Raw genomic sequence first — 115,343 nt, forward strand, 5'->3', positions numbered from 1 at the left:
TAGCGCATTATTCGGCATATTCGCAGCGCCTTCTCTCTCGACAGACAAAGAGGCAAAAGCGGTCGCGTAATAGGCTGCCTGTGTCAGGCTTTTCCCCTTCGCCAGCGCGGCAGCCAACGCACCATTAAATGCATCACCGGCTCCGGTCGTATCGACGACGACAGCACTGTACGACGGGATATGAGAGCACTGTTGGCCATCAAAAAGCACCACACCTTGCTTACCCATGGTAATAATGATGTTCTGCACCCCGCGTTCATGAATAATCCGGGCCGCCTGTTTCGCGGATTCCACATCGGTAATTTCCACGCCGGATATTTGCGAAGCTTCCGTCTCATTGGGCGTAATAATGTCTGTATTCGCAAAAAACCGATCAACTTGGGGTAAATAAGGGGCAGGATTCAGAATCACTGTGACATTCAATCCTTTCGCCAGCTTCATCACCCCGTCAATGGCATCAAAATTATTTTCTAACTGAACTAACAGCACCTTTGATTCGGTTAAATACGGAATCAATTCCGCAACTTCTTCATCCGTAACCAGCAAATTTGCTCCCGGACAAATCGCAATGAAGTTTTCCCCGGCATCATTGACATAAATCACCGCACTCCCCGTTGCCGCCTGATCCGTTTCATAGATTGAAAAAGACTCCATCCCACAGGCATCGAAATGATTCTTGGCAAACTGGCTGAACTGATCTTTGCCAACCTTGGTCGCAAAATGAACCCGGGCCCCTGCCGCATGTGCTGCGATGGCTTGATTCGCCCCTTTACCACCCGGTCCGAATGTCGTATTTTCAGCCACCAGCGTTTCTCCGTTTTTAGGGAAGCGGTCAACCCGGGCAACGATATCGACATTAAACGCCCCAAAAACACAGACCTTACCGATCATTTCTGCTGATAAAGCTCGCTGCGAATTCACAGTACGATTACGGTGATGAGTGCGCATCAAATGGCTAATATCCAAACTTTTATCTTGTTGCAATTCGTTCTGGAGCAGATGTTTTTTCAACGATGCACCACCATGGTGTCGTATCAGTACCCCATCTTGCTGAAGTTTAGACAAATCCGTCCGAATCGTTTCTTTCGTTACCCCAAGATGTAAAGACAAAAATTCAACGGTTGCCTGCCCTTGTTGGCGCAACAGTTGAATGATCCTTTCTTGGCGTAGTTCTTTGTACATATGACTCACCCTCGTATTTAAAATTATTCTAGAAACATCGGAAATAAATGGTGAGATAGGATTCAAACAAAAAACAAGTAAACAAAAACAAACAAAAATATCGTAACTTCGGTTTCCTAAATGTGATCTTTATCAATATGAGTATTTCAAGCATAGGAGAAAAAGGAGAGAAAATTAACTGATTTGGTCACCAAACCAAAAATGAGCAAGATGAAGAAACATGAGCGGTGAACCTAGACTGTCGAGTTGTCCGATGCATCGTTCATCCGTCATTTAATCATGCTGAATTTGATCACGCCCGAGCGCTTTGGCTTGATAGAGGAGCTGATCGGCACGTTGCACAATACTTTCCAGATAATCATCCGGTGACATTTCCGTGACCCCGATGCTTAATGTGAGTGTTAAACCACTATATTTCTCTGACAGATCCGAGCGCCTCAGGCTATCCATCAAACGATTTAAAGCAATACAAACCCCTGCCATATTGGTATCAGGGAAAAGCACGATAAACTCTTCTCCTCCCCAACGACCGTAAAAATCGCCTTTACGTCCCATCACAGAGACCAACTCACCGAAACATGCTAAAACTTCATCTCCCACCTGATGACCAAACCGATCATTAATCGATTTGAAGTGATCAAAATCCATCATCGCAACCGTCAGATTCTTGCCATATTTCAATGCGAATGTGACTTGATCCTGTAACGCCTGCTCAATACAGCTCCGACTGGCGAGCCCGGTTAAAGAATCGGTGTTGGCTAAAATTTCCATCTGGTCATGTGCGGTTTCTAACGCTTTAAAGTCTTGCTCTCGGGCAACTTCGTGACCGACCCATTCGGCCAGTAATCGTAAGATTTCGATATCCTGACGAATAAATTTCCGCGTTGGACAAATACTGGAGAAATTGAGCGTGCCATACCGCTCACCATCCACAAACACCGGTACGCCTAGGTAAGCTTCAAGACCGAAATTTTCAAAACAGGGATGGGTGACAATCTCGCTCTCTGATACATGTGAAAACCCTTGTACATCATTGGCCTGATAAACGAGACTGCAATACGTGGTGCCCAGTTCGAATGTCATCCCCGGTTCTAATGCATTCTCCGGGTGAATCGCTTGTTGAATCACATACTGCTCACCCGATATTTTACTGAAAATGCCGATGGGTAAACCAAAGTGGCTCGTCCCCAACTCTAAGATAGCCTCAATACGCTCATGAAAGGTTAATTGTCTTGATGATGTGATCATATGTAGTCGATTCAGCATTTCTTCTGCTGCAAGTCGTGCTGAATCATCCTGAATGATTGCCACAAAAAATGTCGGTATCCCTTGTGCATTCTTGATCAGGCCACCAGATGTTTGTCCCTGAAAAGATTCTCCGGCGGCATCAATATAACGGACAACATAAGATTCATTCGTCTCATTGGCATTGGTGTTGAAACGTTCCTGCCCCAACCTGATAAAATCTTCCTGATCGGCGTAGAGCAGCGCTGTACTCTGATAATAAATCTCCTCACTCGAGTAGCGAAACAATGCTCTGGCAGCAGCATTCATACACACAACTTCACGTTCCAAAGTTGCCACAACCACGGCCATATCGATGTGCTCAAACACATGAGCCAGCGTCTGGGTGTCTAATCCTGATAATGCTTCGTTCGCCATCGCTATGTACCACCTCTCCGGAGACAGAAAATTAACATCCTTTCAACAAGTATTGTTGATATGAGAGAAATGTCCATAACCTGCAATGCTCAAACGCAACCTCATTCTCCGGAAAGCCCAGAGAATGAGGTTTTATTCCCGTCAATCATCAGGATGAAGCTGAACGTGTTTTCATCACTTGCCCGGCACGCCACCAGCGCAATGCATCAATCACCACAAAACACAGCAAGCTCACACCCATCACCGGCAGCGCCAGCCCCAGCGACACCGCAATGATGACCGCAAGCGCTCGGTATAACATCGGCATCACCAGCCAAGTTTGCAATAATGTCTGCGCCGGAGAACCGGCAGCAGGACGTCGTTTCCACCACATGCGATAACCCCAAATCACCATCATGCATAGCGTCAGACCAAACGCAGCAAGTAGTAACTGATTCGGTAAACCAAACAGAACCCCCATGTGGGCATCAATCCCCCAGCGAATCAATTTTGCAATCAGCGGGAAATGTTCGAAATCAGCCCGACTGGTGACGACCATGTTTCGAGCATCAACAGCAACACTATCGACCTGTGTCGGCCAGGCGCGATCGATTTCACGCACAAGCCATGCTTTATCGGGTGTCTTTGCAGGGACAATCTCCAGTTTCGCAGCATCAATACCGGCTAGCCTTGCCGCCATGAGGACCCCATCGAATTGTCCATCCTGTGCATGGCTGATGCCATGGGTGTCTTGTGGTTTGGCGTGATGTTCGGCATGGGCGTCATGACTAGCGGACATACCAGACATCGATGTCTCGTGTCCGGGTAAATCTCTGGATACGGAAGGCGTCACCCAGCCAATCGCCTGACGCCACTCAGCAATATGACTACCGGCCCACTTCGACCAGGTTAAGCCCGTCGCTGAGATAAAAAACAGCCCCAAAACAATGATTAAACCGGCCTGAACATGACGACGACGGTGTTTAACATAAGTATTGCGATTGTTACCCCGCTGCCGGACCCGCTTTTGCCGACGTCGAGTCGTCCACCATAAAATCAAACCACCAACAGCGGCAATCCACAACCAAGACGCGGCTAACTCACTGTAGACTCGTCCCCATTGCCCTAACATCAAATTTTGATGCAGATAATCCAGTTTGATACGCAGTGGCAAAATCCCACTGGTGCCATAACTTGCCAGTTTGCCCCGAACTTCTAATGTGACAGGATCGACAAACACCGTCTGAGATTCATAACCGTATAAGTCCGGATCAATAAACATCACCCGTGTGGTATATCCTTCTCCTATCGAAGGGCGGACCGCTTTGAGTTTTAAATCATGCGGTAAACTTTCCCGCGCTGCGCGGATCTGCGCCGCCAGTGTATGAAACGCCCCCTGATTCGGGGTCGTGAGCTCATGATGATATAACCGCTGCTCAATTTGAGGTGTCAGTACATAAAGCGTCCCTGTCAGGGCAGCAATAAAAATAAAAGGACCGACAAAAATCCCCACATAAAAGTGAAGCCGCGCAATAAAAGCCAGCAACAGAGTTGCCGGTGATTGTGAAGACTGAACATTCATTTCTAATTCTCTTTGCCGGGATGCCGCACAGCCAAAATCCCGGTGATTTTTATTATCACGAAAATCTCCCTGAACGATTCAGATTCAGGGCTGTATCAATATTTTGATAAATCAGGGAAACAAAGTCGTCGGTGGGGCTCGGGGAAGCTGTTTTTTACGCCATTCGGCGCGTAATAAGAACGGTTGAATCGTCATACGAGACCACACCAATACAGCGCGGTGAGACGCTAACTGTAGTGGCGAGTACGTAATCGCACTCATATGCAGCAACAAAGAACAGTAGCCACACCATGCATGATGCAAGGTGTGAGCGTCTTGGTGGGTCACTGCCGTTGGGTGCGTCGCGAGATGTTCAGTTGTCTGACGACTCGGGTGATGATGCGCTGACTCGTGCATCATCATGGTTTGAGAAGCAACCACTGTTTGAGAATGTACACCGGCTTGAGACATCACCATCGTCTGGGAGACTAACGGTGCCATGTAAATCATCACCATGGCGAATAGCCCACACCACGCCATAAACTGTTGCCACTTGAGCTTCAGCCATGAACGATATGTGAAACGATCATGAGTACGAATGCAATTGAACATGATAATGATGATGATTCATAAATGAGAATGAATGACGGTTCGGTATCTTAACATTACTGTCAGAAAAAATAACATCCGAAACTATCGGTCAGATGATGAATGTCACACCCGAATCACCGTCATCTTCGAGGGTGCTCATCCGACACTCAGATGACGACTTTGCTTGTCGTGCCTATTTTTCCAAGGCCTCGTCAGATCAGTCTCATAACTGCACGCTTGCAACTGTTGTCGGAGTATTGGTGGAAGTGCCTGTGATGCTGTCACTGGTCAGTTTTGCTAACCGAACCCGGCATTGGTTTGATTAAACCGAGTTTGATCCAGATACATTTGAATGAAGAGGTGATTGGAATAAATATGAAACGGAAACCATAATGTTAAAGTCCGTATTCTAAACTCAAGGTTTGTCCGCAACACGCTGCCGTCATTGGGGGGAACGTTCAAAGAACGACAATCGACTGGCAGTGGTTGCGGACAATATTTTAACTCATATGCATTAAAATACCATGCTTATTGCTGTGCTGAAGCCCGGAGACAAGTCTTAAATGGCTCTTACCGAGTCAAAAATCAATTCAGCCCATATAAAAATCACTCAACCCATAGATTGGGACTACCAAAGTGTTCATCAAGTTCCCGACTGAACCAACGACCGTTCAGTACATGCTGTAGCAAATAGGTTTTGCTCTCTTGACTAATTGTGTGGTCATCTTCAATCATAGCGATGACATCTTTGACCGTGAAGGTTGGTTCACTACGATAAGCAATGGCTACATCGTGGTTAGCATCCATCATGTAAACGGTTTGTCCTTGATCTTCACGCTTCAGATTCCACGGGTTCCATCGCGTCGCGTCGGAAAAACTCGTATGGCCGGTGCGGATAAATGCCTTCAAGTGACGCTTAAATAACGCGCCTAAAGCTTTCGCGCCCGGAGAATCAAATGCCTTTCCTAAATAAGGTTTACGAAAGTGATCATCCAGCAGTGGCAAGAAAACGCCGTGAAATGCACCCAGATGTTTCATCTGAGGACCGACCACCGTCGGATCCGAACCGTAGTCAAACTCTCCCGCATAAATCGGAGCCCGGAAATGTGCCGCCATTTTTTGTGCCGATTCAGCAACATTAAATGACCGATACAACATACCGCCATATCGATAGACAAAGCCATATTCATTGACCACTTTCGGATCCGTGGTCCAATCTTCTTTCTGACGGAAATAGGGATCACCTAACGCAAAGAAAGAGAACTCATCATGCCCCGTCAGCATCATAGTCGGAACTTCGTTATAGCGATGCGTTGCAAACCCCTCTTGCGGTAACACCGTGCCATCCCGATAGAGATGTGGGAAGACACTCATCCGAATCGCTGCGTTTTGCATCAAACGGGCAATCCGATCCGCCGGAAGTCCCAACAAATATTTTTTAACTGTCGGTGTCGATTGCGCTAACCACGCTTCGGCTGATTGCTGATCCGGCTGAATCCCGTCTTCGACCACCAACGACGCAAACGCACGACGAAAAACGTTCTGGCTTGCTTCAACCGGAGATGTCGTCATCCCACCGCTAAACACAACCGCATGTTCGAACTTGCCGGCAAACAGCGGAGAAATCAGCATCGCCATCACATCGCGCCCACCGGCTGAAAATCCGGAGACCGTGATATTATCTGCCTGCCCGCCAAAGTGACTGATATGATTGCGTATCCAGTCCAGAGCCCGCGCCTGATCAAGTAAGGTAAAATTACCGGAAGCCTGAACAGCATCATCTGATTTCAGCACCGTAAGTGGATTGAAACCAAGTGCTCCCAGACGATAATTCAAAGTGACAATCACAGCATTGATATCGACGGCCAGTTGACTCGGGTCAAATTCATCGGCCCGACCACCTTGATTGTTGCCACCATGAATATAAAGCAGAACCGGCAGCGTTTGCTGAGTATTCGGGCGATAAATATTCAGATTCAGACAATCTTCATTACCAATCACTTCCCCAGATGAGACCTGAGGACAAAGATTGCCTTGCTGATTGGCCTGAAAATGTTCATGGCTGGCCTTGGGAGGCTGAGGCAGTTGCCAACGTAATGCACCAACCGGTGCCTGAGCATAAGGAATACCCAGCCAGTGATTGGTACCGGAATTTGAGTCAGTGACGCCGGTCATCACGCCCTGCTTTAATGTCACTTGTTCGGTATAAGCGAAGGCAGAAGACGTTCCGCCGAATGCCAGTGATAGAGAGAGTAAAAACGTTGATAATTTACCAATAGATTGATTCATAGTATGCATTCCCATCCAATGGTGATCACGGTCAATTGATTTCAGCGATGATAATGTTCAAACCACATATTCAAAACAGATGTTCAAAACAAAAAAACCGGCCGGCTTCAATCAGGAAGCTACGCCGGTTTTGCCTTCAGGAAGAAACACTGAAGCGACAATCCAAATAAGACTCAACGACAATAATATAAATAGCAGATGCCGTCTATTTGCTAGCGCATAATTTTACATAAAGTGTGTCAGAGTCAATAAAAAACATTTTGAAATCAATGGATAGTGACATAAATATCAACCAGTTAAATATCCGGATAGTGATAAAAACTTTGACTTGAATCCTTATCCAATTCAGGAACCTTTATCTTTTACTTCGATACCCGTGCAGATGTGATGAGCCACTGTTGACGTTGCGATGCAGTCATAAATGTCCAGGCGATAAAACGGCTACGCTTCTGACCTTGGCTCATTTCAACGATTTGTATCTCCTGCACACCGACCTTTTGCAGTTGTTTCTGCATCCAACGCACATTCTCTTTCTTGGAGATCAGTGTGGTAAACCAGAGGACCTGCTCGGCAAACTCACGACTTTCCAGTGCCATATTTTTAATAAAAGTCGCTTCACCACCGGGACACCAAAGCTCAGCGTTTTGTCCGCCGAAGTTCAGTGTCGGCTGTGGTTGATTCTGGTTATGACCGGCATGACCACGCTTCATCCGGTTGGCATTGAGATTACTGAGCTTTCGCTGGGTACCTTGTAAAGCGGCTTGCTGTGACTGATGAAACGGTGGATTGCAGGTGGTGATGTGATAACGCTCACCCGGTTGGATAATGCCTTTGAATAAACAGCGACTGTCTTGCTGCAACCGACATTCAACCTTCCCCTGAAGCACAGCATTACTTGCCGCGATTCGGTTGGCACTCTTGATTGAGACCGGATCAATATCACTGGCAGTATAATGCCAACCGTAGTCACAGACACCGATAATCGGGTAGATACAATTCGCACCGACACCAATATCCAGAGCCTTGACCTGAGCCAACACCAAATCCGGCTCATGACTCAGCAGATCGGCGGCACGATGAATATAATCCGCTCGCCCGGGTATTGGCGGGCAGAGATAACCCTGCGGAATATCCCATGTCGTTATCTGATAATATCGGTTTAACAGCGCTTTATTCAGCAGTTTCACGGCCAGCGGATCAGAAAAATTGATCGTCGGTTCACCATTCGGATTCTTCGCAACATGCTTTTTCAGATCGGGTAACACGTTGATCAATTCAACAAAATTGTAGCGTCCCTGATGTTTATTCCGTGGGTGTAGCCCTTTCGGAGCCCCCACTTTCTTCACACTAACATCAGATGATGGTTTTGCAGACAGCGAAGATTTAGACTTTGTCGGCTTTCTTTTTTGGCTCATGTGACTCATATTCGTTGGAAAAACGCGCCATTGTCCCCTTTTTTAGCCGCTGTTTCCAGAGTCATACGACGCGCCGTACAGGATAGCCCCCTTGCGGTACGACATCGGACTGAATCGCTGCCGGTCCGCACCGACAGCGCCTGTTTTTACTCCAATCATCAGCGAATTACCCAGAATGACGGAATTATACGTACCCCCTGCAGCATTTCTGCGACCAATAAAATTAGGGGTTATGAATAACGAACTATATCGGTAATATTAATCGGGCAACACAGCCCTGCATATCCTCACGATTATCGATCGAAAAATATCCGCTATGGTTTTCTGCAATCTGCCGACACAAAGTTAATCCAATGCCGCTGCCGTGAGATTTAGTACTATAAAACGGGACAAACAGATTACTTTTATTGGAAATACCGGTTCCCTGATCCAGTATTTCCAGACTCAAATTATGCTTTTGTACTTCACATGACACTGTAATCGTACCTTTCGGATCGGTCATTGCTTCATCGGCATTTTTAAATACATTGATCAATAACTGCTGTATCTGTACCGGATCAATGTTGATTTTCAGCGTTTCCTGACAACAGACAATATTGATCTTGCGATGTTCAAACAGCGGCAGCAATTCCCTGAGCAGCATCTTGATATTTTGTTGTCGTTTAATCGGTGCCGGTAACTGAGTCAGCTTGCGATAGCTCTCAATAAAAGATTTGAGATTTTTCGCTCGTTCTTCAATAATTTTCAACCCGCTATCGACTTCTGTAATCGACTCGTTTTTTTCTTGCGGCAGAAACTCTCTCAGAATCTGGCTCAGTGACGCTATCGGCGTCAGAGTATTGTTGATTTCATGGCTTAATACCCGCAGCAAGTTTTTCCATGCCCGGTGTTCTTGTCCGCGCAGTAGTTCACTGACATCCGTGACAAACAGCAAGGTTTGTCTGCGACTATTTTCGTAATAACAATCCTGATTGATCTGAAACTGTCCGATCTTCTGTGGAAAATGCCACTCCATCACATCTCCGGGAGCACATTGAAGTAAGTCATGAATCGCCAGTGAGTCGATCAATTGTCCCGGCATCGACTTTGGCTCCTGGTCGAATAGCTGACCGGCACCTTTATTGACGAACGCAATTTCACCTTGGTCATTAAAGGCAAATATAGCGACATCAATATTGTTGATGATCTTCTTCACTAGGTACTGCTGCTGACGGATTTCCAAACGCTGTCGATTCATCGACTCAGACAGGCGATTAATCATCCCGATCAGACCATCCATTGAATCGTTTCGTCCGGTTCGCTTCCCTCGCATACTAAACTCATTGTTGGTCAACGATTCAACTAAGTTCATTACAGTTGCCAAATGAAAATTTAAGCTGTGATCAACGGTCACCAGACAATACGTAATGAGTAATGCACTCAAGAATCCCGTCAGCGCAATCAGATAACCCGAATAACCATGTACCACCATGATCAGCAGCAGCAGACCCGTCGGTGTTACAGAAGCAACAAGCATCAATCGCCGCTGCACAGTTTGGATTGACGTATCTAACATGATACCGCCCTCATTTGGTCTTACCTAAGCGTCGGTAGAAAGTACTCCGGCTCAATCCCAGAGACTCGGCAGCCAGACAGGCATTACCGTCAAAATAGTCCAGACGCTGTTTTAGAACTTCCTGCTCAATTTCTTCCAGTGTGGTTGAGTGCGCCACATTGCCGGAGTCTACGTCGCTGTTTCCTGCAACAAAATTGCTCTGTGGTGGTAAGGCAGAACTCTGAGAGATGTCGCCTTCCTGATAATCGGGTAACACGCATTTGAGTAGTGACTTATCTAAGGCTTTTCCCTGACTCAGCAGGACCAAACGTTCAACCACATGACTCAGTTCACGAACATTACCCGGCCAATCATAAGATTGCAGGATGGCAATTGCTTCATCAGTAAACTCACCGAGCGGCTTACGGTATTTCTCGGTGTAAATCTGCCCAAACCGCTCGATCAGCGGGATAATATCTTCAACCCGTTCCCGCAGTGATGGCACCCGAAATTCAAAAGTATTCAGGCGGTAAAAGAGGTCCTGACGGAACGACCTGTCACCGATCATCTCATTCAAATCAGCATTTGTGGCAGACACGACCCGAACATCAACCTGCTGGGTTTTCGCCCCGCCGACTTTCTCAAACTGCTTTTCTTCCAGAACCCGCAACAGTTTCGACTGCTGGCTGACCGGCATATTACCGATTTCATCCAGAAACAATGTACCACCATCCGCCAGTTCAAACCGCCCAATACGTTGCTGTTTGGCATCGGTAAATGCGCCTTTCACATGGCCAAACATTTCACTTTCAAACAACGTATCCGGAATACAGCTCATATCCACAGAGATAAATTCTTGTTCTGATCTGGAAGAATACCGGTGAATATAACTTGCCAACAGACTCTTCCCAGTTCCATTTTCTCCGGTCAGTAAAATATTGGCGTCACTCTCAGCGATCAACATCAATGACGCCATCAGATTTTTCATCACCGGAGAAAACGCCACAATATTGTCGAAAGCACATAAGTTAAGCTGTTCCTGCAACAATTGGTTCTGCTGCTGCAAGCGGAACTGTTTCTTTAAGCCTTCACTCAACCGAATCTGAGTATTGAGAATATGCACCAGCCGTTCGTTATCCCAAGGCTTCTCTATAAAATCCACCGCTCCGTATTGCATCGCTTCAACGGCAATATCGACCGAGCCCCATCCGGTCATCACCACAACAGGCAACTCACTGTCGATAGTTTTGATCCGTTGAATCAAGTCCAGACCTTCCTGTCCAGAAGTCGTATCCAACTGATAATTCAGATCGATTAACGCAATATCTGCATCGGCTTGTTTCACCTGTTCCAAAGCAAGTTCCGGCGAATTGACCGTCACCACATCAAAATGGCGGACTTTGAGGATTAATCTCAGTGTGTTCAGGATATTCTCATCATCGTCTGCGACTAAAACCCGATATTGTTGATTACGCATAAAATTCTTATTTCTTGTTTTTCATCGTTTTTATTGATAGCAGCCTGCTGCTGCATCTCAGTTATACTAACGTTGTTATCATATTCAGAAATATAAAGGAAGACAGGGATTTGAGTGTGTCTACCGACACACGCCATCCATCGTTGACAAATGCAATCCCCGTCCCGCTTACTGCTCCCGCAAGGCATCCATGGGTCTTAACCTGACTGCCTTCAGTGCCGGAAGCAAGGTTGCAAGAGAAACCACGCCACTAATACCGGCAGCCGTCAGCGCAAACAAAGCCCATACACTCCATGGACTATGTCCCAGAATCCGGGTAATCAGCGGACCGGCAAACATCACGATTGGCCCGCTAATCAGCAAACCAACCAGCAGTTGTAGCCATCCCTGCTTCATCAGCATATGGATGATACGACTTTCCGTTGCACCCAATGCACGACGGATACCCAGTTCCTGATATCGCTGACTAATCGCTTTTGCCATGACACCATAAATTCCACTACCAGCCAGTAATACAGCAACCATACCAAACACATTGAATAATATCGCAATATATGTCAGAGCGGCAGTATTCCGGGCAATCACCTGAGCCAGTGGTTTCACCTGATAAACCGATAATCCAGTATCGATATCTGCCACGGCCCGCTCGATTGGAATAGTCAGGTTTTCTCTCTGGGCGGAATTTGCAACGACGGAAAAATTACGCACCGGTGCCTGCATCAGTGAGCGATATATTGTCGGCATTCGTTTGCTGTAACCGAACGGACGTCCTTGAATCACATGAGACACGATACCAACCACAGTATACCAGCCATCTTTCCCTGCCCAACGGATCTGTTTTCCGATGATATGACGTTCTTCCGGCCAATATCGCTGGGCAAATGATCGGGTAATCACGACCACCTTCTGAGAGTTCTGATCATCAGACAAACTCAGCATCCTGCCTTCTTCCAGTCTGACTCCCAATAGTTTCAGTGTTCCCGGCATTACCGTGACATTATTCGCCCGAGGCAACAAGTTTTGTTGTGAACGGAGTTGTTGATGGCCTTCGAGTTCAACTTTACTAGCAACCATAAACGCACCGGGTACTGAACTCATCATCCCTGCTTTGGAAATGGTCGGTGAAGACTCCAGATCACTTTGTAGACGGTTATAGAATGTCAACAAACTCTCCGGCGTATTGTAGTACTGATCCGGTAAACTGATTTTCCCGGTATAAATACCCTGAGGCTGAACACCATAATCAATCTTTGTTGCTTCATAAACCACCAGGGACAATAGCGCGCCAAGTGACAGCACAGCACAAGACAAAGCAACCTCAAAGATAACCAATATGCGGCTGATCCGACCGCTACTGCGGCTCTGAGCACCACGAGTTCCATCTCTCAGGACTTCGTTAATATTGCATTGGGTCATTTTCCATGCTGGCAATAATCCGGTTACCAAGCTGACAATAACAACCAATAAAATAGTCTTCAGCAGCACATCGGCATCCAACCCCAGCTCCCACCAGAATGCTGGTTTCCCAGGAACAATTGAGCGAATCAACCCATTGGTCAGTGACAGTCCCCACCCGGCAAACAGTACTCCCAGAATACCTCCCAGCGTGCATATCAGGGTGCTTTCCCACATCATCTGTATGACTAACCTAAAGGTCGGTGCACCGTGCGCAATTCGAATAGCACTCTCTTTAGAACGTTCTGTTGCTCGCGCCAACAACAGGTTACCGACATTACAACAGGCAAGCAGCAGTACAAATCCGACACCCAGTAGCATCACCAGAAAAATCGGTTTTGAATCTTCTCCAATGAAGCTGTCCATAAATGTAATTGTAAAGGCAGAACGTCCGGTATTGATTTCAGGATACTGTGATGCCCGTGACGCCATAATATCTTGCAATTCGACATCAGCATCCGCCAGCTCAATCCCAGGTTTAAGCTTGGCAAAAACAGAGACTTTTGGAGCATTCTCTACTGTAAATTTCGCTTCGTTAAGCTGGCTCGGTAACCAAATCTGGTTATTCATAGGAAATTCATATCCGAGCGGCATTATCCCAATGATCTCCGTACCGATACCGTTAATTTGAACCCGCTGACCAATAATATCCTGACGTCCGCCAAAATAGTTTTGCCATAATTCATAACCGATTACAGCCACCGGATTCGCCCCTTCAATTGTATCCGCATCGGTAAATAACCGTCCCATAACCGGCTGAGTATGAGTGAATGCGAATAGATCAGAACGACTGCGAATTGCAATATAATGAGAAGCTTTACCGTCAATACTGACATTCGCAACATCACCGTAGTAATAACCGATGTCTTCCAACCGATGGCTCTTATCCCGGATATCTTTAAAGTCCGCATAACTCATGGGTGAATCGCCGAATCGAATCCCATTCATGCTGGGGCTAACCATCACCATTCGCTCTCCGTCAGGAAATGAGAGAGGTTTAAATGCCAATGTATTAATGAGGGAATACATATAAATACATAAGCCAAGACCACAGGCCATAATCAGCATGGTGAAGACCGTAAATCCCGGACGCTTAAGCATCAGTCTGACAGCATATTTCAGATCAAATAACCAACTCATATATGGATTCCTCAGGCAACCAACCCCTGACTATCAAGATGACGGTCATCAATGACCATTCCGTCAAAAATATCAATCTGCCTTAAAGCATGTGCAGCAGAGCGGGGATCATGCGTAACGATACAAATGGTTACGCCATCGGAATGCAGCTGATCAAACAAATTCATGACAGCTTCGGCATTTTTAGAATCCAGATTACCGGTCGGTTCATCCGCCAACAGTAGTGAAGGCTGGCCGACAATTGCTCGGGCAATAGCAACCCGTTGTTGCTGTCCACCGGAAAGATGGGAGGGAAAATGCTTACTACGATGTTGCATATCTACTTTTTCCAAAGCAGCCAATGCAGCAGACTGCATCTCTTTTGTCGTCATGCCTTTACGGTAAGTCAGTGGCAGCATGACATTCTCTTCAACCGTCAAATCGCTGATGAGATTGAAGGACTGGAAGACAAAACCAATTTCCTGATTACGAATTTCAGCCATCCTACGCGGATTCAATGATCCGACCTCAAAACCATTGATGACATATTTTCCGCCGCTGGGACTATCCAGCAGACCTAATATCGAGAGTAAAGTCGACTTCCCACAACCGGAAGGGCCGGAGATAGAGACATACTCACCTTTCTCGATCACAAAACTAATCTCGTTTAGCGCATGAGTTTCAATCTCTTCCGTATGAAAGACTTTATTAACCTCACTCAACTCGACAATGAATGACATATTTATTCCTTTTTATAATGAATCGATAATATTACTGAATACTGATCCGGTCCTGATGTTCCCAAGCACTGGGATTCGATGTCACAATCTGGTCGCCATCACGCAAACCACTTTTTATTTCAATTCTGTCCGCAGATCCCTGTCCGAACATGACTCTAATTTTATCGGCTTCTCGTCCATTGGCCGCTAATCGATAGACTGTACCGGGGGAGTTACTCTGGGCAAATGCAGGACGATTAACAGACAATACATGCTGTAATTTGGAGACCAGAATAGTGCCTTCAATGCTCAAATCCGGTCTGGCTTCTGGTGGTAATGGATGATTAAGCGATACATCAACCTGAACTGTGCCATTATTAACCGCTGGATCAATCCGAATCACCGAGCCATGAATTTGATTGTTATGCGTGTCAATAATCACATCCTGCCCTATTTCAACGGTACGAACCTGACGCTCTGGTATTTTTAATTCAGCCAATAACTGATCCTGTCTGGCCAGTTTCGCAATATTAAGCCCCAACGGAACCCGTTGACCGGCTTCAATATTGACAGCCTGAATCACACCAGACTGATTGGATACGACTTTCAGTGACTGAATCATCATTTCCGCACGGGAAAGGCTTTTTTTCAGTTTATTCACCATTGCAGTATTCGCTTGAAACTCCGCTTCTTGCGTCTCTTTCAGTTTTTCCAGACGCTCTTTCTCAATTTGTAACTGCTCTCTATACTGTTCCAAATCTAATTTTGAGCGGTTGTAATCAATGAGAGACACCGAGCCATTATTTCGTTTTAATAACGTACTCTCAGCGTCATACTGAAGTTTCGCCTTCTCATAAGAATGCTTTACTTTCAGAATTCGAGCCTGAGCATCCAATACATTATTCTCATGGCGCATCGCTAACGATTTATTGTCAGCCAATGCAGCCTCTAATTCCCAGCGGATTTCATCCGTTTTCTGTACCAACCCTGGATTGATCAGCTCAGCAATTAAATCACCTTTTTTGACTATCGCTCCCGGTTTGACCAAAACAGATTCAACTCTGCCATCCACATTGGTTGATATCCAGCGGATATGTTTCGGGGCTAATACCCCATTACCACGCACCTCAATACTCATATCCCCCTGATTTACCTGAGAAATAATAATACTGTCCCGCCGAACTTCATAACTTCTGGATGTCATAGTTGTCGCATATGCCCCCAGCGTAACAAGGACAACGACAATCAATGCAAACCATAACTTGCGTTTCGGAATCGATCGAGATTGTTTTTTTTGAATATCCATACGTGAACAACCAATTTCATTCATAAGTTGACACTCAATAGGCACAAATAATGCCAACAATATATCTTATTGTTTTTAATTGAATTTATAATTATTAATAAATAAGAATCCCAATATTGAACACCCGCTCATCCCCAAACATAGATCGCTTATCCCATATCTGGGACGACCAATATGTTTGAGCGAAATCATAGTTACAGGAAAAGAAAGTTACAGGAAAAAGAAATAAATCATCACGACAACAACATTGATCCGATGAATCTCTTAAGCCGTTCTTAAGTTTACAGACACATAATCAGCCCAGTGAAAGACACCACCAAATCGTGATGCAATAGGAGCATAAATGATGTCAAAAACAACGTTGAACCGTCTGGCTATTTTTCTTGCAACCGCGACAGCTTCTTCTCTGGTTTTTGCTGACCCGCACTGTACTCAACAGCCAGAATCAGCTTGGATACCGTTTGAAACAGCCAAAGCACAGGTTGTTGAAATGGGATATCAGATTAAGAAATTTAAGAAAACCCATACTGGCTGTTATGAACTGTACGGCTATGACACCCACAAAAACCGAGTTGAGATTTACTACAATCCGGTTGATATGCAGGTCGTAAAAGAGGAAAAAGATGACTAAACAAGATTTTATCTGGGATGTGGTCGTCCGGATCACTCACTGGACAACGGCAGCACTGTTTTTATCGAATTATTTCCTGACCGAAGAAGGTAGCCAGTTACACCAGTGGGTTGGCTATATCGTCATTGCCGTAATCAGTATCCGTCTGCTATGGGGGCTGATAGCCCGTTCTCCAGCCCGCTTATCGGCATTCAAGCCTTCTGTGCCAAAGGCGCTGGAACATCTGAAAGAGGTGTTGGTCACCAAAAAGGACGAGCATGTCGGCCATAACCCAGCCGGTGCAATCATGATCTGGCTGATGTGGTTTCTCATTCTGAGTACAGCCATAACGGGATGGTTATCTGAAACCGACTGGTTCTGGGGAGAAGACTGGATGGTTGAAATCCATGAATTTTTTGCCAATGCCACAATGGGTGCGGTCACCATTCACGTTTGTGCCATTATCCTGATGAGTAAGCTGACGCAATTTGCTTATGTCAGAACCATGTTATGGCGCCATAAAGACTAACAAACTCTCATTTAAAGCCCCTTCATTTTACAGGGGCTTCATTTATCTTGATGCGTGTATCTTCACCATCATTCTCGATTTCGCAATATCACCCCATCATCGACTCATCTCACTAAAACCTGACTTCAAGTCATCCCCACTTACCGTTATGATACGCACAGAAATACTATGATTGACCTGTCTCAACCAATCCCACCTTAACCAAGGAGTCTTCGTGTCCACTGAATTTCATTTTCGCGCTTGCCTGTTCGATTTAGACGGTACTCTGATTGATTCAATTGCTGCCGTCAATCGTGCCTGGACTGTGTTTGCCACACGCCAGTCACTCGACCCTGCATACATTCTGCATCATATTCACGGACGTCCTGCCAGCGAGTCGGTGGCTGAATTTATGGCGGGTCAATCTCAGACTGAGATTGAACGGGAAATTGCCTGGTTAAAAGACGCTGAATCGCAAGATACCGCAGGGATCGTCCCGATTACAGGCGCCATTGATTTTCTGCATCAGTTGAATCACCTCAACGTACCATGGGCAATCGTGACGTCCGGTAATGAATCGGTCGCTTATGCCAGAATCAAAGCGGCCAAGATTCCCAAACCAGATGTCGTCATTACCGCTGATCAAATTACCCGCGGAAAACCCGATCCTGAACCTTACCAGCTCGGTGCGCAGGCACTCGGTTTTACAGCAGATCAGTGTCTGGTATTTGAAGACGCTATCGCGGGGGTACAGTCTGGGCTGGCTGCCGGGTGTCCGGTCATCGGTCTGTTAACACAGGTACAAGATGCGCAGGCATTACTGGGCGTGAGCACCATATCAGACTACACCTCACTGACATTGGAACAAGATACCGAGGGCTTTAAGCTGCATATGCCGTTGTAATCACAGCGGAAAGCCGAATCAATCAACGGTTCATGGCAAGTCAATTGGGCTTGCCATGATTTTTGTTTCACCCTTTTTCTTTGTGTCACTGGGGCTGAGCAGAAAGACGGCTGACCATCGCATTAATCCAAGGATTTCTTAAATCGCATCGAAGCAACCACTAAACCCAGCAGGGTAAATCCAATCATCCATAACGTATCACGCCACAAATCGAGTAGATCGGCACCTCTGAGGACAATGCCCCGAATCATCCGCATAAAATGCGTCGCAGGTAACACTTCAGCAATCCACTGTGCAATCACGGGCATGCCTTCATAGGGAAAGATAAAGCCAGACAATAAGATTGAAGGCAGTAAAATAAACACGGTCATCTGCATCGCCTGAAGCTGAGTCGTTGCAATCGTTGAAATCATCAGTCCCAGCGTCAGACTGGCAGAAATAAATAATAACGTTCCCCATAAAATCTGACTGAATGCGCCGTGAATCGGGACATCAAAAATGACATGCCCCAATCCCAGAATAATGCCGACCTGAATCAGGCCAATAAATATATAAGGAATAATTTTCGCGACCATCAATTCCATCGGATGGATCGGCGTAGTGATTAACAGCTCCAGATTGCCTCGCTCCCGCTCGCGGACAATCGCGGCACTGGTAAACAGAATCATCGTCATGGTAAGAATCACACCGAGTAGTCCGGGGACGATATTGACGGCCGAGCGTCGGCTTGGATTGTAATAAAGTGCAATATGAAATGTCTGTGCTGGTTCTTGTCTCTGCACACGATTGTTCTGAAAACCAATTCCGTTTAGTGACATATGTTGCAAGCCCATCACTGCCGAGCTGATCATCGTATCGCTGCCATCGACAATCCACTGCCCCAACACGCGCCCCTCAATCCAACGTTGATCCAAATCTTTCGGCAGAATCATTGCCGCCCGGACAACTCCCCGGTGAATCGCCTGTTCCGCTTCTTTGGCTGTCGCATAGTGCCGGGTAATGTCCACGACCTGAGTCACTCTGATGGCTTCGGTCAACATACGCCCCGTGGTACTATCACTCTGATCAACAACGGCAACCGGTACATGACGAACATTGGTATTGATCGCAAAACCAAATAAAATCAATTGAATCAATGGGATCATTACCACCATGCCGAATGTAATCCTATCCCGGGAGAGTTGACGCAACTCCTTGACCATGACGGCTTTCATCCGGTAGAAAGAATTCATTGCCGTTTCTCCCCGGTGACACTGACAAATACATCTTCCAGACTGGGGCGCACCAGCGCTATTTCTGCATCGCTCAATGTCTGCACCTGAGCTTTCAACCACTCAATCGGCGCTGCGATATCTTGTTGAATGAGCACACGGAGTCGGATGCCTAACTGGGCCGCCGAGCGAACCTCAGCAAACGTCAGTAAATGTTCTTTCAATCCGCGGAGGTTCTCCGCCCGAATTTCCACCACATGCACCCCCATATCACGCATGAGTTGCTCCGGTTCTCCGTCGGCACGAATCCGCCCTGAATCCATAATCGCCAACCGGTGACACCGTTCAGCTTCATCCATATAGTGGGATGTGACCAGAATAGTCGTCCCCTGAGCGGAGAGGTCAAACAGTTGTTCCCAGAACTCTCGCCGGTTTTCCGGGTCAACGGCGGACGTCGGTTCATCCAGAAAAAGCAACTCAGGTTGATGCATGGTGGCTGCGGCCAGAGACAAACGCTGTTTTTGTCCGCCACTCATCCCACCGACACGTTGCTTACGTCGTTGGTCCAAACCATACGTCTGAAGTTGCTGAGTGAGGCGCTGCCTGAGTTGTCGGCGGCCCATACCGAAGATCTGCCCGATAAACTGCAGATTTTCTTCAACAGAGAGGTCGTCGTAAAGTGAGAATTTTTGCGTCATGTAGCCGATTTTCAGCCGGAGCCGTTCTGATTCGCGGGGAATATCCAGTCCTAAGACTTTCACTTGCCCTGAAGTGGGATGCAATAAGCCAGTGAGAACCCGAATTGTCGTGGATTTACCGCAACCATTCGGCCCGAGAAAACCATAAATCGACCCTTTCGGAATTTGCAGCCGAACATCCTCAATCGCAGTAAAATCGCCAAATCGCTTCACAACATTTTCCGCCTCAATGGCATATGTTGTCACGGTCTGAGCCCTCCGAGTTCTACCTGAGCCGGAATACCGGAAGGAAGCGATTGCGCTGAATCATCCAAATCAATTTCAGCCAAATACATCAACCGAGAGCGTTCTTCCTCCGTCAACGCGTAGTAAGGGGTGAAGGACGGTTGATCTGAAACGCGGCGGACTTTACCCTGAAAGACTTGTTCAACCCCATCAACATGAACATTGACCATCAATCCGGTCACAAACTGAGTCCGGTATCGCGCGGGGACATAAACTCGAGCATAAGGCACTCGATCAGCCTCAATCACAGCAACGGCCTGATTGACCATCACCCGTTCGCCAAGTTGATAAGGTAGGCTGTCCAACACACCATCGCGTGTTGCAACAATCGTCAACTCATTCAGTTGGTGCTGTTGTAACATCACACCAGCAGTTGCAGCATCTAATGCCGCTTTCGCCTGTTCGATATCTTCAACCCGAGAACCTGCCGTCAGTTTAGCAAACGCTTCTCTGACGGCGTTTAATTCAGCCTGAGCCGTATCACGACTGGCCAGTGCCCGATCTTTTTCCGACTGGCTACTCAGTTTCTTCGCGACCAGTTCACGGGTGCGCTGATAATTTTTTTCAGCTTCAATAAAACGGGCTTTAGCACGAACAACATCCGCTTTGGCAGCCGCAATGTCTTCCGGACGTTCGCCATTGGTGAGCTTCTGCAAGTAAGCTTTCGCTTGTGCCTGTTCAGCGACGGCTTGTGCCAGCCGCATCGCCTGACGTTGCCGATCAAGCTGCACCAGAACCTGCCCTTGAGTCACCGGCGAACCTTCTTGCACCGGTAAATCACGGATAATTTCATTAGCCGTTGCAGTCAAAATCACCCGATCGCGTTCTAATGTGCCTAATGCGACGTTATCTTTATCCGTTTGACAGGCAGTGAGCAGGATCATCAGGATGACATGGTAAATCAATCGCTGCATTGATGCTTCTCCACGATTAAAATGAGAATTCTGTCAGCCAAGTGGAACTTCACAAGCCAGATGAGGACTTCATCCGATCAACTAATGTTGCTAAAGATTCGGGCTTACCGATGTAGTAGCCCTGAGCCATATTGCATCCGATCTGATAGAGCATCGCTAGCTGTTCTTTGGATTCTACACCTTCAGCCAAGATCGACAAATTCAGATGCTTTGCCATATTAATCAACGTTGAAATCACATATCGATCCCGCTCGGAATCCACCAGCGCATGGGTAAAAATTTGATCAATTTTCAAACAACTAATGGGGAGATCTTTCAATCGCCCCAGGCAAGAATACCCGATTCCAAAATCATCAATGGCGACATTGACACCAAGTGCTCTCAACGCCATGAGCTTCTGCCGGATATCATCAAAGATGTCGCTGACCAATGCAGATTCCGTCAATTCTAAAACAAGCCGATGCGGGGGGAATTCATGAACCGATAATGCTCGCTGAATTTGACAGACAAAATCACTCATCCAGAAATGCCGCGAGGTGATATTCACCCCCAGGGTCTGATCCGCTTGCAAAAAAGATTGCGCATCTTCAAGCGCCTGAGACAATACCCATAAACCAATTTCTTCAATATGTCCTGTGTCTTCAGCAATCTGAATCAATTGCGCTGTCGGAATCTGTTTTCCTTTTAACTCCCAACGAATGAGTGCTTCGTAGCCAATGATCTGATCACTCTCCAGTGATAACTGTGGCTGGTATTCCATATGGAAAGCTTTATTTTGCAGCGCAGTTTTCAGATCAGATTCAAGCTGATAGCGCGCATAGAGCATCTCAGCCATACTCGACGTATAAAATTCAATTTGTCCTTTTTTGGTTACTTTAGAATGATACATGGCAATATCAGACGCTTTGAGTAAATCAGTTGCCGTATAACCATCATAAGGATAGATCGCCACTCCGGCACTAAAGCGTAACACCAGATTATTTTCATCTAAACGATAAGATTCTTCCTGTAAGGATTTAATTCGTTCCAGTATGGGAGCCAGCTCATCTTCATCTGCCAACTCGAGTAAAATCAGATATTCATCCCCGCTTAAACGCCCGACAATGTCACTTTTACGGATCGAATAACGCAACCGCTCACCGAACACCTGCAATAACAGATCGCCTTTGGCATGACCATAGGTATCATTGACCATTTTGAAATTATCCAGATCAATGAATATCACGGCCACCTGACGCCCCAACCGTTCTGCCCGGTGTAGCATTTGTGTTAAGCACTCCAGAGAATAGACACGGTTTGGCAATTGACTCACTTGATCGAAAAAAGCTTTATCCGATACTTCATAGATAAGGTCTCGTAAATCCTGCATCCGACGATAAGCATAAAAAACCCCACCGAGGCCGAACCAGAAAACAACTACCGTAATCTCATCCATTTCCCAATGTTCATGTTGACGACTAAAAAAATAGAGTTGTTCGAACAGATCAACTTTGGCTATCAAGGAGAGACAAGACAATATCAGAACAATCACACAGATATAGAAAAGATCTCGTTTCGCCCGTGCCCGAATTTTTTTTTCTAAACTGGTCTGCATATATTTCTGTTTCATTGTGATTTATCATTTTTTGGAGGGGCACAATCACCCTAAGTCATCCCTATGCCCCTGAGAAACAAATTAGTTCAGCAGTGGTCATACCAACGCTACCCTATGTAAAGCGTAGACCAGATTGTCATATTATTGACAAACTTATTGAGTAAAGAAAATACGATGCTATTCAAATATTCAGCAATAGCAGATGAAAATATCGTCGTCTCCCCGCCAATAGAATAAATCCCCAATAGGACTAGCAATATAAAATATTGATGAAATGGATTTCATTAAATTCTTCCATCTACCTTTATCATCTAAAACCAAACTAAAAACTATATTTTAAGTTTTAAAAAGAACAAATCATTAATTTATCGTTAACTAAATGGCAAATTCATCTAAAAGTTGCTAGGGTAGCGAGATATTTGTAAAGTAGGCAGAATGAGTAAAGTCAACTTGTCCACAATATAGAATCCAGTATCTATCTCATTTATTCGGATATCTATATTGACACACACTTTATGAATACGATCACGGATGTCACCACACAAAATCTGGAGTTTTACATGAATAAAAATAAGATTTCCCGAGCAATAATGCTGGGATTGGGCCTGACTCTGGCCGGCACAACATTACCATCTTACGCAGCACACGTTCCCGAAGGAACAAAGCTTGCCCCGGTACAAGAATTAGTTCGGGGAAATGGATCAGAAATCGAAACGCTTGATCCACAGAAAGTCAATGGTGTTCCCGGTGCTAACGTAGACAGAGACTTATTTGAAGGTCTGGTCAATGAAGATGGTTACGGAAAGCTGCTCCCCGGTGTCGCAGACAAATGGGAAACCAAAGATAACAAAACATTTATCTTTCATCTCCGTAAAAACGCACAATGGTCCAATGGTGACCCCGTCACAGCCGATGATTTCGTCTACGGATGGCAACGGCTTGTCGATCCTGCAACCGCTTCACCTTATGCTGAATATTTGCAGTTAGGTAATGTGACCAACGCAGAAGATATCGTTGCAGGCAAGAAAGACAAATCAACGCTGGGTATTAAAGCGCTCGACGCACATACACTTGAAGTCCACCTTGATAAACCCACACCTTACTTCGTCAAAATGTTGGTTCACCAATCAACGTTCCCGGCACCACGTAAAGTCATCGAAAAATGGGGCAATAAATGGACTCGGCCAGGACACTTTGTCGGAAATGGTGCGTACGTTCTGGACAAATGGGTGGTCAATGAGCGTTTAGTTCTCAAGCGTAATCCGCTTTACTGGAATAACGCTGAAACGATCATCAATAAAGTCACTTATCTACCGATTGAAAGTCAAAATGCTGAAATGAACCGTTTCCTCGCGGGTGAGATGGACTCCACCTACGAAATGCCGGTAGAACACTTCAAACGACTGAAGAAAGACCACCCTGAATCGGTTTCCGTCACCGGATATCTGTGTAACTACTACTACGATTTCAATATGCGGAAAAAGCCATTTGACGATGTTCGAGTCAGAAAAGCACTCTCTTATGCGATTGACCGCGATATCATCACAAAGGCCATCATGGGACAAGGACAGAAACCAGCTTACGCCTTTACACCAGATATCACTGCCGGCTTCACACCACCGATGCCGGAATATGGCAAGTGGACACAGAAAGAGCGGGACCAAAAAGCTCGTGAACTTTTGGCTGAAGCAGGTTACGACAAAGGTAATCCGTTAACATTGACGCTGATTTACAACACCTCTGACAACCATAAGAAAGTTGCCACGGCGATTCAGTCCATGTGGAAACAAACCTTAGGCGTCAAAGTCAATCTGGAAAACCAGGAATGGAAAACATTCTTAGACAACCGTCGTCAAGGTAACTTCGAAGTCGCTCGCGATGCTTGGTGTGGTGACTATAACGAAGCATCAACCTTCCTCTCTCAAATGCTCTCCAACAACAGCGGTAACTATGCCCACTATCAAAGCAAAGCCTATGATAATGTCATGGAAAAAGCGATGGTGAGCACGTCTGACACTGAGCGTGCCAACTACTATGCCCAAGCAGAAAAGTTGATTGCGCAAGATATGCCCGTGGCTCCGACTTACCAGTATGTCAAAGCGCATTTACTCGCGCCTTACGTGGGTGGTTATCCGATCCATAATGCGGGAGACATGACTTACACTCGGGATATGTACATTAAAGCAAAATAAGCCATTCCGAGTTATCAAGACAGGGCTGTATGACAGACGTCATACAGCCTTTCCATTTCACAGTTGCAATTAAAATACACAAGAGTGAGTTTATGCTTAAATTCATTGCGAAACGGATGCTGGAAGCCATACCGACGCTGTTGGTGCTGGTCACAATATCCTTTTTTCTAATGCGCTTTGCGCCCGGAAGCCCGTTCTCTTCAGAGCGCGCTGTTCCACCGCAGGTTCTTGCGAATATCAATGCCGAATATGGTCTGGATAAACCAATTAGTGCCCAGTACTTCACTTATCTGAAAAACATTTTGCATGGAGATTTCGGTCCCTCCTTTAAGTATAAAGATTTCAGTGTGAATGAGTTGGTCGGAAAAGCGTTACCGGTCTCAGCCAAAATCGGGGCAACGGCCTTCGTCTTTACGATCATTCTCGGTGTGGCGATCGGCACAATCGCAGCCCTGAAACAGAATACTTGGCTAGACTATTCATTAATGGCAACGACCATGTTGGGTATTGTGATCCCCTCCTTCGTCTTTGCTCCGGTGCTGATCTTTATCTTTTCGATTAATTTAGAGTGGTTACCCGCCGGAGGCTGGAATGACGGCTCTTTCAAATATATGGCTCTCCCCGTGCTCGGCATGTCATTGCTCTATATTGCAACGTTTGCCCGGATTACTCGAGGCTCGATGATTGAAACCCTCAACAGTAACTTCATTCGGACCGCCAAAGCCAAAGGGCTTAATTATAGTTATATTGTCATTCGTCATGCTTTAAAGCCTGCGCTGTTACCGGTCGTATCTTATATGGGGCCTGCTTTTGTCGGCATTATTACCGGTTCGGTGGTCATTGAGACAATCTTTGGTTTACCGGGGATCGGGAAACTATTCGTCAACGCAGCCTTTAACCGAGATTATTCTCTGGTACTCGGGATTACCATCCTGATTGGATTTTTGTTTATTTTGTTCAACATGATCGTCGATATTCTTCTCGCTTATATCGATCCAAAAATCCGCTATTAGAGAGAGGCAGACACATGATAGGAAAAAAAGATAATGTCCAAGCGCTGGAGCGATTTAGCGAGCAATTGGAAATTGAAGGAAGAAGCTTATGGCAAGATGCCAGAATGCGCTTTCTACGCAACAAAGCAGCAATGGTCAGTCTGGTCATTCTGGTTTTGATTACCTTGGCAGTCCTCATCCTGCCTTATGCAGCGACTTACAGTTTTGATGATACCGATTGGTATGCGATGAATGCAGCACCTTCCGCTGAACATATCTTCGGCACGGATGCGCTGGGCCGGGATTTGTATGTCCGTACCTTAATTGGTGGTCAAATCTCACTGGCTGTCGGTGTTCTGGGTGCGCTGGTTGCTGTCATTATCGGCACACTGTATGGCGCAGCTTCCGGATTTATCGGTGGTCGCGTGGACCGTGTCATGATGCGTATGCTAGAAATTTTGTACGCGATCCCCTTTATGTTTTTCGTCATCGTGCTGGTGACTTTCTTTGGTCGTAACATCATGCTCATCTTTGTTGCCATCGGTGCGATCTCCTGGCTGGATATGGCCCGGATTGTTCGGGGGCAGACTCTGAGCTTACGCAGTAAAGAATTTATCGAAGCGGCACATGTTTGTGGCGTTAGCCAGTGGAAAATCATTACCCGCCATATCGTCCCGAATGTACTGGGCATTGTGGTCGTCTATTCGACACTGCTCATCCCGACGATGATTCTGACTGAGTCATTCCTCTCTTTCCTTGGTCTGGGTGTTCAGGAACCACGGACAAGCTGGGGGGCTTTGCTGCAAGAAGGTGCAAATACGATGGATCTGGCAATCTGGCAGCTCGCATTTCCTGCGGCATTTATGATTATAACTCTATTTTGTTTTAACTATGTTGGCGATGGATTGCGTGATGCACTCGATCCAAAAGACAGATAATCCGGGAGCACTGTATGAACTTACTTGATGTAAAAGATCTGCGGGTTGAATTCTCGACACCGGATGGCACCGTGACTGCCGTCAACGATCTGAACTTTTCATTAAAACAGGGTGAGACTCTGGGAATCGTCGGTGAGTCCGGCTCTGGAAAATCTCAGACTGTGTTTGCAATGATGGGGCTACTGGCAAAGAACGGCAAAGTTTCCGGTAGTGCCCTGTTTGAAGGCCAAGAGATCCTGAATCTGCCAGAGAAATCGCTCAATAAAATTCGCGCAGAGCAGATTGCCATGATATTTCAGGATCCGATGACCTCTTTGAATCCTTATATGAAAGTTAGTACCCAGCTCATGGAAGTACTGATGAAGCATAAAGGCATGGGAAAATCGGAGGCATTCGAAGAATCAATTCGGATGCTGGAAGCGGTTAAGATTCCGGAAGCACGTAAGCGTATCAGCATGTATCCTCATGAATTCTCAGGAGGAATGCGCCAACGGGTGATGATCGCCATGGCATTGCTGTGCCGTCCCAAATTATTAATCGCTGATGAGCCGACAACAGCACTCGATGTCACCGTTCAGGCCCAGATTATGGATCTGCTTAACGAATTGAAATCAGAGTTCAACACTGCGATTATCATGATTACTCACGATCTTGGTGTGGTCGCCGGCTCTTGTGAGAAAGTCTTGGTGATGTACGCAGGCCGAACCATGGAATACGGCAGCGTCAACGATATTTTCTATCAGCCGAGTCATCCTTATGCTGAAGGGTTACTTCGAGCGATTCCTCGTCTGGATACCGAAGGTGACGTCCTCCCGACTATTCCGGGCAACCCACCCAATCTACTACGGCTTCCACCCGGCTGTCCTTATCAGGAACGATGCCATCGGGTTACAGAACGCTGTAAACGTGAAACGCCAGCCCTTACAACGTTTGGCAATCAACGTCAACGGGCCTGTTTTTCTGACTGGGAGACTTGGGAAAAATGAATCAGAAACCCTTACTACTTGATATCAAAGATTTGAAAGTTCATTTTCAGATAGCTTCAAAGTCGGCTTGGCCTTGGTCACCGCCTACTGCACTCAAAGCCGTTGATGGGGTGAATGCCCGCCTTTATGAAGGTGAGACTCTGGGTGTGGTCGGTGAGTCCGGTTGTGGTAAATCCACTTTTGCACGTGCAATTATCGGACTGGTTAACGCAACGGAAGGTGAAGTGCTTTGGCTCGGCCAAGACCTGACCCGTATGAAAGCCGTACAGCGTCGGGAAACCCGTAAAGATATTCAGATGATCTTTCAGGATCCGTTGGCATCGCTTAATCCGCGGATGACGATTGGTAACATCATTGCTGAACCTCTCCAGACATTTTATCCGGAACTCTCCTCTCTGGAAGTGAAAGATCGCGTCAAAGAAATGATGATGCGTGTCGGATTATTGCCGAACCTCATTAACCGTTACCCACATGAATTTTCTGGTGGACAGTGTCAGCGGATTGGGATTGCCCGAGCCTTAATTCTACGACCCAAAATGATCATCTGTGACGAACCTGTTTCAGCACTGGACGTGTCGATTCAGGCACAAGTTGTCAATTTGCTCAAAGAGATACAAAAAGAGCTTGGATTGAGCCTGGTATTTATTGCCCATGACCTATCGGTCGTGAAGCACATTTCTGACCGGGTCATGGTGATGTATCTGGGGAATGTCGTCGAGATTGGTGAAGCCGATAAGCTGTTTGCAACCCCGAAACATCCCTATACAACCGCTCTGATGACGGCTGTACCAATTCCCGATCCTAATCTGGAACGGCAGAAAAACATTCAGATGCTGGAAGGTGATCTCCCGTCACCAATCAATCCACCATCCGGCTGTGTGTTCCGCACCCGCTGCCCGAAAGCACAACCACAATGTGCCCAAAATAAACCGGTACTGAGTGGCGATGAGCATCATGCGGTCGCCTGCCCTATCGTGCTCTGATTTGTGACCGAAAACCTGAAGGCGAAGATATCTCACATCATCGTCTTCAGGTTCCTATCCTCATTTGAGTTCCCTCTCTCCATACTCCGCGTATACAAACATATAACACGCTGACCATATGCTTCATCAAACAAGCTCACGACCCGAGTCAAATCCAGCAATTTTGTTCAAGTTTTTCTAAATTGACTTTTCTATCATAAAATAAAAGTGATACGCAGCAGGTTAGGTATTCATATGCGAACAGGTAATCATTTCAAATTTGAAAACAGCACTGCGCTTGAGGGCGTCAAGATACTGACGGCAAATATGCACGATTTCAGTTATGACAAACATGCACATGAAGAATACTCTTTGGGTGTGACATTGCGCGGCAGGCAAGATTTTTTCTGTTGTCACCGCTTTCATCAAAGCCCTCCCGGTGGCGTCATACTCTTCAATCCTGATGATGTTCATGATGGGCATTCAGGCGGTACAACGGATTTGTCATATGTGATCACGTATATCCACCCTCAAACATTTCATGCCCTTTTTCTCGCACTGGGTGTGAAACCAAATCACACTGTCCGAGTTGAAGGCACGTTGTTTGACGATCTGATTCTCAAGCAACAGATTCTGACTTTCATCCGCATCGTCAACAGCGGCGATCACTCGAAAATCGAACAGGAACTGGCCCTATTTCGTTTAGCACATACGTTGGTAAAAAAATCAGGGGCTTTATATGAAGCAAAGCCGCAACGACGTCAGGATGTCTTACTGAACCGAGCCAAATCCTTCATTCTCAGTCAGTATCGGGACGATTTAATCGTCGATGATATTGCGGCTGTCGCGAATATGTCGAAATATCATTTTATTCGACTATTTCGGGCACAATTCGGGATTACGCCTCACCAGTACGTACTCAACTGCCGTATCAACGGAGCACAAAAAGCGCTTGAGTCCGGCCTCCCCGCCTCAGCGGTTGCACAAATGTTCCGTTTTGCAGACGTCAGTCATATGAACCGCCGCTTCAAAAAACTCTATGGTATGACCCCGAAACAGTATCAAACACAACTGAATCTGGTACCACAACGCTAACCAGCAATATCATTCCTCCTGATAACCATCAAAACAGGTCTGTCATCTTATGCTAGCAATATGGATTTATGCTCTGGGAATCATGTATTCCCCCGGCCCGGTCAATCTACTCAGTCTAAACGGCGGGATGCAGGGACACACGCGTCGCCACATTGGATTTTTCTTTGGGGTGGCCTGTGCAATGTTCATCCTATTTATCAGTTTAAGTTACCTTGGTCACTCACTCGTCAATGATGAGATTCTCCCTTATATCGCACTCTGCGGATGCAGTTACATTCTATATCTCGCCTGGCAGTTGATACGCTCATCAGTGACACTCAAGCCATATACCGCCTTCACGCTTTCATTCAAAAGCGGGCTCATGATGCAACTACTCAACCCCAAAGGGCTGATTGCAACACTCCCCATTGCAACGATTCAGTTTCCGGCACAAAACATGACTGAAGGACAGGTCATCTGGTGGTCTGTTGCACTGTCGCTGTTTGCCGGATGTGCGCCCGGGAGTTATTCGGTTATCGGTGGGATTGTCGGAAAACACCTGCTGAATGCGAACTGGTTGCAACGTATACAACAACTATTGGCCTTACTCTTAGTTTATACAGCGTTCAGTATCGGCTATGAGCATATCTATAAAGCTTGGTAATCGTTTTCAAAACAACATCTAAAACGTCATACTGTGTATCAATCGTTTGTCGATAGCACCACAAAAAACGGGCTCAGAAGAGCCCGTCAGCGATAGAAGTATGAGCAGAATCTTATAACTCGACGATTAACTTACCTTGATTATCACCACTAAATAGCAATTTAATCGCATCAGGTGCATTCTCGATACCATGAATAACATGGGTGCGATACTTCAGCTCTCCTTTCATCAGCATGCCGCCTAAAGCCAAGCCATAGTCAGCAAACCGATCAAAGTGATCTGGCATGGTAAAGCCCTGAATCGATAGGCGACGCTTAATAATATTCATCCAACTCGGCCCCGGATCGGGCTGGTCTTTATTGTATTCAGCAATCAGACCACAGACCGCGATACGTCCATGCGCATTCATCCGGGAAAAAATAGGCGCCTGAGCAACCCCACCGGTATTTTCAAAAAACAGATCAATCCCATCCGGTGTGGCAGTTGCCAGTTGTTCAGCAAAGTCTGGATCGTGATAATTCACAGCGGCATTAAACCCTAACTCTTCAGTAATCCAGCGCCCTTTTTCTTCATTACCGACAACCCCGACGACTCGCAGTCCGAGATTCTTCGCCATTTGTCCAACGAGTGAACCGACCGACCCAGCGGCTGCCGTGATAACTAATGTTTGTCCTGGCTTTGGCTGTAAAACCTGATACAAGCCATGATACGCCGTAACGCCCGGTAGTGAGATCACCGCCAGTACAGCCTCAGCCGGAATCTCCGCCGGTATTTTGTTCAGCCCGGTTCCGTTTGAAACCAGATATTCCTGCATACCCGTCATTCCTAGCACTCGGGTTCCTTCAGGGAAATCCGGATGTTTGGAAGACACAACCTCACCCATGCCGCTTGCACGCATGACATCACCGAGTTGCACCGGGGGAATATAGCTACTCTCATCTGAGCTCATCCAGCCTCGCATTGCAGGATCCAGAGAAAGATGCGTGACTTTGACCAAAAACTCGCCCTCTTGTGGCGTTGGTATTGTTGCTGTTTCTGTTGAAAATACATCCGCAGTAATTTCCTGCTGGGGTCTCTCAACCAAATGAACCGCCCGATATGTCTGCATGTTTTCCTCTCTCATCGAATGCTTCGTTGTCATCACTACAACAACATGTTGAACGTCATATCCCATTGTTCTCAAATAGGTCACCTTTCATGTGGTAGAAATGATGCGTTCAATCTCTTAACCTATCATTATAATTTCAGTGGGAGTTATTAAATATTATGAATATTTCCTATTCAAGAAACGTAGTCAATAATATATATGGTGACGATTCAGATCATTTTAAAGTACGGGTGTATATAAAATTAGGGAATGCTAAATATCAAATAAACAACGATAAACTGCCAACTGAAATTATTGATGGCTCTTATCAGATAACAGTATTTCATTTTTATTGCTTGGTTAAGTTTTAAACGAATGAAGATTCCATACAGGGTTCCAGCTGAATCGATATAGCTTTACCATCCAGCGAGGCATATTCAGTCCCCATTGGCGCATCGCCAATCGACAATGATAATTCCATAGAATCATCGTGTTCTGATGTCACTGCGGGTATACCTTCTCCAAATTGTTCAGCGAAATCTTCATCCAGAAATGCGAAGGTGATGAAATAGCTTTTCCCGAGACGAATATCACTGGGGACATGACCTAAGAAACATTGAACAATTGAACCATGAATATCAAATGTGATCTCTTCTCGAACTTCTGGATTAATATGAACGACTTTTGCTTTATATTTTCTCATGAAGTCTCCGTTATTATATTTTAATGAATAGTATTTCACATCCGTAAACACTATTAAAAATGATACAGCGAGGCGTTATACTCCGAGTCAGAATAACCGATAATTACCGACATGATATGGAATCAACCCTCATTTATTTGTTTTTATTCATATAGATATACATACAAATCAATCAATAAAATCAATCGACCAGTCAACAACCCTGATAATGCGACGATTTGCCTTCATAAGCATAGTCGATTTATAGAAAGAGACAATCCATTCTTCAAATAAACGACCTCCTCACATCACTGACGTCTTCTTCTTCAGGTTGATGAAGCGCTAGACGACTTTCTTGAACCTCGTTTGGCAAACGACTTTCTTGTCCGCGAACGCTTCACCGGCTGAGGGAGTGAACGTAAAGAATCCGGTGGCGGTGCCGTTTTCACTTGTTGCATTAAATGATCAATCTGTTGCGTCAAAGTAGTCATAAAAGGCTGATAAGCCTGATTTTTCTCCGCCATATCCTGAAGCTGATGCTCCCATTGAGCCGTCATATCCGGATATGTCGATGCTACGGGCAATGCATGTATCAACCCTCGCCCTGCTGGCGTGCTGCGGATCTGTTTTCCTTCCCGCTGTAAGAGTTGACGTTTGATCAGCATATCAATAATACCGGCACGAGTCGCTTCCGTGCCGAGCCCGTCGGTTTCCCGTAAAATTTTTTTCAGAGATTTATCTTCAACAAATCGAGCGATCCCCGTCATCGCCAGCAATAGGGTAGCTTCAGTAAAAGGCCGTGGAGGTTCGGTCTGATGGTTGCCGATTTCGCCTTCACGACAGGTCAATACAGTTCCTTTGGTCAGCGGGGGAACGGCGTCAAGACCATCTTGGTCATCATCACGAAACCCTGTAACAGTCTTCCAGCCCGGCGAGACCATTTGCTTCCCTTTGGCAATAAAAGTACCACCGGCAATATCAAATACCAATTGAGACTCGGCATAACACGCAGGCGGATAAAACTGAATCAAATATTGTTTAGCAATTAATTGATAAACTTTTTGCTCATCACCTGACAATATTGCGGTCTTTGTCTTCGGTGTGGGGATGATGGCATGGTGTGCGTCAACCTTACTGTCGTTCCATGCTTTGGATTTCAAAGATAAATCAGCTCCCTCGACCGCTTGCTTCAGCGCTGGCGCAATATTTGAGATTGCTGCGGTCACCGAGGCTGACGCCTGCCAATGCTCCGTTGGCAGATAGCGGCAATCTGAACGGGGATAGGTGATCAATTTATGTTTCTCATACAACCCCTGACATACGTTCAGCACTTGCTGGGCGCTCATCCCATATTTTTTCGCCGCATCAATTTGTAAAGCAGAGAGCGAATAAGGTAACGGGGCATTTTGGCGCGTTTGTTTTTGTTCTGAATCCGTGACAGTCGCTGGCTGACCTTGTATTCGTCTGGCGACGTTTTCGACCAATGGACGATGAAGAACATGTCCTTCGTCATCCTGCCACGGACGGCAAGCTTCACTCGGTTTCCAGCGAGCCCGGATATCAAAGGTTTGATCCGCAGTGTGATAGGGTATCAAGGCATGCAGGGAAAAATAATCCCGAGGCACAAAGTTTTCAATGGTCTCATCTCGACGAACCACCAACCCTAACACCGGTGTCTGAACCCTGCCGACTGACAACACGCCCTGATAACCAGATTGCTGCCCCAACAGTGTATAAGCTCTCGACATATTCATGCCATACAGCCAATCTGCCCGGGACCGTGCCAATGCAGAGACAGAGAGCGGTATAAATTCTCGGTTTTGCCGGATCTGCTGCAATGCCCGTTTGACCGCAGACGGATTGAGATCGTTAATCAACAGACGTTCCGTGTCGGCGCGGCGCTGTTGACTGACTCGACAATACTCTAACACTTCATCCACCAGCAGTTGCCCTTCACGATCCGGGTCTCCGGCGTGAACAATCTGTAGTGGCGATTTAAGCAGTTTCTTAATCACGGTCAGTTGCCGTGAGGACGATTTTCGAGGACGAAGTTGCCATTGCTGCGGCACAATCGGTAAATCTTCCAGCCGCCATTTCTTATAGCGATCATCGTAGACTTCCGGTTCGACCTGTTCTAAAAGATGACCGATACACCATGTGACAATATCACCATTACCACAACGAATACATCCATCCTCCTTCTGGTGAGGACGGGGTAAAACATCGGCAATCGCACGGCCGAGACTCGGTTTTTCAGCAATAAATAGACGAGGCATACAAATATAAAGGCCACAAAAATTTGTGGCCTTAACATAACAGGATCAACTGTAAATTTATACAGTTTACTCTTCTTTTTCTACGCGTGCTGCGGCTTCTTTAATCAGCGGTTGTAGCTCTCCTTTCTGGAACATTTCCAGAATGATGTCACAACCACCAACCAACTCGCCTTCTATCCATAGCTGAGGAAACGTTGGCCACTGGGCATAAATGGGTAACTCTGCACGGATATCCGGATTTTGAAGAATATCAACATAAGCAAATTTTTCTCCACAAGCCATCAATGCCTGTGCAGCCTGAGATGAAAAACCACAACTAGGTAGCTTAGGCGAGCCTTTCATATAAAGCAGAATTGAATTGTCAGAAATCTGCTTTTTAATTTTATCGATTGTTTCCATGATGTCCTCGTCAGAGCGTTTGAAAATATCGGCTATTCTAAATCATTAACGGAGAATAAAAAGCCTATTATTATTATGGTCTCTTTCGTTCCGGATACAACGCTGTCTGGTTGTGTTGATAAATTAGTGCTTTAAATAAAGTAAAAACTTGCTAAAATAGAACCAAGTCAGTCGTTTTGACGAACATCAAAAGAAAATAACTCTGGAAGCTAACTGAAAGAGAGACTCTTTCAAACACAATGGAGAACTGAGCAATGTCATTTGAACTTCCCGCTCTTCCTTATGCAAAAGATGCATTGGAACCTCATATTTCAGCAGAAACACTCGACTATCACCATGGTAAACACCACAACACATATGTGGTTAAGCTGAATGGCCTGATCCTAGGCACTGAATTCGAAAACAAGTCACTTGAAGAGATCATCAAAACTTCATCTGGCGGCATTTTCAATAACGCGGCTCAGACTTGGAACCACACATTCTACTGGCACTGCCTGTCACCAAACGGTGGCGGTGAACCAACAGGTGCTGTTGCTGATGCAATCAATCAGGCGTTTGGTTCTTTCGAAGATTTCAAAGCAAAATTCACAGATTCTGCTGTCAACAACTTTGGTTCATCTTGGACTTGGTTGGTGAAAAAAGCTGATGGTTCTCTGGATATTGTCAATACATCCAATGCAGCGACACCAATTACTGAAGCTGGTGTAACACCACTACTGACTGTTGACCTGTGGGAACACGCCTACTACATCGATTACCGCAACGTGCGTCCTGATTATATGAGTGCTTTCTGGGCACTGGTTAACTGGGACTTTGTGGCTGAAAATCTGGCGAAGTAATTCGGTGATTACGAATTTTTCAGGATTTTGACATAATCCCCTGTCTCGGCAGGGGATTTTTTTATATAAAATTCAACCAGAATGATATTAAAGTCATCTCCGCGCCTGCCGATATGTAAGCATCAGACGGAGAAGATGATGCTACAGCCAACCACCGAGATCCTACATACACTGGATAAAGCAAATCTGATCAACGAACTGCAATGTGGGCAGAACGTTAATCAGGCGATCGCACAAAATCGACGCGCCGATTTTGCCTTGCTACTTGCGATGCTCTCCAACGATATGCGTGAAACGACGGCAACAGAAGTGATTGACCCAATTCACCATACCGACAGTGAATTACGCAAACACTTTGCACTGACATCACCACAACCCTTACGCTCCGATCAGGAAAGCTACTCATCCGGGGCTCAAATCGCTTTACAATTTCATCAAGGCGGAATCTGTTCGGCAAAACTTCAGCATTACCTACACCCAGATGCTTTGTCTTACTTCCCTGAATATACTCATCAGTTAGATGAATCGGTTTATCACAATCTCTCCGGTCACCAACGCCGCCAGCTTGAAAACCAAACACCGCCACAACCTTTAAACTATGACCTTTATAATCAATTGGTTACTAACCGGAGATTGTCCCAAATTCAGGCTCAAGCCTAACTATTTTTCTGTAATCACACAGTGATACACCGATGGTTGTGTGAATTACCCCCCAAAACAGATCACATCATGCACCTTTAAAGATATTCTTTGACCCCTTTCACAACCTTCCCTGATGGGTTCAACCATGCTACTCAAACATGAATAAAAATAATGAACCACAGGAAAACGCCAGTCATGCATATCAAGGATTCAATTATTCTTATCACTTCATCAGCGACAATGTTAGGGAGTGCATTAGCAGAGCGCTTCGCTCAACTGGGCGCTAAAATAGTCCTGACAGACACGCACCAACAAGATTTGCTGGCAACTTACACGAGAATCCGAGATCTTTCAGCCAGTACCAGTTATTTTTTTCTACCGGATTACACACCCAGTTCAATCGAAGCACTACTGAATTTTATTACCGAGAGATATCATGAAGGTCCGGACATACTGGTGAATCACTGGCCTAATACCCCATTGCCTTCAGTGACAGATGAGCAACCTTTAGAAATGTTTACGAATAGTCTGACCATTATGGCTTCAACAATTTTTTCATTTGGCCAGATGAGTGCTGAACGCATGAGGCGTGACAAAAAGGACGGTGTGATTGTCAATATTATTTCGAATACCGATCAAGAGACTGTCAAAGGATTTGAAAACTCGGCATCCATAGTCACTGGATTTACCCAAAGCTGGGCAAAAGAACTGACACCATTCAATATACGTGTCGGTGCGGTCATCCCCGTTTTAGAAGCAGTTGATGGCGAATCACGGCCGACACCGGTCTTGTTAGATGAACTAATTCGGAATACAGAATATATTGTAGAAAACGAATATTTCAGTGGCAGAACCATGTCTACTTGAATCTGCCAACATCAAGACATAAATCAAATGATCACGTTTACTCACTCATATATTGGTCAAATAGCGCTTCTTGGTCCGGATCATAGGTCTCTTTTTTCTCAATTTCAGCTTTGAAATCCTGATGCTGTAAGTAGATTTCTCGGGTCAATGCATAAGGATCAGGAGAGTCCTTCAACATTGACTCCTGATTCACCAATGCAGCCCTGCTTTCCATCCCTTCAAAAATAAATTTTGAAACACTTCCCCAAATATTCAAGTAAGAGAGCGGGGCGTAGGTTTCATCCACTAAATCAGTCGCAGCACGGGGCGTATAAGGTCCGGCCGCGGGTACCATCAGATATGGGCCATTCCCGACCCCGTAGTGCCCGAGCGCATCCCCGAAACCTTTCTGATCGGCTTTGGTTATCCCTGCTTCAGATGCCAAATCAATTAAGCCGAACAACCCGAAAGTTGTATTCAGCCAGAAGCGGTTAAAATGATCTAACGCTTGACGACCATTCCCCATAAGTAAGTTATTCACCATACTTGACGGTTCATCAAGGTTAGAGAAAAAATTCGCAATCGCCCGGCGAATCGGATTGGGGACATGATCGACATAAGCGAGAGAAACAGGTCTGATCACGTAAGGATCAAGATAATCGTAATTCAGGGTCCAGAAACTGCGATTGACGCTTTCAAGCGGATCATTTACCGATGCATTAGGATCCTGTGGGTCAACATGATCCGTTGTACTGCAACCAATCAAAACCAATAGAATAAAGCCTAGACAAAGCCGCTTGATACGGTCATTCATTTTATTTTTCCGTTCTCTTTCCTGAGTTAGATATGAGCGATCAATCCGGTAAAGCAGCTGCGTCCTATGACCGGTCACTCAAAACCTGCTAAGTATATTCATATCGTTTGTCAATAACAACGTCAACCAGCTCTCCGGATAACCAGATCCGTTTGTTGATAACAATCATTCGAATATGACGCCATTACATGACACTCCGCATCAACTCGAACGAGTTCGACAAACCATCCTACTGATTCAGCATACCTTCGAAAAAATTTAGCATATTTTTGTGGCTTAGGATTGAAAAGTCACGACAGACAACACCGCAGCAGCAAACAACCCTGCGATGTACAAATCGTGTGTCCCGTTACATTTTCTACAAGTGATAAAAAAGAAGTCCGCAGACTTCCTTTTTTATCAACTTATACACTTTTCTTTTTCGGAGGTGTCTTTCGTTTGACAGTACCACCTTCCGGACGCGCCCTCAACGGTGGCACTTTTTCCTCTCCGGAGAGTTTCTTCTGGAGTGAAAGCATCAATTCTGCCTCAGCTTTAGGCAACTCACACTCTTCTATTAATTCATCAATATCAGCACCAAGCTGCACCATTTTTGAAGCACGAGTGTAAAGCCGGGCATCGCTGTCTTGCTGTTCCAATTCTTTAATTCGTTCATCCTGATGCAAGATAATTTGCTCCTGCTCGGAGATTTTTTGCCCCAGTCCCACGACGACAGAACGCAGCTCAACAAGCTGTTTACTCGCCTTTTGCAGCGACTTATCTAATACTCTTGACTCCTGACGACGCATCTCAGACTGTTTTAAAATGAGACGCCTTAAACGGTATATTGTCAAAAGCAACAAGAAAACAACAAAAATAGCTCCCCCGAGCAATACGGGAAAGCTTAACAAAATGTCACGATACATTATAAGTGAGCCACTTCATCCCACTCGTCATCATTCAAAAGCTTGTTCAGATCAACCAGAATTAACAGCTTGCCTTCCCGATTGCTGACACCTTGAATGAATTTAGAGCTTTCATCCGTTCCGACACTTGGTGTTGTGTCAATTTCAGAGGTTCGCAAATAAACGACTTCTGCAACACTATCAACCAAAATACCAATCACTTGACGTTCAGACTCAATCACAATAATTCGAGTATTGTCGGTCACTTCACCATCAATCAAACCAAAACGAGAACGGGTATCGATAACCGTTACCACATTTCCCCGCAGGTTAATAATCCCCAATACGTAATCAGGTGCTCCGGGAACAGGGGCGATTTCAGTATAGCGAAGGACTTCCCGAACTTGCATCACATTAATGCCGTAAGTTTCTTCCTCTAACTGGAACGTCACCCACTGAAGCACTTCATCATTAGACTTATCTTTTTTCACTTCTACTTCATTTGTATGAGACATACCTTATCCTCTCTAAGTCGAATCCGACACTAATGTTTTCGGTAAATCTAATCATTATCGAGTGCTTTAACATCTAATCCAGCCTTTAACATGGCGGTTAACGCTTCAACATGAATCAAAGCACACATTTTCTCTTTTACCATTCCGGCAAGCCAAGGGCGTTTTCCAGCCCGTTCACGCCAACGAACCTTTTCAGGATTCAATGATTCGGTTCCTCTCAATTGATCACATGCGAGCCCCCAAGTACTGTCACCAAGCATCACGATGTATTGATAGGAATCCTTATAACCATCATTTTTTAACTTTTCAGACATCACCCAACGGGCAGTATCGACCACATCCAATTGCTGATCACGATTCGTCTGTAAACCGAGATACCATTGAGGTCTGCCAATTAAGTGACTGACTTTTTCAAGGCGATGGATACCACCTAATTCATCCAACGGCACAGCAAATACAATTTCATTGACTTCAAAATACAGTACCTGAAAGTTTTCAGCCCGTTCCGTACTATGCCAAGTAATCTCTCCAACCGTACCACCAGCCTGAGTCTGTGGTTCTGGCTGAATATCCGATAGCTGTTCAATACTCTCCTGAACATCTTCTACTTGAGTCGTCTGAACTGTCACCTCGGGTTCCGGTTCAACAACCAGAGATTCACTTATAACGTCTGCTGTTGCAACCTCGTCTTCCAATACATCATCCGATGAAATTTCCACATCAGATGGCGTTGCGACTTCGATCACTTCTTCAGATTGAAGGTCAATATCCCAGTCCTGAATCTCATTTTCTTCAACACGTGCATCTTGATGAACAGAGATCTCCTGAGTATTTTTCTCCAACAATGCTTCAATATCTTCAATTTCATCAACTGGATTTGATGATTCCAACTGATTCAAGAGTCGCTGTACATCCTCAAGATTCGGAAACAGTGCTTCATCTTGGTGAGTCTCTGATGCTTCAGCAACACTAACACGCTGTGCCTGTAATTGTGGTACAACTTCAGGTTCTTGCGAAACTTGTGCGTTTTTTTCTTGAACTAGCTCTAACTCCCCTGCCTCTTCATCTAATAAGGCAGCAAAGTAATCGTCTAAAGCCTGTTCGCTCGATAACGCGACATCACGATTCATTAATCGCCAACCTCTCTAAGTAGATAAGCAATTGTTTGTATGCAAATACACCCCGACTCCCTTCAGCAAAGTGAGATGCAGGCAGACGTTTCAAGCTCGCATCTCTAAACTTCGTATCAATCGGCACGGCAGACGTCCAGACTTGATCCGGATAATCTTTCTTCAACTGAGTTAATGTCTGCAGCGAGGCTCTTGTCCTTTTGTCATACATCGTCGGAACAATCGTCACTTTGAACTCTCGGCTTCGTGACTTCTGCATGATACTGAGCGTCCGCACCATTCGTTCCAAGCCTTTCATTGCCAAAAATTCAGTTTGAACAGGAATCAAAATTCGGTCGCTGGCCGCTAAGGCATTGACCATCATCACTCCCAAAATAGGTGGGCAATCAATTAATACATAATCATATTGGTGACGAAGGGCAAGCAGCGCTTTTTTTAGAATCAATCCCATCCCACTTCGGTTACCCATCACACGATCCAGCGTTGCCAGAGACATATGAGCCGGAATCAGATCCATCCCTTCAATATCAGTTTCAATCACAAGAGGACGAACCGATTTGTCATCCAAAGAGGGCAACTGGAACAAATCGAATAAGCTTGATTCAACATGATCAGAATCATAACCGAGATAAGTCGTCAGTGAAGCGTGTGGGTCAGTATCCACCAGAAGCACTCGATGACCTTTTTTGCATAACAGGCCAGCCAACGTAATCGTTGTCGTTGTTTTTCCTACTCCACCTTTTTGATTGGCAATACTCCAAACAATCATCGGTTTTCCTTATGCAAGACCCACTTCTACTAAAATACGCTCAGCGATACGTTCCAAAGGCAAACTTTCAGACGATATTCCCGCTTTAGCGACAGCCTGAGGCATACCATAAACAACACAACTCTCTTCGTCTTGTGCCCAAATCGTTGCTCCAGCTTGCTTCAACATCCGGGCGCCTTCCCGCCCATCAGCCCCCATACCGGTCAATACGATGGAAAGGACTTTATCTGCGTAGACCTTTGATGCGGAACCAAATGTCACATCGACACAAGGTTTATAGTTCATCCGCTCACCGCCATCAAGAATACGAATTTTGGCCGCGCCGACCCGACCTTCGATCATCATCTGTTTACCACCGGGAGCCAAGTAAGCAACCCCCGGCTGTAAAACATCACCATCTGCGGCTTCTTTCACCGATATCTGACATAGAGAATCAAGACGACTGGCAAAAGCAGCAGTAAAAGTCGCTGGCATATGTTGGATCAACAAAATAGGATGAGGGTAATTCGCGGGTAACTTCACCAATATTTTTTGCAGCGCAACCGGTCCTCCGGTTGATGTTCCGATAGCCGTCAATTGATATCGTTTACCACTCGCTTTAAAGCGAGTCGGTATCGCGTTGACACTACCGCTTAAAGGACGAGTTGTTCGTGCTGTCGTCTGAGTCCGAGTGGAAGTTGTTGTGTTCGAACGAGAAGCAAGCGGAGAGACACGACGAAGATACGCTTTCTTCCGTGCAATCTCTAAAACACGCTGTTGTAATAACGCCACTGCTTCATCACGGTTACGAGCAATGTCTTCAAATTTCTTGGGCAGAAAGTCCATCGCACCAGCATCGAGTGCATCCAGTGTCGCTTTCGCACCATCATGAGTAAGGGAAGAGAACATCAAGATTGGCGTCGGATTATCTGCCATTATTTCTCTCACAGCAGAGATACCGTCTAACACGGGCATCTCTACATCCATCGTAATGACGTCTGGATTCAAGCTTTTTGCCTTTTCAACAGCTTCTCGACCATTGATTGCGACGCCAATGACCTCTAAACGCGATTCCGAGTTAATGATTTCACTAACACGACGTCTGAAAAAACTTGAGTCATCAACCACTAAAACTCTTATCGCCATATTTTCCCTTATTCAACCAATCAGTTAGATGCGAGATGCTGCCGCATAGTTTTTCAATAAATCAGGAACATCCAGTATTAATGCAATATGTCCATCACTGGTAATTGTTGCGCCAGCCATTCCCGGCGTTCCTTGCAACAAATTGTCCAACGGCTTAATCACGACTTCTTCCTGTCCTATCAATGTATCTACGACGAAACCAACTCTTTGGTTCCCCAATTGTACAATGACAACATGTCCATGCCCTTTACGATGATCAATGATACCCTGACGAGGTGCAAGCCAATTTTGTAAATAGAACAAAGGGATAGATTTTTCGCGTACGATAATGGTCAGCTGTCCGTCAACGACATTTGTTCGGCTCAAATCCAGATGGAAAATCTCACTCACACTTGCCAGTGGTAACGCGAATGGGCTTCCTGCAACACCGACCATCAGTGTCGGCAGTATTGCCAGTGTCAACGGAACTTTGATAGCAATTTTGGTGCCTTTCCCAATTTCGGAGTCGATGTCGATAGAACCATTCAGCGTATTAATCGCCGTTTTAACCACGTCCATACCAACACCACGACCAGAAATATCAGAAATCTGCTCTTTACTGGAGAAGCCCGGCATAAAGATGAGGTTAAAACACTCTTTATTTGTCAAACGAGAAGCGGCATCTTCATCCATAAGCCCTTTCTTAACGGCAATACCTCTCAGTTTATCCGGGTTCATGCCTGCACCATCGTCGATGATGCAAAGTTCAATATGGTCACCTTCTTGCGATGCAGATAACAGCACTTTCCCAGTTCGAGGCTTGCCGGCTTTCACACGGTCATCCGGCATTTCAATCCCATGGTCGACAGAATTGCGAACCAAGTGAATCAGTGGATCTGCCAGAGCCTCAACGAGGTTTTTATCCAAATCGGTATCTTCACCGCGCATTTCCAGCACAATGTCTTTCTTCAAGCTTCTCGCCAAATCCCGAACGACACGAGGAAAACGGCCAAATACTTTTTTGATCGGCTGCATCCTCGTTTTCATGACTGCGCCTTGCAGATCAGCCGTCACAACGTCTAAATTCGATACAGCTTTTGACATTTCTTCATCATTGCTATTCAAACCAAGACTGAGCAGGCGGTTCCGAACAAGAACCAACTCACCGACCATGTTCATGATGGTATCCAATGTGGATGTATCCACACGGACACTCGCTTCAGCCTGTGGTTTTTTCGCTGCGGCGACTTCCTTAGACTCTCGTGTCGCAACCTGTGTTTTCGCGGCTGGTTTCTCTTTAACTGGTGGCGTAACCGCTGGTTTCGCTTGCACACTCGCTTTTGGTGCTGCAGGTTCTTTTTTCGGAAGCTCTGTTGCTTTCACAACAGGTTCAACATTAGCCGATGCCGGTCTAACCGCCATTTCCAACTCTTCGACAGACGGACCTTTGCCAGCACCATGTAGCTCATCCAGCAATTTTTCGAACTCGTCATCGGTCATCAGATCACTGTCACCGCCATTTGAGGCAGGTGCTGACGACTGAGCAGTTGAATTTGTTGTCGGGGTTTTCTTCGGTGGTGGAGGCGCAGCAACCGGTTCTGAACCTTCAACTGAAGGCCCTTTCCCGACACCATGCAACTCATCGAGTAACTTCTCGAACTCATCATCGGTAATATCGCCACTATCACTCGCTGTATGCTGCTGTGGTGATACTTTAGATTCTTTTGGTGCAGATTCATTTGATGTCGATTGAGCACTATGTGCCGGCGCTTTACCCTTACCGTGGAGCTCATCCAGCAGTCGCTCAAACTCATCTTGGGTAATTTCATCAACCGAGTTGGCTCTTGCCGTGTCAGAAACTGCGTTGTTTTCTGGTGGTGGTGTTTGAGGGATATCTTCAGCAGGCGCTGCTGGCTCGTCATCGAGCACTGATGTGTCCGGGGATTGATTCGTATCCTCTGATTCATCTTCATCTGCTGAAGCGGGCTGAGAAAGTCGGTGTAGCTCTTCCAATAAGGCTGGATCTGCGGGTTCGAGTGGTTCATGATCTTGCACCGCTTGGAACTGCTCGTTCACCGTATCTAGAGCCCGTAACATTGTATCCATAAGGCCAGATGTTACTGTTCGCTGCCTGTTCCGTAATATGTCAAAGACATTTTCTGCACCGTGACAGGTGGCAACTAATTCAGTTAAAGCAAGGAAACCAGCGCCCCCTTTTACCGTATGGAACCCTCGAAAAATTGCATTTAAAAGGTCGTTATCTTCAGGATTATTTTCAAGCTCAACCAACTGCTCGGACAACAGCTCTATTATTTCACCTGCCTCAACTAAAAAATCCTGTAAAATATCTTCGTCTAATTCGTAGCTCATACGGCACCTCTAAAAACCAAGACTCGATAACAAATCGTCAACTTCGTCTTGAGATGAAACAGCATCACTTCTTTCATGAGGATTCAAAATTGGCCCCTCAGGATCAGTGGCTTGATGTTTTGTCTTATCTTCTTGTTGTTCTGATTGCTCTGTTCCAAACACAGTAAGAATATCGACCAATCGCTGCTCAACTTCATTAACCAGTGTGATAACCCGTCGAATAATCTGTCCTGTCAGGTCTTGGAAATCTTGAGCCATGAGAATATCCATCAACTCACCACGTAACTCCGAACTATCACCTTCAATCTGACTGAGTAGATCGTCAATTTTGTGGCAGAGTGCTTTAAACTCATCTAATGCGATTCGGCCCTTCATGAGCTCGTTCCATTGAGGACGAACATCCAGAAGCGTCTGGTGCAACTGATCAGCAATAGGCATACAGCGATCAACGGCATCCATTGTTTTATTAGCAGCAACCTCGGTTTTGGAAATGACATACTGGAGACGATCTTTCGCATCAGGAATTTCAGATGTCGCAATCTCACTCATCCGTTCATCAACGGTGAATTCCTTGATCGACTCATGCAATTCTCGGGTCAGCTCACCAATCTGCCGAAACATCGGATCAGCAGACTTGGACTGGTATATCCCCACCAATAATGCATTAGCTTCTTCTCTGTTGCCGCTTTCCAATAAATGGACGAGCTGTTGTGCTTGTTCTAATTCAATCATCCTGAAGAGCCTTTATACGCGAATAAATGTTTCTCTTACCTGATCAGGTACTCAGATCAAAGTTCAAGACTTATAAACGCTCAAAGATTTTATCCAGCTTTTCCTTAAGCGTAGCCGCTGTAAATGGTTTGACAATATAGCCATTCACACCTGCCTGAGCAGCTTCAATGATTTGCTCACGTTTCGCTTCAGCTGTAATCATCAACACAGGAAGGTGCTTAAGCTCTTCATCAGAACGAATGTGTTTCAGTAAATCAATCCCTTGCATTCCCGGCATGTTCCAGTCGGTCACGACAAAGTCAAAATCACCTTTCTTAAGCATAGGCAAAGCCGTTAACCCGTCATCAGCTTCTTGAGTATTATTAAAACCCAAGTCGCGGAGCAGGTTTTTCACTATTCGGCGCATTGTTGAAAAATCGTCAACAATAAGGATTTTCATGTTTTTATTCAAAATTGCCTCCACTGAGTATGAGATCAGTGATATTTAGTCATTTTGTGTCCAAGAACGCAGCTTTGTTCTTAAACGCTGCATGGTTTGGCTTAATATTTGGCTTACGCGAGACTCACTTACACCAAGCACTTCACCAATTTCTTTTAAGTTTAGCTCTTCATCATAATAGAGCGAAAGTACTAAAGCTTCACGTTCAGGAAGCGATTTTATTGATTCAACCAATGCTTTACGAAATGATTCGTCAGCAACACCTTTAAATGGTGAGTTATCATCACTATCAAAAGGTGATATAGCATCATCAGAAACACCTAAATCTTCGATACCAACAATCCGAGAACTGTTTATATCGGTAATGACACTATGATATTGATCTAACGACATTTCCAGATACTTAGCAACTTCTGTATCGGTCGGTTCACGATTTAATTCACCTTCAAGTACCGAAATTGCTTGGCTGATCTCACGATTATATTTATGGACAGAGCGAGGAACCCAGTCTCCACGACGAATATCATCCAACATTGCGCCACGAATACGGATCCCCGCATAAGTTTCAAAACTGGCGCCTTTACTATTGTCATAGTTTTTTTGCGCTTCGAGTAGTCCGATCATTCCCGCTTGAATTAAATCTTCGACCTGAACACTCGGCGGTAACCGTCCGATCAAGTGGTGTGCGATACGCTTAACCAATACAGAATACTTTTCCAGAAAAGCCTGCTGATTATTGAGATTTCCATATTGATCGTACGTCAGCGCCTTATTCACCAAAAGGTTCCCCTACTATTTCTGTTCGATTTAGCAACCGTTCAACAAAAAATTCCAAATGGCCGCTCGGTGTTTTGGGTATCGGCCATGTTAATGCTTTATTCGCCAAAGAGCTAATCGCGAGCGATGCCGGTGAACGTGGAAATGCCTCAACAATGATTTTTTGTTTTTTCACAGCCTGACGGACATTATCATCTAAAGGTATACATGCGACGAGTTCTATGCCGACATTGAGGAACCGCTCTGTGACTAAGGTCAGCTTCGCGAACAACTCACGCCCTTCCCGATAACTCCGCACCATGTTCGCAACAATTTTAAAACGCTGTACCTGATGCTCACGACTTAATAACTTGATTAAAGCATAAGCATCGGTAATTGACGTTGGTTCATCGCAAACAACGACAACAACATCCTGAGCCGCTCGGGCGAAACTCACAACCATATCAGAAATCCCAGCTGCTGTGTCAACCAACAGCACGTCCATTTCTTCTTCCAGACTGCCAAATGCCCGAATTAACCCGATATGTTGCGCATGGGATAATTCAACCATGGACTTCGTACCGGAAGTTGCCGGGATAATTCTAATCCCATATGGGCCTTCAACGATAGCATCTTTTAACTCACACTCACCAGCCAGGACATGCCCCAGATTCTTTTTGGGACGAATACCTAACATGACATCTACGTTTGCCAATCCCAGGTCGGCATCAAGTACCATCACTTTTTTGCCCTGACGAGCCATACTCATTGCCATACCCAAAGTGACGTTGGTTTTGCCAACACCACCTTTTCCACCTGTCACTGCAATCACTTTTGTCAGTGTTGGTTGGCTTAAACGGCGCAGGCCGCTTGCTTGGTCGAAAATCATTTTATCTGTCATATTTATCCGCCGCCTAGATTCTCTCTGAGTCACTGCTCCAGTAGTGAGGCTCATTGTCAGCCGACTTCTCTAGCAATTCGTTCGCTTTCGCTACCATATATTTTGGCTGAGCAATCACAATATCTTCAGGGACACGCTGGCCATTCGCGATATAAGCGACTGGTAACGCATTTTCAACCACCACACTCACAAACTCTCCCAAACTCAGAGACTCATCTAATTTAGTCATGATGCATCCAGATAAGGGAATTCGTCTGAAGTGGTCAATGGTTTCCTGAAGTACCTTTCTTTGTGCTGTTGCTGGTAAAACTAAATAACTTTTGATCACGCCACCGCGATCCTGCATTAAAGTGTCAAGTTGTTCAGACAAGCGCACATCTCGTTGCCCCATACCTGCTGTATCCACCAAAATCAGACGCCGATTTCGTAACTGTTGAACTACATCGGCTAACTCGTTGGAATCTTTAGCAACTTTTACTGGGCATCCCATAATCCTGCCATATATCGCTAACTGCTCATGGGCACCAATACGATAAGTATCCGTTGTGACCAGCGCGACATTATCCGAACCGTATTCCATTGCGGCTCTGGCAGCCAATTTTGCAACTGTTGTCGTCTTCCCGACACCAGTCGGCCCAAGCAAGGCGACAATCCCGCCTCGCTTTAAAATATCCTGATTGACGACCGGGATCTGATCCGACACTAACCCAAGTAAAGCGCGCCATGCTTTGGGTGGAGGGGTATCTTCCGGTATATAACAAGCAAGCTGATCCGCCAGTTCCAGTGACAGTCCCATCCGAGACAATCGCTTAATCAACATGGCTCGGAGAGGCTCTCGACGCTCAACTTCCTGCCACATTAAACCGGAAACCTGATGTTCCAGAAGACGACGAATCGAATTGATGTCTTCTTTCATCAAATCAAAATCCTGCGAATTCTGAACGTCCTCTTCGCGTTTCTGACGACGTTCATAACGAGAAGGGTCCAGTTGAGGCTTGTGATGTTCTTCACGCTCTTCCCATCGACTGACGGGTGTATGATCTCGGTTACCTGAAGGACCATTGCTCGCTGAAGCATCTTTTTCTTTGGCTTGACGCTGTAGCAGAGACGACAACGAATCCTCACGTGTCGGCTCTTCATCTGACTGAGTTGGCGTATACTGTTTCAGTAAATTGGCAAAACGGTTGGTCATTGAACCTCGTTGGCTTGACGACTGTTGCTGCCGTTGTGGTTTTTGAAGCGTTGCCGCAGTCCGTTGACCGAGTTGGACGCGATCCTCTTTTAGCTCACGTCGTCCGACTGAAGGTGACGGCTCATCTCGGTAACGCGGTTGAGAATTATAACCGTGAACTTGTGTCTTGGGAGCGACAGTATCGCTGTCAACCGCAGCAACGATTTCTACCCCACCTGCAACTTTTTTATTAGACATGATCACCGCATCGACCCCAAGTTCCTCTTTCACTTGAAGTAATGCAGTTTTCATGTCTTTAGCAAAAAATCGTTTTATCTTCAAAGCAGCAACCCACCATCAATGTTTATCTGCTAGTTACCGACAGCCTGTACAATTCGAATCTGTTTCTCGTCAGGAATCTCCTGATAAGAAAGCACACGCAAGTTGGGTATCGTATTTTTTACAAATTTAGCCAGTGTGGCTCGCAGAACACCCGATGTGAGTAAAACAGCTGGCTCACCTTTCAACTCCTGCTCTTGAGTCGCCTGACTCAAAGAAGATTGAAGCCGCTCAGCGAGACCGGGTTCAATCCCTGCAGACTCTCCACCTGACGCTTGCATTGTCTGATGCAATAATTGTTCCAATTCAGGAATCAATGTAATCACTGGCAATTCCGGATCTATACCATTGATTTCCTGAACAATTAGACGTCTCAGGGAAATCCGGGCAGCAGCCGTCAAAATGTCAGGTTCTTGACTCTTCCCGGAATATTCTGCGAGGGTTTGAACAATAGTGCGAATGTCACGAATCGGAATCGCTTCATTCAATAAATTTTGCAGAACTTTAACGACAGTGCCTAATGGCAGTTGGTCCGGTACAAAATTTTCAACCAGTTTTGGCGCACTACGCGCTAACATCTCCAACAAATTCTGAACTTCTTCGTGACCGATCAGTTGGGCAGCATTATTAGTGAGTAATTGACTCAAATGGGTCGCTAATACCGTCGATGAATCGACAACCGTATAACCCAATGCCTGAGCATGTTCTCGCTGATCTTCACGAATCCAAACCGCTTCTAAACCAAATGCAGGGTCAAAGGTCTGTTCGCCATCAATCAGTCCATAGACCTGCCCCGGATTAATCGCCAACTCCTGATCAGGCCGAATTTCAGCTTCTCCGACAGCAACTCCCATCAAAGTAATCCGGTAACTGTTCGGGGTTAACTCGAGATTATCCCGGATATGAACGGGCGGGATTAGAAAACCAAAATCTTGTGAAAGTTTCTTTCTGACACCTTTTACCCGCTCTAATAATTCGCCGCCTTGATCACGATCCACCAACGGGATTAACCGATAGCCTACTTCCAACCCAATAATATCAACCGGCTGAACGTCATCCCAAGACAGCTCTTTTAACTTCGGAGACTCGGCATCCATTTCTGCGGGTAATTGTTCGTTTTCAGCGGCTTTACCTTGCTTTTTATGCAACAAATAAGCACCACCACCAGCCAGACAAGCCAAGAGCAAAAAAGCAAAATGAGGCATCCCGGGCACGATTCCCATGACACCTAAAATTGCAGCCGTGATCATCAGTGCTTTCGGATTGTCGAACAGCTGGAAGATCAGCTGCTGCCCCATATCTTCATCGGTATTTTGACGCGTCACCATAATCGCTGCGCCGATGGACAGGAGCAATGACGGAATCTGAGCGACCAGACCATCACCAATTGTCAATAAGGTATATATCTGAATTGCCTCACCGAAACCCAGATCATACTGGATCATCCCAATAGTCAATCCACCAACAATGTTGATAAATAGAATGAGAATCCCCGCTATCGCATCACCTTTAACAAACTTTGAAGCACCATCCATCGAACCGTAAAAATCAGCTTCTTTCGTCACTTCAAACCGACGAAGACGCGCTTGTTCCTGATCGATCAACCCTGCATTCAAATCAGCATCAATTGCCATCTGTTTCCCGGGTAATGCATCCAACGTAAAGCGAGCACTTACTTCAGAAATCCGGCCGGCCCCTTTGGTGACAACCATAAAGTTAATAATCATCAAAATCAGGAAAACCACCAGACCCACAGCATAGTTGCCACCAATCACCACGCTACCGAATGCTTCTATCACACTACCGGCAGCCCCCGGGCCGCCATGACCATACAATAAAACAACCCGAGTCGATGCGACGTTCAATGCTAAACGCAATAACGTTGCAATCAGCAATACAGAAGGAAAAGCTGCGAAGTCGAGTGGTCTGCGCGTATATACGGTCACCAACAAGACGACCATCGACAGAGCAATGTTAAACGTAAAAAAGAGGTCCAGCATAAATGCCGGGATAGGCAAAACCACCATCCCCAGCGTTGCAAGTACCATGACCGGAGCACCGATAGCAGGGATCGTGCGCCGTGGCATGGCGGGTAATTTGTCAGCAAATGGCAGCGTAAACTTCATAGATGACCGTTCATAATTCTCTGTTGGGAGTTGAAGAGCCTGAACCTCAGGCCGTCATTGGGAACTTCTGGATTTCTCAGTTCATGCAATAATTGCACCATAAACATGTCAAATTTATGGCTCACCAGCTTGGTCATCTCTCGGCTCGTTGAAATGATATGGATCACACCAGAATAATAGGGCTGAACAAGGAATAGATAATAGAATTGACGCTATCGTCAGACAGATAGACGTCATCAAAAGATACAACAAAGATAGGAAATCAATTTCTCGGGAACCATCACAAGAGACATACGTCAATGACCGAACATGACTTCCCCTTTGACCCCAGATTAGGGGGAACAGACTGTCTCAATGTTCCTCCCTCTTCTGACAAAGGTCTGTGAACCCGTCTCAAACCGCAATCACCGACAAATTATTTCGGCGCAAGACGCCACAATAACTCACCCTGTTGTGTTTCAGGGATATAATCAAGACAGGCCAATCCGGATGTTGGAAACATCGGTGCCGGCATGTCTCTGACGAACTCACTGGTCAAGTAACCGACCAAAGGCAAGTGGGAGACGATAAAGAATGAATTGACCCGCTCAATGTCAGCCAAAGCCATCAAATAATCGAACACCCGATCTGATTTACCGTACGGCGTTATATCATCGCAAGTTTCGATACTGAGAGCTTCGACGTAAGCAGAAATTTCCTGCCATGTTTCTTGTGCTCTAAGATAAGGGCTAATCAACACTTTATCGACGCTAATTTTTTGTATGTCATTCGCCTGCTTCATCACTGAAACTGACTCACTTTTCCCAAGTTCGGTCAATGGCCGATCCGCATCACCTGTCGCGCAATATCCCGCTTCTCCATGACGCATAATAAAAATTTTCATACGATGGCTACCTTAATACCCCATTAAACTCACAGGTGAGTTTATACTCACTCAATATAGCCAAGTCCTGATTTTCGTCGTTAGAGAAACCTCTACTCTATATTGGCTGCTTCACTCGAATTGAGCAAATTAAAATAACATTTTACTCATAAAATTGTTATCTGAGGTTGGCGACGTCAGTTTTCAACGTCATACTAATAATCGATTCCCTAGCCACGTCTGGAGGCATGTCTCGTGCATATCAGTCCAAATGATACAAATAGTTACCGATATATCACCTTACTAAACCAACTTCGGGTGCTATTGATTTGTGACCCCAATGCACAAAAAAGTGCAGCAGCTCTGGCAATCAATGTCGGGCACTTCGATGACCCTACAGATCGTGAGGGTTTAGCGCACTACCTAGAGCATATGCTATTTTTAGGTACGGAAAAATACCCAAACTCCGGCGAGTTTCAAAATTTCATAAATCAACACGGTGGAACACATAATGCTTGGACAGGAACTGAGCATAGTTGTTTCTTTTTTGACGTCGCGACTTCAGCATTTGAAAAAGCACTGGATCGCTTTGCCCAATTTTTTACTGCCCCACTGTTTAACGAAGAATCTCTCGACAAAGAACGCCAAGCCATTGAATCGGAATATAAACTCAAACTCAATGATGATGTCCGGCGGCTGTACCAAGTGCATAAAGAAACCATTCATCCACAGCACCCTTTCGCCAAGTTTTCTGTCGGGAACGAACAAACTTTGTCAGATCGCAATCAGGTCAGTATTCGTCGAGAAATTGTGCAGTTCCACCGTGAACACTATTCTGCAGACTTAATGACACTAGCGGTCATCGCTCCAGAGTCACTCGATACATTAGAACTGTGGGTTACGGAACGATTTGCTGACGTTATGAATCAGCAACGTCGTGGGAAAAGCGTTCAGGAACCCTATGTCACCAGTAAACATACCGGCCTGTTGATTGAAGTTGAACCTCTGAAAGATATCCGTAAGCTGTTTTTGTCCTTTCCATTGCCCTGCATGGATATTTATTATCAGCAAAAGCCATTGTCTTATTTTGCACACTTACTCGGTTATGAAGGAAAAGACAGCCTGACACAGGCGCTGAAAGACAAAGGATGGATTACGAGCCTTTCGGCCGGCGGCGGCACCAGCGGAAGTAACTACCGAGAATTTACTGTCAGTATGTTACTCACAGAGAAAGGGATGACGTCTGTTGATGCAATTATTCAGGCGATTTTCAGCTATATCAATTTGATCCGGGAAAAAGGGCTGCAAGCTTGGCGTTATGAAGAGAAAAAAGCGGTTCTTGAAGCAACGTTCCGGTATCAAGAAGTCCCACGCCCATTGGATATGGTTAGTCATCTGGTAATGAATATGCAGCATTACCAAGAAGAAGATACCATCTATGGCGATTATATGATGTTGGGCTATGATGAAACGCTGCTCAGAGACATTATCGAACAGTTTGTACCTGAAAATCTCAGAGCGACCCTGTTAGCTCAGGGGGGCGACTATGACCAGACCGCGAATTGGTATTACACCCCATATTCAGTGACCCCTTTTACCGACGCCCAATTTACCTGTTTCCATCAGACTCAGTCAGAGCTCAGTATGGCATTGCCCGAACCCAATCCTTTCATCTGCCATGGACTACAACCGAAATCGATCGAGTCTGATGATGCTCAACCACAAGTCATTCAGGAAAGTGACGGATTCCGCCTATGGCACATGCAGGATCAGGAATTCTTGGTTCCCAAAGGTGTCATCTATGTTGCCATTGATAGCCCTTATGCTGTGCAGAGTCCTCGCAATATCGTAATGACCCGGTTGTGCGTTGAGATTTTTCTCGATTCACTGGCTAAAGAAACTTATCCGGCTGAAATTGCCGGGATGGGATATAACATGTATACCCATCAAGGCGGAGTAACCCTGTCTATTTCTGGTTTCAGTCAGAAACAACCAGAACTGTTGGCACTCATTCTCGATCGTTTCAAAAAGAGAGAATTCAGTGAACATCGTTTCCTGTCGGTAAAAACCCAACTGGAACGAAGCTGGCGAAATGCCGCGAAAGATCGACCGATCTCACAACTGTTTAATGCGATGACAGGGTTGTTACAGCCCAATAACCCACCCTACGAAAGCTTGCTTGAAGCACTGCAAACAATCAAAGTTCAAGAGCTGGCACCTTTTGTCGATCAGATGTTATCCCAACTCCATGTGGAGATGTTCATTTATGGGGACTGGAGAAAATCGGATGCGTTGCAAATCGGGCAACAATTGATTCAGGCATTGCACGTCCAAGATCAACATTATGAAGAGTCACTCCGCCCTCTCGTCATGCTGGGAAAACAAGGGACTTTCCGCCGGGAAGTGTTCTGTGATCAAGATGATTCCGCGATCGTGTTGTACTACCAGTGTACGGATATCTCACCCAAAAGTATTGCACTGTACTCTTTAGCCAACCACTTGATGTCTGCAACCTTTTTTCATGAAATCAGGACAAAACAGCAGCTCGGATATATGGTGGGGACTGGGAACCTCCCTCTGAACCGCCACCCGGGAATCGTGATGTATGTGCAATCGCCTCATGCTGCGCCAATCGATTTAATCACCTCGATTGATGAATTTCTGAATGCCTTTTATCTGGTTTTACTGGAACTGAACGAATACCAATGGCACAGCAGCAAACGAGGATTGTTCAACCAAATTGCCATTCCGGATCCAACGCTCAGAAGCCGGGCACAACGTCTCTGGGTCGCGATTGGCAATAAAGACCATCAGTTCAATCAGCGAGAACTCGTGTTGCAGGAGCTGAAACAACTGTCGCGCTCGGATATGATCCGCTTTGTTGTCAATGAACTGAAACCCAGAACGGCCAATCGCCTCATCATGCACACTCAGGGCAATGTACACCATGATGCCGAACAACTCACTCTGGGTAGAGAAATTGGCTCAATCGAAGCGTTTCAACTCATGCCGAAAGCTTACGAGTTAGGCTAGATTTGATGTTCTGAAGCGATCACATGCGCCAGTGAATGGGGATGCAACTTGAGGCAAATATCTCCCTGACGAAAAGCAATTGTCGGGTTTGCCAAGCGTTCCCTGTCTCCTTTTGGCGCAGAACATTTTACCGTAATCCCTCGCTGTTCCAATGTCGGCCACATCTGTTCCAGCGCAGGGAAACGCTGCCAAATATCCCGCAAAAAATCATCCACATTTGTTGCACTGGAGGGAATGACAAATTCCACATGCTCCCATCCTTGACGAGGATAAGACTTCCCTTTCACCGGATAAGGTAATTCCAAACAGTACGTTGACCATCTTCCGAGCAAGATAGGCGTTTCCAGCTCAATCACAATAATCGGTCGGCCATTAATGTTTGCCGATGAGATTTCCATCCCCTCATTTAACCAAGCTTGATGAGCGGCTTCAGCAAGCTGCCGGTCATTGATACGCATGGCAATATGATCCAGTTGAAATGAGATTAAATCCAGTTGGAGAACATCACATAACCCGCTGACTTTACCAATAAAACAACTCGCGTCCTGATACATTAGTGCTGGCATAAGACGGTTGGTAATAAGAAGAGAATGCATTTGGCGACCATCATCGGTTGAAAGACTGGTTGAATCCTAACAGGATCTGGTGGAAAGTAGAAAAATTCAGGCGCTTTTCTCTATAAGAGTGATAATAAAATTGCTATTATGTGCGCCAATTTTTGAACTCGATCGAGATGTGTATCACACTGAATGATACGCAAGCAGACAATTCCTAGAAGTGAAGGATAAGTACGTGAATATCCAAGCATTGATAAACGATAAAGTATCTCAAGCACTTGAAGCCGCAGGCGCGCCTGCCGGCAGCCCAGCCGCTGTCCGCCAGTCCGCAAAGCCACAGTTTGGTGACTATCAAGCCAACGGTGTCATGGGGGTTGCCAAAAAACTGGGTACGAATCCACGCGAGTTTGCTCAAAAAGTACTGGATGTACTTGATCTGGAAGGAATTGCCAGTAAGACTGAAATTGCCGGCCCGGGATTCATCAATATATTCCTCAGTGAAACATTTCTGGCTCAGCAAGCTGAACAAGCACTGGCTGATCCACGACTTGGCGTCACACAAGAAGCGCCACAGACGATTGTCGCAGACTACTCTGCCCCAAATGTCGCAAAAGAAATGCACGTCGGTCATCTCCGTTCCACAATTATCGGTGATGCTGTTGTCCGTACCCTTGAATTTTTGGGACACAAAGTCATTCGGGCAAACCATATCGGCGACTGGGGAACTCAGTTTGGGATGTTGATTGCCAATCTGGAACGCGTTCAGCAAAATGACGAGGCCCCTTCAATGGCACTTGCGGATCTGGAAGCATTCTACCGTGAGTCGAAGCAACGCTATGATCAGGATGAAGCCTTTGCTGAAAAAGCCAGAGGTTACGTCGTGAAACTGCAAAGTGGTGACGCGTTCTGTACCCAGATGTGGAAAAAACTGGTCGATATCACCATGACTCAAAACCAGCTCAACTATGATCGGCTCAATGTTTCTTTAACCCGCGCCGATGTCATGGGAGAAAGCATGTACAACCCCATGCTCCCGAAAGTCGTTGCCGATCTGAAAGCGCAAGGTTTAGCGCAAGAAGATGATGGTGCACAAGTCGTATTTCTTGATGAATACAAGAATAAAGACGGTGAGCCGATGGGTGTGATCATTCAGAAACGTGACGGTGGTTACCTCTATACCACAACCGACATCGCTTGTGCGAAGTACCGTTATGAACAACTTGGAGCAGACCGAGTCTTATACTTTATCGACTCACGTCAGCACCAGCATCTCCAGCAGGCTTGGACCATTGTCCGGAAAGCCGGTTATATCCCGGAGAGTGTTTCACTGGAGCATCATGCCTTCGGGATGATGCTGGGGAAAGATGGACGACCATTTAAAACCCGTGCTGGTGGAACAGTTCGTCTGACTGATCTGCTGGATGAAGCCGAAGATCGTGCCACTCGGCTGATTGAGAGTAAGAACCCTGAGCTGGCCCAAGACGAAAAAATGAATATCGCCAAAACCGTTGCGATGGCTGCCGTCAAATATGCAGATCTATCAAAACACCGGACCACTGACTACGTATTCGACTGGGACAACATGCTCGCCTTTGAAGGCAACACGGCCCCTTACATGCAGTATGCTTATACGCGAGTCGCTTCAATTTTCTCGAAAGCTGGTATCACGATGGACAACCTCAATGGTGAGCTGCTGATTCGCGATGAGAAAGAAAAGTTGATGATCACCAAACTACTCCAGTTTGAAGAAACGGTTCAATCTGTCGCTCGTGAGGGTCAGCCACACTTAATGTGTACTTATTTGTTTGAATTGGCTGGTCAATTTTCTAGTTTCTATGAAGCTTGCCCTATTTTATCGGCAGCCGATGAAGCCACGCGAAGCAGCCGCCTAAAACTGGCAGCCCTAACGGCAAAAACCATTCAACAGGGTCTAAATCTATTAGGTATTCATACCTTAGAGCGGATGTAAAATCATCAAGAACCAGACAAAAAAACCCAGCATCTTTGCTGGGTTTTTTATGAGCTATTCTGGCTTTAGTCCGGACGCATCGCGTACTTACCTGAGCCGAGCAACAAAATGGCAATGGATGCAAACAGATAGGTCGCAATATCTTCAACCGCCCAAGCACCATATTCATTCAGTGAAAAGAAATTATCCCGGTGCATCAGTCCGATAACGACAATTGCAGTCCCTATCACTGCTGTTGCAGCAAAACGCGTAAACAGACCTAAAACAATCATGATCGGAGCAATTACTTCTCCCAAATAGACAGCATAGGCAAAAAATCCCGGCAGGCCGATATCAACAAACATCCCCTGAATAAATGCGGTTCCGTCATATATTTTATGAATGCCATGTAATAAAAACATTAAGCTGAAACCCACTCTCAGAATCAACTTAGCAGCATCAGGATGATTCATTCCCACTTCAAACTTACGGATCAAACTATTCATCAATAACTCCACATCAATCAGTCTTTTATACCTAGGGGCTGTTGACCTTTCGTGGTTGAATTTTGTTCAATCTGAACGGGTGTTGATCGCGGCGCGGGGCATGCCGCTTAGCTATCCTAAGCAAATGACCCGCAACAAAGAGCAAGACACGTTCAGATGAACCCTCTGGGCAGCATTTGTCGCTCATTTATCCAGCGTTAGGTCATGGTTCATGTAGATCGCTACACTTCACATGACCTGCCTTGACTAAATGCACGACAAATTGCTGCAAAAACCATCACGAAAGGTCAACAGCCCCTAGTATATCGGCAACTATGAAGAAGACCTTGGTGTATATTTCATCATCTTCATCAACAAAATCGAACAAAAATACTGTCTTAAATCAAAAAATTAGAAATTCATGTCATTTCGTCACTGCAGAAATCAACCCTCTCGTCACAATCAACGAATTGAACGTATCCCTCATGAAGATATGCTATCCTCCGTCCGTTTCATTTTATCGTAGGGAGCAATGCAATGAGTTTCGAACTCCATCCACAGTTACAACAAGATACAACCTACCTTGGTGATTTCCCGCTTTCTCTGGTGTTGTTACATTGGGATCAAGCCGTGCCATGGGTGATTTTGGTTCCGAAACGTACCGGGATTAAAGAATTTCACCATTTACCGATGGTCGATCAGCAACAGTTCCTGATTGAATCCCAATGGGTTAGTCAGATTTTAGAGTCTCAGTACCACCCCGATAAAATCAATCTGGGCGCGTTAGGCAACATGGTTCCTCAGCTCCACTATCACCACATTGCGAGATTTACTGAAGATGAAGCATGGCCCGGGCCGATTTGGGGGAACACGACAGGAGTTCGCAGAAATGATATGGCCCAGCAACATATGGCCAATTTATTGAAAACGGCATTGGCTCAATCCGGTATTTTTACACCGGTTTAGCTCAAAGAATGGCTGTCAGCGACAGTGCTTGAGGCGAATTCACCGCATAACGAATACGTCGAACTTCGCCGCTTTTACTGGTGTCGACAAAACGGGAAATGATCCCTTTTTTGACCCAAATTCCAAGCATGGCATCGATACCATCTTCGCTAATTCGAAAACGACGTGCCAATGTCGCACCGCTGGTCGTGCCATGCAGTTCTAGGTAACTTTTCAATTCATTCAGAATCATACGATTTGACGCTCAAAGTTTTTGATCACATCGCCTTTATGTTTCAGTACACGATATAAACCCCATCCACCAAGCAAAATAAACGACATCCACAACATACTTTGTAGCGGATGTTGCATGATATTCATCGCTTGATAGAAAAATGTTGCCAAACAATAAGCCAACCCAAAGGTCCAGATGGCTATAAATCGGGCATATCGGGCACCAAACTCTCTGACATAAGCCCCCATGGCTGCCACACAAGGCGTATAGAGTAAAATAAAAATCAGGTATGCAAATGCTGCGGAATGACTTTGAAAGTAGTATTGCAGATTACTGTATATCGATGAATCCACATCCTGCTCTGCAGCAGCGGATTGAGTATCGGATAAATCCCCGATTTCAATACCCAGAGGATCAGAAAAACTCAACGACATCAGGTTATCAGGGATCGTTTGCAACGCCTCTTTCAAGCTCGCCAGCAAATCAAAATCACCGGATTCATCAGACTGCGAGGAATACAGGTTATTCAAGGTGCCGACTACAGCTTCTTTGGCAAAAATACCAGTCACAATACCGACGGTTGCCGGCCAGTTTTCTTGTCGTATGCCAATCGGAGCAAACAGCGGCGTCACGCGTTGTGAAACCTTGGACAACACAGATGTATCACTGTCTTCATGACCGAAACTACCATCTGTTCCGACTGAGTTTAAAAAACTCAGAATAGTCACCACAACGACAATGGTCTTTCCCGCACCCAGTACAAATCGTTTTAATTTCTGCCATGTTTTAATCAGAATATTTTGTAGCGTCGGTAATTCATAGTCCGGGATTTCCATCACCATACTTTCACTACTACCAGGGTAGATCGTATGCCGTAATACAATGCCAGTGAATACTGCTGCAACAATACCCAGTAAATAGAGTGAAAAGACAATATTCTGACCACTATGAGGGAAAAAAGCCGCAGCCAATAATGCATAAACCGGTAATCGGGCCCCACAAGACATGAAGGGCGCCATGGCAGCAGACAACCGTCTCTCTCTTTCCTGATCTAACGTTCGCGTCGCCATGATTGAAGGGACATTACAACCAAATCCTAGAATAAGCGGCACAAAAGCTTTCCCCGGCAGACCGATTTTCTGCATCACTTTATCAAGGACGAACGCAGCCCGAGCCATATATCCTGAGCTTTCCAGTACAGCTAAAAACAGATAAAGACAAGCAATTACAGGAATGAAGGTCGCGACCGTTTGGATCCCTCCACCCAGCCCATCGGCTAACAATGTAACCAGCCATATAGGGAGATGTTGATCCAATAAAGCATGACCACCGTCAACCAGTAAAGCGCCAAAAGAAATATCAAAGAAATCGATAAAAGCACTCCCGATATTAATCGAGAACATAAACATCAGGTACATCACAAGAAAGAAGAAAGGGATACCAACCCATTTATTAAGTACCACCTGATCCACACGTTTGGTGAAATTATGGCTTAACACACCTTGCTCACGGCGAACATCCTGACATTGCTCATGTAACCATGTGTATTTGACATTCGCGACATGCAAGTCAATATCCAAGAGGCTATTCAGTCGCGAATCATTCAATTGTTGTCGGGCTGAATCGGATAGAAGATTGGTAATAAGGGTGTCACAGCCAAGTGCACGGATCGCGAGTGCACGGTGCGAAACCGCTTGCAATGTGTTAGCTTGTGATGAAAATAATGGCGTAACCGTCTCAATCATCGACTCAAATTGATCACCATAGTCCAGTTGTAATTCATTGAGAGTAATTCCCTGTACCAAGGTTTTGTCGAGACTCTCTTTCAGCTGAAGTACCTGAAATTTATTATTGGCAGAAATGGGATAAACCGGGCATCCCAGCAACCGCGTTAATCGTTTAACATCAATCGAACGACGTTCTCTTTTGAGTACATCCATTTTATTGAGCACAACAATCATCGGCCGACCAAGTTCACGTAACTGCAAGGTCATATACAGACTTCGCTCAAGACAGGTAACATCGACGACATTCAGAATGAGATCTGCCGGATGTGATAGTACCGCTTGCGATGCAATCGACTCATCAATACTGTGGCTATCGTTGCCACTATCCAACGCGTAAATACCCGGTAAATCAGTGAGAGAAAACTCATTCCCAGAATAGTTATATTTCCCAGTCTTTTTCTCAACCGTGACACCAGCCCAGTTTCCAACCTGTTGACGCGCACCAGTTAAACCATTAAACAACGTTGTTTTGCCGCTGTTTGGATTACCGACCGTTAAAATGTTGTATTTCATCCGATAATCTCCACTTGAATTGCTGTTGCAATCTTTTCTCTGATAGCCAGAGAAACACCACGAACTTCAATCTGAAGCGGATCTCCCATCGGAGCTTTTCGAATTAAAAGGATAGGGGTTTTTGGCAAGATCCCCATAATCATTAAACGCTTTCGAACTTCATCAGAAAGTTGGTGAAAGCCTAGAATCGATGCGCGTTGACCGGGGTTTAACTGAGATAGGTTCATGGTTAATTCTTACTGGTATCATCTATGAGAAGCATTATCGTTATCAGATTTTACTATACGCGCAAGTAATAGGGAAATTATTGAGAAGGATCAAAAGTAGACACAGTTCGAAGAATTCCAAAGTCTTCATGCTGGCGGCTTCACTCGTGGTATAGCGAATGCTATACCACGTCATTGATCAATTACTGCGCCATTTTAAAGCAGTTGGTATAACTCTGACTCAAGCTCGTTAAAAAACGGAAATAACTCCCTTTTGCCAGTGGAATATCGGTTGCCAACGGATCAAGCGTTCCGACTTTGGCCGATGTTCCCCGGGTGACACTGGTAATCACTGAAGGTAAAAACTGAGGTTCAGAGAAAATACAGACGTTAGGCTGTTCTTTCAGTTTGGTCCGAATTTCAATCAAAGTCTTCGCGCCCGGTTTTCGTTCTGGGCTGACAGTAAAATGACCGATATTATTCAAATGATAATGGGCCTCAAAATACTCATATGCATCGTGGAAAACGTAATAGGGATAGTGCTGATACGCTGCCAACTGTGCCTGAATCTGATTATCTGTTTTGGTTAACTGCGCCAGAAAATGGGTCAAATTTGCCTGATATTGTGTAGTATGATCCGGATCTTGTTGAATCAGACGCGCAGCGATAGCTGTTGCAACTACTCGAACCTGCTCAATTCCCAGCCAAAAATGGGGATTGATATTACCATGATGGTGATGGCCATCATCATGATGCGACGCGGAAAAATGTCTGAACGGTACACCTTTGATGTGGCTAATCATCAATTGATTGGTCTGATGTGATAATACTTTCGATAAAAAGGGTTCCAGCCCTTCACCAAACCAGATGACCAAATCAGCTTGCTTGATCCGCTTTACATCCGAAGGACGAAGTGCATAATCATGCGGCGAAGTATTTGGCGCAAGCAACACATCCGGTTGACTGACACCTGCCATTAATTCGTAACTAATCATTTGAATCGGTTTGATACTGGTTAACACATTCAGTGCCCACACAGGGACTGATAGACTCAACAGTAATGCGAATGTAGTGAGACGAAAGAACTTCATGGAAATTTATCCCCAGCTTATAGCTTCAATTTTTCACAAATGTTATATTATAACATTACCATCTTGCAAACGAGTTATTTCATGTCAACACTGATCGAACTACAAAATGTTTGCGTCGCATTCAACCAGAAAAACGTGTTAGACCACATCAGCCTTCGTATCGAGCAAGGAACAATCACCACCCTCATTGGCCCGAATGGTGCGGGAAAATCAACATTGGTTAAAGTCTTGCTAGGGCTTCAACCGATTCAATCAGGGCAAATCACACGTTCATCTCGACTCAAAATTGGTTATGTGCCACAAAAGCTTCGATTGGATGAAACGTTGCCGCTGAACGTACAGCATTTTTTGAAACTTGCCGGGCGCTATAGTCGCCAAGAGCTGAACGATGCCCTGACACTGGTAGGCGCCGAACACCTCGCTCATAGCAGTATGCACCATTTGTCTGGCGGGGAGACACAACGTGTTTTACTGGCTCGGGCATTACTACAACGCCCAGATATTTTAGTACTCGATGAGCCAACTCAAGGTGTTGATGTTCAAGGACAGATTGATCTATACGAATTAATTCAAACGCTGAGACAACGGTTCGGCTGTGCCATTTTCATGGTGTCTCATGATCTCCATTTAGTCATGGCGCAAACAGACCATGTGATCTGTCTTCAGCACCATATCTGCTGCCATGGTGCCCCCGCAGATATTACCCAACATCCCAACTATATTGCCTTGTTTGGTCAATCACGTCATGAAGAATCTCTGGCCTTTTATCATCATCAGCATCAACATCACCATGATCTAGCCGGACAACCGGTCTCTGGCGATGCAACACAATGTAACCACCACACTCACGGACATCATCACCATGGTTGAGATTATACTGCCTGCCATTCTCGCGGGAATCGGGATAGCCTTGATCGCAGGCCCGCTCGGTTCTTTTGTTGTATGGCGAAAAATGGCCTATTTCGGCGATACACTAGCGCATGCTTCTTTGATGGGGTTAGCATTTGGCTTTTTACTGGATATCAACCTAAACCTCGCACTCTTGGTATGTTGTCTAGCGATTGCAGCGATTTTAGTTGTTCTACAAAGACAGAAATTCATTGCAACAGATACCCTATTAGGCATCCTTGCACATAGTTCCCTATCGGTCGGTCTGATTGCAGTGAGTTTTCTGAGCGATGTCCGGATTGATCTGATGAGCTATCTGTTTGGCGATCTACTCGCAGTTACGCCCAATGATTTATATTTTATCTGGGGAGGCGTCTTGGTGATTGCGACTTTGCTTTACTTCATCTGGCGACCATTGCTCTCTTCTACAGTGAATGAAGAACTCGCCTCCGTCGAGGGGACCAATACCGATTTGATGCAACTACTATTAATGCTGATGGTTGGCCTTGTGATTGCTGTCGGCATGAAGTTCGTCGGTGCGCTGATCATTACTTCGTTATTAATTATTCCGGCAGCCGGTGCCAGACGTTTATCGACGACACCGGAACAAATGGCGATGATTGCATCGGCGATTGGCATGATCGCTGTTTTAAGCGGGCTCTATCTATCCTGGGAGTTCGACACACCAGCAGGCCCATCAGTGGTTATCTCTGCCAGTTGCTTATTTATTCTGAGTCACTTAGTCAAAAATAAAGCGTAAAAAAAATCCCCCTCACATCATTGAGGGGGATTTTTCTTAGTCATTTAAACGAACTGGAAATACTTACCAGCCAGTCACATCTCTTAAAGCTTGACCGATATTGGCAAGACTTTTCACGGTTTTCACGCCCGCAGCTTCAAGTGCAGCGAATTTTTCATCCGCTGTCCCTTTCCCACCAGAGATAATGGCACCTGCATGTCCCATTCGTTTACCCGGAGGTGCGGTAACACCAGCAATGTAAGAAACAACTGGTTTAGTCACATAATCTTTAATAAATGCAGCCGCTTCTTCTTCAGCCGTACCACCGATTTCACCAATCATAACAATGGCTTCTGTCTCTGGATCGTCTTGGAACAACTTCAGAATGTCGATAAAGTTAGACCCAGGAATTGGGTCACCACCGATACCAACACATGTAGACTGACCAAATCCTTCATCTGTCGTTTGCTTCACGGCTTCATAAGTCAATGTACCAGAGCGGGAAACAATGCCCACTTTCCCTTTCTTATGAATATGGCCGGGCATGATGCCGATTTTGCACTCATCCGGTGTGATCACGCCTGGACAGTTTGGACCAATCATACGAACGCCCGCTTCATCCAGACGAACTTTCACATCCAACAGATCAAGTGTCGGGATGCCTTCGGTAATCGTGACAATCAGTTCGATACCCGCATCAATTGCTTCGAGGATGGCATCTTTACAGAAAGGTGCCGGAACATAGATAACAGATGCCGTCGCACCAGTGGCTTCAACCGCTTCACGAACAGTATTGAACACTGGTAGACCTAAATGAGTTTGACCACCTTTGCCCGGTGATACACCACCGACCATTTGTGTACCATACGCAACCGCCTGCTCGGAGTGGAAAGTCCCTTGTCCGCCAGTAAATCCCTGACAGATCACTTTGGTCTCTTTATTTATCAATACAGACATTATTTACCCTCCGCAGCAGCTACAACTTTCTCAGCAGCTTCAGTTAACGAAGTTGCAGCAATAATGTTCAATCCACTCTCATCCAGCTTCTTCGTACCGAGTTCAGCGTTGTTCCCTTCGAGACGAACCACGACCGGAACAGAAACCCCCACTTCTTCAACAGCACCGATAATACCGTCAGCAATCAGATCACAACGCACAATACCACCGAAGATATTCACCAGAACTGCTTGTACATTGCTGTCGGAAAGAATAATTTTGAAAGCTTCCGTAACACGCTCTTTAGTCGCACCGCCACCGACATCCAAGAAGTTAGCCGGGCTACCGCCATGCAGGTTAACGATATCCATCGTTCCCATCGCCAAGCCGGCACCATTGACCATACAACCGATATTACCATCGAGAGCAACGTAGTTAAGTTCCCATTGGGCAGCATGAGCTTCACGCTCATCTTCCTGTGAAGGATCGTGCATCTCTCTCAGTTTTGGCTGACGATACAATGCATTCGAGTCAATGTTGATTTTCCCGTCGAGGCAAAGCAGATTATCGTCTCCGGTAATAATCAGCGGGTTAATTTCAAGCAATGCCAGATCATATTGACTGAACATTTCACCAAGACCCATGAAGATTTTGACGAATTGTTTAATCTGATCCCCTTTCAAACCCAGCTTAAATGCCAGTTCACGTCCCTGATAAGGTTGTGGGCCAACAAGCGGATCGATGGCTGCTTTATGAATCAGTTCTGGTGTCTCTTCTGCAACTTTCTCAATTTCAACGCCACCTTCAGTCGATGCCATAAAGACAACACGACGGCTGGAACGGTCCACCACAGCACCAAGATAAAGTTCGTTGGCAATATCAGATGCCGCTTCAACTAAGACTTTTGTAACCGGCTGACCATTCGCATCAGTTTGGTAAGTCACCAAGTTCTTACCGAGCCACTTCTGGGCAAAATCACGAATACCATCTTTTGTATCGTGTAGTTCAACGCCACCGGCTTTTCCCCGGCCACCCGCGTGAACCTGACATTTTACGACCCATTTTGTCCCGCCAATTTTACCGGTGGCTTCAGCAGCTTCCTGTGGAGTGCTGCACGCATAACCATCTGGAACCGGCAGACCAAATTCTGCAAAGAGCTGTTTGGCTTGATATTCATGCAAATTCATTGTGCTATTCCGTTGTATATTATTTTTTCATTTAATTCCGTTTCAACGAAACGAAACATTTCGCAGGGTACTCAGTACGCGCTGAAACATGACGGCATGTTTATTTCCATACATGCTGACAACACAAGACCAGGTGTTGAGCAACCCAGCCTGCATGGCAGATATCCGGAAGAAGATATCTGCCATCTTATTCATTACACATCCAACAGCAAACGTGTCGGATCTTCCAGCAATTCTTTAATCGTGACGAGGAATCCTACGGATTCACGGCCATCAATCAGACGGTGATCATAAGAAAGAGCCAGATACATCATCGGCAAAATTTCTACTTTGCCATCGACCGCCATCGGACGCTCTTGGATTTTATGCATGCCAAGAATCGCAGCCTGAGGTGGGTTGATAATTGGTGTTGACATTAAAGAACCGAATACACCGCCGTTCGTCACCGTAAAGTTACCGCCAGTCAGCTCTTCTACAGTTAACTTACCGTCCCGGCCTTTTTCTGCCAGCGCTTTAATTCCCTTCTCGATCTCGGCAACACTCAACATATCGCAGTCTTTCAACACTGGCGTCACCAAACCACGCGGTGTTGACACAGCGATGCTGATATCGAAGAAATTGTGGTAGACAATATCGCTGCCATCAATAGAAGCATTGACTTCAGGATAACGTTTCAGCGCTTCTGTAACCGCCTTAATGTAGAACGACATAAATCCGAGGCGGATATCATGTCTCTTCTCAAACAGATCTTTGTACTGTTTGCGCAGATTCATGATTGGTTTCATGTTCACTTCATTGAAAGTCGTCAACATGGCCGTACTGTTTTTCGCTTCCAGCAATCGCTCAGCAACCCGTTTACGCAAGCGAGTCATCGGAACACGCTTTTCGCTTCTTGCTGTAGCTGGTACAGCAACCGCTTCTTGTTGATCTGCTGTTGAAGCTTTTGACGCTGACGCCAGATATGCTTCAACATCTTCACGGGTAATCCGACCTCCGACACCGGAACCTTTGACCTGAGATACCTCAAGGCCATGTTCGGCCATCAAACGGCGTACTGCAGGACTCAATGCGTCATTAGTCTCTTCATTCAGGTTCGCTTTGTGGCGTTTGTCCGGCGAAGGCTGCGTCGATGTTGTTTTCTCAGACGTTGGCTCACCTGCAACAGCACCGGGCTTAAGGAGCCCCAGCAATTGCTTTGATAGTACCGTGGCACCTTCCTCTTCAGAAATCGACTCAAGCACACCCGCTTCTGGCGCAGGCACTTCTAAAACGACTTTGTCTGTTTCGATTTCAACGAGGACTTCATCACGCTCAACCGATTCACCCGCTTTTTTATGCCAAGTTGCTACGGTTGCATCTGCTACCGATTCAGGCAAATCCGGAACCAGAATTTCAACTGTCATATTTATTTTTCCTTTTATTTCTAGTTCTTAATCTAGTGTCAACGCATCATCAACGAGCGCTTTCTGCTGCTTCAAGTGAACCGACATGTAACCAACGGCCGGAGAAGCCGATGCAGGGCGTCCTGCGTATTTCAGTTCAGCACCAGCAGGAATTGCGGCTCGGAAATTATGTTGGCTGCTATACCATGCACCCTGATTTTGTGGTTCTTCCTGACACCAGACGTAATCCACAACATTCGTGTAAGGGGCAATGGCAGCTCGAACATCTTCCAGCGGGAATGGATACAATTGCTCGATACGGACAATCGCGACATCCCCTTGCTCATTGTTACGTCGTTGTGCCAGCAAATCGTAATAGACTTTACCAGCACAGAAAACAACGCGTTTCACCTGAGCTGCATCGAGTTCATCAACTTCCGAAATGGCTGGCTGGAAAGTTCCACTCGCCAAATCTTCCATTGAAGAGACACACAGTGGATGACGTAACAGAGATTTCGGTGACATCACAATTAAAGGACGACGCATCGGACGAATCACCTGACGTCTTAACATGTGATAAACCTGAGCCGGTGTCGAAGGCACGATCACTTGCATATTTTGCTCAGCGCAAAGTTGCAGATAACGTTCGAGACGGGCAGAAGAGTGCTCTGGTCCCTGTCCTTCATAACCATGCGGCAATAGCATCGTAATACCGCATAACCGAGCCCATTTCTGTTCGCCAGAAGAAATAAACTGATCGATGACCACCTGAGCGCCATTGGCAAAATCACCAAATTGCGCTTCCCAGATCGTTAAACCACCGGGTTCGGCTGTAGCATACCCATATTCAAAAGCCAGAACTGCTTCTTCGGATAACACAGAGTCAATGACTTGAAATGGTCCTTGATTACTGTGAAGATTCTTCAACGGAACATAGGTACTGGCATCGTTTTGGTTGTGCAATACAGAGTGACGATGGAAGAATGTTCCACGCCCTGAATCCTGACCGGAGATCCGAATCCGATGACCATCATCAACCAATGTTGCATAGGCCAGAATCTCTGCCATCCCCCAGTCCAGTAATTTTTCACCGTTAATCATCGCCAGACGATCGGTGTAGATTTTCTCGACACGGCTTTGTAATTGATGGCTTTCCGGATACAAACAAACACGCTTACCAATGTCTTTCAATCGTTCTAAGTCAAACTCGTTCTTCCACACTTCATCCCATTCATGAGACAAGTAAGGCGACCAGTCAACCGAATGCATTGCCATGGGGCGCCATTCTTTGACAACAACTTCACCATGATCCAAAGCATCTCGATATTCGTTGACGGCCTGAGTGACAAATTCAGCATCAACATCTTGGCGTTCAATTAGCAAATCGCCATACAATTTACGCGGTGTCGGATGCTTTTTAATTTTTTGGTACATCAGCGGCTGCGTCGCATTAGGCTCATCCGCTTCGTTGTGACCATGGCGGCGATAACAGACCAAATCAATCACAACGTCCTGACGGAATGTATTTCGATAATCCAATGCAATATGGGAGACAAATGCAACCGCTTCCGGATCGTCGGCATTGACGTGGAAAATCGGCGCCTGAACCATTTTTGCAATATCGGTACAATACATGGTCGAACGCATATCTCGAGGGTTCGAAGTGGTAAATCCGACTTGGTTGTTAATCACGATACGTACCGTGCCACCAACCTGATAGCCACGAGCCTGAGACATGTTGAATGTTTCCGCAACCACACCTTGACCCGTAACGGCTGAGTCACCATGAACGGTAATCGGCAGCACTTTTGAACCATCTCTATCACCCAGTCGATCCTGACGAGCCCGGACAGAGCCCATCACAACAGGGTTAACGATTTCCAGATGTGAAGGGTTAAACGCCAACGCTAAGTGGATATTTCCACCCGGGGTCGCAAAATCAGCTGAGAATCCCTGATGGTATTTCACATCACCGGTTCCCCAAGTTTCATCATGCTTACCCGCAAACTCATCAAATAAATCCTGAGGACGCTTCCCTAATACATTGACCAGCATGTTCAGACGCCCACGGTGAGCCATCCCAACAACAGCTTCGCGCATCCCTTGAGAACCTGCGCGCCGGATCAATTCTTTCATCATCGGAATGAGCGCATCTCCGCCTTCCAGAGAGAAGCGTTTTGCTCCGGGGAATTTAGCGCCCAAATAGCGCTCCAGACCTTCAGCAGCAGTCAATTCTTCAAGGAAAGTAATTTGCTCTTCTTTAGTAAAAGATGGCTGGCCGACAACCGACTCCAGACGCTGCTGAATCCAACGCTTTTGTTCGGTATTGGTCATGTGCATATATTCTGCACCGATAGAACCGCAGTAGATTTGATTCAGAGACTCATAGATATCCTTAAGCTTCATGGTCTCCTGACCTATCGCAAAAGAACCGACATTAAATGTCTCTTCCATGTCTCCGGGGTTAAGATTATGAAATGAGGGGGCAAGCTCAGCCACTGTCGGCCGTTGCCATATACCGAGAGGGTCTAATTGAGCCGCTTCATGACCGCGAAAGCGGTACGCGTTAATTAACTGTAATACTTTTACTTGTTTTGCATCGACATCGGGGTCACTAACTTGGACATTGTAATGCTTTGTCTCTTGAGCGAGTCGACGGAAGTAGTCACGGACACGTGAATGTGGTTGTTCAGCCACATTATCATCATCAGGGCGCGAAAGCCCCTCAAAAACACGTCTCCACTCCTCACTTACCAGGTCGGGATCACTTAAATAGAGTTCGTAGAGATCTTCTACGTACGTTGCATTGGCGCCAGCCAAGTGTGAAGACTCGAGCCATGCCTTCATCACGCCGTTGTGCATATTTTCCCTTTACCAGTAGTTTTCACATTTTGCTACGGTCTACGCCGAGCTCTAAAATGCAGGTCCGAAGACCTGCAAACCATCATCTAAACGGAACGTTTAATCAACATTGATCTAATATGACCAATTGCTTTCGTTGGATTAAGACCTTTCGGACAAACAGTGACACAATTCATAATGTCATGGCAACGGAAAACACTAAACGCATCATCAAGATTAGACAAGCGTTCATCTGTTGCTGTATCACGACTGTCAATCAACCAACGATAAGCAGCCAACAGTCCGGCTGGTCCGATGAATTTATCCGGATTCCACCAGAATGAAGGGCAAGCGGTCGTACAACACGCACACATAATACATTCATACAATCCATCCAAATGTTCACGATCTTCAGGAGACTGTAAATTTTCTCTGGATGGCGGTAAATTCCCATCAGAAATCAGATAGGGCTTCACTTTTGCGTAATTATCGTAGAACTGTGTCATGTCAACGATCAAGTCTCGAATTACCGGCAGCCCCGGTAAGGGTCGAATGACAATCTTATTGCCTGACAAGGCTGATAACGGTGTAATACAGGCAAGACCATTTTTGCCATTCATATTCAAACCGTCAGAACCACAGACGCCTTCCCGACACGAACGACGGAATGCAATCGAAGGATCTTGCTCTTTCAGCAGAATCAATGCATCCAGTACCATCATATCCGAACCTTCAGGAACGTCCAGCACATAGTCCTTCATATAGGGCTTTTTATCCACATCCGGATTATAGCGATACAGAGAGAAGTTAAGTTTCATCACATTGTCCTCCCCTTAGTATGTACGAATCTTTGGTGGAAACGCATCACGATGAACGGGTGTCATGTTGACATGACGCTTACTCATCTGTTCAGTTTCCGGGTTATAAATCGAGTGGCATAACCAATTCTCATCATCACGGTCTGGGTAATCAAAGCGAGCATGAGCACCACGACTCTCGGTCCGATAATTGGCAGCAACGGCTGTGGAATAAGCGGTCTCCATTAGGTTATCCAGCTCTAAGCATTCAACACGCTGAGTATTAAATTCACTGGATTTGTCTGCAAGATGTGCTTCCTTCAACCGTTCACGAATCACTTTGAGTTCTTCCAGACCATCCGCCATGGCATCCCCTTCGCGGAATACCGAGAAGTTATGCTGCATACATTCCTGAAGGTCTTTCCGGATTTGTACCGGATCTTCGCCACCCTTGCTATTTTCCCAACGCATGTAGCGAGACAGAGATGCTTCAATATCCGATTCTGTCACATCACGCGCTTCAACTTGAGCCGCCAATGTTTCACCGAGATGGAGTCCAGTTGCTCGACCGAAGACAACCAAATCCAGTAGCGAGTTTCCGCCCAGACGATTCGCACCATGTACGGAGACAGATGCAATTTCACCACAAGCAAACAAGCCCTGAACATCGATATCATGACCGGAAACATCTTGTTTCACGGCTTGGCCAGAGACCTGCGTCGGCACACCACCCATCATATAGTGACAAGTTGGAATGACCGGGATCGGATCTTTGACGGGATCGACATGTGCAAACGTTCGAGAAAGCTCACAGATACCCGGTAGACGAGATTCCAGAACTTCTTTACCCAGATGGTCGAGTTTCAGCTTAATATGAGTTCCCCATGGGCCGTCACATCCACGCCCTTCACGAATTTCAATCATCATTGAACGGGCGACAACATCACGACCTGCCAAATCTTTCGCATTTGGCGCATAGCGTTCCATAAAACGCTCACCATCTTTATTCAGCAGGTAACCCCCTTCGCCTCGACAACCTTCAGTCACCAAAACACCGGCACCAGCAATTCCGGTGGGATGGAATTGCCACATTTCCATATCCTGCATCGGTACACCGGCACGTAACGCCATACCGACACCATCACCGGTATTGATATGAGCATTTGTCGTTGAAGCGTAAATGCGTCCGGCACCACCTGTCGCCAGAATAGTCGCCTTCGACTTGAAGTAACACACTTCACCTGTTTCCATGCACAGTGCGGTACAACCCATCACGACACCATCTTGGTTTTTCACCAAGTCCAATGCATACCATTCTGAGAAGATCGTCGTTTTATGCTTGATATTCTGTTGATATAAAGTATGGAGTAAAGCATGGCCGGTTCGGTCTGCTGCTGCGGCAGTTCTTGCAGCTTGCTCACCACCAAATTCTTTTGACTGACCGCCAAAAGGACGTTGATAGATAGAGCCATCTTCAAAACGGGAAAACGGCAGCCCCATTTTTTCTAATTCAATAACAGACTCTGGACCGTTTTTACACATATACTCAATCGCATTTTGGTCTCCAATATAATCGGAACCTTTTACGGTATCGTACATATGCCATTGCCAATTATCTTGATGCGAATTTCCTAGTGCAACAGTAATACCACCCTGTGCGGAAACTGTATGAGAACGAGTAGGAAATACTTTAGATAGCAAAGCACAAGACAGGCCTTGCTCTGAAATTTGTAGTGCAGCTCTCATGCCTGCACCACCAGCGCCGATCACAACGGCATCAAACTCTCGAACTGGAATAGTCACTTAAGCACCCCACAATACAAACAGGCCAGAGAAAAAATATCCGAATAGCACAGCAATCACGGTAAGCTGTAACAAGGCACGTAACAATGTGAATTTCACATAATCCGTCAGAACCTGCCACAAACCGATCCAGCCGTGAATCAGAACACTCACGAGGACAATCATTGTGAAGACTTTTGTAAATGTACCACTCCAGAAATCGAGCCATAGTTGATAGGTAATATCACCGGAGAAAGCAAAAAAACAAACAAGATAAACGGTATACAGGGTCATCAGAATTGCGGTTGCACGAATGAGCAAAAAGTCGTGAACCCCATTACGCCCTACAGATGAAACATGCTTTACCATACCATGACTCCTGCAAGCAGAGATAAAACGACGGTAACAGCAAATGAAATTCTTGCCGTTTGAATGCCGGATTCCAATTCTTCAAAGTAACCTAGGTCCATTATCAAATGGCGAATACCACCGACAATATGGTAAGACAGCGCAGTCAATATCCCCCACAGGATAAACTTCACGAAGAAGCCACCCACAAGTTCAGATGCATATTGAAAACCTTCCGGAGAAGATAACGAAACAGACAACAACCACAACAAAATTCCGATAGCTACAAAAGTGATTACACCTGAAACACGATGAAGAATAGATGCAATCGCAGTGATCGGAAAGTGGATGGTCTGCAAATCAAGATTTACGGGTCTTAAATTTCTTTCTTTCACAGGCTTGCTCACTCAGCTCCCCATTGAGCATTATAGTTATAAACGAAGAGTCAGCCCTAACTGATAAGTTTTAACAATATTTACACAATTATAAGTAAGAAACGGACAAAAATTGATAAAAAGTTGTTAAAATTTGGTTAAGAAATGTAACATAAACTTTCTTACTGGTCACTTCCTATACAGTCCAGACTGACTGGATTCCCAGCCAATATAAGGCTCGCAACATTCTAATACAATTAACGTAACAATTTTTGCTACATAGAACATATTTTTAACTTAATTCGCGCAAAAAACGCAATTGAGTGCACACATCGCAGGAGAAGAATTGACTTTAATAAAATCAGGAGTTAAATATTCATTCGCAAACATCCTGGACGGATTAAATAATAAACAAAGGAGATTGTTATGGCAGATAAGAAAGCGACCCTTCATGTTGAAGGTAAAGCGCCAATCGAACTGCCGATTATCAACGGTTCTATGGGGCCTGAGGTAGTCGATGTTCGACAACTGGGAGCGAACGGGTACTTTACTTATGATCCTGGTTTTCTTGCCACTGCATCTTGTGAATCTCAAATCACCTACATCGATGGTAACAAAGGTGTGTTGCTGCACCGTGGTTATCCTATCGATCAATTAGCGAATAACGCAGACTATCTGGAAGTCTGTTATATTCTTCTTTATGGTGAAGCCCCAAACAGGAAGCAATACTCAGAGTTTAAAAATACAATTTCGCGCCATACGATGGTTCATGAGCAAATCGCCAGCTTTTTCCACGGTTTCCGACGAGATGCTCACCCAATGGCAGTCATGGTAGGTGTTGTTGGTGCACTTGCTGCGTTCTATCATGATTCTCTAGATATCAACAACGATAGCCACCGAGAGATAGCCGCATATCGTCTTCTCTCAAAAATGCCGACACTAGCATCTATGTGTTATAAATACTCTGTCGGTCAACCATTCATTTATCCTCGCAACGACTTAGGTTATGCGGAAAACTTCCTTCATATGATGTTCGCAACACCATGTGAAGAGTACGAAGTGAATCCAATTGTTGCTCGGGCAATGGATAAAATTTTCACCCTGCACGCTGACCATGAACAAAATGCTTCAACATCAACAGTTCGTCTGGCCGGTTCATCCGGTGCAAACCCATTTGCATGTATTGCAGCGGGAATTGCCTCGTTATGGGGGCCTGCTCATGGTGGTGCGAATGAAGCGTGTCTGCGGATGCTTGAAGAAATCGGCAGTGTTGATCGCATTCCTGAATTCGTTGCACGGGCAAAAGATAAGGATGACCCATTCCGTCTGATGGGCTTCGGTCACCGGGTTTACAAAAATTATGACCCGCGTGCGACTGTAATGCGTGAGTCCTGTCATGAAGTACTGAAAGAACTAAATATCGACGATCCATTACTGGATATCGCAATGGAACTGGAAAGAATTGCTTTGTCTGACGAGTACTTTGTCGATAAAAAACTTTACCCGAACGTTGATTTCTATTCGGGTATTATTTTGAAAGCAATTGGTATTCCTATTTCTATGTTTACTGTGATTTTCGCGTTGTCGCGAACCATCGGTTGGATTGCTCACTGGAATGAAATGCACAGTGATCCTGAAAGTCGCATTGGTCGCCCTCGTCAACTATATACCGGATATAAACTTCGCGATTTTTCACCACTACACGAACGTGAATAATAAAATCCAGATGTTTGCATAAATCAAAGGGCAGGTTGATAAAACCTGCCCTTTTGAGTCTAAACAGCCCGATTAGGCTGGATTGTCAATATCGATAAACTCAACCGCTATATTATGAGTTTGGGACAACCATTCTCCTAACGCTTTGACACCATAACGTTCTGTGGCATGATGCCCGGCAGAAAAATAGTGAATCCCCTGCTCTCGGGCACTATGCGTCGTCCTTTCAGAAATTTCACCCGAAATAAAGGCATCCAATCCCTTGGCGGCAGCCAAATCAATGAAATCTTGTCCCCCACCGGTACACCACCCCACAGTGGATATCAGTTGATCTTCGCCTGACGCAATATGAAGCGGTTCCCGTTGTAATACGGTTGCTATTTTACGGCTCAAGTCTGCACCACTTACCGGCTCTTTGAAAGCCCCATGCATCGCCACTGACTGCTCATGGCCTTCTAAGCCACCAATCACGTCAATCTCTAGTAACTGGGCCAGACAAGCATTGTTCCCCAACTCAGGGTGAATATCCAGTGGTAAGTGATAAGCATACAGGTTGATGTCATGCTGAATTAAACGCCGAATTCGTTTCCCTTTCATACCTCGAATCGGCTCGGGTTCCCGCTTCCAGAAATAACCATGGTGTACCAGAATGGCATCGGCTTGCAGCGCAATCGCTTTTTCAATCAATGCCTGAGAAGCGGTAACACCGGTGACAATTTTTGTGATTTCGGAACGACCTTCAATTTGCAATCCGTTCGGACTGTAATCCTGAATTAAATCGGGACGCAGTTTCTCGTGGAGTAATGCTTCGAGCTCAAGATTATTCATGATTCTTCCCGCTTTTGAGATAAGTGCTAGGCAGGCTACAATGACACTTGAAATACTGCAAGAGGCATTCACAATGGATTTAACAGCAATTGCCCAATGGGTCCGAGAGACACCCGGATTGTTTCAGGCAGTGCCACCGATAGAACCGTATTCACCATTTGCAGAGCACACTGCCTCCCCGGTTTCATGGTCAGCACACCCGCATCAACGACTCGGGTTGCTCTATCAATCGGTCTGTTCAGATCTGTTTAAAGCCAGCCCAACCTATACACTTACCGCAGAAGAAGTGCAGATTATCGCTAACGGAAAAACACTGGGTGCTGTCGACTTCATTCTCAATAACCAACACACATCGCAACAGGAACATTGGGAAGTCGCGATCAAATTCTATCTGCTCCATCAAGAGCTCTGGTTTGGTCCAAACGCGAAAGATCGGCTGGATATCAAACTCCAGCATATGCTCAAGCATCAGTTACCGCTGTCTGCACACCCCATGGTTTTACAGCAATATCCACAATGGCAGGTGACATCACAACATCTCTTGATGCAGGGGCGGCTTTATATCAATCCGTTTACGGATGCTCCAATTCCTCAGGATTGTCTGGGTTACGCCCTGAATCAAACGCAAATCCAAGGCCGTTGGTGTTATCAGGCTCAGTTTCACCAGATCAATGAACCACTCTACTTACTGGAAAGATATCAGTGGATGACAGGGCGGACAGCAACCAACCAGTGTTACGAACCAGACGCGTTGGAGCGGGCCGTTCATTGTCAGTCGGAAAGTGGGATATTCTGGTTTATCGTGCCAGATAGTTGGCCACAATAAGTCATACTCATTTTTTCAACCGCCCATACAACGATGAAAACTGAACTTATACTTTATTCATTAGATTTGAGCATTTCAGAAACAAAGAGACATGAACAAAAGGAGAAAACATGTTCGATCACCTCAGTACCTACGCAACCGACTATGAAGCAACAAAAGCATTTTATGCCGCAACCTTTGCTCCACTCGGCTACTCTCTACAGATGGAATTTGTCGCTGAATGGAATGAGGCATTTCCGCAACAACGTATGTGTGCCTTCGGGCCACAAGATAAACTAGCTTTCTGGATTATCGAGACGAAAGAGTCGTTTACCCCACGTCATGTAGCCTTTTCAGCAGCGTCACGTCAGCTTGTTGATCAATTTTATGCCCAAGCTATAGCACATGGCGGTCAAGATAACGGCAAACCGGGACTCCGCCCCATGTACCATGAACACTACTATGGTGCCTTTGCACTGGATCCGGACGGAAATAATGTCGAAGCGGTCTGTCATGATCCGGAGTAAGTTGTTCATCTTGTCGTGTATCCCCAAATGATCTCAGGATGCAGTTTCAGCGAGAATCACCGGGTACAGAACTAATCATACTGACCAGAATCTGGTCAGTATGATTCAACCGTTTTAATTACAAGAGCTTGATTAATAACAGGATAGTGAATAGTTACCGACCCGGAAATCTTCACCGTTGGGAGAAGATGTGATTTCAAACCCAAACTGAATCTGGTGAAGGTTTGCATCACCAAACCAGCCTCTTGAGCGAATCCATTTTGAAATTGCTGCAATATCAACGGTGCCTGAGCGAGTGTTACTGGTGCGTACAAAGGAAAAAACTTCATTAACATTGTTACTACCGCGATACACATTCCAGGTATGTCCACCGAGATTCACATTACGATATGCCGGAACCGGGCGCCCATAAGCATCATAATTATAAGAAATCGGCGCAACGTCACCACGATAGTTCATCCATAACATCACTTCATAGCTGTGATTGTCATACCAGAGATCATAATCGGCAGAATAAGCACCAGACGATGGAACATCAATCTGGAAGGAACTGCGGCAGGTATTCAGCCGGCTGACCCGGATATTCTGTTCAAAAGATACATTCGGATAAGATTTAATTCCTCCGGTATTCGGATGCTGTGCCCAGACTCCCCAGTTGTTATAAGAGTTCACCCACATACATTGAGTTCCGGCGCCCTGTCCCCAGATATTATTATATAGTGTATAGCCATTATTGTTATAAGTTCCCCACCGGTCACAACTCGACCAGTTTGCACTGTATGCATTTGAAACAAACAGTGCCGCTAACAATATTCCCAACCATTTGATACGTTTCATTTAGTTATCCTCTATTGGTGTATACAACAGACTTTATTTTTTACATTGGTATAACTGAGCATATTTTGCTCATCACCGGTGAGAATATAATGCAGCGCAACAAATATGAACAAAGACTCATAAAAAATTTATATTTTTCTGAGGGAGGTTTTATTTCGGGAAAAACAAAGGGAGTACCGAAGCACTCCCTTGTATCTTATTGATACAAATACAGATTAAAACTAGACACCAGCATCGGCAAAAACCTGATTGACGATTTCCTGAGCTTCTGACTCGATCTGTTTGAGGTGTTTCTCACCTTTAAAGCTCTCACAATAAATCTTATAAATATCTTCAGTCCCGGAAGGACGCGCAGCAAACCAACCAAATTCCGTCGTCACTTTCAGCCCACCAATTGCAGCACCATTTCCCGGTGCATGAGTTAGTCTTGCCGTAATCGGATCTCCAGCCAACGTCTGAGCGGAAACCATTTCTGGAGATAACTTTTTCAAGACCGCTTTCTGCGAACCAGTTGCGACAGCCTGAAGACGGCTATATTTCGATTCACCATGTTTTGCAGCCAGTGCTTCATAATATTGCTGAGGATTTTTTCCGGTCACAGCCGTGATTTCAGCAGCCAGCAAACAAAGAATGATGCCATCTTTATCAGTTGACCATGGTGTTCCGTCAAATCTCAGGAAAGATGCACCAGCACTTTCTTCGCCGCCAAAACCAAACTCTCCAGAGAACAACCCATCGACAAACCATTTGAAGCCAACAGGAACTTCACACAACCTTCGGCCCAAATCAGCAACAACACGGTCAATCAATGCACTGGAAACCAACGTCTTGCCAACGGCGACATCGGCTTTCCAGTTACGATGGCGATACAAATAATCAATACAAACCGCCAGAAAATGATTGGGATTCATCAACCCTTTGGGGGTCACAATTCCGTGACGGTCATAATCCGGGTCGTTGCCGAATGCCAGATCATATTGATCTTTCAGCGCTAGCAATCCGGCCATTGCATATGGCGAAGAGCAATCCATCCGGATCACACCATCTTTATCAAGCGGCATAAACTGAAACGTCGGATCGATCGACTCGTTGACCAGTTCTAAATTCAACTGATAAGTCGCTGCAATTTTCCGCCAGTATTCAATCCCACTGCCTCCAAGTGGATCAACACCAATTTTCAGATTGGCCTGTTGAATCGCAGACATATCAACCACATTGACGAGGTCATCAACATATGGCATCACTAAGTCCTGCTCAACATAGTATTCGGATGCCATTGCTTGCTGTAACGGAATCCGTTGAACAATCGCTATTCCATCGGCAATAATTTCATTCGCCCGATTTTCGATCGCTTGCGTAACTTCAGCTTCAGCCGGCCCACCGTGCGGTGGATTATATTTGATCCCGCCATCTTGAGGTGGGTTATGAGAGGGAGTGATGACAATCCCATCCGCTTTTTGCGCATGCTCACGGTTATAAGTCAGAATCGCGTGGGAAACACCCGGGGTTGGCGTATACCCCTGTTCAGCCTGAACAATCACCTGAATACCATTGGCGATTAAAACTTCGACAACACTGGAAAATGCACATTCCGACAATGCATGGGTATCTTTGCCAACAAAAACAGGGCCTGTGATACCAGCCTGGCTTCTCACTTCAGCAATCGCTTGGGTTATCGCCAGAATATGATTCTCATTAAATGAAGATTTTCCAGAAGTGCCTCGGTGCCCGGACGTGCCAAACTCGACTTTATGTGCCTTTTCAGCAGCATTGGGCTTAAGACGGTAATAATCAGAGACAAGCACAGGAATATTTTGCAAATCGTCATGTTGTGCTTGCTTTCCAGCTCTCGGGTGAATAGCCATGTGACATCCTTGGTTTCAAAATAACAATTATCTAAACTCGCAGTATTTCAAAGATCAGCGTCTCAAATATAAGAAAACCTCATCAGCAATAATGAGGTTATAAAATTTCATTTAAATTGAAAGCGTTACTTTATCGATCAGATCAGACGGGAAATTCATCCGAACCATGAGCTGCTCGATCATCTGCTGTTTACGACTGGTATTATTATTGGTAATCACCCAGAAAGGTGTATTGGGAATTGCTTTCGGTTTGGTCGTTTTACCGCTTGCCAACAAGGTTTCCTCATTATCAGCAAAGTAAACCCGTTTTCGGCCCTTCACATCCATCGATTCAGAAAAACTAACTGAATCAATATGATAAAGTGTAGAAAGTACCAACATAAACCGATCAATCACTTTTTTCTGAGCTGCAAATTCATCGGAAATCAACAACTCACGAATGACCTGAACTCCCGATAATTGTGGTTCTCTTCCTGCATCTTTACTGACAACAATACCTTGAGGAACAGCTTGACCTTGCGGGTGCACCGATTCATTCGGCGCAGATGGAGCAATGTGAGAAACAGGCAGAGACGGCGTTTCCTGACCATCGACATTCAACAACCGACGCAATATATCCGATGCACTCTCACCGATGTGGCATGTCTGACTCGCAATATAACGGTATAATTCCTCATCAACCTCAATTGTTTTCATTCGCTTTTCACAATCTCTATGTTTAAACTCTTTGGGATTATAGCGAGATCTTTTACGATACACCACGATAAACCGAATACAAACAGAGAAAATGTCGACACAACTTCACTATAAAATTGAAGGGGATGGGTCACCGATTGTCCTGCTACACGGGCTGTTCGGCAGCTTGGATAATCTTGGTTTACTGGCCCGTGACCTAAAAAACGACTATCAAGTCATCCGTCCCGATTTAAGAAATCATGGGCTGTCTTTTCAAGCGGCAACGCACAATTATCAATTGATGGCCGAGGATGTCGCACATCTGATCCGGTCACTTAACCTGCCACCAGTGGTATTAATCGGCCATTCGATGGGCGGGAAAGTCGCCATGAAGCTAGCAGCGCTCGCTCCTCAGCTTGTCAGTGAATTGGTTGTCATTGACATGGCTCCGTTGACGTATCATGAACGTCATCACGATGACGTGTTTGCCGGATTATTCGCAGTACTGGAAAAACATCCGCCAAACCGAGAAGCAGCAATGCAAATCCTTGCTCAACATATCGAACAAGAATCAGTTCGTCAGTTTTTAGGCAAGTCACTCTACAGAGACGGTGACAAAATGGCATGGCGTTTTCAGGTTGAGGCATTATATAACAATTACGAGCATATTCTTGACTGGCAGCCGATTCAACCAGTACAAATACCAACACTATTCCTGAAAGGCGGAAATTCAGACTATATTAGTTCAGATGCTCAAGCGCCGATTCTGGAACAGTTCCCTCAGGCAAAAGCACATATTATTGCCAATACTGGACATTGGCTCCACGCAGAAAAGCCTCAGGACGTGTTGAGAGTGATCCGCAAATTCTTATTCAGTGGCAACAGAATCCATCAGCAATCCACCGCCTGATAGTGCATTAACTTTAATGAACAACAGTGGTATAGTTCGCGCAATCATCAGATCGAAATGGGCATGTTGAATCTCTCAATCCAGATAATGCGGTCATGATGCGCACATGGTGACAATCATGCAGAGATGCATTTTCAGGGTTCCATCCCATAAGTAGACGACACATATATAGGGTAATGATTTATGGCAAGTGTAGGTATCTTCTTTGGTAGTGATACAGGTAATACTGAAGCCGTTGCAAAAATGATTCAAAAGCAACTTGGTACAAAATTAGTTCATGTGCAAGATATTGCAAAAAGCAGTAAAGAGGACATTGATAACTTTGACTTACTGCTGTTTGGCATCCCCACTTGGTACTACGGTGAAGCTCAGTGCGATTGGGATGATTTTTTCCCAGAGCTTGAGGGGATTGATTTTTCAACAAAACTGGTTGCAATCTTTGGTTGTGGCGATCAAGAAGACTACGCTGAATATTTTTGTGATGCGATGGGAACGGTTCGAGATATCATTGAAAGCAAAGGCGCAACGATTATTGGTCATTGGCCGACGGAAGGCTATGAATTTGAAGCATCCAAAGCACTGGTGGACGATAACAATTTCGTCGGCCTATGTATCGATGAAGATCGTCAGCCAGAACTCACAGAAGACCGCGTCAATCGTTGGGTCAACCAAGTCTACGATGAAATGTGCCTGTCTGAGTTAGAAGACTGATTTTTATTGATAAAAGACCTACACTTGCAATGAATGTTCAAACTTTGAACAACCTTTGACAGTTCAGGTCTTTTTATTTACCGATGGATCTTATAAAGTACAACTATTGCTCGCATCCACATGTGAAACAAACTGCATATTTTGTCACACTCTCAGGAAAGATACAATATCCTTTAAAAGTTAGTGGTTTATTGTTGGCGGTGACTAACCTATAATAATTCAAATCATGAAACGCTGTTACTGATGCAGATCATCAACAGGAAAATATATGTCTGATAACAACCAAGCACTCAAGGATGCGGGCCTGAAGGTCACTCTCCCTCGGTTAAAAATTCTCGAAGTTTTGCAGCAGCCGGAGTGCCAGCATATTAGTGCTGAAGAACTGTATAAGAAACTGATTGACCTTGGCGAAGAGATTGGTCTGGCTACTGTTTATCGAGTTCTTAACCAATTTGACGATGCAGGTATCGTGACTCGCCACCACTTCGAAGGTGGAAAATCTGTATTTGAACTATCGACACAAGAGCATCATGATCACCTTGTTTGCCTTGATTGTGGAGAAGTAATTGAATTCTCTGATGAAGTGATAGAAGAACGGCAAAGAGAAATCGCTTCTCAATATAATGTACAACTGACAAACCACAGTCTTTATCTTTACGGTAAGTGCCGTGAAGGGAGTTGCAAAGACAACCCTAACGCGCATAAACGCAAGTAACGTAAGTAAAAAACCACCGATAAGTCGGTGGTTTTTTATCCCATTCTGAATTACAAATAATCCCGAACAAGAATTTCCGCAATCTGAACCGCATTGGTTGCTGCCCCTTTGCGAACATTATCAGCAACGACCCATAGGTTAATCCCCTGATGGTGACTGATATCATTACGAATCCGACCAACAAAAACATTATCCTGTCCGCCAGCATGACCAACCTGCGTCGGAAAATCTTCCCCGGAGAACACCTCAACATTCTCAGATTGGCGAAGTAAATCAGCCACCGCCTCCGCATCAATCGGTGTCCGGGTCTCCACATGCAACGCTTCTGCATGGCCGTAGAACACAGGTACCCGAACACAAGTCGGATTAACCTGAATCGTCGGATCATTGAAGATTTTCTGGGTTTCCCACACCATTTTCATTTCTTCACGTGTATATCCATTATCCATAAAAGCATCAATCTGAGGAATACAGTTAAATGCAATCTGCTGGCTAAACTGATTTGGCTCCGCAGGTACCCCATTCAATAATCTGGCAGTTTGCCCGGCCAGCTCATCCACGCCCGATTTCCCGGCACCAGAAACTGATTGATAGGTTGAAACATTGATGCGCTCAATCCCGGCGGCATCATGGATCGGCTTCAACGCAACCAACATCTGTATCGTTGAACAGTTCGGGTTAGCAATGATGTTACGATTACGAAATTCTGCAATCGCTTCAGGATTCACTTCAGGGACAACCAGCGGTATATCATAGTCATAGCGGAACTGAGATGTATTATCAATGACCACAACCCCCGCATCGGCAGCGATTGGCGCCCATTTTTCCGATAGTTCTCCCCCGGCAGAAAAGAGAGCGATGTGAGCCTGAGACCAGTCAAAGTCTTCAACGTTCTGGACATACACCGACTTGCCGTTAAATCGGTAACTTTTTCCTTCACTGCGCTCACTCGCAAGCAAAAAGAGCGTGTCTACAGGAAACTGGCGTTTCTGAAGCACTTCAATCATCGCTTCACCGACAGCGCCTGTGGCACCGAAAACAACAACGTTAAATTTTTGGCTCATGGTGTTACCTCAATTTGAAAACCTAATTCTGACAACGGACTCAAATGACAGTCCTGCTGACCAGTTATTTTTATTGCACCGTATTCACGACGATTCCAATAGTTTTTACGCATGGCATCAAAGGCACCCGGTTGGTTAATGACTCTTCTAAATAACGCATCATCTCGACGCACGTCATAGACTAAATGGATCAAACTCACTAATGTCGCTTCATCCCAAGCATGAGACAGACACACTTCAGAGATCGGGGCAACCGGTAAAAGCTTATTCGGACTTGCCCAGAGATCACAACCGAGGAAAGTACAATAGCTGTTAAAAATCATCGTTGTTCCACGAGCCTTGCCTTCTAGGCCGTAACCGGCAATATGTGGTGTCGCAAAAGCAAGTAATGGTAACAACGCCATATCAACTTCCGGTTCAAACTCAAATACGTCTAAAACCGCCGTAAACCCATCCTGTTGCTGCAAACGGCGCTTCAGCGCAGCATTATCAACAATCGGTCCTCTGGCCGCATTAATGAGAATCTGATCAGCTCGTAGATGATTTAACCGCTGCTCATCCATCAAGTGATAAGTCGGCCAAGCGCCATCTTTCACCAGCGGTGTGTGTAAGGTAATCACATCGGCAGTTTCCAACAGCGTTTCCAGTTCAGTAAACTGACGAGGATCACCTTCAGCTTCCTTGGGCGGGTCATTGAGTAATACATTTAATCCGATACCACGCAGACAGTCCGCAAGGTAGCTACCGACCTGCCCGGCACCGATGATACCGACTGTTTTATCAAAAACAGAAAAACCCTGCTGTTGTGCAAGCACCATGAGTACACTGAATACATACTCAGCGACCCCCACTTTGTTGCACCCCGGTGCAGCGGTAAAGAAAATTCCCCTTTCCTGCAAAAGTTTCTGATCGACATGATCTATACCTGCTGTTGCTGTACCGACAAATTTGAGCTTATTCGCCTTTTGCAGTAATGCATCATTCACCTTCGTCACGGACCGAATCATTAAAGCATCAACATCCACTAAGTCATCAGCGGTTAAATTACGTCCGGATTTTAGAATCACGTCACCCAATTGGCTGAATAATGCTTCGGCATAGGGCATATTTTCATCTATGAGGATTTTCATACCTGACATCATCTTTTCTTTTTCGAAATTAAAGAAGGATTGTACAGAAAGTCGGAACATGGTTCGATATAAATGTTTGATACAAAAAATACTCGGTATCGTACGACACCGAGTATTTCATCGAATAATTCAATCTGAATATGTTACTTACGACGATTGAACTGGCAAAGAATCAATCACGACACAAAATAGCCGTGTAAGAGAGGTTGCCCAATCACCCCTGATATTTGCGCATCAGTAAGGTTGCATTTGTTCCACCGAAACCAAAACTGTTCGACATCACTGTTGTCAGTTCTTGTTCTCTGACCGCTGTAACAATATCCAGCCCTTGTGCTGCTTCATCGAGATTCTCAATATTCACACTTGGGGCGACAAAGCTATGATGGAGCATCAGCAGAGAGTAAATGGTTTCATGGACCCCAGCCGCACCCAGTGCATGACCTGTCATTGCTTTTGTTGCCGAGATAGCAGGGCTTTTGCCACCGAACACTTCTTGAATTGCATAAAGCTCTTTGACATCTCCAGCAACCGTTGATGTTCCATGCGTGTTAATGTAATCGACGCGATCAGTATTTTGCATCGCCATCTTCATACAACGCACAGCGCCTTCACCTGAAGGTGCGACCATATCATAACCATCGGAAGTGGCACCGTAACCAACGATTTCACCATAGATTGTGGCACCACGAGCCAACGCATGTTCCAACTCTTCAACGACAACCATACCGCCACCACCGGAAATGACAAATCCATCCCGATCAGCATCATAGGTGCGAGAGGCACAGTCTGGTGTATCATTATATTTAGTTGACAGCGCACCCATCGCATCAAACATCATGGTCATTGTCCAATCGAGTTCTTCACCACCACCGGCAAACACAATATCTTGCTTACCAAGTTGAATGAGTTCTGACGCATGACCAATACAGTGAGCAGACGTTGAACATGCTGAACTCATACTATAATTCACACCGCGAATCTTAAATGGTGTCGCCAGACAGGCAGAAACAGTCGATGACATTGTTCGTGTAACCATATAAGGACCGACTCGTTTGACCCCTTTTTCACGCAATGTGTCAACAGCAAGAGCTTGGTTCAATGATGATGCACCGCCAGAACCGGCAACAATACCAGTTCGGTCGTTTGAAACCATCTCTGGTGTCAATCCGGCATCAGCAATCGCTTGTTCAAGCGACAAATAAGCATAGGCCGCAGCGTCTCCCATAAACCGCATTTGCTTACGATCAATCAGTGTTGATGGATCAATTTTCAAACCGCCCCATACTTGAGAGCGCAGACCTTTCTCTTTAAACTGCTCAGACGCTGTAATACCTGATTTTCCAGCTTTCAAAGATGCCAGAACTTCTTCGACATTGTTACCGATACTGGAAACAATACCCATACCGGTTATTACAACTCGTTTCATATAAAATCCCTATTCTTTAAAAAATTCGTATAATTTCGCTAGGATGATAACTGACAAAGTTCATTGAAGTGGTCAGCTTTCCAAGAAATTCGTACAATTCATTCACCGTAGTATACCGCCCATAAAAGAAAAACACAGCTATGACTAAAATAACCAACGCCAAACTCGACTGGAACGAAGTCGGAACCCCCGTATCCGGAGAGTTTGATGACGTCTATTTTTCGAATGTGAATGGATTTGAGGAGACAAGATACGTTTTTCTTCAAAAAAATCAATTACCTGAACGTTGGAATAATTTTAATCGACCAAGATTTGTGATTGGAGAAACAGGATTCGGAACCGGGCTTAATTTTCTCGCGGCATGGCAAGCATTTGATCAGTTTCACCGTCAACATCCGGACGCCCCGCTTCAGTCACTTCATTTCATCAGTTTTGAAAAATATCCGGTGAATCGGGATGACTTAATCAAAGCTCATCAAGCCTGGCCGGAACTGGCAGATTATGCGGCAGAACTCCAACAACATTACCCACTGGCAGTACCGGAATGTCACCGAATCACACTCGCTGACGGTGCCGTCACGCTCGATCTGTGGTTCGGTGATATCCATGACTGTATGCCTTTAGTCCCCGTCCCCCAAGATGGTCTGATTGATGCGTGGTTTCTCGACGGTTTTGCACCAAGCAAGAACCCCGATATGTGGAATCAGCAACTGTTTGATCATATGGCAAAACTAGCCAAAGCGGATGCAACTTGTGCAACATTTACAGCCGCAGGCTTTGTCCGGCGAGGATTGATCGAAGCTGGTTTTTCGATGCAAAAAGTCAAAGGGTTCGGTACCAAACGAGAGATGTTGGTCGGTACAATCACAACACCGACCGGATTCACCAATATGCTTCCGTGGTATGCCCACCAGTCGGTCCCCGATTTAACGGATGTAGCCATTATCGGGGGCGGAATCGCCAGCGCCACATTAGCAAAAACCTTAAGTCGCCGAGGGATTCAGGTGACGCTTTATTGCCAAGATGACCAAGCAGCACAAGGTGCATCAGGCAATCGTCAAGGGGCGATTTATCCGCTGCTGAATGCTCAACATGATCCATTATCCCGCTTTTTTGCCGCGAGTTTTCTATATGCGCGACAATTTATCGAACAGCAACACCGTGACGGTCTCGATTTTGATTACCAGTGGTGTGGCGTCACCCAACTGATGTGGAACGAACGGGCGCACAAAAAATTGAAACCCATAGCAACGGGTCATTTCCCGACAGACCTAGTCACCGACCAGGATGCACACCAGACTTCGGCAACACTGGGGTTACCCGTCACATCGGAAAGTCTTTATTATCCGCTCGGCGGCTGGATTTGTCCCGCACAGCTCACGGAGCAACTACTGTCATCATTACAAGCATCCGGCCGGCTCAACACCCATTTCCACACCCAAATTGATCAACTCCACTGGGATGCTCAGACATCGGTCTGGCAACTCCATAGTGCGGATCAAATCTTCCGTCATCAATGTGTCGTCATTGCCAACGGACATCAGTTTGACCAGTTTCCCCAGACTCAAACACTCCCACTCGCCCAAGTCAAAGGTCAGGTCAGTCATATCCCGACAACGGATACGCTCAATCATCTCAACACGGTGCTCTGTTACGATGGTTATATGACGCCCGCCAATCCAGCCAACCAGCAGCATTGTATTGGTGCCAGTTATGATCGCCAGAATATTGACATCCACTTTGATCCGAGCGCGCAAACACAAAATCGAGACAAGCTGCAAACCTGTATACCCGACCAATCGTGGCCGGACGACATCGATATTTCGCAAAATCAATCAAGACAAGGGATTCGCTGTGTCAGCCGTGATCATCTGCCTTTTGCCGGCAATCTGGGTGATTTGCAAACCATCAAAACACAGTATCATGCATTGGCTACACAAACGGCTCAATCCGCCCCCCAGATTCACCATTATCCCAATCTCTATGGGATGTTAGGGCTCGGTTCCAGAGGGTTAAGCTCCGCACCACTGCTGGCAGAATGCCTGGCCTCTATTATGTGTGGCGATCCACTGCCGCTATCCGTCGATTTACTGGAACGCCTTCATCCCAGCCGAATGTGGATCAGAAAACTGCGCAAAGGCAAAACGATTATGTCGTCTTAACGCCATAACCGACTTCCCGTCAAATACAAAAAATCACCCGAGGTCTCCCTTCGGGTGATTTATGTTTGGCCGAAGCCACCAATCAGATCTCGAAACGATTATCCCTGTAAGGTTTGAACCGCTTGCTCAATCTCAGCTGCAATTGTTGGATTAGTGACTTGACCTTTTTCCATGTCAAAATTGTCGTAAAAACTCGGTACGGAAACCGACGCTTTTACCTCACCACCAAAGAAACCGGCAGAAGCCGTTGCAGCAGCCAATACGGACTGAGCCCCACCGGGTCCAGGAGATGTCGCCAAATAAACTGCCGGTTTACTCTTGAAGATATCCCGATCGATCCGAGTCATCCAATCAAACAAATTTTTATAAGCTGCCGGATAATGGCCGTTATGCTCGGCGTAAGAAATAACGAATGCATCCGCCTGCGACAAATCATCCAAAAAAGCCTTTGCACCTTCTGCATGACCGATCTCTTTTTCTAAATCTTCGCTGAACATCGGCACTGAATAATTATTGATATCAAGGACCTGAACGTCAGCACCTGCGACCAAATTTGCCGCATAAGTTGCTAATGCTTTATTAATCGAAGCTGAACTTGTACTCGCACCAAATGCAATAATTTTCATCGTTATTACCTCTTCATCATCTTAGAATATGTTCAGAATAATCCTTCATCGCCATGGCAACAACCGCAAAAATTGTATAGATACATTCAAATAATTAGAATGACCATCACTGCGATTTACGGTGCCTTCGCAAAGTCCATCTGAGACAGTAATCTTTCCCATAGTTGTTGAACAATCACACGATCAGCCGGTGCCAGCTCAGAACGGGCGTTGTCCAGACTTGTTTCGATCCGTGTCTTCAGCTCAGCCAGTTCGGTAACACCTTCATCTTCACATGATGCCGCAGCCAGTGAGATATGCCCACGCAGATAACCACCGGCAAATAGTTCATCATCAGAGGCATGGGCAATGCCATCATCGATCAATGCCAGCATTTCTTCTTCAAATTCAATAATCATTTTATACTCTTCATTACTACTACAGTGACTGATTGTTTGACAGCGCAACCATACAATTATCCGGATTGGGAGCACGATATGATTGGTATCGATCCTGTGTCAGACGAATATTATGTCACAACAAATAGCGCTGGAGACAACGATTCAGTCCGATAAAAAGTCCGTAATTCATCAGCAAGCATACCAACCCGTTCAGGGAGTCCCTGACGAAGAATCTGCATCACCTCATCATGAACTTTCACCATAAATTGCAGTCGATCCGGCTCAAAGTCACCATTCAGATTGTCACAACTCACCGAAAAAGGAAAACCGGCACTGACTGAAAGAATCCATTCGTAAGCCTGAGGACGAATCTCCACCTGCTCAAACGCAGCCTGAACTTCCCGAGTCCGACCATCCGGTTCATACCAATAGCCAAAATCTTCCAACTGCCGTCGCTCCGGGCCTGCAACACACCAATGCGCAATTTCATGCAATGCGGATGCGTAAAAGCCATGCGCAAAAATAATTCGGTGATAAGGAACCGAATCATCAGCCGGTAAATAAATAGGTTCATCATCCCCGGCTACCAAATGTGTCTGATAACGCTCAGCAAAGGTCTGATTGAAAATGTTGATTAAGTCCTGATAGCGATGAACCATGATTTACTTGATCTGTTGTGACGACGGCGTGCATTTTCCTGTTTTTCCCACGAGAGGTAAAGTCTCTCCATAAAAAAATGCCCTCCGAGGAAGGCATTCAAGCAAAATTTTACGCACAATTCACGCAACGAATTCGCGCAGAAAAAGCGGATCAGATTTTCGGGGTCTCAGTCACGACATGCTGATTTTGACCGCGATGACGCAGAAGATGATCCATCAAGACAATCGCCAGCATCGCTTCCGCAATCGGAACCGCACGAATACCGACACATGGATCATGACGCCCTTTGGTAATCAATTGTGTTTCTTCACCCGTTTTCGTGATTGTGTCACCGGGAATCGTAATACTGGAGGTCGGTTTCAGCGCGATATTGGCGACAATGTCTTGCCCTGTTGAAATACCACCCAGCACACCACCAGCATGATTACTGCCAAAGCCATCCGGTGACAATGCATCCCGGTGCTGACTGCCTTTCTGTTGGACGACCGCAAACCCGTCACCGATTTCAACGCCTTTCACCGCATTGATACTCATTAATGCGTGTGCAATATCTGCATCCAAACGATCAAAAACCGGCTCTCCCAAGCCAACCGGTACGGATGTCGCTACAACCTGAATTTTGGCACCCACAGAATCGCCCTGTTTTTTCAGATCTCGAATGAGTGCGTCAAATGGTTCGACTTTATCAACATCCGGACAGAAAAAAGCGTTATTTTCGATTTCATCCCAGTCAACTCTGTCGATAGAGATATCACCCATTTGTGACAGATAGGCACGAATTTCAATGCCATACGCCTGACGCAGATATTTCTTGGCGACGGCACCGGCAGCCACGCGCATTGCTGTTTCACGTGCAGAAGAGCGACCACCACCGCGATAATCCCGAATGCCATACTTTTGGTAGTAGGTATAATCGGCATGTCCAGGGCGGAATTTATCTTTAATCTCTGAGTAATCTTTAGACCGCTGATCCGTATTTTCAATCAACAATCCTATCGAGGTACCGGTTGTTTTCCCCTCGAATACTCCAGATAAAATTTTCACTTCATCCGGTTCTCGCCGCTGTGTGGTATAACGAGACGTTCCCGGACGACGTCTGTCGAGATCGACTTGCAAATCAGCTTCCGTCAATTCGAGTCCCGGAGGGCATCCGTCAACGATACATCCCAGAGCAAGACCGTGACTTTCTCCAAACGTCGTTACACGGAAATGTTGCCCGATACTATTTCCTGCCATGCACTTTCCTGTTTATTAATGTTGTGAATAACTATTTTTTATTTTTAATTCGTTGTGATTTCTGGCGAACCAATCAGGCTCATGAGACCGACATTCACGATACGTGGCCTCATAGTCGCTTGATTCTGATTTGATGTAAAGCCTCAATCCCAGCGCTTCTCGCTCATCGAATCACTTTAATCACGGTAGTCAGAAAAATGCTCAGCACATTCAACTAACTGTTGGCGAGTCAGCATAAAGACCCCATGACCACCGTTGGAAAATTCCGGCCATGTAAACGGAATATCCGGATACTGTGCCATCATATGCACCATCGAATTACCGACTTCGCAGATCAAAATCCCTTGCTCCGTCAGATAATCAGGTGCATTAGCAAGGATTCGGCGGACTAATTCTAATCCATCCACTCCAGCCGCCAGACCAAGTTCCGGCTCATGTTCAAATTCCTGCGGTAATGAGTCCATGTCTTCTTGATCGACATAAGGCGGATTAGAGACAATCAACTCATAAGCAGCTTTGGGTAAGTCCCTGAACAGATCAGAACGCATGGGAAAGACTTGTTGTTCCAGCCCATGATCCTGAATATTGATCTCGGCAACCGCCAGAGCATCGGTAGAAATATCAACAGCATCCACTTCAGCTTCGGGGAACATATGCGCACATGCAATGGCAATACAGCCACTCCCCGTACAGAGATCCATGATTTTATTCGGTGTTTCAGTCAGCCAAGGCTGAAACTGATTTTCAATCAATTCACCAATCGGAGAGCGTGGTATCAGTACCCGCTCATCCACAAAAAATTCCAACCCACAAAACCAAGCCTTATTCGTTAAATAAGCAACAGGCTTACGTTCTTTAATGCGCTGAATCACCCGCTCGACAATACCCGTTCTTTCACTCATCGTCAGACGAGAACTTAATACATGTGAAGGCGCGTCGATCGGCAGATATAAAGTGGGTAAAATCAACTGAACGGCTTCATCCCAAGCATTATCGGTCCCATGACCATAAAATAATCCGGCAGCGTTAAAGCGACTGACCGCCCAACGAATCATATCCTGAAGCGTATGAAGCTCAGTAACTGCCTCATCGACAAAAATCTTATCCAAAATTGCCTCCAAAAAGCGCTACAATACTGCTTATCCATATTTAACGAACATATGAACAGCGAATGAGTGACCACGACCCATATCAGGATGATGACTCAACTTTATTCAACGATGCAGTAAAGGGCGTAAAAAAGTTGCATCAGGATACCATAGTCCGGCAACCAAACAGAAATACCAAACACAATTTAACACGCCGCAACACACGTGATACCAATGACAATGAGTTCTATTTTTCTGATGAATTCGTGCCACATCTTGATCACGAGGGGCCGACGCGCTACGCACGCAATGACGTCTCCAAATATGAGGTCAAGCGGCTGCGTCGGGGAATTTATGTGCCGGACGTTTTTCTCGATATGCACGGTATGACTCAAAAAGAGGCGAAAAGAGAGCTGGCTGCAATGATCGCCTACTGTATCAAAGAAGGTATCCATTGTGCCTGTGTTCAGCATGGAATTGGCAAACACATTCTGAAACAGAAAGTCCCCCTGTGGCTGGCCCAGCACCCTGACGTCATGGCCTTTCATCAGGCACCGCTGGTCTTTGGCGGAAACGGCGCGTTATTGATACTGCTGTCGATTCCCGAAAAATAGAGCACGAGTAACAATATAAAAGATAACGAGCAACATCCCCCTGTCAGACGCTAATAATTCATATCGGTTGGAATGGTCATCGCTTCTTCATTCAGTTTTGGCCGTTTACCACCGCGTCGCCGATACTGCCGCAGCTGAAACACATAAGCCAACACTTGAGCCACCGCTAAAAACAGCCCGTCAGGGATCTCTTGCTCTAATTCAGTGGTATGGTAAAGCGCACGCGCCAAAGGGGGAGCCGGCACAATCTCAATCTCATGTTCTCTGGCAACCTCCCTAATTTTCAGGGCAAGATGATCGATACCTTTTGCGACCACAATGGGCGCTTTATCACTACTTTGCTTATACCGTAGTGCAACAGAGAAATGTTCCGGGTTGGTGATAATGACATCCGCTTGAGGTACATCAGCCATCATTCGTCGCTGTGCGGCTTCTCTTTGCAGCATCCGGATCCGACCTTTTACTTCAGGTTTCCCTTCCGTGTCTTTGTATTCATCTTTGACTTCCTGTTTCGTCATTTTTAACTGATTGGCGTGCTGCCAAATTTGGAAAGGAATATCAATAGCGACCACAATCAGTAAAGAACAACTAATCAACAGCACGAAATTCAGTAATATTTGTAACGCGTGATAAATATTTTGCGGAAAGGCATCCAGACTTAGCTGAAATAGATCGACTTTCTGACTATCAATCAAAAAGAAAGCCGCACCGGCAACCAGTGCGACTTTCAAAATAGACTTGAGTAATTCGACCCAGCTTTGCAGACCAAACATGCGTTTGAGCCCACTAAGCAGGTTTAATTTTGACATTTTAGGACGGGCAGCTTCTGCCGAAAAAGAGATGCCACCAACACCGGTTGCACCGAGGAGCGCGGCGATAAACAGCGTCACCAGAATCAATATCATCGGTAAGATCAGCGTCACCAACGAACCGGATAAAACCTCGAACAGTTTCGGCAAGTCAAAGATCTCTTCACGGCTCAAAGTAAAGAGCCGCCCCATCGCCAAATACAAGGCTTTCGCCAAACGTTCACCAAACCACATCAGTGCAATCGCACCAACGACCAGTACCGATACGGACGCTAACTCTTTTGAACGGGCAACCTGCCCTTTCTCTCTCGCCTGCTCTAGCCTTCGGGGCGTGGCGTCTTCGGTACGTTCTTGTCCGTCAGACTCAGCCATGGTCTGTCCTCCTTAAGGTGCCTGACAATTCAGTCGTATCAGTCGACAGATCTGAGCCTGTCCTTGCTCCCAGAAAATCTCATAATGACTGAACAGTCCGGTAACAATGTACCAGCACAGCAGTAACCCGACCATGAGCGCAAAAGCAAAACCAAGAGAAAATATATTCAACTGTGGCGCTGCTCGAGTCATGACGCCAAACGATAGATTGACGGTCAGTAAGGCAATAATGCCGGAAAGTGACATGGTCAAGGCAACTTTAAACATGATCCCAAACCACAACGCTAATTCACGAAAGTCAACGGACGTCAGCCCACCTTGCCCGATCGGTAATGACTTAAAACTGAAGGCGATGAGTTGAAGCATTTTTAAATGCCCATCAGTGGCAAGAAAAAACATCGTCGCCAGAAACATAAAAAACTGCCCCAGTAACGGGGTATTTTGCCCATTGGCAGGGTCAACCATCGAAGCAAAGCCCAAGCTGGATTGCATCCCGATAATTTGTCCCAGCATGACAAAAGTCTGAATCATAAACTGCGTCACCGTTCCCATAGCGACACCAATAATAATTTGCTCAAAAGTAATCATGAATCCCTGTACAGAGAGCAATTCAATATGGGTGGGAACAGCCGGGATGACGGGCATCAATGCGAATGTGATCGCAAGACCAAGATAAAGACGAACACGGGCAGTCACAAAACGAGCCCCGGTCACGGTCATCACCATCAACATGGCAGAGATCCGAGTCAGCGGCCAAAAATAGGTAGCGATCCAATCTAAAATCAGGTTTGCCGGATATGTCATCACGAGTACCTCAATGGAGGATTTGTGGTAAACGATCAATCATGGAATAAAAGAACTCCATTAAAATCCGAGTCATCCAATGGGCAAACAGCATCAACGCCAGCAATGTCACAATTAAACGGGGAAGAAAGCTGAGTGTTTGCTCGTTAATCGAGGTCGCAGCCTGAAACACTGCAACGGCTAAACCGATCAATAAACCGGGCACAATGATTGCCGAAACCATTAACAATACAATCCATAAAGCATCGCGGAATATTTCAACAAAAGCTTCTGGTGTCATCGTGTCCCCCTAAAGTGCAAAGCTACCTGCGAGTGTCGATAGAATCAGGTTCCATCCATCAACCAACACAAACAGCATGAGCTTGAATGGCAAAGAAACAATCATAGGAGATAACATCATCATCCCCATTGCCATCAAGACCGAAGCAACCACCAAGTCGATTACCAAAAAAGGGAGAAACAGCATAAACCCGATCTGAAAGGCTGTTTTTAACTCAGAGGTGATAAAAGCCGGAATCAATACCGTCATTTCAACATCTTGTGGATCGGTTGCTTGAGAGCCGGACATATTCACAAACGTTTCTAAATCTTTGACCCGAGTTTGCTTGAGCATGAAAGCTCGCATCGGTTTCTGCGCCTCGTCAAAGGCTTGTTTGGCATTAATTTGCTCATTGAGATAAGGCTGGATCGCGCGTTCATTCACCTGGTGAAAGACCGGAGACATAATAAAAAAGGTCAGAAACAACGCAATCCCGATAATGACTTGGTTTGAGGGCGTCTGCTGCAAACCCATTGCCTGCCGCAGAATCGACATGACGACCACAATCCGGGTAAACGAGGTCATCAAGATGACTAATGCCGGCAAGAAGCCGAGCATCGTCATCAAACCGAGAATTTGTAAACTAATTGAATAATCCTGACTACCGTCAGGATTGGTGGTCATGGTTATCGCAGGGATACCGGCTTGATTCGAGTGAGTGGTCGTTGCTGTATTTGCAAGCCCCTGTGCGGTAATACTTTGTGTCACCGAACTATTGGCGGGCTGAGCGTCTCCCGGTGCTGGTGCCGCCCAAGACATCACTGAAAACGACCCTAGACACAGCACCAACCCGAGAAGAGCCAGCCTGTTCCAATGTGATGTGATTAAATGGAAGCTATATTTTATCATTCTTTTTCAGAAACCGATTAAGTTGGCCGGCAAAGGGATGTTCCCCTGTCTGGGACCCAGATGACAACGGTTGTTCAAGTTTGGAAATCAATTGAATCGAATGGCTCGTCGCTCCGACTAAAAACTGTTCTTCTCCTGCTTGAACAATCAACAGTTTTTCTTTCGTACCAATCGGGAGTTGACGAATGATCATCAAATCTTTCTGCTGACCCAACACTGGCAAACGCATCTTTTTGAGTAAGAATGCCAGTACCAAGATAAAGGCAATCACAAAAACCAAAGACCCCAGTGTCGTCAAAATACTCATGGAGTCGCCAACCTCTGCCCAGACGGGAAAAGCACACAAAAACAGACTAAACAGGCTAATTAATCGTTTCATCAACGCTCTTATCTCAGCTTCTTAATCCGTTCAGTCTGGCTAATCACATCGGTTAAACGGATACCAAACTTATCGTTCACCACCACAACCTCACCATGGGCAATCAAGGTTCCATTGACGAGGACATCCAATGATTCTCCGGCAATACGATCCAGTTCGACAACCGAGCCTTGGTTCAATTGCAACAAATTACGGATACTAATTTGTGAGCGACCGACTTCCATCGAAATGGTTACTGGGATATCCATAATCGTATCCAGTTTCCGTCGTTCATCTTCTGAAATAGGCTGTGATGTATCTTTCAACTCTTCCAGCGGGGCTGCCAATATTTCATCAATATCGTCATCTGATGCCGCATTCGGGTCTTCACCCAGCGCAGCTGCCCACTCATCTGCCAGTTTTTGATCATCAATATCAGACATCTTTGCTACCTACTTTAGTCTTTTACTTCATCTTCTCTTTCAAGATCAGAAATAATATCTTCACTCAAAAAAGCTAAATCTGTCTTCACCACATCAGGACGTTTGATTTTCTGCGAAATCTGAATGGCCAGATTGTCTTCCGAACGCCCCATTTTCACACGGAAGGTCGGCAGCTCTTCCACAAACATAACCGCATGTTCAGGCATATCGATCGGAATAACATCGCCCGCCTGCAACTCCATCAAATCTCTTAATGCCAATACTTTTTCCAGTAAATTCACACGGAAATTGACTGGCACATCCATGATTTCCTCACGCAACGCCGAGCTCCAGCGAACGTCTGTTTCCATTTTATCAGACTGAACCCCAGCATCTAAAAGTTCACGAATCGGTTCAAGCATCGAGTATGGCATGACCATATGAAAATCACCACCACCGCCATCGACCTCAATATGAAACGAACTCACGACAATCACTTCCGTCGGACTGACAATATTCGCCATGCTTGGGTTCACTTCGGAGTCAAGATATTCAAACTCAACCCCCATCACCGGAGACCAAGCTTCTTTATAGTCTCCGAACACAATCTTCAGCAATAACTGAATAACCCGACGCTCTGTCGGAGTAAATTCACGACCTTCGATTCTGGCGTGAAAGCGACCATCGCCACCGAAGAAATTTTCCACCAAAATGAAGACCAAGCGTGCTTCCATGGTAATCAACGCGGTCCCTTTCAATGGACGGAAACGCACCATGTTGAGACTGGTCGGAACATACAATGTGTTCTGGTACTCCCCGAACTTCATCATTTGTACGCCGTTAATCGACACTTCGGCTGTTTTTCTCAGCATGTTAAACAAGCTGATACGTAAATGACGCGCAAATCGTTCGTTAATCAATTCAAGCGTCGGCATCCGTCCCCGGACAATGCGATCCTGTGAAGAAAAATCAAAACTGGTCGCCTCACGCGAATCCGTTTCTAATTCTTCTTCTTCATCATCGACACTATCGACGCCATGTAATAGCGCATCAATCTCGTCCTGGCTTAATAGATCAGTCACACATCACCTATTGCATTACAAAATCAGTAAACAGAACACGTTCAATCACTGGCTCACCGACCGCTTTAGTCAGCGCAGTCTGAATATCTTTCGTCGCCCGGTCACGTAACTCAATCCGGCCATTGGGTGACCGCAGTTGTTCCACGGTCGCAGAAGCAAACGTCGAGAGCAGAGAACTTTCAATTAACGGGGAGTGGTAACGGGCCTGATTTTCATTATCACTTCCCCGAACCATCAGTTGAACTTTGATTTGCACCATCCGATCACGCTTATCGCCCGTCACATTAAATACGAACGGTTGAGGCAGGCTAACATAGGCCACCGGTTCATTATTATTACCGGCCTCCTTCACAACACTCTGCTCAGGCTCTGCACTCGGTGACTCTTCATCCGAACCCATCATAAAAAATGCAGCACCGCCACCAACCATCAGCAATACCACCAAGGCGATAATGATAATCAAAAGTTTCTTTTTGCCGCCGAATGCATTATCTGCGACACCATTCTCATCTGCCATAATTATCTCTGCATGTGCAACGTACTAATTTTTAACCTTATGCGTAATAACTAATCCCATCACGCTTCGAACTAACATTCATATCAAGTTTAACACCTGTGTCTGGATTATCATCATGAAAAACAGAATCCTGCCCCGGCAAAGCTCCCTGTCCGGAGGACTGACCCTGACCGGAAGCAGCATAACCTGGTTGTTGATGACCACTGCCTTGATGTTGTACGGATGTTTCCCCCAGCTGTACGCCTTGCTGTGACAACATGTCTCTCAAACGAGGCATGGAATGTTCAAGTGCCTCTCTGGCTTGCGGGGTTGCCACGGTAAAATGCACCGTCGCGGCATCACCAGACATATTCATCCGGATATGCATCCGTCCAAGTTCTGGCGGATCAAGGCGAATATCAATGTTTTTCAAATTTTTGGACATCATCATCTGAACCCGCTCCGAGAGCTGGTCGGCCGCCATGGCATCTTTTGCCAAATAAATCGACGTCGGAGTCTGTGCTACATCGGCTCTTATATGACTTTGTACGCCCGGGCTCTGTTGACCTGCCAGCGATGACAGTTGATGTGCAAAATGTCCTTCTTTTCCCGTACCATCGTCAATCATTCCCTCTGGGCGGACTTTACTATCACCAAGTCCAGCCAGACGCTGACGAATCCATTGCTCACGTCCGACTGCACTCGCAGATAAAGTCTGTAATGCCGCCTGAGAAGCAATTGAATCACCGGGAAGATGCATAAGCGAATTGGTGGAACCATCGCTCTGAATCGCTTGAGTCAACGGGTTCACAGGAACTGGTGTTACCTGAGACAGTTGTTGAGCCGCAAACTGTTGCTGAGCCATATGTGTATGATGACGAGGATCCGCTCTGGGCGGTAATTCTTGATTCAAAGATTGCAGGAGCTTTTGTGATAGCACGGCTTTTTCCGTATTGCCTTCAGTGCCAGATAATACAGCCGCCTGAGTGTGTTCAACGTCATCGGTTAGCGTCACATTCTGCACATCAGCCTGACCGGTAATATTCTGATTTGATACGCTTTGGATATTTGCCCCGGCAAGTATCTGCTCCGGTGAAACGGTCTCTTTTCGATGTGCCGTATCTTTAGTCTGCACTTCGGATGAGACAACAGGTGCTGCATTGCCACTCTGTTGAGCGGAGGCTTCCGGGAGCTGAGACAGATCGGCCGTCAAGGCTTTATCCCCTGTCAGTTGATGCTCATCCGAACCTTTACTCTGGGTTTGAGAAGAGTCACTATCCGGTTCAACCTGAGGCAAAGACAATGCTGACGAGACGGCAGTATCCTGAAGTGTATCTGGGTCTATCACATTGACCTGCTGCACTGTGTTTGCTACGTGTTTGGTTCCCTCAGCTTGAGTGTCATCCGAGGCTGGCAATTTGTTGCCGTTTTGCGACACAAGCTGCTGTTCAGCACCTTTAAGTCGGCTGAGTACCGCTTCACCCTCTCCCATTGTCCGCAATGCAGCGTCTTTCTGTGCTGATGAATCACCTTTCTGTGCTGACGAATCACTTTGCTCGGAAGATTTCAGGGAAGATGACGAAGAAGTTGTCGCATGGGGCGGCGTGTTTGACTCGGGGCGAGGGGGATTCAGCGCTGCGGTATCACCATCAGGCTGATGTTGTCCACCAGATGTTTTCGCGGCCGCAATTTGAGCATTATCCAAATCCAAATCACCAACATTCTCAGACAAATTCTTCTGGGACTTCACCTCAACAAACTCGGCTTTAGATGACTCTTTTCCAGAAACTTCTTTATCAGATATGTCTTTACCAGATATGTCTGGATCGGACAAAAGAGCATCCGCTGACATATCACCAGCAACATCCGATACCCCTTCGGTAGGCTTCGCCTCACCACTCTTTATTGAGGAAGGTTTTCCAGAAGCCGAATCATCTCCCTTAAATAAAGCTGCCAGTTTGGCAAAAAAGCCACCGGACTCTTGCGACGATTCAGCGACATCACCAACAACGGCATCATCACTAACCGCTTTATGGTGAGATTGAGCTTTCTGTGTCCCTGATGTGGGCGTGAGGTTGATATTCATATCCAGTACTCTTGCAAACCAAACCTAATTGACGGTATTTGCTATCACAAACAAATAACTTTGATGCAAACAACTTGATATTAAATAAGCAAAAACTAAGCCATATCTATCAGAACATTCGTCCAGTCAGTAATATCGTGATTCAAATAGGGTAAGAGTCCATTTAAAATCGTGCTTTGCGGGCATACTGAATCGTTGTGAATTCATCGAGTCGTTTCTGCTCTCGTTTGATTTCAGCCTGTTGTTTTTCGGCCAGCTTCTTGTCTCGCAACCACTCATAAGAACGGCGCGTTTTGCGGACTTCAAGCCAATGTTCCTGACAATTTTCAACTTGATCGATAAAATGCTGCTCTGCGCCTCTTTGTTTCGCGAGCGTCTCGTCCAACTGAGTTAAGAAGCGATTCAGGTGTCCATACTGACTTGCCGTTAAACCGGCTTTTCCTCGGTCAATCATTTGATGGCAATAATCCAGACGATACTGTTCAATCTGACTCACCTGACGGTAATAATCTTCAAGTTCCTGACGTGCGCTATTTAATGCGAGCACGGCTTTCTCTTCACTCTCTTTCGCCTGTTCCAGCAAGAATTCCAGTGCATTTTCCATATCATTCAGAACCTATCTGCAAAACATTCTTCAACATACTGACACACATATCATACGGGACGGTGTCTTTCATGCCTTGTTGCAGATACATATCAATTTTCGGTTTGAGAGTAAATGCCTGATCAATCGACGGATCAGTGCCTGGTTTATAAGCGCCAATCGACACCAGATCCTGATTTTTACGACAGACAGATAGGACTTGTCGCACGGCTTTTGACATCAGTTGATGCTCATCGGTCGTGATTTGAGGCATCACCCGACTCACCGATTTTTCAACATCAACCGCTGGATAGTGACCTGCATCCGCCAGTTCGCGGGATAAAACAATATGACCATCGAGAATAGCCCGTGACGCATCGGCAATCGGATCCTGAAGATCATCCCCTTCCGTCAACACGGTAAAAAACGCAGTGATCGATCCCTGATCGTCACTCCCATTCCCCGCACGCTCAACCAACGCTGGTAATTTGGCAAAGACTGAAGGTGGATATCCTTTCGTCGCCGGGGGCTCACCGACTGAAAGTGCAATTTCCCGCTGTGCCTGAGCGAAACGGGTCAACGAATCCATCAGTAATAAGACATCTAACCCTTGATCACGAAAATACTCAGCAATAGTCAACGCGGTCTGACACCCTTTAAGGCGCATAAGCGGTGATGAATCGGCCGGTGCGGCAACAACAACTGCCCGCTGACGGCCATCAACACCTAAAATTTCATCAATAAATTCTTTAACTTCTCGTCCACGTTCACCTATGAGGCCAACCACCACGACTTGAGCCGTCGTTCCGCGAGTCATCATTCCCAATGTCACGGACTTACCCACACCGGAACCGGCAAAAAGCCCGATACGCTGTCCTTTACCGACCGTCAATAATCCATTCACTGACTTCAGGCCGACATCCAGTGGTTCAGAGATTGGTTTACGTGCAAGGGGGTTGATCGCAGCGGATTGAAAAGAAGCTTTATGTTCTGCATAAATCGGGCCTTTGCCATCCAACGGCATCCCGACCCCATCAATGACTCTTCCCAACAGTTCCATACCGACGGGGACACCAGTATCACCGTGAATCGGCGTCACTTTCGCTCCGGGTAAAATACCTGAAACTTGTTCACTCGGCATCAGATAAAGATGAGCGCCAGAAAAACCGACCACTTCCGCTTCTATCTCACCACTCATCGTTTCGACTTTACATAAACTGCCGATCGGTGCTTTACACCCGGTGGCTTCCAGAGTCAGTCCGACCACCCGGACGAGACGGCCAGAAGCAATGGGGCGGGAAGACAATCCCTGAATTTTGTATTGTGCAAAACGTTCTTCTAACGCTAACACGCATCACCACCATGTCGGTTTGCTTCACAGAAACTTTTCAGTGTGGTTCGGATTCGCTCTTCAATCCGGTAGCTGACACTCGATTCACCGGCCTCGATTTCAACATCACCGCGATTGAGAGATGGTTCACTCACTAAAATCCAGTGCCGGAAATCAAGGTCTTCTTCTCCGTAGGACTGACGAATAATCTCAACATCTTCCGGATTGAGTTTCAATGTAATGTCATGGCCGGTAATCGGTAGTGACTCAACGGAAGATTTCACCGTATCCAGAATCACCTGCGGATTCATCTGTACTTCAACCCGAACCACTTCTTTGACCAAAGCAAGCACCATATCAACCAGTTGGCGTTCAACCTGTGCATTCATCAGTGCGAGGGGTTGGGCGAATTGATTCGCTAAATTAACAAAACTGGTGACATGAGCATCGATAATTTCCTGAGCGGCCGTCAGACCTTCATTTTGTCCGGCTTCTTGGCCTTCCTGATGCCCCGCCTGATAACCTTCTTCTTTACCTTTATCGTAACCTTGTCTGAAACCGGCTTCCTGACCCTGATGTAATCCTTCTTGATAAGCACCTTGACGAATCAGTTCGATTTCTTCTTCCGTCAGTTCCAGTGGCGACTCTTCTACCATGCGTTCCGCCTCCGGTATCCATCCCGGATCGTATTTCAGTGCCGTGTCTTTTGCCTGGCCATGCGTATCAGCAGTGTAATCGGGTAGCCCCCACACTTTTGCACGCTCAACATCAGTATCCATTCCCGGCCGTAAGAATCCGCGTTTTCTGTCTGACATCGTGACTCCTTAAACCAATTGATCAGAGGAATTCATCAGCGCCACCTGACAACATGATTTCACCGTTATCAGCCATTCTGCGGGCAATCGCCAGAATTTCTTTCTGCGCAGCTTCCACATCCGAGACTTTGATTGGCGGCATCGCTTCAAGATCGTCTTTAAGCATTTCGGCAGCACGTTTAGACATATTTTTAAAGATTTTTTCTTTCAGGGTGTCATCAGCTCCTTTCAGTGCTTTCTGCAAGACATCCTGTGGCACATCCCGCAACAGTTTCTGGATCCCCTGATCATCAACTTCAGCGAGGTTTTCAAAGACAAACATCAGATCCTGAATTTGCGTTGCCAGATCTTCATCCTGATCACGCATTTGCTCCATCAGGACGCCTTCAACGTTATTATCGAGGTAGTTCATAATATCGGCAGCGGCTTTCAGACCACCAATTTTCGCAGCTTGTGCGCCCGCTTGACCGGCAAACTGTTTCTCCATAATTTCGTTCAATTCTGCCAATGCCGACGGCTGTACTTCCTCCAGATTAGCAATCCGCATCATCAAGTCCAGTCGATCCCGTTCAGCAAATTGTGCCAAAATTTCAGCCGATTGGTCTGGATCGAGATAGGACAAAACGATTGTCTGGATCTGCGGGTGCTCATTGACAATAATGCTGGCAACCTGACGTGGATCCATCCATTTCAAAGAGTCCAAACCTTTTGAACCGGTTCCCAGCAGAATTTGATCGACCAGATTATTGGCTTTATCTTCGCCTAAGGCTGCAACCAAGGCATTACGCATAAAGTCTTCGCTGCCCATCCCGATATTGGTGTACTTCTGAATATCCTCCAGAAATGCCCGGTGCACGGCACTCACTTTACCCTGACTCAGTTCACTCGAGCGAGCCATCGCACTACCAACTCGCTGGACCTGTTTCGGTTCCAGATGACGAATAATCCCGGCAGCATCTTCCTCATTCAGACTCAATAAGAGGATTGCAGCTTTTTCATCGCCACTAATTGACCCGATATCAATGTCTTGAGAAACCAAATCACCGCCCTTTTCTTTTTCATCAGCCATCGTTCACCATCCAATTTTTCACAACCTGAGCTGCGAGTTCCGGCTCATTGGCAACCAAGGCCCGTACCGCTTTCAGTACGTCTTCATCTTTATGTAAATTCGGTAAATCAATCGTCGAACCGAACTCGAACAGATCACCCGCGTCAATGTCTTCACCAATCAGGCTGGTTTCACCATCTGCACCAATCGGTAGTCCATCGGGACCATAAATTTGGTCTTCATCTCCACTGGTTGGGTTGATAAGTTTTTTCATTGCCGGACGAACCAATACCAGAATCACGACAATGATAACCAATGCACTTGCCAGCCAACGAATCCACTCGCTAAAGTTCGGGTTTTCCCAAATCGGTACATCAGTAAGTTTTTCCATTTCAGGCTTGGCAAACTGCATACTTAAGACATTTAATAAATCGCCGCGTTGTTCATTATAGCCAATCGCACCGACCAGGACCTGACGCACCGCATTTAGTTGACTATCAGACAAAGGCTTATAGGTAACCTCACCGGTATCCGGATTCACAACCTCACGGTCTTTAATGGCCACGGAAACGGTTTGACGATTAATCACACCGGTCTGTTTCCGCTCATGACTCACAGTCGTGTTCAATTCGTAATTACGTGTGGCTTCTTTATGGACTGATCCTTGACCGAGGGTCGAACCATCTTTCATTTGTGCGACATCTTCCGGGATAGAAGAGTCTGCCGGGGGTTGATTGCTCAGCGCACCGGGAACACCTGCAACAACGTTGGCGTTGTTATAATCTTCAAGCGTGTATTCACTACGGGTTGATGGTTTTTTCGGGTCAAACTGACGACTGGTCTGCTCAATGGCACTGAAGTCCATTTCAACATCAACCTGCGCAGTATATTGCCCCAGCCCGAGAATCGGGATCAGCACTGAATCAATTTTATCTTTGAGTTCTTGCTCTTGCTTACGCTCTAACTCTTGCTCTTTCCGACGTGCAGTGGATAAAGGATCGGCAGACCCCGAGTTAAGCAGGCGTCCATGTTGATCGGTGACCGTAATACGAGTGGTTTTCATACCAGGAACTGCACTGGCAACCATATCGACAATTGAATCGACTTCTTCCTGTTTCAGATTTGCACCGGTTCTCAGCGTCAAAAAAACCGATGCTGAAGCTTCTTGATTTTGACGGACAAACACACTCGATTTAGGCATCGCCAGTAATACGCGCGCTTTTCTCACCTGATTCATAGCTTCAATTGCTTTGGCTAACTGGCGCTCACGGCTCAATTTTAACCGCTCGATTTCAAGACGCTGTGATACGCCAAAGCCCATATCCTGAAGCAGAATATCATCACCGGCCTGTTTATCCTGATTCAGACCCGCCCTGGCTAAATCCAGTTTGAGTCCGCTGTATTCAGTGACCGGAACCAAAATCGTATTACCATCGAGTTTATATTCTTTCTTACTCTGATCGAGATAATCCAGAATCGGGATTAATTCCTCGGTATCATAGGCTCCAAGTGGACGCATTTCCGGCTCTTTCACCCAGAAAAACAGCATCAGGATCAAAGCGACACAAATAGAGATGGAAAGAACAAGAACAACCTGACGGATCAGGTCCAAATCACCGACGGCAAAATCGAAACGAGATGAACTTTTTTCATCTAAATCAGGGTCTTGATGATCGACGGGTAAATCCGTATCTGCGGAAAGCGCCCCACCATCACTTAAAGTCAGGTCTGTCGATTGGTTATCTTCGGCCACGTTGCTTACCTACAATACTTCAAAATTGATACCGAAACGTCAAAGTTAAACCGGCATGTTCATCAGTTCTTTATAAGCATCAACGAGCTTATTTCGAACCTGTACGGTCGCATCAAATGCAACACTTGCTTTATTTCTTGCGATCATTACATCGGACAAGGACACGCCTTCATCACCCCGATCAAAACGCGTTTGCAGATTACTGGATGTCTTTTGTAATCCGTTCACATTGTTAATCGCTGTATTGAGCAGTTCACCAAAGTCAGCACTCACTGACTGCCCGGTTGATGTCGTTGGTTTACCACTGGCTTCCTGTATCATTGACTGCATTTCAGTCTGTAATCCATCTAGTCTCATAAGTTTCCCCCCGATAGCCAAATCTTTGACTCGTATAACCGTTGCTTATCTCTTATCCAGCAATTAGTGTGCCATTTGATAAATAACATTTACCCCGGAATATCAATCCCTGCATCTCTCATCTTCGCCAATTTATAGCGCAAGGTTCTCGGACTAATACCCAGGCGCTCAGCCATCTCTTTCCGCCGACCCTTACAGGCAATCAAGGTTTCCAGAATAATAGAATATTCCTGGTCGCGAAGCTCACCTCCCAAATCGGAAATACTCGACTGATGGCTGTTCATCTCACTGTGAGCCACAGTTTTGACAGTCGGAGGTTCAACCAATTGTGATGTTGAGCGCGGCTGATCGTTTTCAACTAACTTTTGTAAACTGCCGGCATCCTTCCAGTCAACCCCTTCCAAGAGGATATGTTCTTCGTCAATATTGCCATTCTCACTCAAAATCAAAGCTCTCTGAATAACATTATCCAGTTCACGAACGTTGCCGGGCCACGGATAAGAGAGTAGTTTTTCAACGGCTGATGTTGCGATCCGGGGCATTGCGATACCAAGTTTTTTACAGTGACGCTCAACCAGATGCTGTGCCAAAGGTTTTATGTCATCCTGACGCTCTCGCAGCGCTGGCCATGAAATTGGGAAAACGTTCAGGCGATAGTATAAATCTTCGCGAAATTCACCTTCCTGAACATAACTTTTTAAATCGCGGTTACTGGTCGCAAGCACTCTGACATCCAACTGAATACTTTTACGGCTACCCAGACGTTCTACTTCTCTTTCCTGTAGCACCCGCAACAGCTTCGCCTGGAGGTTCAAATCCATTTCACTGATTTCATCGAGTAGAATAGTCCCGCCTTGTGCTTGTTCAAATTTTCCGGGACAAGCTTGGATAGCGCCGGTGAAAGCCCCTTTCTCATAACCAAACAGAGTCGCTTCCAGCATATTATCCGGAATCGCAGCACAGTTGATTGCGATGAAAGGACCATCTTTACGCAATGAAGCGTTGTGAATGTAGCGAGACATCACCTCTTTCCCGGAACCACTCGGTCCGAGAATCATGACATTTGCGTCAGTTTTAGCAACTTTCTCCGCTAAAGCGAGTAATTTTACACTTTTCTCATCAGCAACAACCGCATCACCATTGTCATCAGATTTGACCGGCGCATAACGGCTGACCATATTCAGCAACACTTCAGGCGCAAATGGCTTCGCCATATAATCAATGGCACCTTCTTTCATCGCTGCAACGGCATCTTCAATATTGGCATATGCAGTCATGAGTAATACTGGTAGATTCGGCCAATGCTGTTTGATATTTCTCAACAATGCCAAACCACCCATACCGGCCATTTGCACATCAGAGACCACGATATCAACGCCCTCTGATTTTAATTTTACCAGTGCGTCTTCAGCACAATCAGCTTCGACCCATTCATATCCGGCCAGAGCTAAGGTATCCACCAATGCCTCGCGCAAACCTTCATCATCTTCAACAATTAATACTTTGCTCTGAGCCATGATTACTCTCCTGTCTCTGAATTCTTATGAGAAACCGTCCGCTCCAGAGGAAGACACATCGTAAAACATGCACCATCCCCTTCTTCAGAAATCAAATCTAGATGCCCATCGTGTGCACGACAAACCATCTGAACAACCGCAAGCCCTAACCCCGTTCCCTGTGAACGCGTGGTAAAAAAAGGCTCCATAATTTTATTTTGCATTTCAGCAGCAATTCCCGGCCCGTTATCCTGTACAGAAATCTTCAACATGTTCCGGACCGGTCGGAAAAACACATCAATCTGAGCCCCTTTACCGCTGTTCTGAATCGCATTCATGACCAAATTACTCAACGCTGAGGCAATTGCATTTGGGTTTCCCAGCAAAGCTGTCTCCGGGTGTTCGATTTCCTGCCCATAGTCAATCTGATGACTGTGTATCGCCGTTTCGACCATCGGATAAAATTCCTGAACTAATTCATCCAGTGTAAAGGATTTGACGACTTTATTATCGCCTCCCTTAGCGAACAGCAGCATGTCATTGACCTGTTTATCCAGATCATGCAACCGATCCATCAATTTCGTCTGAAAACGTTCACGCGTTGCAGCCGGTAACTGAGGCGCAGCAAGATTAGACGCATACAGCATCGCACTCGATAAAGGGGTACGAACCTGATGTGCCAATGACGCAACCATTCGGCCCAATGAAGAGAGCCGTTGTAAATCACTCACTCGTGCTTGGAGCAAACGGGTTTCGGTTAAATCGGTAATGAGGATCAGTTGACCGGTTGACGATGCTGAAATCGCAAGCCGCACTTTTCTGCCATTACGCAGCGAAATTTCGTGTCCATCATCTTCTTTTGGTGCAAAAGCAGACTGAATCACAGCGTACCAGCGCTCACCGACTAATGGAATTTCCAGCAGCCGAACAGCCTCAGGGTTTGCCTCACGGACAATGCCCTGTGTATCCAACAAAATAACACCAGCAGGCATGACATCCAGTACCTGTTTGTATCGTTCAACCTGATCTTCTATCGAATCGAGATGAGAAAGCTGTTGCGCCTGAGATTCTTGCATATTCGTTTTCTGTTCTGTAAAAACAACAATAGTCTGAAAAGCAAAAAGCGTTCCAGACTATTTTTTATATAAAATTCAAATTATTACATCAACAGCAAAAATATGATGACAATATATTGACTCTTTTCTGACATTTAACGGTTCATATTATATTTTTTCATTTTTTCAACCAGTGTCGTTCTACGCATTCCTAACATGTCTGCAGCACGGGCAACCACACCATCTTGAGCATCCAAAGCTTGATTAATCAGATTCACTTCAAGCTCTGCCAACAATTCCTTCAAATTGACACCTTCTGGCGGTAAAGATTGAGGCGCATTCACGTGGTTCATCAAATCCTGCTCAACATCACTCAGTTGAAAATCCTCAGAAAAAATGTCTGCTAGTACATCCCGTTCCTGCTCTTCAATACTACTGTAAAGGCTCGCCTCCGGTTGAAATTCCGGGATATCGCTATAGCGGTATTTGGTTGGTAAGTGATTGACATCTATCAAACAATTCGGATAGAGAATGATCATCCGTTCAACCAAATTCGCCAATTCCCGAACATTTCCCGGCCAATCATGTTCCATCAGTGACTGAATCGCTCTCGGCGTAAAACAGATAGGTGAAGCACCTTCAGATTCCATGCGCGTCAACAGTTCCTGAATTAACAAAGGAATATCGTCTTTACGCTCTTTCAACGCAGGCATTTCAATCGGAAAAACATTCAATCGGTAATAGAGATCTTCGCGGAATAATTCCTTATCGATCATCGATTCCAGATTGCGATGCGTTGCTGCAATAACACGAACGTTGACTTTAATCGTGGCATTACCGCCAACTCGTTCAAAACAACGCTCTTGCAACACACGCAACAACTTCACCTGCATGGCTATTGGCATATCACCAATTTCATCCAGGAATAAGGTTCCGCCTTCTGCCAATTCAAACCGACCTTTACGTGCCGTGAGTGCGCCGGTAAATGCACCTTTTTCATGTCCGAACAGTTCACTTTCCAATAAATCGGCAGGGATCGCACCACAGTTAATCGGCACAAAAGGGCCGTTACGTCGCGGTGAATGATAATGGACATTGCGGGCAACGACTTCTTTCCCGGTTCCGGATTCACCGAGAATCAGCACATTCGCATCCGCTCCTGAAACTTGCTCAATCAAATGACGGACTTCTTGAACGCCGGGACTCTGCCCGACTAAACTTCTGAACAGCGTTGTTTTACGTCCGGAAGTAAATACAGAAATGCCTTTGCGACCCAGAAACTCCTTACAATGCCTCAGCGCTTCAGCTAACTGAGGATAATTGAGAGGCAAATCAAGTTCGCCAACATAATTAGAGAATGTTTCCAGAGAGTAAGGCTGTTGGTCCATCATCAACAGTGGGATATGAGTGAGATCCTGTAAACGTGTCTGCACCGTCTCAGACAGATGCCCACTTTGCAATGAACCGAGCAGACAACCAGCCCATACGTCAGACCAATCAATCTGTTCAAACTGAGACGATTCGATTACCTCGCAAGGTTCACCGACAAAATCCAAAATAATATTGATTTGCTGACGAATTGCAGGATTATCCTCAATCACGAGCAGTTTCGCTAAACCTTGCATAGGTAAGTATATTTGCCTTCATCCATTAGGTTATTGTTGCCGTTGAATTTCTATATTAACCCTGCGAGATATCGTTTACTCAATCTATCTCTAGATAAACATAGACAAAAACTCAAACGACCAGCAACAAAAAAGCCACTAATCTATAGTGATAGTGGCCTCTATTCTATTGAATTCAAAAAATATGGCAATACGAAGACGACACTCAATCGTTGATTGAGTGAGATGCTTCCAATAAAACCTATGCTCCTACTTCAGACGAAGTGAGATGATGATACTCTGAAGGTATCTGATCCCAAGCCGATTTTATTTCCCGAATAATATCAATTACATCATCAAGCAGCTCAGGTTCATTGAGGTGATTCGCCTGTGTGATCTGAGTTATCACAAATTCGTAAAGCTGGTCCAGGTTTCTGGCAATATCCCCACCATCTTCCATCGACAAACAACTCCGTAGACTGATGATGATGTCCAAGGCTTTACCTAAACGCTCACCTTTGACAGGAATATTTCCTTGCATCATCGCTGCTTTGCCCTGTATCAGTCGCTCAATCGCGCCGGCCATCAGCATCTGTACGACTTTATGTGGTGAGGCAGCACTGAGCTGGCTGTCCACTGATACTTTTTTGTAAGCCTGTAAAGAACCACGCATAGTCTTCCTCTTTCATAAAAACTTCTTGTACTGCTGAACAGATTTATTCCCATACCGGTACTTTTTCAGTGAATGACCGATACCTGATGTTTTCAGTTGCATCTCTTCAACAAGTCGTTGGGTACGTTCGATTGCACACTGCCACGGCTCTGAACGTGAGAACTGTTGATTTTCTGACGCTTCCTGAACCAATACCTGCAATATCTGATCCCTTTTATCGACTAATTGGTGAATAACTTCAGTGTTTATTTCTTCTTCCTGAAGTCGTTCACTGATTTCGTGATCAAGATCACTTAGTTGACTTAATTGTTTATCCATTTGACGAACCTAGCGCATTCATCATTCCAGACAGCTGGCTTTGCATCTTACTTGTGGCATCCTGCATCGCTAGAAATTTATCATGGGTTCGCTGTTCTAGTGTATTCATCCGGCGATCCAGTGCCTCTTGGTCACCGTCCAAACGACGATTCTGTTCAACCATACTCTTTTCTCGAGTACGCAAAGACCCCGTGACACCGGTCATCCCTTGAATCGCGTCTTCAACTCTTTTGGCAAAACCATCTCGGCCACCAAAAAACTCACCGAGTTTATTAAAATTATTATTCAGTTGCCGAGTTAGCATATCTTCGTTGATTTCCAACGTACCTTGCCGGGTCGTTGTAATGCCAAATTCCGTGAGTGTTTTTAAATTTTCAGGCGCTTGCTTGACCTGAGAAGAAAAAACCCGTTTCAGCCGAGAGTCCGCATTACGAACAACACTGTCCCCCGCGAGAGGGCCGGCTTCTCCTGTCTTTGGATCTACATTTGATAGCTCTTTCGACAACTGGTAAAACTGATTGTATGCATTGACGAATTTGTGAATATCATCTTTGACCGTATCTCGGTCATACTCAATATCAATTTCCGCAGGTGGTTGATTGGCCTTCGTTTTTCCTTTGACCTTTAAATCAACACCATCAATCGCATTCTCAATAATGTTGTTATTGCTTGACAGGGTAGCAACCCCATCCAACATAACTTTGGCATCCTGAGCAGACTGAACTTCTGACATCCCTTGATAGGCATCAAACGCTTTCTGAGCAGTTTGCAGTTCAGATTGCACTTTCTCCACTTTTTCGATGTAAGCCCGCTCTTCTGGCGATAATTTTGCACGTTCCCGTGCTTTCGCCTCCTCTGGTGTCATTTGACCAGAGCGCACGGCTGCTTCAATATCCGCTTCTTCCTGCGCTAACTTCTTCTGCAGCTTATCTTGAGCTTCTTTCGGCGTTACATACGAATCATATAATGTCCCTGATGCGGTATTCGACCATCCGGGCACATCGGAAGACTTATCGATCGCATTTTGATCCAGCTCCGGTTGCGGCTCCTGATAAGAGTCTAATAATGTTCCGGATGCTGTTTCCGACCAGCCGGGAATGCGATCTTCTGGGCGGACATAATCTTGCGCTTTTTTTGCAGCCTCTGCGGCAGCATTGGCAGCAGTATCAGATAATTCGCTCGTTGCAGAAGCGTCGGGTTGTGCTTTTTCAGCAGCTTGTCGAATCTCATCTGCAACAGACTGATCAACGGCTCGGGCTGCCGTTTCTAATTTTTCTGCAACTTTCCCAGCGATTTTTTGCTGTTCTGGTGTGAGCGGCGTAATGAGCTGTTGCGCCTGAGAACGTGCTTTTTCTAAATCCTTAACGCGTTGTTCCAGCGTTTTATATTCCAGTTTTTTTAAGCTACTACCATTGGGCGCATCAGCACCTATCTGGATTTTATTCTCTTGACCGGATTGGTTTGAAGCAACAATGAGACGAGGACCGTCGATATCATTAATCACAGAAGCGCGAACCCCTGGATTTCCCTTCGCAGCATTAATGCCATTCACGACATCTTTCAGGCGTGAATCCGATTGAATATCAACGGTAAAACGACGGTTGCCGAGCGAAATATGCAGCTTACCCGGCCCAAATTTTTCATCTTCCGCAAAAACGTTAGATGCAACTTTATGACTTTGGGCAAGCTGCAACACATCGACCGCGTATCTTCCTGCGATGGCATCCGTTGTCGCTGTCGCTGAGACGACATTTTCATTAGTCGTATCAACTTTTCGCAATGCAAATGCTTTTTCTTGGCGAAAATCTGCCATCAGCGTTTTCATTGTATCCAACGACTCTCTGAGTCGGCCGTAGGCACTAATACTGGCATTATTCTGTGTCCGCTGACTATCGATCCGTTGCTGCTTGGGAACACGCTCCGAATCGACAATCTTGCGAACCATGGAATTAATATCCATGCCAGAATTCATCCCTAACGGGCCCAGACTCATCCAATCACCTCAAAATAACATTACACTTTAGTCATCAAAAGACCAGATCGATGATCTTGATCTCTGGCCAAGCGTCGCAAGACAACAAGTATCTCTTCTTCCGGAATCTGACGAATTACATCACCGGTATCAGCTTCGTAAATCGTCACCACATCTCGTCCGGACTCT

The 115,343-nt window shown here is 45.8% G+C and carries 106 protein-coding genes and 1 pseudogene (2 of these 107 cut by a window edge); 26 read left to right on the forward strand and 81 right to left on the reverse strand.

The genetic code is table 11. The features are described 5' to 3' along the window. From rbsK to MKS89_RS10500, 11 genes are all read right to left on the reverse strand, one after another. Positions 1–1,182, reverse strand: partial view of a ribokinase gene (gene rbsK, locus MKS89_RS10450; protein ID WP_072956789.1) — the 5' portion only. Its footprint begins 48 nt before the window's first position; 1,182 of the gene's 1,230 nt are visible here — the first part of the coding sequence; it begins with the start codon at positions 1,180–1,182; its stop codon lies off the left edge, out of view. 273 nt (positions 1,183–1,455) lie between these two features. After that, a complete protein-coding gene (locus MKS89_RS10455) occupies positions 1,456–2,844 on the reverse strand; it encodes a sensor domain-containing diguanylate cyclase (RefSeq protein WP_072956786.1) in 1,389 nt (462 codons plus the stop codon). Positions 2,845–2,992: 148 nt separating this feature from the next. Continuing rightward, positions 2,993–4,405: a PepSY-associated TM helix domain-containing protein gene (locus MKS89_RS10460; protein ID WP_072956784.1), complete on the reverse strand. Its 1,413-nt coding sequence runs from the start codon at positions 4,403–4,405 to the stop codon at positions 2,993–2,995. Between the two features lie 111 nt (positions 4,406–4,516). After that, the gene (locus MKS89_RS10465) at positions 4,517–4,996 is read right to left on the reverse strand and encodes a DUF2946 domain-containing protein (RefSeq protein ID WP_072956781.1); all 480 of its coding nucleotides are present in this window, start codon (positions 4,994–4,996) and stop codon (positions 4,517–4,519) included. A gap of 585 nt (positions 4,997–5,581) precedes the next feature. Next, complete coding sequence (locus tag MKS89_RS10470) at positions 5,582–7,264, reverse strand: carboxylesterase family protein (protein WP_072956776.1); 1,683 nt, start codon at positions 7,262–7,264, stop codon at positions 5,582–5,584. Between the two features lie 362 nt (positions 7,265–7,626). Then, positions 7,627–8,679: a 23S rRNA (adenine(1618)-N(6))-methyltransferase RlmF gene (gene rlmF, locus MKS89_RS10475; protein ID WP_072956773.1), complete on the reverse strand. Its 1,053-nt coding sequence runs from the start codon at positions 8,677–8,679 to the stop codon at positions 7,627–7,629. Between the two features lie 244 nt (positions 8,680–8,923). Beyond that, positions 8,924–10,234 (reverse strand): sensor histidine kinase, encoded by a 1,311-nt coding sequence (locus MKS89_RS10480; RefSeq protein WP_072956771.1) that lies wholly within the window; start codon positions 10,232–10,234, stop codon positions 8,924–8,926. A gap of 10 nt (positions 10,235–10,244) precedes the next feature. Then, positions 10,245–11,690, reverse strand: a complete 1,446-nt coding sequence (locus MKS89_RS10485; protein ID WP_072956768.1) for a sigma-54-dependent transcriptional regulator — start codon at positions 11,688–11,690, stop codon at positions 10,245–10,247. A gap of 168 nt (positions 11,691–11,858) precedes the next feature. After that, positions 11,859–14,285: an ADOP family duplicated permease gene (locus MKS89_RS10490; protein ID WP_072956767.1), complete on the reverse strand. Its 2,427-nt coding sequence runs from the start codon at positions 14,283–14,285 to the stop codon at positions 11,859–11,861. A gap of 11 nt (positions 14,286–14,296) precedes the next feature. Next, complete coding sequence (locus MKS89_RS10495; protein ID WP_072956764.1) at positions 14,297–15,004, reverse strand: ABC transporter ATP-binding protein; 708 nt, start codon at positions 15,002–15,004, stop codon at positions 14,297–14,299. A gap of 31 nt (positions 15,005–15,035) precedes the next feature. Then, positions 15,036–16,289: an efflux RND transporter periplasmic adaptor subunit gene (locus MKS89_RS10500; protein ID WP_072956991.1), complete on the reverse strand. Its 1,254-nt coding sequence runs from the start codon at positions 16,287–16,289 to the stop codon at positions 15,036–15,038. 346 nt (positions 16,290–16,635) lie between these two features. Between MKS89_RS10500 and MKS89_RS10505 the strand changes: the two genes are divergently transcribed. The 3 genes from MKS89_RS10505 (at position 16,636) to MKS89_RS10515 (ending at position 18,311) form a co-directional block, all read left to right on the forward strand. Continuing rightward, on the forward strand, positions 16,636–16,920 hold the full coding sequence (locus MKS89_RS10505) for a PepSY domain-containing protein (RefSeq protein WP_072956989.1): 285 nt from the start codon (positions 16,636–16,638) through the stop codon (positions 16,918–16,920). Continuing rightward, positions 16,913–17,428, forward strand: coding sequence for a cytochrome b/b6 domain-containing protein (locus tag MKS89_RS10510; RefSeq protein WP_072956762.1), 516 nt, complete (start codon positions 16,913–16,915; stop codon positions 17,426–17,428). Before MKS89_RS10505 ends, MKS89_RS10510 begins: the two co-directional genes overlap by 8 nt. A 214-nt stretch (positions 17,429–17,642) precedes the next feature. After that, on the forward strand, positions 17,643–18,311 hold the full coding sequence (locus MKS89_RS10515) for an HAD-IA family hydrolase (RefSeq protein WP_072956760.1): 669 nt from the start codon (positions 17,643–17,645) through the stop codon (positions 18,309–18,311). Positions 18,312–18,433: 122 nt separating this feature from the next. On the opposite strand, the gene MKS89_RS10520 is transcribed toward MKS89_RS10515, so the two are convergent. The 4 genes from MKS89_RS10520 to MKS89_RS10535 are packed head-to-tail and all read right to left on the reverse strand — an operon-like array spanning position 18,434 to position 23,028. Then, the gene (locus MKS89_RS10520) at positions 18,434–19,543 is read right to left on the reverse strand and encodes an ABC transporter permease (protein ID WP_072956758.1); all 1,110 of its coding nucleotides are present in this window, start codon (positions 19,541–19,543) and stop codon (positions 18,434–18,436) included. Then, entirely contained in the window at positions 19,540–20,466 is a 927-nt protein-coding gene (locus tag MKS89_RS10525; protein ID WP_072956755.1) for an ABC transporter ATP-binding protein, read from the reverse strand. Before MKS89_RS10525 ends, MKS89_RS10520 begins: the two co-directional genes overlap by 4 nt. Next, positions 20,463–21,419: an HlyD family secretion protein gene (locus tag MKS89_RS10530; protein WP_072956753.1), complete on the reverse strand. Its 957-nt coding sequence runs from the start codon at positions 21,417–21,419 to the stop codon at positions 20,463–20,465. The genes MKS89_RS10525 and MKS89_RS10530 overlap by 4 nt, the downstream gene beginning before the upstream one ends. Positions 21,420–21,468: 49 nt before the next feature. Continuing rightward, positions 21,469–23,028 carry a putative bifunctional diguanylate cyclase/phosphodiesterase gene (locus tag MKS89_RS10535; RefSeq protein ID WP_072956750.1) on the reverse strand — a complete coding sequence of 520 codons (1,560 nt, stop codon included), beginning with the start codon at positions 23,026–23,028 and terminating at the stop codon, positions 21,469–21,471. Positions 23,029–23,573: 545 nt separating this feature from the next. Between MKS89_RS10535 and MKS89_RS10540 the strand changes: the two genes are divergently transcribed. The 7 genes from MKS89_RS10540 (at position 23,574) to MKS89_RS10570 (ending at position 30,821) form a co-directional block, all read left to right on the forward strand. Next, complete coding sequence (locus MKS89_RS10540) at positions 23,574–25,205, forward strand: ABC transporter substrate-binding protein (RefSeq protein WP_072956987.1); 1,632 nt, start codon at positions 23,574–23,576, stop codon at positions 25,203–25,205. 92 nt (positions 25,206–25,297) lie between these two features. Then, positions 25,298–26,218 carry an oligopeptide ABC transporter permease OppB gene (oppB, locus tag MKS89_RS10545; RefSeq protein WP_072956748.1) on the forward strand — a complete coding sequence of 307 codons (921 nt, stop codon included), beginning with the start codon at positions 25,298–25,300 and terminating at the stop codon, positions 26,216–26,218. A gap of 14 nt (positions 26,219–26,232) precedes the next feature. Then, positions 26,233–27,135, forward strand: coding sequence for an oligopeptide ABC transporter permease OppC (oppC, locus tag MKS89_RS10550; protein WP_072956746.1), 903 nt, complete (start codon positions 26,233–26,235; stop codon positions 27,133–27,135). Positions 27,136–27,149: 14 nt separating this feature from the next. After that, a complete protein-coding gene (locus MKS89_RS10555; protein WP_072956743.1) occupies positions 27,150–28,121 on the forward strand; it encodes an ABC transporter ATP-binding protein in 972 nt (323 codons plus the stop codon). Beyond that, the gene (gene oppF, locus MKS89_RS10560; protein ID WP_072956741.1) at positions 28,118–29,104 is read left to right on the forward strand and encodes a murein tripeptide/oligopeptide ABC transporter ATP binding protein OppF; all 987 of its coding nucleotides are present in this window, start codon (positions 28,118–28,120) and stop codon (positions 29,102–29,104) included. Before MKS89_RS10555 ends, oppF begins: the two co-directional genes overlap by 4 nt. Before the next feature lie 234 nt (positions 29,105–29,338). Beyond that, a complete protein-coding gene (locus MKS89_RS10565; RefSeq protein ID WP_072956739.1) occupies positions 29,339–30,178 on the forward strand; it encodes a helix-turn-helix transcriptional regulator in 840 nt (279 codons plus the stop codon). A gap of 49 nt (positions 30,179–30,227) precedes the next feature. Then, a complete protein-coding gene (locus MKS89_RS10570) occupies positions 30,228–30,821 on the forward strand; it encodes a LysE family translocator (RefSeq protein WP_072956736.1) in 594 nt (197 codons plus the stop codon). Between the two features lie 112 nt (positions 30,822–30,933). On the opposite strand, the gene MKS89_RS10575 is transcribed toward MKS89_RS10570, so the two are convergent. The 4 genes from MKS89_RS10575 to MKS89_RS10590 form a co-directional block, all read right to left on the reverse strand. After that, positions 30,934–31,929, reverse strand: a complete 996-nt coding sequence (locus MKS89_RS10575; RefSeq protein WP_072956984.1) for an NADP-dependent oxidoreductase — start codon at positions 31,927–31,929, stop codon at positions 30,934–30,936. Between the two features lie 346 nt (positions 31,930–32,275). Continuing rightward, positions 32,276–32,611: a UCP019853 family protein gene (locus MKS89_RS10580; protein ID WP_072956731.1), complete on the reverse strand. Its 336-nt coding sequence runs from the start codon at positions 32,609–32,611 to the stop codon at positions 32,276–32,278. Positions 32,612–32,916: 305 nt separating this feature from the next. Further along, entirely contained in the window at positions 32,917–34,866 is a 1,950-nt protein-coding gene (locus tag MKS89_RS10585) for a DNA topoisomerase III (RefSeq protein ID WP_072956728.1), read from the reverse strand. Positions 34,867–34,932: 66 nt separating this feature from the next. Beyond that, positions 34,933–35,265 carry a Grx4 family monothiol glutaredoxin gene (locus tag MKS89_RS10590; RefSeq protein WP_072956726.1) on the reverse strand — a complete coding sequence of 111 codons (333 nt, stop codon included), beginning with the start codon at positions 35,263–35,265 and terminating at the stop codon, positions 34,933–34,935. A gap of 254 nt (positions 35,266–35,519) precedes the next feature. On the opposite strand from MKS89_RS10590, the gene sodB reads away from it, so the two are divergent. The 3 genes from sodB to MKS89_RS10605 all read left to right on the forward strand — a co-directional run bounded on the left by sodB (position 35,520) and on the right by MKS89_RS10605 (position 37,613). Next, positions 35,520–36,104, forward strand: a complete 585-nt coding sequence (gene sodB / locus MKS89_RS10595; RefSeq protein ID WP_072956723.1) for a superoxide dismutase [Fe] — start codon at positions 35,520–35,522, stop codon at positions 36,102–36,104. A gap of 135 nt (positions 36,105–36,239) precedes the next feature. After that, positions 36,240–36,764 carry a VC2046/SO_2500 family protein gene (locus MKS89_RS10600; RefSeq protein ID WP_235862529.1) on the forward strand — a complete coding sequence of 175 codons (525 nt, stop codon included), beginning with the start codon at positions 36,240–36,242 and terminating at the stop codon, positions 36,762–36,764. A 177-nt stretch (positions 36,765–36,941) separates the two neighbouring features. Next, positions 36,942–37,613, forward strand: coding sequence for an SDR family oxidoreductase (locus MKS89_RS10605; protein ID WP_072956719.1), 672 nt, complete (start codon positions 36,942–36,944; stop codon positions 37,611–37,613). A 37-nt stretch (positions 37,614–37,650) separates the two neighbouring features. On the opposite strand, the gene MKS89_RS10610 is transcribed toward MKS89_RS10605, so the two are convergent. The 14 genes from MKS89_RS10610 to sixA form a co-directional block, all read right to left on the reverse strand. After that, entirely contained in the window at positions 37,651–38,406 is a 756-nt protein-coding gene (locus tag MKS89_RS10610) for an MlaA family lipoprotein (RefSeq protein WP_072956716.1), read from the reverse strand. A gap of 404 nt (positions 38,407–38,810) precedes the next feature. Next, a complete protein-coding gene (locus tag MKS89_RS10615) occupies positions 38,811–39,311 on the reverse strand; it encodes a DUF2802 domain-containing protein (protein WP_072956715.1) in 501 nt (166 codons plus the stop codon). Next, complete coding sequence (locus MKS89_RS10620) at positions 39,311–39,805, reverse strand: chemotaxis protein CheW (protein ID WP_021018794.1); 495 nt, start codon at positions 39,803–39,805, stop codon at positions 39,311–39,313. The genes MKS89_RS10615 and MKS89_RS10620 overlap by 1 nt, the downstream gene beginning before the upstream one ends. Before the next feature lie 47 nt (positions 39,806–39,852). Further along, positions 39,853–40,935, reverse strand: coding sequence for a chemotaxis protein CheW (locus MKS89_RS10625; protein WP_072956712.1), 1,083 nt, complete (start codon positions 40,933–40,935; stop codon positions 39,853–39,855). Further along, on the reverse strand, positions 40,925–41,704 hold the full coding sequence (locus tag MKS89_RS10630) for a ParA family protein (RefSeq protein ID WP_072956709.1): 780 nt from the start codon (positions 41,702–41,704) through the stop codon (positions 40,925–40,927). The genes MKS89_RS10625 and MKS89_RS10630 overlap by 11 nt, the downstream gene beginning before the upstream one ends. A 9-nt stretch (positions 41,705–41,713) precedes the next feature. Beyond that, on the reverse strand, positions 41,714–42,829 hold the full coding sequence (locus tag MKS89_RS10635) for a protein-glutamate methylesterase/protein-glutamine glutaminase (RefSeq protein WP_072956708.1): 1,116 nt from the start codon (positions 42,827–42,829) through the stop codon (positions 41,714–41,716). A gap of 24 nt (positions 42,830–42,853) precedes the next feature. After that, entirely contained in the window at positions 42,854–45,178 is a 2,325-nt protein-coding gene (locus MKS89_RS10640) for a chemotaxis protein CheA (protein ID WP_072956705.1), read from the reverse strand. Positions 45,179–45,187: 9 nt separating this feature from the next. After that, a complete protein-coding gene (locus MKS89_RS10645) occupies positions 45,188–45,910 on the reverse strand; it encodes a protein phosphatase CheZ (protein ID WP_072956703.1) in 723 nt (240 codons plus the stop codon). Positions 45,911–45,980: 70 nt separating this feature from the next. After that, positions 45,981–46,349 carry a chemotaxis response regulator CheY gene (gene cheY, locus MKS89_RS10650; protein ID WP_038179952.1) on the reverse strand — a complete coding sequence of 123 codons (369 nt, stop codon included), beginning with the start codon at positions 46,347–46,349 and terminating at the stop codon, positions 45,981–45,983. A gap of 45 nt (positions 46,350–46,394) precedes the next feature. Next, positions 46,395–47,126 (reverse strand): RNA polymerase sigma factor FliA, encoded by a 732-nt coding sequence (locus MKS89_RS10655; RefSeq protein ID WP_072956700.1) that lies wholly within the window; start codon positions 47,124–47,126, stop codon positions 46,395–46,397. Beyond that, positions 47,119–48,006, reverse strand: coding sequence for a MinD/ParA family protein (locus tag MKS89_RS10660; RefSeq protein ID WP_072956697.1), 888 nt, complete (start codon positions 48,004–48,006; stop codon positions 47,119–47,121). The genes MKS89_RS10655 and MKS89_RS10660 overlap by 8 nt, the downstream gene beginning before the upstream one ends. Positions 48,007–48,019: 13 nt before the next feature. After that, complete coding sequence (flhF, locus tag MKS89_RS10665; protein WP_072956696.1) at positions 48,020–49,519, reverse strand: flagellar biosynthesis GTPase FlhF; 1,500 nt, start codon at positions 49,517–49,519, stop codon at positions 48,020–48,022. A 29-nt stretch (positions 49,520–49,548) separates the two neighbouring features. Further along, positions 49,549–51,642: a flagellar biosynthesis protein FlhA gene (gene flhA / locus MKS89_RS10670; protein ID WP_072956693.1), complete on the reverse strand. Its 2,094-nt coding sequence runs from the start codon at positions 51,640–51,642 to the stop codon at positions 49,549–49,551. A 415-nt stretch (positions 51,643–52,057) separates the two neighbouring features. Then, positions 52,058–52,525, reverse strand: a complete 468-nt coding sequence (gene sixA, locus MKS89_RS10675) for a phosphohistidine phosphatase SixA (RefSeq protein WP_072956692.1) — start codon at positions 52,523–52,525, stop codon at positions 52,058–52,060. 234 nt (positions 52,526–52,759) lie between these two features. Between sixA and MKS89_RS10680 the strand changes: the two genes are divergently transcribed. Beyond that, entirely contained in the window at positions 52,760–55,537 is a 2,778-nt protein-coding gene (locus tag MKS89_RS10680) for an insulinase family protein (protein ID WP_072956690.1), read from the forward strand. Here MKS89_RS10680 and MKS89_RS10685 read toward each other — a convergent pair. Then, positions 55,534–56,133, reverse strand: a complete 600-nt coding sequence (locus MKS89_RS10685; RefSeq protein WP_072956689.1) for a VOC family protein — start codon at positions 56,131–56,133, stop codon at positions 55,534–55,536. The genes MKS89_RS10680 and MKS89_RS10685 overlap by 4 nt on opposite strands. A gap of 196 nt (positions 56,134–56,329) precedes the next feature. Here MKS89_RS10685 and argS point away from each other — a divergent pair, with 196 nt between their 5' ends. Then, positions 56,330–58,063 (forward strand): arginine--tRNA ligase, encoded by a 1,734-nt coding sequence (gene argS, locus MKS89_RS10690; protein WP_072956687.1) that lies wholly within the window; start codon positions 56,330–56,332, stop codon positions 58,061–58,063. A 65-nt stretch (positions 58,064–58,128) separates the two neighbouring features. Here argS and MKS89_RS10695 read toward each other — a convergent pair whose 3' ends face one another. Beyond that, positions 58,129–58,548, reverse strand: a complete 420-nt coding sequence (locus MKS89_RS10695; RefSeq protein ID WP_072956685.1) for a DoxX family protein — start codon at positions 58,546–58,548, stop codon at positions 58,129–58,131. Between the two features lie 516 nt (positions 58,549–59,064). On the opposite strand from MKS89_RS10695, the gene MKS89_RS10700 reads away from it, so the two are divergent. Continuing rightward, on the forward strand, positions 59,065–59,493 hold the full coding sequence (locus MKS89_RS10700) for an HIT domain-containing protein (RefSeq protein ID WP_072956682.1): 429 nt from the start codon (positions 59,065–59,067) through the stop codon (positions 59,491–59,493). Position 59,494: 1 nt separating this feature from the next. On the opposite strand, the gene MKS89_RS10705 is transcribed toward MKS89_RS10700, so the two are convergent. The 4 genes from MKS89_RS10705 to MKS89_RS10720 form a co-directional block, all read right to left on the reverse strand. Further along, positions 59,495–59,725, reverse strand: coding sequence for a FeoC-like transcriptional regulator (locus MKS89_RS10705; protein ID WP_072956680.1), 231 nt, complete (start codon positions 59,723–59,725; stop codon positions 59,495–59,497). After that, positions 59,722–62,007 carry a Fe(2+) transporter permease subunit FeoB gene (gene feoB / locus MKS89_RS10710; protein WP_072956678.1) on the reverse strand — a complete coding sequence of 762 codons (2,286 nt, stop codon included), beginning with the start codon at positions 62,005–62,007 and terminating at the stop codon, positions 59,722–59,724. Before feoB ends, MKS89_RS10705 begins: the two co-directional genes overlap by 4 nt. After that, positions 62,004–62,234, reverse strand: a complete 231-nt coding sequence (locus MKS89_RS10715) for a FeoA family protein (protein ID WP_072956675.1) — start codon at positions 62,232–62,234, stop codon at positions 62,004–62,006. Before MKS89_RS10715 ends, feoB begins: the two co-directional genes overlap by 4 nt. A 182-nt stretch (positions 62,235–62,416) precedes the next feature. After that, complete coding sequence (locus MKS89_RS10720; protein WP_370737049.1) at positions 62,417–63,310, reverse strand: zinc ABC transporter substrate-binding protein; 894 nt, start codon at positions 63,308–63,310, stop codon at positions 62,417–62,419. A 75-nt stretch (positions 63,311–63,385) separates the two neighbouring features. On the opposite strand from MKS89_RS10720, the gene znuC reads away from it, so the two are divergent. Together znuC and znuB are read left to right on the forward strand one after the other, a co-directional pair. Next, the gene (gene znuC / locus MKS89_RS10725) at positions 63,386–64,174 is read left to right on the forward strand and encodes a zinc ABC transporter ATP-binding protein ZnuC (RefSeq protein ID WP_072956671.1); all 789 of its coding nucleotides are present in this window, start codon (positions 63,386–63,388) and stop codon (positions 64,172–64,174) included. Beyond that, positions 64,167–64,952 (forward strand): zinc ABC transporter permease subunit ZnuB, encoded by a 786-nt coding sequence (gene znuB / locus MKS89_RS10730; protein ID WP_072956668.1) that lies wholly within the window; start codon positions 64,167–64,169, stop codon positions 64,950–64,952. Before znuC ends, znuB begins: the two co-directional genes overlap by 8 nt. Before the next feature lie 63 nt (positions 64,953–65,015). Here znuB and sucD read toward each other — a convergent pair whose 3' ends face one another. From sucD to sdhC, 8 genes are all read right to left on the reverse strand, one after another. Then, positions 65,016–65,888, reverse strand: coding sequence for a succinate--CoA ligase subunit alpha (gene sucD, locus MKS89_RS10735; RefSeq protein WP_072956666.1), 873 nt, complete (start codon positions 65,886–65,888; stop codon positions 65,016–65,018). Next, positions 65,888–67,054 carry an ADP-forming succinate--CoA ligase subunit beta gene (gene sucC, locus MKS89_RS10740; RefSeq protein WP_072956664.1) on the reverse strand — a complete coding sequence of 389 codons (1,167 nt, stop codon included), beginning with the start codon at positions 67,052–67,054 and terminating at the stop codon, positions 65,888–65,890. The genes sucD and sucC overlap by 1 nt, the downstream gene beginning before the upstream one ends. Before the next feature lie 194 nt (positions 67,055–67,248). Then, positions 67,249–68,457 carry a 2-oxoglutarate dehydrogenase complex dihydrolipoyllysine-residue succinyltransferase gene (gene odhB / locus MKS89_RS10745; protein ID WP_072956662.1) on the reverse strand — a complete coding sequence of 403 codons (1,209 nt, stop codon included), beginning with the start codon at positions 68,455–68,457 and terminating at the stop codon, positions 67,249–67,251. Positions 68,458–68,484: 27 nt separating this feature from the next. Then, positions 68,485–71,298, reverse strand: a complete 2,814-nt coding sequence (sucA, locus tag MKS89_RS10750; protein ID WP_072956659.1) for a 2-oxoglutarate dehydrogenase E1 component — start codon at positions 71,296–71,298, stop codon at positions 68,485–68,487. A gap of 86 nt (positions 71,299–71,384) precedes the next feature. Continuing rightward, complete coding sequence (locus MKS89_RS10755; RefSeq protein WP_072956656.1) at positions 71,385–72,095, reverse strand: succinate dehydrogenase iron-sulfur subunit; 711 nt, start codon at positions 72,093–72,095, stop codon at positions 71,385–71,387. Positions 72,096–72,110: 15 nt separating this feature from the next. Beyond that, a complete protein-coding gene (gene sdhA / locus MKS89_RS10760) occupies positions 72,111–73,877 on the reverse strand; it encodes a succinate dehydrogenase flavoprotein subunit (RefSeq protein WP_072956653.1) in 1,767 nt (588 codons plus the stop codon). After that, positions 73,878–74,225 (reverse strand): succinate dehydrogenase, hydrophobic membrane anchor protein, encoded by a 348-nt coding sequence (sdhD, locus tag MKS89_RS10765; RefSeq protein WP_072956651.1) that lies wholly within the window; start codon positions 74,223–74,225, stop codon positions 73,878–73,880. Then, positions 74,219–74,611 carry a succinate dehydrogenase cytochrome b556 subunit gene (sdhC, locus tag MKS89_RS10770; RefSeq protein ID WP_072956649.1) on the reverse strand — a complete coding sequence of 131 codons (393 nt, stop codon included), beginning with the start codon at positions 74,609–74,611 and terminating at the stop codon, positions 74,219–74,221. Before sdhC ends, sdhD begins: the two co-directional genes overlap by 7 nt. 393 nt (positions 74,612–75,004) lie before the next feature. On the opposite strand from sdhC, the gene MKS89_RS10775 reads away from it, so the two are divergent. After that, positions 75,005–76,294, forward strand: a complete 1,290-nt coding sequence (locus MKS89_RS10775; RefSeq protein ID WP_072956647.1) for a citrate synthase — start codon at positions 75,005–75,007, stop codon at positions 76,292–76,294. A gap of 72 nt (positions 76,295–76,366) precedes the next feature. Here the strand turns inward: MKS89_RS10775 and MKS89_RS10780 are convergent, their stop codons facing one another. Beyond that, complete coding sequence (locus MKS89_RS10780) at positions 76,367–77,122, reverse strand: Nif3-like dinuclear metal center hexameric protein (protein ID WP_072956645.1); 756 nt, start codon at positions 77,120–77,122, stop codon at positions 76,367–76,369. Positions 77,123–77,195: 73 nt separating this feature from the next. Here MKS89_RS10780 and MKS89_RS10785 point away from each other — a divergent pair, with 73 nt between their 5' ends. Together MKS89_RS10785 and MKS89_RS10790 are read left to right on the forward strand one after the other, a co-directional pair. Then, positions 77,196–77,948, forward strand: coding sequence for a DUF1853 family protein (locus tag MKS89_RS10785; protein ID WP_072956643.1), 753 nt, complete (start codon positions 77,196–77,198; stop codon positions 77,946–77,948). Between the two features lie 110 nt (positions 77,949–78,058). Then, the gene (locus MKS89_RS10790) at positions 78,059–78,454 is read left to right on the forward strand and encodes a VOC family protein (protein WP_072956641.1); all 396 of its coding nucleotides are present in this window, start codon (positions 78,059–78,061) and stop codon (positions 78,452–78,454) included. Positions 78,455–78,586: 132 nt separating this feature from the next. Here the strand turns inward: MKS89_RS10790 and MKS89_RS10795 are convergent, their stop codons facing one another. From MKS89_RS10795 to seqA, 3 genes are all read right to left on the reverse strand, one after another. After that, a complete protein-coding gene (locus tag MKS89_RS10795; RefSeq protein ID WP_072956639.1) occupies positions 78,587–79,291 on the reverse strand; it encodes a GH12 family glycosyl hydrolase domain-containing protein in 705 nt (234 codons plus the stop codon). Between the two features lie 221 nt (positions 79,292–79,512). Beyond that, on the reverse strand, positions 79,513–81,156 hold the full coding sequence (gene pgm / locus MKS89_RS10800; RefSeq protein ID WP_072956636.1) for a phosphoglucomutase (alpha-D-glucose-1,6-bisphosphate-dependent): 1,644 nt from the start codon (positions 81,154–81,156) through the stop codon (positions 79,513–79,515). Between the two features lie 111 nt (positions 81,157–81,267). After that, positions 81,268–81,852: a replication initiation negative regulator SeqA gene (seqA, locus tag MKS89_RS10805; RefSeq protein WP_072956635.1), complete on the reverse strand. Its 585-nt coding sequence runs from the start codon at positions 81,850–81,852 to the stop codon at positions 81,268–81,270. A gap of 91 nt (positions 81,853–81,943) precedes the next feature. On the opposite strand from seqA, the gene MKS89_RS10810 reads away from it, so the two are divergent. The 3 genes from MKS89_RS10810 to fcrX all read left to right on the forward strand — a co-directional run bounded on the left by MKS89_RS10810 (position 81,944) and on the right by fcrX (position 84,167). Next, positions 81,944–82,741 carry an alpha/beta fold hydrolase gene (locus tag MKS89_RS10810; protein ID WP_072956632.1) on the forward strand — a complete coding sequence of 266 codons (798 nt, stop codon included), beginning with the start codon at positions 81,944–81,946 and terminating at the stop codon, positions 82,739–82,741. A 183-nt stretch (positions 82,742–82,924) separates the two neighbouring features. Continuing rightward, positions 82,925–83,452 (forward strand): flavodoxin FldA, encoded by a 528-nt coding sequence (fldA, locus tag MKS89_RS10815; RefSeq protein ID WP_072956630.1) that lies wholly within the window; start codon positions 82,925–82,927, stop codon positions 83,450–83,452. A gap of 268 nt (positions 83,453–83,720) precedes the next feature. Beyond that, positions 83,721–84,167: a ferric iron uptake transcriptional regulator FcrX gene (gene fcrX, locus MKS89_RS10820; RefSeq protein ID WP_072956628.1), complete on the forward strand. Its 447-nt coding sequence runs from the start codon at positions 83,721–83,723 to the stop codon at positions 84,165–84,167. A gap of 50 nt (positions 84,168–84,217) precedes the next feature. On the opposite strand, the gene MKS89_RS10825 is transcribed toward fcrX, so the two are convergent. From MKS89_RS10825 to fabB, 3 genes are all read right to left on the reverse strand, one after another. Next, positions 84,218–85,231: an aspartate-semialdehyde dehydrogenase gene (locus MKS89_RS10825; RefSeq protein WP_072956624.1), complete on the reverse strand. Its 1,014-nt coding sequence runs from the start codon at positions 85,229–85,231 to the stop codon at positions 84,218–84,220. Beyond that, positions 85,228–86,361, reverse strand: a complete 1,134-nt coding sequence (locus MKS89_RS10830; RefSeq protein WP_072956981.1) for a 4-phosphoerythronate dehydrogenase — start codon at positions 86,359–86,361, stop codon at positions 85,228–85,230. Before MKS89_RS10830 ends, MKS89_RS10825 begins: the two co-directional genes overlap by 4 nt. Before the next feature lie 214 nt (positions 86,362–86,575). Beyond that, entirely contained in the window at positions 86,576–87,787 is a 1,212-nt protein-coding gene (gene fabB, locus MKS89_RS10835) for a beta-ketoacyl-ACP synthase I (RefSeq protein ID WP_072956622.1), read from the reverse strand. A 140-nt stretch (positions 87,788–87,927) separates the two neighbouring features. On the opposite strand from fabB, the gene mnmC reads away from it, so the two are divergent. Next, the gene (gene mnmC / locus MKS89_RS10840; protein WP_072956619.1) at positions 87,928–89,949 is read left to right on the forward strand and encodes a bifunctional tRNA (5-methylaminomethyl-2-thiouridine)(34)-methyltransferase MnmC2/FAD-dependent 5-carboxymethylaminomethyl-2-thiouridine(34) oxidoreductase MnmC1; all 2,022 of its coding nucleotides are present in this window, start codon (positions 87,928–87,930) and stop codon (positions 89,947–89,949) included. Positions 89,950–90,047: 98 nt separating this feature from the next. Here mnmC and MKS89_RS10845 read toward each other — a convergent pair whose 3' ends face one another. The 5 genes from MKS89_RS10845 to prmB form a co-directional block, all read right to left on the reverse strand. Further along, entirely contained in the window at positions 90,048–90,575 is a 528-nt protein-coding gene (locus tag MKS89_RS10845) for an NADPH-dependent FMN reductase (RefSeq protein WP_072956616.1), read from the reverse strand. A gap of 116 nt (positions 90,576–90,691) precedes the next feature. Beyond that, complete coding sequence (locus MKS89_RS10850) at positions 90,692–90,973, reverse strand: YfcL family protein (RefSeq protein ID WP_072956614.1); 282 nt, start codon at positions 90,971–90,973, stop codon at positions 90,692–90,694. A 110-nt stretch (positions 90,974–91,083) separates the two neighbouring features. Continuing rightward, positions 91,084–91,614 carry an elongation factor P hydroxylase gene (locus MKS89_RS10855; RefSeq protein ID WP_072956611.1) on the reverse strand — a complete coding sequence of 177 codons (531 nt, stop codon included), beginning with the start codon at positions 91,612–91,614 and terminating at the stop codon, positions 91,084–91,086. 151 nt (positions 91,615–91,765) lie between these two features. Then, the gene (aroC, locus tag MKS89_RS10860) at positions 91,766–92,851 is read right to left on the reverse strand and encodes a chorismate synthase (protein WP_072956609.1); all 1,086 of its coding nucleotides are present in this window, start codon (positions 92,849–92,851) and stop codon (positions 91,766–91,768) included. 176 nt (positions 92,852–93,027) lie between these two features. Further along, complete coding sequence (gene prmB, locus MKS89_RS10865) at positions 93,028–93,960, reverse strand: 50S ribosomal protein L3 N(5)-glutamine methyltransferase (RefSeq protein ID WP_072956606.1); 933 nt, start codon at positions 93,958–93,960, stop codon at positions 93,028–93,030. Between the two features lie 62 nt (positions 93,961–94,022). On the opposite strand from prmB, the gene smrB reads away from it, so the two are divergent. Next, entirely contained in the window at positions 94,023–94,553 is a 531-nt protein-coding gene (smrB, locus tag MKS89_RS10870) for an endonuclease SmrB (RefSeq protein WP_072956603.1), read from the forward strand. A 50-nt stretch (positions 94,554–94,603) separates the two neighbouring features. On the opposite strand, the gene flhB is transcribed toward smrB, so the two are convergent. From flhB to flaG, 22 genes and pseudogenes are all read right to left on the reverse strand, one after another. Further along, positions 94,604–95,734, reverse strand: a complete 1,131-nt coding sequence (flhB, locus tag MKS89_RS10875) for a flagellar biosynthesis protein FlhB (protein WP_072956601.1) — start codon at positions 95,732–95,734, stop codon at positions 94,604–94,606. A gap of 12 nt (positions 95,735–95,746) precedes the next feature. Next, a complete protein-coding gene (fliR, locus tag MKS89_RS10880; protein ID WP_072956598.1) occupies positions 95,747–96,538 on the reverse strand; it encodes a flagellar biosynthetic protein FliR in 792 nt (263 codons plus the stop codon). Between the two features lie 10 nt (positions 96,539–96,548). Next, the gene (gene fliQ, locus MKS89_RS10885; protein ID WP_072956595.1) at positions 96,549–96,818 is read right to left on the reverse strand and encodes a flagellar biosynthesis protein FliQ; all 270 of its coding nucleotides are present in this window, start codon (positions 96,816–96,818) and stop codon (positions 96,549–96,551) included. A 9-nt stretch (positions 96,819–96,827) separates the two neighbouring features. Next, a pseudogene (gene fliP, locus MKS89_RS10890) lies at positions 96,828–97,544 on the reverse strand (flagellar type III secretion system pore protein FliP); the annotation flags it as partial. Between the two features lie 148 nt (positions 97,545–97,692). Next, on the reverse strand, positions 97,693–98,085 hold the full coding sequence (fliO, locus tag MKS89_RS10895; RefSeq protein ID WP_072956590.1) for a flagellar biosynthetic protein FliO: 393 nt from the start codon (positions 98,083–98,085) through the stop codon (positions 97,693–97,695). Between the two features lie 8 nt (positions 98,086–98,093). Next, entirely contained in the window at positions 98,094–98,507 is a 414-nt protein-coding gene (fliN, locus tag MKS89_RS10900) for a flagellar motor switch protein FliN (protein ID WP_059121292.1), read from the reverse strand. A gap of 14 nt (positions 98,508–98,521) precedes the next feature. Further along, on the reverse strand, positions 98,522–99,568 hold the full coding sequence (fliM, locus tag MKS89_RS10905; RefSeq protein WP_072956587.1) for a flagellar motor switch protein FliM: 1,047 nt from the start codon (positions 99,566–99,568) through the stop codon (positions 98,522–98,524). A 7-nt stretch (positions 99,569–99,575) separates the two neighbouring features. Next, on the reverse strand, positions 99,576–100,085 hold the full coding sequence (gene fliL / locus MKS89_RS10910) for a flagellar basal body-associated protein FliL (protein ID WP_072956584.1): 510 nt from the start codon (positions 100,083–100,085) through the stop codon (positions 99,576–99,578). Between the two features lie 37 nt (positions 100,086–100,122). Then, positions 100,123–102,150 carry a flagellar hook-length control protein FliK gene (locus tag MKS89_RS10915; RefSeq protein WP_072956581.1) on the reverse strand — a complete coding sequence of 676 codons (2,028 nt, stop codon included), beginning with the start codon at positions 102,148–102,150 and terminating at the stop codon, positions 100,123–100,125. Between the two features lie 163 nt (positions 102,151–102,313). Further along, positions 102,314–102,754, reverse strand: coding sequence for a flagellar export protein FliJ (fliJ, locus tag MKS89_RS10920; protein WP_072956579.1), 441 nt, complete (start codon positions 102,752–102,754; stop codon positions 102,314–102,316). A gap of 1 nt (position 102,755) precedes the next feature. Next, on the reverse strand, positions 102,756–104,084 hold the full coding sequence (fliI, locus tag MKS89_RS10925) for a flagellar protein export ATPase FliI (RefSeq protein WP_072956577.1): 1,329 nt from the start codon (positions 104,082–104,084) through the stop codon (positions 102,756–102,758). Beyond that, positions 104,078–104,878, reverse strand: a complete 801-nt coding sequence (gene fliH, locus MKS89_RS10930) for a flagellar assembly protein FliH (protein ID WP_072956574.1) — start codon at positions 104,876–104,878, stop codon at positions 104,078–104,080. Before fliH ends, fliI begins: the two co-directional genes overlap by 7 nt. Before the next feature lie 22 nt (positions 104,879–104,900). Further along, positions 104,901–105,947: a flagellar motor switch protein FliG gene (gene fliG, locus MKS89_RS10935; RefSeq protein ID WP_072956572.1), complete on the reverse strand. Its 1,047-nt coding sequence runs from the start codon at positions 105,945–105,947 to the stop codon at positions 104,901–104,903. Next, positions 105,940–107,679, reverse strand: coding sequence for a flagellar basal-body MS-ring/collar protein FliF (fliF, locus tag MKS89_RS10940; protein ID WP_072956569.1), 1,740 nt, complete (start codon positions 107,677–107,679; stop codon positions 105,940–105,942). The genes fliG and fliF overlap by 8 nt, the downstream gene beginning before the upstream one ends. Positions 107,680–107,724: 45 nt before the next feature. Beyond that, positions 107,725–108,036 (reverse strand): flagellar hook-basal body complex protein FliE, encoded by a 312-nt coding sequence (gene fliE, locus MKS89_RS10945; protein ID WP_072956566.1) that lies wholly within the window; start codon positions 108,034–108,036, stop codon positions 107,725–107,727. 89 nt (positions 108,037–108,125) lie between these two features. Next, positions 108,126–109,553 (reverse strand): sigma-54-dependent transcriptional regulator, encoded by a 1,428-nt coding sequence (locus MKS89_RS10950; protein WP_072956563.1) that lies wholly within the window; start codon positions 109,551–109,553, stop codon positions 108,126–108,128. Between the two features lie 2 nt (positions 109,554–109,555). Continuing rightward, positions 109,556–110,608 (reverse strand): sensor histidine kinase, encoded by a 1,053-nt coding sequence (locus tag MKS89_RS10955; RefSeq protein ID WP_072956560.1) that lies wholly within the window; start codon positions 110,606–110,608, stop codon positions 109,556–109,558. A gap of 134 nt (positions 110,609–110,742) precedes the next feature. Further along, the gene (locus tag MKS89_RS10960) at positions 110,743–112,212 is read right to left on the reverse strand and encodes a sigma-54 dependent transcriptional regulator (RefSeq protein ID WP_072956557.1); all 1,470 of its coding nucleotides are present in this window, start codon (positions 112,210–112,212) and stop codon (positions 110,743–110,745) included. 241 nt (positions 112,213–112,453) lie between these two features. Then, positions 112,454–112,864 carry a flagellar export chaperone FliS gene (gene fliS / locus MKS89_RS10965; RefSeq protein WP_072956554.1) on the reverse strand — a complete coding sequence of 137 codons (411 nt, stop codon included), beginning with the start codon at positions 112,862–112,864 and terminating at the stop codon, positions 112,454–112,456. A gap of 12 nt (positions 112,865–112,876) precedes the next feature. Continuing rightward, the gene (locus MKS89_RS10970; protein WP_072956552.1) at positions 112,877–113,182 is read right to left on the reverse strand and encodes a flagellar protein FliT; all 306 of its coding nucleotides are present in this window, start codon (positions 113,180–113,182) and stop codon (positions 112,877–112,879) included. Continuing rightward, a complete protein-coding gene (gene fliD / locus MKS89_RS10975; RefSeq protein WP_072956549.1) occupies positions 113,175–115,175 on the reverse strand; it encodes a flagellar filament capping protein FliD in 2,001 nt (666 codons plus the stop codon). The genes MKS89_RS10970 and fliD overlap by 8 nt, the downstream gene beginning before the upstream one ends. 20 nt (positions 115,176–115,195) lie before the next feature. Further along, positions 115,196–115,343: the 3' end of a flagellar protein FlaG gene (gene flaG, locus MKS89_RS10980; RefSeq protein WP_072956547.1), read on the reverse strand. It continues 296 nt past the right edge of the window; only the last 148 of its 444 coding nucleotides appear in the window; its start codon lies off the right edge, out of view; the stop codon is at positions 115,196–115,198.

This window comes from Vibrio gazogenes, assembly GCF_023920225.1.
In the GTDB taxonomy this organism is placed as follows: domain Bacteria; phylum Pseudomonadota; class Gammaproteobacteria; order Enterobacterales; family Vibrionaceae; genus Vibrio; species Vibrio gazogenes.

Bases quoted from the DNA above. Each gene is read 5' to 3' on its own strand.
- MKS89_RS10455 (WP_072956786.1), bottom strand. From the start codon at position 2,844: ATGGCGAACGAAGCATTATCAGGATTAGACACCCAGACGCTGGCTCAT.
- MKS89_RS10460 (WP_072956784.1), bottom strand. From the start codon at position 4,405: ATGAATGTTCAGTCTTCACAATCACCGGCAACTCTGTTGCTGGCTTTT.
- MKS89_RS10465 (WP_072956781.1), bottom strand. From the start codon at position 4,996: ATGTTCAATTGCATTCGTACTCATGATCGTTTCACATATCGTTCATGG.
- MKS89_RS10470 (WP_072956776.1), bottom strand. From the start codon at position 7,264: ATGAATCAATCTATTGGTAAATTATCAACGTTTTTACTCTCTCTATCA.
- rlmF (WP_072956773.1), bottom strand. From the start codon at position 8,679: ATGAGCCAAAAAAGAAAGCCGACAAAGTCTAAATCTTCGCTGTCTGCA.
- MKS89_RS10480 (WP_072956771.1), bottom strand. From the start codon at position 10,234: ATGTTAGATACGTCAATCCAAACTGTGCAGCGGCGATTGATGCTTGTT.
- MKS89_RS10485 (WP_072956768.1), bottom strand. From the start codon at position 11,690: ATGCGTAATCAACAATATCGGGTTTTAGTCGCAGACGATGATGAGAAT.
- MKS89_RS10490 (WP_072956767.1), bottom strand. From the start codon at position 14,285: ATGAGTTGGTTATTTGATCTGAAATATGCTGTCAGACTGATGCTTAAG.
- MKS89_RS10495 (WP_072956764.1), bottom strand. From the start codon at position 15,004: ATGTCATTCATTGTCGAGTTGAGTGAGGTTAATAAAGTCTTTCATACG.
- MKS89_RS10500 (WP_072956991.1), bottom strand. From the start codon at position 16,289: ATGGATATTCAAAAAAAACAATCTCGATCGATTCCGAAACGCAAGTTA.
- MKS89_RS10505 (WP_072956989.1), top strand. From the start codon at position 16,636: ATGTCAAAAACAACGTTGAACCGTCTGGCTATTTTTCTTGCAACCGCG.
- MKS89_RS10510 (WP_072956762.1), top strand. From the start codon at position 16,913: ATGACTAAACAAGATTTTATCTGGGATGTGGTCGTCCGGATCACTCAC.
- MKS89_RS10520 (WP_072956758.1), bottom strand. From the start codon at position 19,543: ATGAATTCTTTCTACCGGATGAAAGCCGTCATGGTCAAGGAGTTGCGT.
- MKS89_RS10530 (WP_072956753.1), bottom strand. From the start codon at position 21,419: ATGCAGCGATTGATTTACCATGTCATCCTGATGATCCTGCTCACTGCC.
- MKS89_RS10535 (WP_072956750.1), bottom strand. From the start codon at position 23,028: ATGAAACAGAAATATATGCAGACCAGTTTAGAAAAAAAAATTCGGGCA.
- MKS89_RS10540 (WP_072956987.1), top strand. From the start codon at position 23,574: ATGAATAAAAATAAGATTTCCCGAGCAATAATGCTGGGATTGGGCCTG.
- oppB (WP_072956748.1), top strand. From the start codon at position 25,298: ATGCTTAAATTCATTGCGAAACGGATGCTGGAAGCCATACCGACGCTG.
- oppC (WP_072956746.1), top strand. From the start codon at position 26,233: ATGATAGGAAAAAAAGATAATGTCCAAGCGCTGGAGCGATTTAGCGAG.
- MKS89_RS10555 (WP_072956743.1), top strand. From the start codon at position 27,150: ATGAACTTACTTGATGTAAAAGATCTGCGGGTTGAATTCTCGACACCG.
- oppF (WP_072956741.1), top strand. From the start codon at position 28,118: ATGAATCAGAAACCCTTACTACTTGATATCAAAGATTTGAAAGTTCAT.
- MKS89_RS10565 (WP_072956739.1), top strand. From the start codon at position 29,339: ATGCGAACAGGTAATCATTTCAAATTTGAAAACAGCACTGCGCTTGAG.
- MKS89_RS10570 (WP_072956736.1), top strand. From the start codon at position 30,228: ATGCTAGCAATATGGATTTATGCTCTGGGAATCATGTATTCCCCCGGC.
- MKS89_RS10575 (WP_072956984.1), bottom strand. From the start codon at position 31,929: ATGCAGACATATCGGGCGGTTCATTTGGTTGAGAGACCCCAGCAGGAA.
- MKS89_RS10580 (WP_072956731.1), bottom strand. From the start codon at position 32,611: ATGAGAAAATATAAAGCAAAAGTCGTTCATATTAATCCAGAAGTTCGA.
- MKS89_RS10585 (WP_072956728.1), bottom strand. From the start codon at position 34,866: ATGCCTCGTCTATTTATTGCTGAAAAACCGAGTCTCGGCCGTGCGATT.
- MKS89_RS10590 (WP_072956726.1), bottom strand. From the start codon at position 35,265: ATGGAAACAATCGATAAAATTAAAAAGCAGATTTCTGACAATTCAATT.
- sodB (WP_072956723.1), top strand. From the start codon at position 35,520: ATGTCATTTGAACTTCCCGCTCTTCCTTATGCAAAAGATGCATTGGAA.
- MKS89_RS10600 (WP_235862529.1), top strand. From the start codon at position 36,240: ATGATGCTACAGCCAACCACCGAGATCCTACATACACTGGATAAAGCA.
- MKS89_RS10605 (WP_072956719.1), top strand. From the start codon at position 36,942: ATGCATATCAAGGATTCAATTATTCTTATCACTTCATCAGCGACAATG.
- MKS89_RS10610 (WP_072956716.1), bottom strand. From the start codon at position 38,406: ATGAATGACCGTATCAAGCGGCTTTGTCTAGGCTTTATTCTATTGGTT.
- MKS89_RS10615 (WP_072956715.1), bottom strand. From the start codon at position 39,311: ATGTATCGTGACATTTTGTTAAGCTTTCCCGTATTGCTCGGGGGAGCT.
- MKS89_RS10620 (WP_021018794.1), bottom strand. From the start codon at position 39,805: ATGTCTCATACAAATGAAGTAGAAGTGAAAAAAGATAAGTCTAATGAT.
- MKS89_RS10625 (WP_072956712.1), bottom strand. From the start codon at position 40,935: ATGAATCGTGATGTCGCGTTATCGAGCGAACAGGCTTTAGACGATTAC.
- MKS89_RS10630 (WP_072956709.1), bottom strand. From the start codon at position 41,704: ATGATTGTTTGGAGTATTGCCAATCAAAAAGGTGGAGTAGGAAAAACA.
- MKS89_RS10635 (WP_072956708.1), bottom strand. From the start codon at position 42,829: ATGGCGATAAGAGTTTTAGTGGTTGATGACTCAAGTTTTTTCAGACGT.
- MKS89_RS10640 (WP_072956705.1), bottom strand. From the start codon at position 45,178: ATGAGCTACGAATTAGACGAAGATATTTTACAGGATTTTTTAGTTGAG.
- MKS89_RS10645 (WP_072956703.1), bottom strand. From the start codon at position 45,910: ATGATTGAATTAGAACAAGCACAACAGCTCGTCCATTTATTGGAAAGC.
- cheY (WP_038179952.1), bottom strand. From the start codon at position 46,349: ATGAAAATCCTTATTGTTGACGATTTTTCAACAATGCGCCGAATAGTG.
- MKS89_RS10660 (WP_072956697.1), bottom strand. From the start codon at position 48,006: ATGACAGATAAAATGATTTTCGACCAAGCAAGCGGCCTGCGCCGTTTA.
- flhA (WP_072956693.1), bottom strand. From the start codon at position 51,642: ATGAAGTTTACGCTGCCATTTGCTGACAAATTACCCGCCATGCCACGG.
- sixA (WP_072956692.1), bottom strand. From the start codon at position 52,525: ATGAAAATTTTTATTATGCGTCATGGAGAAGCGGGATATTGCGCGACA.
- MKS89_RS10685 (WP_072956689.1), bottom strand. From the start codon at position 56,133: ATGCATTCTCTTCTTATTACCAACCGTCTTATGCCAGCACTAATGTAT.
- MKS89_RS10695 (WP_072956685.1), bottom strand. From the start codon at position 58,548: ATGAATAGTTTGATCCGTAAGTTTGAAGTGGGAATGAATCATCCTGAT.
- MKS89_RS10700 (WP_072956682.1), top strand. From the start codon at position 59,065: ATGAGTTTCGAACTCCATCCACAGTTACAACAAGATACAACCTACCTT.
- MKS89_RS10705 (WP_072956680.1), bottom strand. From the start codon at position 59,725: ATGATTCTGAATGAATTGAAAAGTTACCTAGAACTGCATGGCACGACC.
- feoB (WP_072956678.1), bottom strand. From the start codon at position 62,007: ATGAAATACAACATTTTAACGGTCGGTAATCCAAACAGCGGCAAAACA.
- MKS89_RS10715 (WP_072956675.1), bottom strand. From the start codon at position 62,234: ATGAACCTATCTCAGTTAAACCCCGGTCAACGCGCATCGATTCTAGGC.
- znuC (WP_072956671.1), top strand. From the start codon at position 63,386: ATGTCAACACTGATCGAACTACAAAATGTTTGCGTCGCATTCAACCAG.
- znuB (WP_072956668.1), top strand. From the start codon at position 64,167: ATGGTTGAGATTATACTGCCTGCCATTCTCGCGGGAATCGGGATAGCC.
- sucD (WP_072956666.1), bottom strand. From the start codon at position 65,888: ATGTCTGTATTGATAAATAAAGAGACCAAAGTGATCTGTCAGGGATTT.
- sucC (WP_072956664.1), bottom strand. From the start codon at position 67,054: ATGAATTTGCATGAATATCAAGCCAAACAGCTCTTTGCAGAATTTGGT.
- odhB (WP_072956662.1), bottom strand. From the start codon at position 68,457: ATGACAGTTGAAATTCTGGTTCCGGATTTGCCTGAATCGGTAGCAGAT.
- sucA (WP_072956659.1), bottom strand. From the start codon at position 71,298: ATGCACAACGGCGTGATGAAGGCATGGCTCGAGTCTTCACACTTGGCT.
- MKS89_RS10755 (WP_072956656.1), bottom strand. From the start codon at position 72,095: ATGAAACTTAACTTCTCTCTGTATCGCTATAATCCGGATGTGGATAAA.
- sdhD (WP_072956651.1), bottom strand. From the start codon at position 74,225: ATGGTAAAGCATGTTTCATCTGTAGGGCGTAATGGGGTTCACGACTTT.
- MKS89_RS10775 (WP_072956647.1), top strand. From the start codon at position 75,005: ATGGCAGATAAGAAAGCGACCCTTCATGTTGAAGGTAAAGCGCCAATC.
- MKS89_RS10780 (WP_072956645.1), bottom strand. From the start codon at position 77,122: ATGAATAATCTTGAGCTCGAAGCATTACTCCACGAGAAACTGCGTCCC.
- MKS89_RS10785 (WP_072956643.1), top strand. From the start codon at position 77,196: ATGGATTTAACAGCAATTGCCCAATGGGTCCGAGAGACACCCGGATTG.
- MKS89_RS10790 (WP_072956641.1), top strand. From the start codon at position 78,059: ATGTTCGATCACCTCAGTACCTACGCAACCGACTATGAAGCAACAAAA.
- MKS89_RS10795 (WP_072956639.1), bottom strand. From the start codon at position 79,291: ATGAAACGTATCAAATGGTTGGGAATATTGTTAGCGGCACTGTTTGTT.
- pgm (WP_072956636.1), bottom strand. From the start codon at position 81,156: ATGGCTATTCACCCGAGAGCTGGAAAGCAAGCACAACATGACGATTTG.
- seqA (WP_072956635.1), bottom strand. From the start codon at position 81,852: ATGAAAACAATTGAGGTTGATGAGGAATTATACCGTTATATTGCGAGT.
- MKS89_RS10810 (WP_072956632.1), top strand. From the start codon at position 81,944: ATGTCGACACAACTTCACTATAAAATTGAAGGGGATGGGTCACCGATT.
- fldA (WP_072956630.1), top strand. From the start codon at position 82,925: ATGGCAAGTGTAGGTATCTTCTTTGGTAGTGATACAGGTAATACTGAA.
- fcrX (WP_072956628.1), top strand. From the start codon at position 83,721: ATGTCTGATAACAACCAAGCACTCAAGGATGCGGGCCTGAAGGTCACT.
- MKS89_RS10825 (WP_072956624.1), bottom strand. From the start codon at position 85,231: ATGAGCCAAAAATTTAACGTTGTTGTTTTCGGTGCCACAGGCGCTGTC.
- MKS89_RS10830 (WP_072956981.1), bottom strand. From the start codon at position 86,361: ATGAAAATCCTCATAGATGAAAATATGCCCTATGCCGAAGCATTATTC.
- fabB (WP_072956622.1), bottom strand. From the start codon at position 87,787: ATGAAACGAGTTGTAATAACCGGTATGGGTATTGTTTCCAGTATCGGT.
- mnmC (WP_072956619.1), top strand. From the start codon at position 87,928: ATGACTAAAATAACCAACGCCAAACTCGACTGGAACGAAGTCGGAACC.
- MKS89_RS10845 (WP_072956616.1), bottom strand. From the start codon at position 90,575: ATGAAAATTATTGCATTTGGTGCGAGTACAAGTTCAGCTTCGATTAAT.
- MKS89_RS10850 (WP_072956614.1), bottom strand. From the start codon at position 90,973: ATGATTATTGAATTTGAAGAAGAAATGCTGGCATTGATCGATGATGGC.
- MKS89_RS10855 (WP_072956611.1), bottom strand. From the start codon at position 91,614: ATGGTTCATCGCTATCAGGACTTAATCAACATTTTCAATCAGACCTTT.
- aroC (WP_072956609.1), bottom strand. From the start codon at position 92,851: ATGGCAGGAAATAGTATCGGGCAACATTTCCGTGTAACGACGTTTGGA.
- smrB (WP_072956603.1), top strand. From the start codon at position 94,023: ATGAGTGACCACGACCCATATCAGGATGATGACTCAACTTTATTCAAC.
- flhB (WP_072956601.1), bottom strand. From the start codon at position 95,734: ATGGCTGAGTCTGACGGACAAGAACGTACCGAAGACGCCACGCCCCGA.
- fliR (WP_072956598.1), bottom strand. From the start codon at position 96,538: ATGACATATCCGGCAAACCTGATTTTAGATTGGATCGCTACCTATTTT.
- fliQ (WP_072956595.1), bottom strand. From the start codon at position 96,818: ATGACACCAGAAGCTTTTGTTGAAATATTCCGCGATGCTTTATGGATT.
- fliO (WP_072956590.1), bottom strand. From the start codon at position 98,085: ATGAAACGATTAATTAGCCTGTTTAGTCTGTTTTTGTGTGCTTTTCCC.
- fliN (WP_059121292.1), bottom strand. From the start codon at position 98,507: ATGTCTGATATTGATGATCAAAAACTGGCAGATGAGTGGGCAGCTGCG.
- fliL (WP_072956584.1), bottom strand. From the start codon at position 100,085: ATGGCAGATGAGAATGGTGTCGCAGATAATGCATTCGGCGGCAAAAAG.
- MKS89_RS10915 (WP_072956581.1), bottom strand. From the start codon at position 102,150: ATGAATATCAACCTCACGCCCACATCAGGGACACAGAAAGCTCAATCT.
- fliJ (WP_072956579.1), bottom strand. From the start codon at position 102,754: ATGGAAAATGCACTGGAATTCTTGCTGGAACAGGCGAAAGAGAGTGAA.
- fliH (WP_072956574.1), bottom strand. From the start codon at position 104,878: ATGTCAGACAGAAAACGCGGATTCTTACGGCCGGGAATGGATACTGAT.
- fliG (WP_072956572.1), bottom strand. From the start codon at position 105,947: ATGGCTGATGAAAAAGAAAAGGGCGGTGATTTGGTTTCTCAAGACATT.
- fliE (WP_072956566.1), bottom strand. From the start codon at position 108,036: ATGAGACTAGATGGATTACAGACTGAAATGCAGTCAATGATACAGGAA.
- MKS89_RS10950 (WP_072956563.1), bottom strand. From the start codon at position 109,553: ATGGCTCAGAGCAAAGTATTAATTGTTGAAGATGATGAAGGTTTGCGC.
- MKS89_RS10955 (WP_072956560.1), bottom strand. From the start codon at position 110,608: ATGCAAGAATCTCAGGCGCAACAGCTTTCTCATCTCGATTCGATAGAA.
- MKS89_RS10960 (WP_072956557.1), bottom strand. From the start codon at position 112,212: ATGCAAGGTTTAGCGAAACTGCTCGTGATTGAGGATAATCCTGCAATT.
- fliS (WP_072956554.1), bottom strand. From the start codon at position 112,864: ATGCGTGGTTCTTTACAGGCTTACAAAAAAGTATCAGTGGACAGCCAG.
- MKS89_RS10970 (WP_072956552.1), bottom strand. From the start codon at position 113,182: ATGGATAAACAATTAAGTCAACTAAGTGATCTTGATCACGAAATCAGT.
- fliD (WP_072956549.1), bottom strand. From the start codon at position 115,175: ATGAGTCTGGGCCCGTTAGGGATGAATTCTGGCATGGATATTAATTCC.